This is a genomic window from Flavobacterium sp. HBTb2-11-1 (genome assembly GCF_009826975.1).
Classification (GTDB): domain Bacteria; phylum Bacteroidota; class Bacteroidia; order Flavobacteriales; family Flavobacteriaceae; genus Flavobacterium.
The window spans coordinates 230,687-346,029 of sequence record NZ_WUMO01000002.1 but is presented as its reverse complement, the minus strand read 5'-3'; the positions used below and the strand labels follow the sequence as shown (position 1 = coordinate 346,029).

The 115,343-nt window shown below is 38.6% G+C and carries 80 protein-coding genes (3 of these 80 only partly in view); 44 read left to right on the top strand and 36 right to left on the bottom strand.

Annotated features, from left to right (window positions below):
• On the top strand, positions 1-4 hold the final stretch of the coding sequence (locus GR162_RS06535) for a ThiF family adenylyltransferase (RefSeq protein ID WP_160781448.1). It extends 2,255 nt beyond the left edge of the window; the window shows 4 of its 2,259 coding nt (coding positions 2,256-2,259); its start codon lies off the left edge, out of view; the stop codon is at positions 2-4.
• A protein-coding gene (locus GR162_RS06530; RefSeq protein WP_160781447.1) for a patatin-like phospholipase family protein crosses the window boundary here: on the top strand, positions 1-1,316 show its 3' portion. Its footprint begins 4 nt before the window's first position; only the last 1,316 of its 1,320 coding nucleotides appear in the window; the start codon falls outside the window, past its left edge; it ends in the stop codon at positions 1,314-1,316. Before GR162_RS06535 ends, GR162_RS06530 begins: the two co-directional genes overlap by 8 nt.
• A 220-nt stretch (positions 1,317-1,536) precedes the next feature.
• Complete coding sequence (locus GR162_RS22120; protein WP_202393907.1) at positions 1,537-1,812, top strand: MBL fold metallo-hydrolase; 276 nt, start codon at positions 1,537-1,539, stop codon at positions 1,810-1,812.
• A 361-nt stretch (positions 1,813-2,173) separates the two neighbouring features.
• On the opposite strand, the gene GR162_RS06520 is transcribed toward GR162_RS22120, so the two are convergent.
• Complete coding sequence (locus GR162_RS06520; protein ID WP_160781446.1) at positions 2,174-2,359, bottom strand: hypothetical protein; 186 nt, start codon at positions 2,357-2,359, stop codon at positions 2,174-2,176.
• Between the two features lie 699 nt (positions 2,360-3,058).
• Here GR162_RS06520 and GR162_RS06515 point away from each other — a divergent pair.
• The 10 genes from GR162_RS06515 to GR162_RS06470 all read left to right on the top strand — a co-directional run bounded on the left by GR162_RS06515 (position 3,059) and on the right by GR162_RS06470 (position 25,678).
• Complete coding sequence (locus GR162_RS06515; RefSeq protein ID WP_160781445.1) at positions 3,059-5,770, top strand: substrate-binding domain-containing protein; 2,712 nt, start codon at positions 3,059-3,061, stop codon at positions 5,768-5,770.
• 182 nt (positions 5,771-5,952) lie between these two features.
• The gene (locus GR162_RS06510; RefSeq protein ID WP_160781444.1) at positions 5,953-8,475 is read left to right on the top strand and encodes a GH32 C-terminal domain-containing protein; all 2,523 of its coding nucleotides are present in this window, start codon (positions 5,953-5,955) and stop codon (positions 8,473-8,475) included.
• Positions 8,476-8,508: 33 nt separating this feature from the next.
• Positions 8,509-10,023: a glycoside hydrolase family 32 protein gene (locus tag GR162_RS06505; protein WP_160781443.1), complete on the top strand. Its 1,515-nt coding sequence runs from the start codon at positions 8,509-8,511 to the stop codon at positions 10,021-10,023.
• 304 nt (positions 10,024-10,327) lie between these two features.
• A complete protein-coding gene (locus GR162_RS06500) occupies positions 10,328-11,650 on the top strand; it encodes a sugar porter family MFS transporter (RefSeq protein WP_160781442.1) in 1,323 nt (440 codons plus the stop codon).
• Positions 11,651-11,691: 41 nt separating this feature from the next.
• Positions 11,692-14,766 carry a TonB-dependent receptor gene (locus GR162_RS06495; protein WP_160781441.1) on the top strand — a complete coding sequence of 1,025 codons (3,075 nt, stop codon included), beginning with the start codon at positions 11,692-11,694 and terminating at the stop codon, positions 14,764-14,766.
• Positions 14,767-14,890: 124 nt separating this feature from the next.
• Positions 14,891-16,480, top strand: a complete 1,590-nt coding sequence (locus GR162_RS06490) for a RagB/SusD family nutrient uptake outer membrane protein (protein WP_160781440.1) — start codon at positions 14,891-14,893, stop codon at positions 16,478-16,480.
• A gap of 25 nt (positions 16,481-16,505) precedes the next feature.
• Positions 16,506-18,218 (top strand): DUF4960 domain-containing protein, encoded by a 1,713-nt coding sequence (locus GR162_RS06485; protein ID WP_160781439.1) that lies wholly within the window; start codon positions 16,506-16,508, stop codon positions 18,216-18,218.
• A gap of 43 nt (positions 18,219-18,261) precedes the next feature.
• Positions 18,262-19,416: a DUF4960 domain-containing protein gene (locus tag GR162_RS06480; RefSeq protein WP_160781438.1), complete on the top strand. Its 1,155-nt coding sequence runs from the start codon at positions 18,262-18,264 to the stop codon at positions 19,414-19,416.
• A gap of 84 nt (positions 19,417-19,500) precedes the next feature.
• Complete coding sequence (locus tag GR162_RS06475; protein ID WP_160781437.1) at positions 19,501-20,388, top strand: carbohydrate kinase family protein; 888 nt, start codon at positions 19,501-19,503, stop codon at positions 20,386-20,388.
• Positions 20,389-20,560: 172 nt separating this feature from the next.
• Entirely contained in the window at positions 20,561-25,678 is a 5,118-nt protein-coding gene (locus tag GR162_RS06470; RefSeq protein ID WP_160781436.1) for an Ig-like domain-containing protein, read from the top strand.
• Between the two features lie 277 nt (positions 25,679-25,955).
• On the opposite strand, the gene GR162_RS06465 is transcribed toward GR162_RS06470, so the two are convergent.
• The 4 genes from GR162_RS06465 to GR162_RS06450 form a co-directional block, all read right to left on the bottom strand.
• On the bottom strand, positions 25,956-26,174 hold the full coding sequence (locus GR162_RS06465; protein WP_160781435.1) for a hypothetical protein: 219 nt from the start codon (positions 26,172-26,174) through the stop codon (positions 25,956-25,958).
• A 949-nt stretch (positions 26,175-27,123) separates the two neighbouring features.
• A complete protein-coding gene (locus GR162_RS06460) occupies positions 27,124-27,576 on the bottom strand; it encodes a carboxymuconolactone decarboxylase family protein (protein ID WP_160781434.1) in 453 nt (150 codons plus the stop codon).
• Positions 27,577-27,644: 68 nt separating this feature from the next.
• Complete coding sequence (locus GR162_RS06455) at positions 27,645-28,220, bottom strand: Crp/Fnr family transcriptional regulator (RefSeq protein ID WP_026729722.1); 576 nt, start codon at positions 28,218-28,220, stop codon at positions 27,645-27,647.
• Between the two features lie 683 nt (positions 28,221-28,903).
• Positions 28,904-29,317, bottom strand: coding sequence for a helix-turn-helix domain-containing protein (locus GR162_RS06450; RefSeq protein WP_035644141.1), 414 nt, complete (start codon positions 29,315-29,317; stop codon positions 28,904-28,906).
• A gap of 102 nt (positions 29,318-29,419) precedes the next feature.
• Between GR162_RS06450 and GR162_RS06445 the strand changes: the two genes are divergently transcribed.
• The 5 genes from GR162_RS06445 to GR162_RS06425 all read left to right on the top strand — a co-directional run bounded on the left by GR162_RS06445 (position 29,420) and on the right by GR162_RS06425 (position 36,439).
• Positions 29,420-30,187 carry an SDR family oxidoreductase gene (locus GR162_RS06445; RefSeq protein WP_035645078.1) on the top strand — a complete coding sequence of 256 codons (768 nt, stop codon included), beginning with the start codon at positions 29,420-29,422 and terminating at the stop codon, positions 30,185-30,187.
• Between the two features lie 90 nt (positions 30,188-30,277).
• Positions 30,278-30,895 (top strand): TetR/AcrR family transcriptional regulator, encoded by a 618-nt coding sequence (locus tag GR162_RS06440; RefSeq protein WP_035644139.1) that lies wholly within the window; start codon positions 30,278-30,280, stop codon positions 30,893-30,895.
• Between the two features lie 56 nt (positions 30,896-30,951).
• Positions 30,952-32,283 carry a TolC family protein gene (locus GR162_RS06435; RefSeq protein ID WP_091135009.1) on the top strand — a complete coding sequence of 444 codons (1,332 nt, stop codon included), beginning with the start codon at positions 30,952-30,954 and terminating at the stop codon, positions 32,281-32,283.
• An 11-nt stretch (positions 32,284-32,294) separates the two neighbouring features.
• Entirely contained in the window at positions 32,295-33,380 is a 1,086-nt protein-coding gene (locus GR162_RS06430) for an efflux RND transporter periplasmic adaptor subunit (RefSeq protein WP_091135008.1), read from the top strand.
• 8 nt (positions 33,381-33,388) lie between these two features.
• Entirely contained in the window at positions 33,389-36,439 is a 3,051-nt protein-coding gene (locus GR162_RS06425; protein WP_091135006.1) for an efflux RND transporter permease subunit, read from the top strand.
• Between the two features lie 984 nt (positions 36,440-37,423).
• Here GR162_RS06425 and GR162_RS06420 read toward each other — a convergent pair.
• Together GR162_RS06420 and GR162_RS06415 are read right to left on the bottom strand one after the other, a co-directional pair.
• Positions 37,424-39,112: a sodium/sugar symporter gene (locus tag GR162_RS06420; RefSeq protein WP_160781433.1), complete on the bottom strand. Its 1,689-nt coding sequence runs from the start codon at positions 39,110-39,112 to the stop codon at positions 37,424-37,426.
• A gap of 54 nt (positions 39,113-39,166) precedes the next feature.
• Positions 39,167-41,779, bottom strand: coding sequence for a beta-glucosidase (locus GR162_RS06415; RefSeq protein WP_160781432.1), 2,613 nt, complete (start codon positions 41,777-41,779; stop codon positions 39,167-39,169).
• A 334-nt stretch (positions 41,780-42,113) separates the two neighbouring features.
• Here GR162_RS06415 and GR162_RS06410 point away from each other — a divergent pair, with 334 nt between their 5' ends.
• From GR162_RS06410 to GR162_RS06345, 14 genes are all read left to right on the top strand, one after another.
• A complete protein-coding gene (locus tag GR162_RS06410; protein ID WP_160781431.1) occupies positions 42,114-46,442 on the top strand; it encodes a two-component regulator propeller domain-containing protein in 4,329 nt (1,442 codons plus the stop codon).
• A 403-nt stretch (positions 46,443-46,845) separates the two neighbouring features.
• The gene (locus tag GR162_RS06405) at positions 46,846-47,601 is read left to right on the top strand and encodes a hypothetical protein (RefSeq protein ID WP_160781430.1); all 756 of its coding nucleotides are present in this window, start codon (positions 46,846-46,848) and stop codon (positions 47,599-47,601) included.
• 151 nt (positions 47,602-47,752) lie between these two features.
• Complete coding sequence (locus GR162_RS06400) at positions 47,753-50,974, top strand: TonB-dependent receptor (RefSeq protein ID WP_202393906.1); 3,222 nt, start codon at positions 47,753-47,755, stop codon at positions 50,972-50,974.
• A gap of 26 nt (positions 50,975-51,000) precedes the next feature.
• Entirely contained in the window at positions 51,001-52,896 is a 1,896-nt protein-coding gene (locus tag GR162_RS06395; protein ID WP_160781429.1) for a RagB/SusD family nutrient uptake outer membrane protein, read from the top strand.
• 12 nt (positions 52,897-52,908) lie between these two features.
• A complete protein-coding gene (locus GR162_RS06390; RefSeq protein WP_160781428.1) occupies positions 52,909-54,558 on the top strand; it encodes a DUF5123 domain-containing protein in 1,650 nt (549 codons plus the stop codon).
• A gap of 178 nt (positions 54,559-54,736) precedes the next feature.
• A complete protein-coding gene (locus GR162_RS06385) occupies positions 54,737-56,380 on the top strand; it encodes a glycoside hydrolase 43 family protein (RefSeq protein WP_160781427.1) in 1,644 nt (547 codons plus the stop codon).
• A 6-nt stretch (positions 56,381-56,386) separates the two neighbouring features.
• Entirely contained in the window at positions 56,387-57,607 is a 1,221-nt protein-coding gene (locus tag GR162_RS06380; protein WP_160781426.1) for a glycoside hydrolase family 105 protein, read from the top strand.
• Between the two features lie 22 nt (positions 57,608-57,629).
• Positions 57,630-59,321, top strand: coding sequence for a glycoside hydrolase family 28 protein (locus tag GR162_RS06375; protein WP_160781425.1), 1,692 nt, complete (start codon positions 57,630-57,632; stop codon positions 59,319-59,321).
• Between the two features lie 11 nt (positions 59,322-59,332).
• Positions 59,333-60,304 (top strand): pectinesterase family protein, encoded by a 972-nt coding sequence (locus GR162_RS06370; protein WP_160781424.1) that lies wholly within the window; start codon positions 59,333-59,335, stop codon positions 60,302-60,304.
• Positions 60,305-60,355: 51 nt separating this feature from the next.
• Positions 60,356-61,360, top strand: a complete 1,005-nt coding sequence (locus tag GR162_RS06365; RefSeq protein ID WP_237421298.1) for an alpha/beta hydrolase — start codon at positions 60,356-60,358, stop codon at positions 61,358-61,360.
• A complete protein-coding gene (locus tag GR162_RS06360; RefSeq protein WP_160781423.1) occupies positions 61,357-62,154 on the top strand; it encodes a rhamnogalacturonan acetylesterase in 798 nt (265 codons plus the stop codon). The genes GR162_RS06365 and GR162_RS06360 overlap by 4 nt, the downstream gene beginning before the upstream one ends.
• 87 nt (positions 62,155-62,241) lie before the next feature.
• The gene (locus tag GR162_RS06355; protein ID WP_160781422.1) at positions 62,242-69,528 is read left to right on the top strand and encodes a pectinesterase family protein; all 7,287 of its coding nucleotides are present in this window, start codon (positions 62,242-62,244) and stop codon (positions 69,526-69,528) included.
• A 76-nt stretch (positions 69,529-69,604) separates the two neighbouring features.
• Positions 69,605-70,258, top strand: a complete 654-nt coding sequence (locus tag GR162_RS06350) for a hypothetical protein (RefSeq protein ID WP_160781421.1) — start codon at positions 69,605-69,607, stop codon at positions 70,256-70,258.
• Between the two features lie 483 nt (positions 70,259-70,741).
• Positions 70,742-71,188 carry a response regulator gene (locus tag GR162_RS06345; RefSeq protein WP_160781420.1) on the top strand — a complete coding sequence of 149 codons (447 nt, stop codon included), beginning with the start codon at positions 70,742-70,744 and terminating at the stop codon, positions 71,186-71,188.
• An 87-nt stretch (positions 71,189-71,275) separates the two neighbouring features.
• Here the strand turns inward: GR162_RS06345 and GR162_RS06340 are convergent, their stop codons facing one another.
• On the bottom strand, positions 71,276-71,530 hold the full coding sequence (locus tag GR162_RS06340) for a hypothetical protein (RefSeq protein ID WP_160781419.1): 255 nt from the start codon (positions 71,528-71,530) through the stop codon (positions 71,276-71,278).
• Positions 71,531-71,611: 81 nt separating this feature from the next.
• On the opposite strand from GR162_RS06340, the gene GR162_RS22115 reads away from it, so the two are divergent.
• The 3 genes from GR162_RS22115 to GR162_RS06330 all read left to right on the top strand — a co-directional run bounded on the left by GR162_RS22115 (position 71,612) and on the right by GR162_RS06330 (position 73,565).
• On the top strand, positions 71,612-71,770 hold the full coding sequence (locus GR162_RS22115) for a hypothetical protein (RefSeq protein ID WP_202393905.1): 159 nt from the start codon (positions 71,612-71,614) through the stop codon (positions 71,768-71,770).
• 815 nt (positions 71,771-72,585) lie between these two features.
• On the top strand, positions 72,586-72,963 hold the full coding sequence (locus GR162_RS06335; protein WP_160781418.1) for a hypothetical protein: 378 nt from the start codon (positions 72,586-72,588) through the stop codon (positions 72,961-72,963).
• Complete coding sequence (locus GR162_RS06330) at positions 72,951-73,565, top strand: hypothetical protein (protein WP_160781417.1); 615 nt, start codon at positions 72,951-72,953, stop codon at positions 73,563-73,565. The genes GR162_RS06335 and GR162_RS06330 overlap by 13 nt, the downstream gene beginning before the upstream one ends.
• 594 nt (positions 73,566-74,159) lie before the next feature.
• Here the strand turns inward: GR162_RS06330 and GR162_RS06325 are convergent.
• Together GR162_RS06325 and GR162_RS06320 are read right to left on the bottom strand one after the other, a co-directional pair.
• Positions 74,160-74,552, bottom strand: a complete 393-nt coding sequence (locus GR162_RS06325; RefSeq protein ID WP_160781416.1) for a response regulator — start codon at positions 74,550-74,552, stop codon at positions 74,160-74,162.
• 47 nt (positions 74,553-74,599) lie between these two features.
• Entirely contained in the window at positions 74,600-77,857 is a 3,258-nt protein-coding gene (locus tag GR162_RS06320) for a PAS domain S-box protein (protein ID WP_160781415.1), read from the bottom strand.
• Between the two features lie 386 nt (positions 77,858-78,243).
• Between GR162_RS06320 and GR162_RS06315 the strand changes: the two genes are divergently transcribed.
• Positions 78,244-78,492 (top strand): hypothetical protein, encoded by a 249-nt coding sequence (locus GR162_RS06315; RefSeq protein ID WP_160781414.1) that lies wholly within the window; start codon positions 78,244-78,246, stop codon positions 78,490-78,492.
• An 86-nt stretch (positions 78,493-78,578) separates the two neighbouring features.
• Here GR162_RS06315 and GR162_RS06310 read toward each other — a convergent pair whose 3' ends face one another.
• The 6 genes from GR162_RS06310 to GR162_RS06285 form a co-directional block, all read right to left on the bottom strand.
• On the bottom strand, positions 78,579-78,773 hold the full coding sequence (locus GR162_RS06310; RefSeq protein ID WP_160781413.1) for a hypothetical protein: 195 nt from the start codon (positions 78,771-78,773) through the stop codon (positions 78,579-78,581).
• A gap of 118 nt (positions 78,774-78,891) precedes the next feature.
• Positions 78,892-79,206 (bottom strand): hypothetical protein, encoded by a 315-nt coding sequence (locus GR162_RS06305; RefSeq protein ID WP_160781412.1) that lies wholly within the window; start codon positions 79,204-79,206, stop codon positions 78,892-78,894.
• A gap of 160 nt (positions 79,207-79,366) precedes the next feature.
• Entirely contained in the window at positions 79,367-80,686 is a 1,320-nt protein-coding gene (locus tag GR162_RS06300) for a PcfJ domain-containing protein (protein WP_160781411.1), read from the bottom strand.
• On the bottom strand, positions 80,683-81,072 hold the full coding sequence (locus tag GR162_RS06295; RefSeq protein WP_160781410.1) for a Cas9 inhibitor AcrIIA9 family protein: 390 nt from the start codon (positions 81,070-81,072) through the stop codon (positions 80,683-80,685). The genes GR162_RS06300 and GR162_RS06295 overlap by 4 nt, the downstream gene beginning before the upstream one ends.
• 24 nt (positions 81,073-81,096) lie before the next feature.
• Positions 81,097-81,456, bottom strand: coding sequence for a hypothetical protein (locus GR162_RS06290; RefSeq protein ID WP_160781409.1), 360 nt, complete (start codon positions 81,454-81,456; stop codon positions 81,097-81,099).
• A 44-nt stretch (positions 81,457-81,500) separates the two neighbouring features.
• Positions 81,501-81,887 (bottom strand): single-stranded DNA-binding protein, encoded by a 387-nt coding sequence (locus tag GR162_RS06285; protein WP_160781408.1) that lies wholly within the window; start codon positions 81,885-81,887, stop codon positions 81,501-81,503.
• Positions 81,888-82,206: 319 nt separating this feature from the next.
• On the opposite strand from GR162_RS06285, the gene xseA reads away from it, so the two are divergent.
• Positions 82,207-83,643 carry an exodeoxyribonuclease VII large subunit gene (gene xseA, locus GR162_RS06280; protein ID WP_160781407.1) on the top strand — a complete coding sequence of 479 codons (1,437 nt, stop codon included), beginning with the start codon at positions 82,207-82,209 and terminating at the stop codon, positions 83,641-83,643.
• On the top strand, positions 83,603-83,827 hold the full coding sequence (gene xseB, locus GR162_RS06275) for an exodeoxyribonuclease VII small subunit (protein WP_237421297.1): 225 nt from the start codon (positions 83,603-83,605) through the stop codon (positions 83,825-83,827). The genes xseA and xseB overlap by 41 nt, the downstream gene beginning before the upstream one ends.
• 265 nt (positions 83,828-84,092) lie before the next feature.
• On the opposite strand, the gene GR162_RS06270 is transcribed toward xseB, so the two are convergent.
• The 6 genes from GR162_RS06270 to dinB form a co-directional block, all read right to left on the bottom strand.
• A complete protein-coding gene (locus GR162_RS06270) occupies positions 84,093-86,444 on the bottom strand; it encodes an ATP-dependent helicase (RefSeq protein WP_160781406.1) in 2,352 nt (783 codons plus the stop codon).
• Positions 86,445-86,923: 479 nt separating this feature from the next.
• The gene (locus GR162_RS06265; RefSeq protein WP_160781405.1) at positions 86,924-87,175 is read right to left on the bottom strand and encodes a hypothetical protein; all 252 of its coding nucleotides are present in this window, start codon (positions 87,173-87,175) and stop codon (positions 86,924-86,926) included.
• A 155-nt stretch (positions 87,176-87,330) separates the two neighbouring features.
• Positions 87,331-87,636, bottom strand: a complete 306-nt coding sequence (locus tag GR162_RS06260) for a DUF3606 domain-containing protein (protein WP_160781404.1) — start codon at positions 87,634-87,636, stop codon at positions 87,331-87,333.
• Between the two features lie 186 nt (positions 87,637-87,822).
• Positions 87,823-88,443 (bottom strand): alpha-ketoglutarate-dependent dioxygenase AlkB, encoded by a 621-nt coding sequence (locus tag GR162_RS06255; RefSeq protein WP_160781403.1) that lies wholly within the window; start codon positions 88,441-88,443, stop codon positions 87,823-87,825.
• A 58-nt stretch (positions 88,444-88,501) separates the two neighbouring features.
• On the bottom strand, positions 88,502-91,558 hold the full coding sequence (locus tag GR162_RS06250; protein WP_160781402.1) for a DNA polymerase III subunit alpha: 3,057 nt from the start codon (positions 91,556-91,558) through the stop codon (positions 88,502-88,504).
• Between the two features lie 3 nt (positions 91,559-91,561).
• Positions 91,562-92,743 carry a DNA polymerase IV gene (gene dinB / locus GR162_RS06245; protein WP_160781401.1) on the bottom strand — a complete coding sequence of 394 codons (1,182 nt, stop codon included), beginning with the start codon at positions 92,741-92,743 and terminating at the stop codon, positions 91,562-91,564.
• Positions 92,744-93,172: 429 nt separating this feature from the next.
• On the opposite strand from dinB, the gene GR162_RS06240 reads away from it, so the two are divergent.
• Together GR162_RS06240 and GR162_RS06235 are read left to right on the top strand one after the other, a co-directional pair.
• The gene (locus GR162_RS06240; RefSeq protein WP_160781400.1) at positions 93,173-93,622 is read left to right on the top strand and encodes a response regulator; all 450 of its coding nucleotides are present in this window, start codon (positions 93,173-93,175) and stop codon (positions 93,620-93,622) included.
• 297 nt (positions 93,623-93,919) lie between these two features.
• Positions 93,920-94,060: a hypothetical protein gene (locus GR162_RS06235; RefSeq protein ID WP_160781399.1), complete on the top strand. Its 141-nt coding sequence runs from the start codon at positions 93,920-93,922 to the stop codon at positions 94,058-94,060.
• Between the two features lie 40 nt (positions 94,061-94,100).
• On the opposite strand, the gene GR162_RS06230 is transcribed toward GR162_RS06235, so the two are convergent.
• The 7 genes from GR162_RS06230 to GR162_RS06205 all read right to left on the bottom strand — a co-directional run bounded on the left by GR162_RS06230 (position 94,101) and on the right by GR162_RS06205 (position 100,331).
• The gene (locus tag GR162_RS06230) at positions 94,101-94,331 is read right to left on the bottom strand and encodes a hypothetical protein (protein ID WP_160781398.1); all 231 of its coding nucleotides are present in this window, start codon (positions 94,329-94,331) and stop codon (positions 94,101-94,103) included.
• Between the two features lie 176 nt (positions 94,332-94,507).
• A complete protein-coding gene (mobC, locus tag GR162_RS06225; protein ID WP_160781397.1) occupies positions 94,508-96,493 on the bottom strand; it encodes a conjugal transfer protein MobC in 1,986 nt (661 codons plus the stop codon).
• Between the two features lie 166 nt (positions 96,494-96,659).
• Entirely contained in the window at positions 96,660-97,553 is an 894-nt protein-coding gene (locus GR162_RS06220; protein WP_160781396.1) for a hypothetical protein, read from the bottom strand.
• A 51-nt stretch (positions 97,554-97,604) separates the two neighbouring features.
• Positions 97,605-98,219, bottom strand: a complete 615-nt coding sequence (locus GR162_RS06215; protein ID WP_202393904.1) for an abortive infection family protein — start codon at positions 98,217-98,219, stop codon at positions 97,605-97,607.
• Positions 98,192-98,446, bottom strand: coding sequence for a hypothetical protein (locus tag GR162_RS22110; RefSeq protein WP_202393903.1), 255 nt, complete (start codon positions 98,444-98,446; stop codon positions 98,192-98,194). Before GR162_RS22110 ends, GR162_RS06215 begins: the two co-directional genes overlap by 28 nt.
• Positions 98,447-98,709: 263 nt before the next feature.
• A complete protein-coding gene (locus GR162_RS06210; RefSeq protein ID WP_160781395.1) occupies positions 98,710-99,954 on the bottom strand; it encodes a relaxase/mobilization nuclease domain-containing protein in 1,245 nt (414 codons plus the stop codon).
• Complete coding sequence (locus GR162_RS06205) at positions 99,942-100,331, bottom strand: plasmid mobilization relaxosome protein MobC (protein WP_160781394.1); 390 nt, start codon at positions 100,329-100,331, stop codon at positions 99,942-99,944. Before GR162_RS06205 ends, GR162_RS06210 begins: the two co-directional genes overlap by 13 nt.
• Positions 100,332-100,659: 328 nt before the next feature.
• Between GR162_RS06205 and GR162_RS06200 the strand changes: the two genes are divergently transcribed.
• The 3 genes from GR162_RS06200 (at position 100,660) to GR162_RS06190 (ending at position 103,026) form a co-directional block, all read left to right on the top strand.
• Positions 100,660-100,950: a hypothetical protein gene (locus GR162_RS06200; protein WP_113678673.1), complete on the top strand. Its 291-nt coding sequence runs from the start codon at positions 100,660-100,662 to the stop codon at positions 100,948-100,950.
• 181 nt (positions 100,951-101,131) lie between these two features.
• Positions 101,132-102,664, top strand: a complete 1,533-nt coding sequence (locus tag GR162_RS06195) for a DoxX family protein (RefSeq protein WP_160781393.1) — start codon at positions 101,132-101,134, stop codon at positions 102,662-102,664.
• An 80-nt stretch (positions 102,665-102,744) separates the two neighbouring features.
• On the top strand, positions 102,745-103,026 hold the full coding sequence (locus tag GR162_RS06190; protein WP_113678676.1) for a hypothetical protein: 282 nt from the start codon (positions 102,745-102,747) through the stop codon (positions 103,024-103,026).
• Positions 103,027-103,084: 58 nt separating this feature from the next.
• On the opposite strand, the gene GR162_RS06185 is transcribed toward GR162_RS06190, so the two are convergent.
• The 3 genes from GR162_RS06185 to GR162_RS06175 are packed head-to-tail and all read right to left on the bottom strand — an operon-like array spanning position 103,085 to position 110,126.
• Positions 103,085-105,754: a S9 family peptidase gene (locus GR162_RS06185; RefSeq protein ID WP_160781392.1), complete on the bottom strand. Its 2,670-nt coding sequence runs from the start codon at positions 105,752-105,754 to the stop codon at positions 103,085-103,087.
• Between the two features lie 12 nt (positions 105,755-105,766).
• Positions 105,767-107,176: a RagB/SusD family nutrient uptake outer membrane protein gene (locus tag GR162_RS06180; RefSeq protein WP_237421296.1), complete on the bottom strand. Its 1,410-nt coding sequence runs from the start codon at positions 107,174-107,176 to the stop codon at positions 105,767-105,769.
• A gap of 10 nt (positions 107,177-107,186) precedes the next feature.
• Complete coding sequence (locus GR162_RS06175) at positions 107,187-110,126, bottom strand: SusC/RagA family TonB-linked outer membrane protein (RefSeq protein ID WP_370516233.1); 2,940 nt, start codon at positions 110,124-110,126, stop codon at positions 107,187-107,189.
• 616 nt (positions 110,127-110,742) lie between these two features.
• On the opposite strand from GR162_RS06175, the gene GR162_RS06170 reads away from it, so the two are divergent.
• Positions 110,743-110,967, top strand: coding sequence for a helix-turn-helix domain-containing protein (locus GR162_RS06170; protein ID WP_160781390.1), 225 nt, complete (start codon positions 110,743-110,745; stop codon positions 110,965-110,967).
• A 25-nt stretch (positions 110,968-110,992) separates the two neighbouring features.
• Here GR162_RS06170 and GR162_RS06165 read toward each other — a convergent pair whose 3' ends face one another.
• The 4 genes in view from GR162_RS06165 to GR162_RS06150 are tightly spaced (each overlapping or abutting the next) and all read right to left on the bottom strand, a layout consistent with a single transcriptional unit that may run on beyond the window.
• Entirely contained in the window at positions 110,993-112,597 is a 1,605-nt protein-coding gene (locus GR162_RS06165; protein ID WP_160781389.1) for an N-6 DNA methylase, read from the bottom strand.
• Positions 112,594-113,190 carry an HNH endonuclease gene (locus GR162_RS06160; protein ID WP_160781388.1) on the bottom strand — a complete coding sequence of 199 codons (597 nt, stop codon included), beginning with the start codon at positions 113,188-113,190 and terminating at the stop codon, positions 112,594-112,596. The genes GR162_RS06165 and GR162_RS06160 overlap by 4 nt, the downstream gene beginning before the upstream one ends.
• The gene (locus GR162_RS06155) at positions 113,183-113,842 is read right to left on the bottom strand and encodes a hypothetical protein (protein WP_160781387.1); all 660 of its coding nucleotides are present in this window, start codon (positions 113,840-113,842) and stop codon (positions 113,183-113,185) included. Before GR162_RS06155 ends, GR162_RS06160 begins: the two co-directional genes overlap by 8 nt.
• Positions 113,835-115,343: the 3' portion of an ATP-binding protein gene (locus GR162_RS06150; protein ID WP_160781386.1), read on the bottom strand. The gene runs 921 nt beyond the window's last position; the window shows 1,509 of its 2,430 coding nt (coding positions 922-2,430); its start codon lies off the right edge, out of view; it ends in the stop codon at positions 113,835-113,837. Before GR162_RS06150 ends, GR162_RS06155 begins: the two co-directional genes overlap by 8 nt.

The window sequence follows — 115,343 nt, the reverse complement described above, 5'->3', positions numbered from 1 at the left end:
TTAAAATAAAAGATAGAAAATTTAAGATTGGATTATCATTGTCGGGAGGCGGATACAGGGCTGCTATTTATCATCTTGGAACATTACGAAAGTTACGTGAAATGGGAATTCTTGAAAAAGTGGATGTAATTTCTACTATTTCTGGGGGATCAATTACTGGGGCCTGTTACGGATTGAAAGGTGAAAATTTTGAAGATTTTGAAAAGTGTTTAAAAGCCATCGTACAAAAAAGCATAATTAAAGGAATCTTGCTTTCCTTTAGGTTTATCTGCATAGCTTTCTTTTTGATTTCCATAGTTTTGTTATCGCTATATTTATTATTTACACGTTTCGCGTGGGTGTCGACTCTTCTTCTGATTGCTATGATATGCTGCGTGCTTATTTTTCAGTTTAAAATATTTCCGGTCAGTACTATTATTAACAGACTTTATTCTAAATGGTTTTTTGAAGGAAAGGCTTTGAAAGATTTTAATCCAACGCCGCTAATAGCGATAAATGCAACCAATCTTGAAACAGGGAGACCCTTTACTTTTTCTAAAAACAAAATGAGTGATTCATTGTATGAGCATCCGGGAAAAGGGCATAAATCGATAAAATTTAAACCTGAACAATTTCCCATTTCTCTTGCAGTGGCTGCTTCTACCTGTGTTCCGTTTGCATTTACACCGATATTTATTGATAAAAAATATTTTCAAGATGAAAGTGATTTTGAAAGCATTAGACCCTGTTTAGTAGATGGAGGAGTCTATGATAATCAGGGTGTGCATAAGCTGACACAAAAAAATAGTTCATATGAATGTGATGTAATAATTGTTAGTGATGCCGGAAACATGATGCCAAAGATAAGTTCCTTCAATAATGTGCTGCAGCTTCTTATGAGAACCAGTGAAATTTTCATGAACAGAATAAAAAACTATCAGATGATCCAGCATGTATACGACAATTATAGATTTAATCAAAAGTCAATAGCTTATCAGTCCCTTGGATGGGACTTAGAAAGCTGCCTTGATGGATTTATGGATAATTTAAAAAAGGGAGCAGTTTTAAAGGAAGTCGCAGAACTGCATGGGATATCCCAGGTTGAAATTGACAGTGAGAAATGGGATGTAATCCAGGAACGTTTGATGCGTAGCATCAAATATGCTGAAATTATTACACAAAAACCCACGGATGCTGAATTGACAACCGCAAGAGGTGTAAAGACAAACCTGACAAAGCTTGAGATCAAGCAGATAGACGCTTTGGTTAAACATGCCGAATGTATTACTGAGCTTCAGGTAAAATTGTATGCCCCAATTTTAATAGCTTCAGAATAAAAAACAAGTAATCGGTTCAGTATTTTCAATGAATTTAGATATGTAATGTTCAATAAAGTAAGAGGGTATTGTTTTTTACAGATATAAATTGATGGTATGGATTTGAAAACAAATGAAACAGCGATGTATAAACCCGTATAGCAAAGGGAAATTCAACAGGTTTATACAATAGCAAAACGTAAACTTAATATTAATCTTTTACTTTTTAAATCTTAAAGATATGGGAAACTTAAAAGTACGTGTATGGGACGTGAAGCATGGAAATGCAATTTTTGTAAGAACACCAAATAATAAAAATCTGGTTTATGATCTGGGTAGAGGAGATTACTCTGAGAACAGTGAGGACCGCAGTCCATTAGAAACCTTGTATGGCCATTACAAAATTAGAGATATTCATTATCTAGTTATTACCCATCCGCATCGTGATCATATTGATGACATTCTCAACTTAGATAAATTTAACCTTGTCTCTCTGCACAGGCCCGTGTTACCATAATTTCAGACGGTTCTTTGTGTGACACGAGTGCTAATGCCAAATATTCCTCAATGTCAAGAGGGTGGAGGGTGCATCAAAAGGGACAGAAGGTTAAAAGAAATTTATTGACAACTAATTCCGATGGTGAAATCTATATTGATTTTGGCAGGAATCAAGAAGGAAAATATTTGCAGATTGAAATAAAATAATATTGTTTCTAAAATTCGATAAAATCTAATCTAACTTTATTTATCACAATAAAAATTGAAGATGGCTGTATATAATTAAAAAGAAGGCTTTTAGCCTTCTTTTTAATTATATACCAGATTAAGAAATACTTATTGATTTAAAATATAGCAATCAAGTGCTTGTGACGAGACATCTAGTTTTTTTCAGTCGTTTTGTTCTTCTCGATAAATTTTACAATATGAATATTTGCTATCAGTCGGAGAAAGTATAATATTTCTTCTGCCTGCTCAACTGTTACATTCATTCCTTCCTTTTTAAGCATTTTCTGTGCCTTTTCTGGAGATATTTTTCCCTTGTTTTGCTCATCTCTATAATTCATAATTTAGTTTTTCAGTGTTAAATTATTCTTAATATAAAGATAAGTTGAATGTTTTTATGTCTGTAAATTAGTATGTTAAGTTTGGTTTAAATCCTGACTAGTCACCTCAACAGGATGTCTAAACCGTGTATTTAAGTAGGATAAAACGTATAAAAAACTACATGAAAAGCATAAAAAAAACGCTAAAACCTAAGTTTTAACGTTTTTTTAGTAGTGAGAGGGACAGGACAAATTTCAACATCATTTTTGGATGATTTGAAGAGATTGGCTTTCTATATGTAGTGTCTGTCTTTCATTGGTATTATCAATTTGGTTTGGATGTCCCGTTGGGGATTGATGGAATTCATATCTAATTTTTTAACATTTAAAGATCTGTTTTTGTTTTCATTTTAAAATACTAATGGACATAAGAAACTTGATGGACTATTTCGTGGAAAATCCCTTACAATAACAGAAATTATATAATTCAATGTAACTTAACTATACTGTATTGAATCAATTTTATAATTCTTTTTATGTAAAAAAAACTAATTTCGAACCGTTAAACTATGAATAATGTAATTATTGAATGCTTTAAATTAATGATTGTAAATTTTATAGTTATAATTTTTTGCATTATTTAAAATTACTGCTCTTTATGTTTATTTTTGTTACAAAACTTTTTTGTTGTCTAAAAAGACTCACATTATGCTGAATTGGATGAAAAATATTCTCGTTCTACTTTTATTTTTCGCTTGTTTATCTTGTAATAGAGATACTGCTCAAAATCATAGAAAAAAAATTGGTTTTTCACAATGCATAAGTGGAGATCAGTGGAGGGTTGCTATGGATTATTCTATGAAATTGGAAGCTTCGCTTTATCCTGAGGTAGACCTGACAATTTACAACGCGGACAGGAATTCAGAGAAACAAATTCAGCAGATTCAAAAAATGATAGATGACGGTATGGATGCCATTATCATTTCACCATTGGAAAGCAATGCCCTGACTCCAATTATCGAGAAGGCATATCAGAAAAATATACCTGTAATTCTTGTCGACAGAAAAATTAATACAGACCAGTTTACCACTTATTTGGGGGCGGACAATTTGGAGGTAGGCCGTCTGGCGGCAAAATATTTAATTTCAAATTCTAAAGAAAGAGCCAAGGTCGTAGAAGTATTTGCCGATCTGGATACATCTCCCGGGAAAGAACGTACACAAGGTTTTAATGAAGTTATAAAAAGATTTCCAGGAGTCTCTGTTGTCGGCCGCTTGGATGGAACCAAGAAGGGGCTGCCTGAAAAAGAGTTTGAAATGCTCTTAGAAAAAAATCCAGGCATAAATTATGTATTTGCATTTAATGACAATATTGCAAATCAGGCTTGGAAAGTGGCGCGCAAGAGGGGATTGGAAAACCGAATAAAATTTATAGGAGTTGATGGTTTGAATGGCCCCAATGGCGGTATTCATCTGGTAAAGGATGGGGTTCTGGCTGCTTCTATTTTATATCCTACCGGTGGAAGTGAAGCATTGAGAATGGCGCTTGAAATATTGAAAGGAGAAAAAGTGCCTAAGTATAATAAATTGACAACAATTGTAATTGATTCGCTTAACGCTGATATCATGATCAATCAATTTGATAAAATTACCCAACAGCAGACCGATATTGAATTGCAGCAAAATACCATCAAAAAGCAGGAAATAGCTTTTACTACTCAGTATAATCTGACAAGGCTATTGACCTTCTTTTTGCTTGTAATTTTGAGCCTTGCCATTTATAGTGTTTATTCAGCGGTTACTATTTTAAGAAAAAAGAAGCTGCTTGAAGATACAAATGAGAAAATCCTGAGCCAGAGAAATGAAATTGAAACCTTTGCAAATCAGCTGAAAATCAGCAATGAGGACAAACTGAATTTTTTTACCGGTTTATCGCATGAATTCAAAACTCCATTGACGCTTATCATGAACGCTATTGATTCGGTAACTTCTGACAAATCTATAATTGCGGAAACGAACAAGAAAGATTTTTATTTGATCCATAATAATTCAAGAAGGCTGCTGCGATTAATAAATCAATTGCTGGATTACAGAAAAATTGAGGAAAAGAAATTCAATTTCAATCCGGCACTGACCAATGTCGTAAGTTTCTCCAAGGAAATTTTCAAAGAATTTGCAAGAGAGGCGACCAGAAGGAATATCAATTATACTTTTAAATCAAGTCATGAGCAAATCGAGGCATTTATAGACAGAAACCTTATGGATAAGGTTTATTTCAACCTGCTTTCCAATGCCTTTAAATTTACTCCGGACAATGGCAGCATTTATGTTTCAATATTTAAAAGTACTGAGGATAATTCGTTTAAAATTAGTATTAAGGATTCAGGAATGGGTATTCCTGACAATGAGATCAAAGAAGTGTTTAGTTCCTTTTACCAGGGTTCAAATAATTATAAGAACAGTTCTGGAATCGGACTTAGCCTTTCAAAAAATTTTATTGATCTTCACCATGGCAAAATCGAGGTATTTTCCAAAAATGGAACTGAATTTATCATAACCATCAAGCTGGGGAAGGATCATTTAACTGAAAATTCAATTGTCAGTGATGAATCGGCTTTTATCACTAATAATGATTATGACTATCTAGATATTGATATTCAAAGGACTGAGGAATTGAAATCAGACGAAGAGAAACATACAATATTAATTATCGAAGATAATGTCGACCTTCTTGATTTTATAACTTTAAAACTCGAACCCAATTACAACGTAATAAAATGCAATGGAACTAAGGCCATCGAAACTGCTTTTGATCTTATACCTGATATTATTATCTGTGATTTAAATCTGCCTGAATTAAGCGGTTTTGAAATTTGTGAGATTTTAAAGAAAGATACCCGTACCTCACATATTCCAACTATAATTCTTACGGCTCAAGATGATGACAATTCTTTTGTGAAAGCGCTTCAAGCCAATGCTGATTTGTTTTTGACCAAACCTTTTAATTTAAAAGTTTTAAAAGAATCTATAAAAGGGCTTCTTTTCAATCGTGAAAAAATAAGATATTATTATACCAATAACCTCAATAAAGTTGAAGAGCTGGGATTCGGCGCGCAGGACAGGGATTTTATTAAAAAAATCAATGATCTAATTTCTGAAAATTTGGATAATTCATCATTTTCAGTGGAAGAACTTGCTGAAAATCTAAATATTTCAAGGGTACAATTATATCGAAAAATGAAAGCATTGCTAAATGTCAATATTAGTGATTATATTAATAATATTAGATTGGAAAAAGCCAAGGAATTGCTGAAAAATACTACACTTACCATTTCGGAAATTGCTTATTCCTGTGGTTTTTCGACGCCGAACTATTTCTCTACATCATTCAAAAACAAATATAATTTGTCTCCAAAGGAGTTTCGAACTTAATCGTTTTCTTTGAATGTATCATTTTTAGATGTATTGAGGTCTGTTTAAAAAAAAATCAAAATAAATAAATGTATCTATTTGATATTTAGTATTTTATATTTTATTTATTTTTTATTCTCAAGGTAACATTTTGAGAAGTCTAAGTAATTTTGCTTTTCTATTTTTATGAAAATTATAAAGATATGAACAAGAAATACTTACTACTTGGACTGCTGCTGATAGGCTGTAAATCCAAACAGGATCCTAAACCAGATCCAGGTCCTGATCCAGGTTCGAATGCCGCTTCTCAGATAATAGGTTTTAGCTTTAATGAAACCTCCGGACAGAATACCACTGAATCCAAAACAAAGTCAAATTTTATCATAGCCGGACCCACAGATTCTGCAGAAAGAATTGCGGGTCTGGAGGGAAACGCACTGCGTGTTAATGGCTACTATGGATGGGCATCCGGAAATGCAGCAATCAGCTATCCAACAAAAAATATTGCTGTTTCAGGCTGGATAGCACCGGCGGTGTTTCCCGTTCAGAGAAAAAACCAAGATCCTATCACCGAGCATACAGTTGCGGCTGTTTTTTCAAATATGAATACCTCTAACAGTGCAGGAGTCTCTTTCGGGATCAATCAGCATGGAAGAGTAATTGCCCAATTTAAGATTGGAAATGATGTGCGTCAGATTATTTCAGATGAGGAAGTAAAACTCAGGGAATGGAGCTTTATTGTGGTAAATATTGATGCGGAAAAAGGAGCAGCAAAGTTGTTCCTTAATGGGGTGGAAATTGAGTCTTCATCTTTTGCTGCCGGCGCCCTTGCCTGGGATAAGAATGCCACTATTTTTGTTGGAAAGGAATCCAAGGTGAAAACACTTGCAGGATTTGATACTAATGCACTTACTGGTGCTGTTGATTTAGTTTCTGTATGGGATAAAATGCTTACTGCTGATGAAATTCAGACAAATTATCAAAAGCAAAAAATAACAATCCCTGATCTGCGAATTCCTAATGAGCGATTTGCAGATGATAACAACAAACCGAAATATCATCTTATGCCCAGCGCAGGCTGGACTAACGAATCCCATGGAATGATCTATTTGGATGGAAAGTACCATATTTTCAGCCAGCGAAACATCAACGGACCTTATTTGGAACATATTAATTGGGGACATTACGTAAGTAATGATCTGGTTAATTGGGAAGAGCTGAAGCAGGCTTTATGGCCTCAGCCTGGTTTTGATGAAGTTGGTATATGGTCAGGCCATGCGGTAGTTTCCGGTGGAAAACCGTATTTATTTTATACCGGAGTTGATAAAAGCAAAGCAGGAATTGGTTTGGCAACAGCTGTAAGCCCATATATTGACTGGACTAAAAATGCATCTGCGATTATAACGAGCGCTCCAGCCGGGGTTTCACATGCAGATTTTCGTGACCCTTTTGTATTTAAGGAAAATGGAAGCTGGTATATGATGATTGGTACAGGACTTCGCAGCGGAACATCCAGAGGAGGATTGTTTCTATATAAAGCCTTGAATGAAGATTTCCAGCAATGGACCTATCAGGGGACTATGCTGGAAGGAAACCCGGCTTCGGACGGTACTGGAGATTTTTGGGAAATGCCTGTTTATTATAATTTTGGAAGCAAGTCAATCTTACTGATCAATAAACTTCCTAACGCAAATGCATTGTATTGGACAGGAAATTTTAATAATGGTAAATTTGTTACAGACAATGGAACTCCAGAAAGACTTGATGTAATAAACCAGCTGCTTTCACCTACTATTCAGCAGGATAAAGATGGGAATCTGACCGCTATTGGCATTATCCCGGATGGCGTTACATCTGATAAGCATAAAGAACAGGGGTGGGCAAATATTTTCAGCCTGCCTAGAGTTTGGACATTGGCAAATAATAAGATCTACCAAAAGCCGCATCCAAATTTAACAGCTCTTAGGAAAGGATCCCAAAAATTCAGCAATGTGAATTTCAGCGCTGGTGTTAGTAATGTTTTAAATAACGCTAAGGGTACACAATATGAAATTGAGGCCACTATAAATCCTGGTGATGCTACCAAAGTTGGATTTATATTAAACAAAGGGGTAGCCAACGGAGAAGAAACTATTATTTATTATGATTATACTACTCAGAATTTTGTAGTGAACAGAAGCAATTCTTCCAAGCTTACAGGCGTACCTTTAGGAAATCTGGCTACATCTTATACCATGCCAAAGCAGGATATGAAATGGAGGATTTTTGTCGATGCTTCAGTGATTGAAGTTTTTATCGACGATCAATTGGCCTTTGCAACCAGGGTATTCCCTTCAAAGGGTTCAGACGGAATTGAATTGTATGCTCAAGGGGGAACAGCAACAGCCAAAGATTTGACAATTTATAATATTGAAGGGTCTGGCACTGTTTCAACCCAGAAGCCTGCCAAACAAAAAGAAGCCGATCTGCAAGTATTTCCCAATCCTTCTGATTCTGGTTTTAATTTTCAGTTTAATACCCTTGCACAAGGGACAGTTGTGTATGCCGCTGTTGTTGATATTTCAGGAACAATTGTGCGTAAAATAGCAGCTATGGTAGATCCTGAAAATAATTCAATACAGTGGGACGGCTATTATGACAATGGCCTTAAGGCTTCAAGGGGCGTCTATCTAATAAAAGGAATCATAAATAATGAAATTTTTCAAACTAAAGTAATTGTAAAATAAATGAAAAAGCATAAAAGTATACTGGCAGCATTTATGTTGGCTGCCTTGACAAGCTGTATTGCCCAAAAAAACAGCAATAGCCCAATTTCAGATAACAGTACTGCTGCAAGGCCTGTGCTGCATTTTACCCCTGAAAAGAACTGGATTAATGATCCAAATGGAATGTTTTTTTATCAGGGGGAATACCATTTGTTTTACCAGTATAATCCTTATGGTGAAAAATGGGGACACATGAGTTGGGGGCATGCTGTAAGCAAGGACTTGATTACCTGGGAGCATCTGCCAATCGCGCTGGAGGAAGAAGATAAAGTAATGATATTTTCAGGTTCTGCTGTAGTGGATCATCAAAATACCAGCGGTTTTGGAACGGGAAATGTGCCGCCTATTGTTGCTATTTATACAGCTTATGATGCTAAATCGGGATTTCAGAGCCAAAGCATAGCCTACAGCAACGATAAAGGAAGGACTTTTACCAAGTATGATCAGAATCCGGTAATCGATTTAAAAAAGGCGGACTTTAGGGATCCAAAGGTTTTTTGGTATCAGGCGGATCAAAAATGGATCATGACCGTTTCACTTTCACAAGAAAAGAAGGTCCAGTTTTACAGTTCGAAAGATTTAAAAAAGTGGGACCTGATGAGCGAGTTTGGACCTGCTGGAGTGACTGCAGGTATTTGGGAATGTCCTGATTTGTTTCAATTGGACTATAACAATGAGTCTGTTTGGGTCCTTGGGGTTAATTTGGGAACACACAGCATAGCTGGGGGATCTGGACTTCAATACTTTTTGGGAGATTTTGATGGAAAATCCTTTAAAGTCAACAAGTCACTGACAAAGGAACCATTGAATTTCATTGAATATGGAAAGGATTTTTACGCCGCAGTAGTATGGAATGGCACCCCTAAAGAAACAAAAGAAAGAAAATGGCTGGGATGGATGAATAATTGGGAGTACGCTGACAAAGTTCCTTATTATGGATGGCGAGGATCGATGTCTGTTCCCAGAACATTAAGTCTTGAGAAGAAAGATGGTTTTTTCTATTTAAAACAGGAGCCAGTGAAGGAAATTGACAATTACAAGAAAAAATCGATTGTCAAAAGCGAAGCTACAATTGAGCAGGCAAATAAATTACTGAGCAGTTTTACTAAATCCGACAGTTTATCTTTTTCGACTGTATTTACTGTTAATCCATCCACGATCCATGATTTCCTGCGTTTTAATATTAAAAGCAAGGGTTCTTCGATTATTAATTTTTCATATAATAAAAATACTAATGAACTCATTTTAGAGCGCAGAAAATCGGATAAGTATGTAAATAGCAAGCAATTCCCTACTATCCAGAAAATCAAGCTAGACCATTCTGATAAAGAATTTCAAGTTAGGATTATTGTGGACAAGTATTCTATGGAAGTTTTTACCCACGATGGAAAATATGTATTTACCAACTTGTTTTTTGCTCCTAATAGTGTACTGAATGTATCTTTTGAAACTTCAAAACAAGATCAAAAATTAGTATTTAAGTCAGTGGGATTAGATACATATTTGTAAATATTTAGCATAATAATTATTGATATTTGAATTAAAGGATTAAAAAATTAACTATACATTTTTTTTAGTCCTTTTTTTTGCCACTTAAAATATCATGGGTAAATAAAAATGTAACACAGTCGTATTTGCCTGCAACATTTTCCAATAAACAATTGGTATTTGAATAAAATAAAATCCATAACCATCACTATTTCAATATTTTAAGATGGATTATCAAAATTGAAACATTTTGTAACAATATCAATTATGTTTATTTAAAACAATATTTATGTTTGGCTAACAATTTATTAATACTAAACAAAAAATGAATAAAAAAATTATTTTATGGTCCGTGATAGCATCTTTAGCAGGATTCTTATTCGGCTTTGATACAGTAGTAATTTCAGGTGCAGATAAGACGCTTCAGGAGTTATGGAATTCAAGTGATTTTTTTCACGGTTCTGTAGTTATGGCTATGGCATTATGGGGTACCGTAATTGGTGCTATTTTTGGAGCCATTCCAACCAATAAACTAGGGAGAAAGAAAACATTGATGATTATAGGTATTTTATTTACTATTTCAGCACTAGGTTCAGCCTTGTCCAATGATCCATGGACATTTGCTTTTTTTAGATTTATCGGTGGTCTTGGAATTGGCGCCTCTACAATAGCGGCTCCTTCCTATATTTCTGAAATTGCACCATCAAAAGAGAGAGGAAGACTGGTATCCCTTTATCAGTTTAATATTGTCTTTGGGATTTTGATTGCATTTCTTTCCAATTATGTACTGAGCGATACAGGAGAGAATGCATGGAGATGGATGCTAGGGATTCAGGTTGTTCCAGCTTTGATATATACAGTTCTTGTTTTTTATATTCCTGAAAGCCCAAGATGGCTGCTCTCTAATAATAATCATGTGAAAGCTGCGCAAATATTAAAGCAAATTGAGCCTGATAGTGATGTTGAGAGAATAATTTCAGATATAAAAAATTCAAATAAGGATGTGAAATTAACAGAGACTATTTTGTCGGATAAATACAGATTTCCCTTGATTTTGGCTTTTTTGATGGCAGCTTTTAATCAACTTTCCGGAATCAATGCTTTTCTATACTATGCCCCGAGGATTTTCCAGGAAGCGGGTCTAGGACAGAGTACAGCACTTTTAAGCAGTATCGGTATTGGAATAATCAATCTGATATTTACCCTTATTGGCGTTTTTCTGATTGATAAGCTAGGGCGTAAAAAATTGATGTTTATTGGATCAATTGGATATATTGTGTCCCTAGGACTGGTTTCTGCCGCATTTTTCTACGGCTGGACAGGAATGCTGGTGCCAATTTTTCTCTTTTTGTTTATCGCATCACATGCAATAGGCCAAGGCGCTGTGATCTGGGTTTTCATCTCTGAAATTTTTCCAAATCAGCTAAGGGCATCAGGACAGGCTTTTGGAAGTTCTGTACACTGGGTACTTGCGGCTATTATACCTTCTTTGGTTCCGATTTTTTTCTCTGAGTTTGGAGCGGGCTACATGTTTGCATTCTTTGCCGTGATGATGGTTTTCCAATTGCTCTTCGTTTTGTTTTTAATGCCCGAGACAAAAGGCGTGGCACTGGAGGATATGGAACTAAATTTAAAATTCAAAAAATAAATTACTTAACTAACTAAACTAACTTAATAAAAATGACAAAAATGAAACGCTTACATGCAAATCAAAGCTTTGCATCCCTTTGTTTTTTCTTCTTTTTTCTCTTTGCGAGTGCTCAGCAGAAGGAAATTCAGGGAATTATAACCGATGTGAATAAAAATCCGCTTCCTGGAGCCACCATCCTTGTGAAAGGAACAAAAAATGGCACAAATTCGGATTTTGATGGTAAATTTTCAATTAAGGCAAATTCAGGTGACCAACTGATTGTTTCTTTTATTGGATTTTCTGAAACTAAACTAACCGTTGACGGCTCTAAGTTTGTCACCATTATATTAAGAGAAAATATAAATAATCTTGAGGACGTCGTTGTAGTAGGATATGTAAAAGAGAAAAAAGCCGATATATCAGGCGCAATTTCTATTGTAAAAGTCGCTGACCTGGCCCAGGAAGCAAGTCCTAATGTTCTGACTGCCCTTCAGGGACGAGTAGCGGGTATTCAGGTAAACTCCGGAGGTACTCCAGGGGGGAATGATTCCCAGATTACCATCAGGGGACTTACCACCGTGAATAGTGGATCTGCTCCATTATGGGTAATTGACGGGGTACAGACAACCAACCCGACGTCTTTGAATACTGACGAAATTGAGTCCATGCAGGTTTTAAAAGATGGGGCGTCTACTGCAATCTATGGTACTTCAGCTGCCAATGGGGTTATTGTGGTAACTACTAAAAAAGGTAAAAAAGGAACTTCTGAATTTACGTTTAAAACAGAAGCTACGGTAAATATGCTCAGAGACAGAATCAATGTTCTGCATGCGCAGCAATGGGCAGATGTTGATTATCAGGCGCAACTGGGCGCTGGTATCCAGACGCCGACACATCCGGTTTTAATCAATAACGGGTCAGGATTTACTATACCTCAGTATTTGGATCCAAACGGTGTGCAAAGTTCAGCAGATACTGACTGGGTAAAAACCATTACCAGTCCGTCAATTTCTACCAATAATGATTTGTCATACCGAAAAGGAACTGAGCGATTGAATTTGTATTCTAGTGTTAATTATGCCGTTGATAATGGAGTGCAACGCTATACTTATTTCGACCGTCTGAATCTTAGATTAAATACCTCCTATACCTTCTTTGACAAAAAATTGACAATCGGTGAGAATTTTCTTTATTCCAAATTTAACGAGGTGAAGGCAAATGAATTTGAGAATGCTGTTCTGCAGAATCCAATTATTCCGGTATATACCAATTTAGGAGATTACGCAGCGCCGCTTTCAGGAGGGTTTCAGGATAAGCCAAATCCACTGGCTAATTTATGGGGCAACAGAAAAAACAAACAAATGAGCCAAAGAATATTAGGAAATGTCTATGGAAGTTATGCTATTATCCCTGATCTGGTTTTCAGTTCTACCCTTAATTTTGATTACGGTACATTTAAATTCAAAACAGCCTCAGAAGCATTCTCAGTGAATGGTGCAATTCCATCAACTTTCCAGAATATAACTACAGAGGATACCAATAATGATTATCTGGCAACCATTTTTACAAATACTTTAAAATACGATAAAGATTTCAATAAGCATCGTATATCACTTTTGCTGGGAGTAGAGAATACTGCAAGACAGGATAATGTTCACAGCGATTTAGTAAGAGGAGTAGATATTACGGACCCTTCTGGATATATTATCAGGCCAGATGCTGAATATCAAACCATAAAAAATGAAACAGAATCTTATAAAATATCTCAATTTATGTCCGGCAAGTATATTTATGACGATAGATATATCTTATCAGGAAGTGTGAGAAGGGATGGTTCTTCAAGATTTGGACCTAATAACAAATTTGCCATATTTCCTTCAGCAGCAGTGGCATGGAATATTAATAAGGAGAGTTTTTTCCCAACCAGCAAATATTTTTCCAATGCTAAATTCAGAGCTTCATGGGGTGTAAACGGAAATGACCAAATAGGAGATTATCTGTATTTGTCAAGCTTTATAAACAACACAGTAGCAGGTGTAATTGAGTATTCGGATTATGATATTGAGGGGGACGGTTTTGGTACCCTTGGAGGAATATTGCAGACAAGACAAGCAAATCCGGATATCAAATGGGAAAAAACAACACAATATAATGTCGGGTTTGATTTGGGCTTTTTTGACAACAAGCTGCAGCTGCAGACGGATTTCTTCATAAAGACTACCGATGATTTGATACTTAATCCTATCGCTCTTGCAGTAAGCGGTGAATCAAGACCGCCAACGATTAATGCAGGAAGTGTGAGCAATAAAGGATATGAAGTGGTTTTAAGCTATAAGGATAAAATTAAAGATGACTTCAACTATGGGGTTGATTTTAATTTATCCCAATACAAAAACAATGTAGAGAGCCTAGATACAGAATCAAATTTTCTATTAAACAACAGCATATCCATTACAAAACAGGGGAGCCCTATTGCTTCTTTTTACGGACTGATAGCTGATGGAATATTCAGGACTCCGGAAGAGGTGGCAGTTCATGCAGATCAGCCTGGCAAAGCATTAGGCCGTATCCGTTACAGGGATTTGAATGGTGACGGGGTTATCGATCAGAATGACAGAACTATTATCGGGAATCCGCATCCGGATTTCATATACGGAATCAATTTGTATGCTTCATATAAAGCTTTTGATATATCGATGTATTTTGATGGCAAACAAGGAAATGATATTTACAATACGCAGAGAAACATCGGGGATTTTGCCTACTTCGGATACAACCACGGAACCAATACACTGGATGCATGGACACCTGAGAATGCAAATTCAAATATTCCGGCATTATCGACCTTGAATTCAAATAATGAAACGCAGCCATCGAGTTATTATGTGGAAGATGGATCTTACCTAAGGCTCAAAACGATCACTATCGGATATACATTGGATCCAAAGATCGTTAGAGGTTTTGGAATGACATCCTTGCGTTTTAATTTGATAGGCCAGAACTTATTTACCCTGACCAATTTCAGCGGCTTTGATTATGAGGTAGCAGGGTTAAGTGCTGCAGGTATTGGGATTGCCGGTTACGGAATTCCACACTCTAAGTCGGTAACATTTGGTGTAAATGCAAATTTTTAATTAAAAGAAAATGAAAAAGACAATTATAACAGGTTTATTAATAACAGCATCATTATCATTTAATGCATGTGTAAATGATTCTGATCTTGATGTAAAAGAATACAACGTAATTTCTGAGGCCAATATGGATGCCGAGCAGTTAGTTGTAGCAGCTTACGGTGCCTTGGATTATAGGTTTAATACTGGCCAAGGAAGAGATGACAGGCCTTTTGACCACGCTCCTTCGAATTGGATATTCTCAGATATCCGCTCTGGGGATTCTTATAAAGGTGGAGGCGGCACCGGGGATAATCCGGGTGGTGGAACACACCAAATCGAGACCCACGACCTGTTTCCATCAAATGAAAACGGCTATAATTTATGGAGGGCGATATATTTTGGGCTAAAAAGAGTAGATACAGCCCTTCGCGCCATAACGCAAAAAACTGCGGCGGATTTTCCAAACAGGGATATCAGGATTGGTGAATTAAAAGTTTTGAGAGCCCATTTTTATTTCGAGGCAATGAAAAATTTCGGTTCAATTGTATGGTATGACGAAAATACTCCGATTGATGAGATCAATAAAATCCCAAATACTTTTGACACTGCTTTTATATGGTCTAAGATAGAAGCGGATTTAAATGAAGCAATTGCACTGCTTCCAGCTAATCAGACAGATTTGGGCAGGGCAAATAAAATGACAGCTTACGCTTTTTTGTCAAAGGCTCAATTATATCAAAAAAAATGGTCTGATGCCATTACAAGCGCTGATATGGTAATCAATTCAGGACAATATGCATTGGTACAGGATATAGAAAAATTATATTCTGAGCCTGGATATGGAAACAAGGAAAATATTTTTGCTATCCAATTTTCTATCAATGATGGCTCAACTTATGGCAATGTGAACATGGGGGACTTACTTAACTCTCCTGATAGTCCAGGAGATGATCCTAACCACCCTTATTTGAACGGGGATGATTTTCACAAACCATCACAGAATCTGGTAAACTCTTTTAAAGTAGGAGCCAATGGACTGCCTCTTTTTGATAGTTATAACAATGCAGATGTAACGGCGGCTGATAATGTAGACCCTAGGCTGGATCATTCTGTGGGAAGACCTGGAATTACGTGGAAAGACTGGGCAGCAATGCCGCAGCAGCTAAATTGGAGCAGGGATATATCAACTTACGGGCCTTTTGTTGCCAAGAAAAATATGATATCCCCTAATTCATCAGGTATGGCGTCTAATCCAAATGGTTTCCCATGGGCTTTAGGTAATTTGGACTTTCCAATAATAAAATACAGTGACCTTTTATTATGGAAAGCAGAAGCCTTGATAGAATCTGGGCAGATTGCTGCAGGTATCACAATTATAAATCTCATCAGAACACGTGCTAAGAATTCACCTTACGTAAAAGATTTTAATGATCATTCCAAAAATGCAGCAAACTATGCAATTGGATTATATCCAACAACTCTTTCACAAGAAGAAGCCCGCGCTGCTTTACGAATGGAACGCAGACTGGAATTATCAAATGAAGGTCATCGTTTTTATGATCTGGTACGATGGGGAATTGCTGAGCAGTATACGGCTTCCTATATCGAGGTGGAAAAAACCAAAAGAACTTATCTGCAGTCAGCTTCTTTGCAACCAAAAGAGGAGTTTATGCCTATACCTCAGATAGAAATTGATGCAAGTTCAGGGGTCTACAAACAAAGAGCTGGATATTAACTTACTAAATAAAACTAACTATAACATGAAACCAAAGAAATTTTTTATGGGCATTAAAGCAATTACTGTTTTAATGCTAAGCATTCTAATGTTTAATTCCTGCGCAAGCGATGACAATTTTCAGGACAGGGTTCCTGATTATACTAATGCCATTATCCAATCTTTTAAGGTAGGGGCAAAATATGCTGAGATCAACCACACACTGGGAACTATAACAATGACTCTGCCATCGGGTTCTGATCTTACAAAAGTTACCCCTGAGATAAGACTTCCTGAGGGAGCAACAATTACTCCTGATGCCAATGGAACATTTGATTTTTCGAAAGGCTCAATTGTTTTTGAAATCAAATCAAGCGACGGGGCCAATAGAAAATATACAGTATCATTGGGCGTTTATGGGGATCCAAAAATATTGTCGTTTTCATTTGGGGATAAGGCCGGTGTAATTGACCAGGCCACAGGAAAAATTGCCGTTCAGGTGGGAAGCCAGGACGGGGATATTACAAAGTTAGCGCCTAATTTTGTTCTTTCTGAAGGAAATACGGTTGACGTATCTTCTGGTGTTGCAAGAGATTTCTCAAAACCACAGACCTATACAGTACTTTCAAACAATGGATATACTGCAAAACAATATGAAGTAACTGTTACTCAAACGGCTGCACCTGTAATTTCTGCTTTTGAAATTAATGGCATTCAGGGAATTATTGATAATGGGGCCAATTCAATTTTAGTTGTCTTGCCTCCGGGAGCTGATCTAACGGCATTAAAACCAACTGTAACTGCACCAATTGGACAATCTGTAAGTCCTTCTTCAGGTTCGGCTCAGGATTTCTCAAAAGGGGCGGTATCTTATGTAGTGACCAATACTGAAAATTTGAAAAAAACATACGCAGTATCCGTGCAGTCTATCCAGCCTACCAAGGTAGCTTTTATTGGAAATGCAGCTTCTGTAAACAATATTTCAGAACTGGATACAAAAAAGGCGGCACAGTGGGCAGCCACTACCTATGGAGCTGATTTTAAATATATTCCTTTAAGCAGTCTGAATGCTGCAGCGTTGGCTGATGTAAAAGTTTTATTCTTTTATTACGACAATACAGGAACGACAGATTTACCTGATGGTGGAGCAATGAGCGCGAACCAAGTCGCTATTTTAGCAGATTTTGTAAAAAGTGGAAGAAATATGTTTTTGGCTGGTCTTGCCAACACATACTTAGATGATATGGGCAGAATACCTTTTAACCCAACGACAATTGGAACAGGAAACGGTACAGATAATATTGAGTACTGGGGACTTAACAATACAGCAGGTAAGCCTACAAATGTAACAGGTCACCCAGCTTTTGCAGGCATTACAAGTACAAAAATAAATAATGCTCTTGGAGATACTTTTGCATGGGATTTTGTTCCATTCCTGGATAATGGATTTAAAGAAGATCACAATGCAGTTTGGGACTTAGGTGGAATTCCTGGCTTGAAAGAGCAGCATTGTAGTGTTGCAAGAGGTGCTGAATTTGAAAAATTAACAAGCTGTACTATTTTAGGAGATTGGCAGTTTATTCCGGATATGTGCGTTGTTGTAGCTGCTGAATGGCATCCAGTGGGGGCATGGAAAGGTAAAATCATTTCTATGGGCGGCAGCTCTTACGAGTGGCAGACAAATGACGGACGAACTAATAAATTCCAATCTAATATTGAGAAATTCACCAAAAACGTAATTGATTATTTATTGCAATAAATACAATTCAACAAAGTGATCTTTTGATTTAAAATAAAAAAGTATGAAAAATTATAATAAACGAACATTTTTCTATCAAGTGGTTTTATTTGGTTTTTTATCATTGCTGATTATCTCTTGCGACGCAAGGGATAATTACAATGATGATGCGGATTCCAAGTTAAGCATCTTAGAGAGTGTCAGCATCAATGGCGTACCTGGTTCAATTGATAACTTATCAGGGGTAATCAGCGTGGTTCTTCCAAACACTACTAATTTGGAATCAGTACTTCTGGAAACCACAACCCCATCTGGGGTAATTAGTTCGCCTGCATCGGGTACAACAATTAATTTGAAGAGCAATAGGGCAGTATCGGTAAGTTTCAGCAATAGCAAAAGAAATTACGTGATTGATTACAAAATACTTCCAAGCCGAATTGCCTTTATTAACGAAGCTGCTGCTATTGGCGATATTGCAGATGATGACACCAAGGCATTTGCGCAGTGGGCAAAAGATACCTATAAGGAAGATTTTGTGTATATTCCCTTTAATGATTTGACAATAGGATCACTTGCTGAGGTTAATGTACTATTGTTTTACTACGATCAGGTGGGAAGCTCTGCGCTTCCGGCTGCGATTTTAAACAAAAAAAATGTAATTACGCAGTTTGTTGCTGAAGGAGGAAAGATGCTGACAGGCGGAATGGCCAATTCCTATATTGGCGAGATAGGAAGGGATAAAAGCGGCCTTTTGACTATTCGAAGCAATGGTGCAGGAGGAAACAATAATGATATCTGGTCTATAGATGCAGGTGTGAATTTTCAGAATGACCAGCGCAACAGCCCTGTTTTTAATATCACAACTGTAATTTCCACAGATTCAAACGGATATTTCCCTGTTATAAATGGAGGTTTTAAAGAGGACCATAACACCATGTGGGACTTGGGGCCATTACTTGCTGCGGGGCACCAGCTGGGTCAATTCGGAGAATTCCAAAGACTTTACGGTGGGAAAGTACTGGCAACCTGGAGCGGTGTTTCCGATGAAGCGGTTGCAGGAATCATTGAATTTATGCCAACTCCGGTATTTGCCGGAACAATAATCGGTATTGGATTCGGGGGCATGGAATGGTCTATGAATGACAACAGAATAAATCCGTATGCTAATAATGTAAAGGGTATCTATCGTAACTCAATTGATTACTTGAGAACAAAATAATTAAATCAACTTAGTAAATTTTTAAGTCCAAAGGATATTTGATTTATTAAATATCTTTTGGATTCTATTATAATAGCATAAAATATGTCAAAAATAACCTGCTTCGGAGAAGTTTTGTGGGATGTTTTTCCTACACACAAAAAAATTGGGGGCGCCCCATTAAATGTTGCTATCAGACTGCAGTCTTTAGGCAATCAAGTGTCTATGATCAGTGCCGTTGGCAATGACCAGAATGGAGATGCCCTGATTAATTTTATTAAGGAATCAGGAATCAGCACAGAACTCATCCAGGTAAACTCCGAATTTGAAACCGGAGAAGTAAAAGTAATGCTTAATGAAAAAGGCTCAGCGTCTTATGATATTATGTTTCCAAAAGCATGGGATAAAATTGAACTCCAAGAAACTGCATTAGAAGCTGTTAGGAATTCGGATGCCTTTGTGTTTGGAAGCCTGGTCGGCCGCGATATACTGTCTAAAACTACCCTATTGCAGCTTATTGAAATTGCAAAGTATTCGGTTTTTGACGTTAACCTGAGAAAGCCCTATTATACTGCCGAACTGCTTATAGAATTATTGAAAAAGGCCGCTTTTATCAAATTCAACGATGATGAGCTGTTTGAAATCAGCCGTTATATGGGATCAAAATATAATTCATTGGAGCAAAATCTGGAGTTCATAGCAAACCATACTAAAGCAAAAAGCATCTGTGTGACAAAAGGAAGGCATGGAGCAGTCCTGCTGCATCAGGGTAGACTGTTCTATAACAGCGGCTATGAAATCAAAGTAGTCGATACAGTTGGAGCTGGTGATTCTTTTTTAGCTTCACTGATCAGCAAATTGCTAAGTGAGGTAAATCCACAGGAAGCAATTAATTTTGCATGCGCAGTGGGGGCTTTGGTTGCTCAGAGTGAAGGCGCGAATCCTGATCTTAAAATTGAGGAGATTGAACGTTTTATAAACCCTTTCATTTAAAGAAATAGTATTTTTACTTTTGGTTATTTTTTTATTCTATTGGTATTTATCGATGGAATGTTTTGACATTTTCTTTTGGTGCTATGGCAGCTTGTTTTTCTAATCAAAGCAGGATGCCATCACAAAAATATATACAATTCAGATTTTTGATAAACAAGTTCAAATAGAAAGTATGAAAAAAAATACACTAATAGGGATACTGCTGATTTTTATAAATTGCATGTATTCCCAGCAGCCGGTACTTCATCTCAATTATAACGAGGCGTCGGGTGTAAGTTCCATCAAGGATGCCATAGACAACAAATCATTTGCGATCAGCAACACATTCGGCAAACCCGAAAGGGTGCCGGGAATTTATGGCAACGCACTGAGAACAGACGGATTTTCCACATGGGTGTCAGGGGATTTTGCAGCACCTCTTCAAGGGCAGGCAACTATTGAAACCTGGATTTCTTTGGAGTCTTATCCTTCAGATGAAGAACTGCCTTATAATGGCCTGACGCCTTCGGCTATTGTTTCACAAAGAAAGGACGGAAAAGGTTTTTCATTAAGCATAAATACTTTTGGCGAGTGGTGGTTCGAGGCAAACCTTTCGGGCCAGCTTTATAAAGTCAAGGCGCCGGCTAATTTTCCTTTATACCAATGGGTGCATGTTGCCGGGGTTATTGATGCCGGTGCAGGCACTTTAAAACTGGTACTCAACGGCAATGTTGTAGCATCAACAGCAATTCCTGCCACTGCGGTATTTACTAAAGCCGATACGCCATTGCTTGTTGGCAAGAGTGAAGTCAACAAGACGATGGGGATTTTTTTGATCAACTGTATCAATGCCGCGATTGATGATACAAAAATTTATGCGCGTGCAAAACCAAATTCGGAATTGCTATCTGATTACACGGCGGGAATTGCCTCTGCAACCACAACAGGAGAGCAGGCAATCGCTGTACCGGAAAGCAGATTTGAAAACGATCTTTTAAGACCGGTTTATCATGCCATGCCGCCTGCAAACTGGACCAATGAGCCACACGGTCTTGTAAAATACAACAATGCCTATCATATGTTTTATCAGAGAACCCCAAACGGACCTTTTAAAACACAAATGCACTGGGGACATATGACCAGCAGTGACCTGGTACATTGGGAGAATAAAAAAGATGCATTATGGCCAACATTGGACGGCGGGGGAACGACAGGAACCGATATGAAGGGAATCTGGTCAGGCGATGTGATTGTAAAGGATAATGTAGCGCATGCCCTTTATACAAGCGTGAATCATGGCAGTATGTACAATCCAGGCATATCACTGGCCACAAGCAGTGATGCCAATCTAGAGAATTGGACCAAGAAAGGACCGGTTATCAACAGACAATTTGTTAATGATTTTAGGGATCCTTATCTATGGAAAGATGCCGCAACAGGCAATTATAATATGATAATCGGAGCTGCAGTGGGCAGCGGAGGGGGGCTTGATTTTTACAGTTCATCGGATTTGGTGACCTGGAACCACAAGGACCAGTTCTCCACTGTAAACTACGGGCAAATGGATATTGGTTCTGTAATATGGGAGATGCCTGTTTTTGAATCTCTAGGAAATGGCAAATATTTACTGATCACCAATCCAATTGGCGGGAGTGTGAATAAATACGGGCCTTCAAAATATACAAGGGCTGTTTATTGGATCGGCAGCTGGAACGGAGACAAATTTACCCCGGATTTTATTCAGCCGAAAAATTTAGATATTATACATGGACATTTATCGCCAACGGTAACACGAAAAGCAAATGGTCAACTTGTAGGAATAGGTATGGTGGATGAGAGAAGATCATCCCAGGCGCAGCTTAATGCCGGCTGGTGTCATACCTATAGTTTGCCGAGGGTCTACTCTCTACTGCCTGATGCAAAGACTTTAGGGCAGGCTCCTGCACCTGAATTACAAAGCTTAAGGCTGGCAGGGAGTAAAAGATCCTTTACCAATTTATCGGTTAATGGAACCCAGCAGTTAAATGCAGATGGCAGTGCAATTGAAATTGTGGCTAGTGTGAATCCAGCGGCAACAGCCACGCAGTATGGGATAAATTTTGCAGTTTCAGCAAGCGGAGGCGAGTATACAAAATTGTATTATGATGTAAATACCAAACAGATAGTATTGGATAAAAGCCATTCAAGCCTGTCTTCCGAGAATGAAGAAAACACACTTTTAAAAGGGGATTATGACGAGGCAGCATTTGGAAAACCTGTCAAATTCCAGGTTTTCATTGACCATTCCATTATTGATGTCTTTATAAATGATGCTGCTGCATTTTCAAGCAGGATTTATCCAACAAAAGCGGACAGCAAAGGCATTCAGCTGAACTCTGTGGGAGGAGCTTCGATTTTCACTAATGTTGAGGTTTATAATCTGGACAAAGCCTTTGGTATAGCCCAGACGAAAATTAATATATCAAGCGAGAGTGTTATTGCAGAACACGCTGAGAATGGTAAAGAGTTTTTTGTTTCAGTGAGCAATAATACATTTAAAAGTACACTTAACCCTTCCCTTTGGCAGGTAGAAAATTTACCGCAAGGCGTCCAGGTTTCAAGTATTGCAAGAGTTTCGGATACCAAAGCTAAAATTGTCCTTCAAGGCAATAGCACCAGTGATTATGATACGGATCGTTCGGTAACACTTTCCGTACCGGTTTCTGAATTTACAGAAGATAAGGCACCGTCAATGGTCACAGGTACGGCTGTTATTTTCAAAGCTATACAGGAAGCTATGACAACATTAATCCTTTCCTCGGCGAGTGAACTTAAGGAAGGTTTCGAAGCGGGAAAGGAAATCGAGGTCAAGGTTTCCAATAATAAATGGAAGAACGTTTTAAATTCCGGATCCTGGACTCTGCGGAACCTGCCTACAGGACTGCAATATAATATAAGCCGCATTGATTCAACCAGGGTAAAAATAACCTTATCTGGAACTGCACAGGACTACGACAAGGATATTACCAATTTTACTGTTACGGTTGCTTTGTCAGAGTTTCTAAACAGTGATCCGGAAATAACCAGTACTACAGTCAGCGTAAATCAGGGTATTATATTTAAGGCTGTTAAAGGAGAGCTGTTGTATGATTTTGAAAGTGGTGATTTGACCAATTGGTCAGTGGTGAGCGGAAATGCTTTTTCAAATGCTGATGTTACCGATAAAACCGACTGGTTTGCAGGAACCTTTATGCAGCAGGGAACTTATCATATGTGGGGATTTCTGGATGGTGAGGATGTTCAGGTTGGAGAAATGAGAACCGGCACATTTACCCTTGAAGGAGACGGAAAGATCAATTTTTTAATCGCTGGGGGAAATGATATGAACAATTTATATCTGGCCCTTGTCAATGCCTCTACCGGAGCCGAACTAATGAAAGCCACCGGAGATAATTCCGAGACCTATAAAGCAGGATCATTTGATGCAAGCCAATATAGAGGATTGAACTGCTATTTGAAGGCAGTTGACAAAAGCACAGGGGGATGGGGACATCTAAATCTGGATGCCATCAGCGTTCCTGTGCCGGATAATGCCGTTATGCCTTTGCCGCCAAGTCTGACTGTAACAGGAGTGGTGATGAATCCTTCAAGTTTTGCGCTCTCAGTAGGAGAATCAAGAACCATGACAGCTTCAATATCTCCTGAGAATGCCACAAATAAAAACGTTACATGGTCTTCTTTGAATACAGCTGTAGCGGAAATTGACGCTCAGGGAAAAGTAACCGCTAAATCGGTCGGTACGGCGATATTGAAAGTTCAAACAGTCCAGGGTGGTTTCACTGCTCAAAGTACACTTACCGTTACCCAGGCCCCTAGTTATCTTAATTACGATTTTGAAAGAGGCAATTTATCAGGCTGGACAGCTGCGGGCGATGCTTTTTCAGATGCCGATGTAAGCGAGGATACTGTTTTTTGGGGCACTATTCCATTCAACCAGCAGAAAAGGTACCATTTATGGAGTTTTAAAAGCGGAGGGGATGCCCAAACAGGCAGTATAAGAACAGCAGATTTTAAATTAGGAGGTGATGGCAAGGTATCTTTTTTAGTGGGCGGAGGCCAGAATTTGAATTCCTTATATATCGCTTTAGTCAGGGCATCGGACAATCAGGTTTTATTCAAGGAAACCGGTAAGAATTCAGAAGCCTATAGCGCTTCTTTTTTTGACGCCGCGCAGTACATCAATGAAATCTGTTATATAAAAGTGGTTGATAATTCAACAGAAGGATTTGGCCATATTAATATTGATGATGTAAAGATTCCAATTCAGACCCTTGCAAACGTTCCGGCAACGGGAATCAGCGTCAGCCCGACCAGCGCTGAATTGAATATAGGGGCTGCGCTGCAGATAACCGCGACGGTAAGTCCGGCATCGGCAAGCAGCAAGGCCGTTGTTTGGAGCTCTTCAAATCCGCAGGCAGCAACAGTTGACACCAGCGGCCTTGTAAGAGCTATAGCTGCAGGGAGTGCAACAATTACCGCTGCTGCAGTTGATGGCGGGTTTACGGCAGCAGCTGTCATTACAGTGAAGCCAAATCCGCAAAACAGCTATCTAACTTATGATTTCGAATCCGGTGATTTAACCGGATGGACTATTACAGGGAATGCCTTTTCAAACGGTGATGTAACAAATGCTGCCAACTGGTCATGGGGAGGCCCTTTTAATCAACACGGAAGCTATCATTTATGGTCATTTAAGGAAGGCGAAGACAGTCAGACCGGCAGTATCCAGACCCAAAATTTCAGACTTGGAGGTGATGGAAAGATTACCTGCCTTGTTGGCGGAGGATTTGATATCAATACTTTGTATTTGGCATTAGTCAGGGCTTCTGACGGCAGTGTTTTAATGAAAGTTACAGGAGATAATAATGACAGTGAGGCTTATATCTCCAAAACACTAGACGCACACGATTTTATAGGTACTGACTGTTACATTAAAATAGTGGACAATGCAACGGGAGGCTGGGGCCATCTTAATGTAGATAACATCAGGATTCCGGTGCAAAGTTACTCAACAGCAAAAAGTTTGGGTTTGGGTGAGAATAACCTGGAAAGCAGCGTTGCAAAACTAATGGTATATCCTAATCCATCTACAGATGTTTTCTATATCAGTACAGATGAATCTATTACGGTTTCAGTGAATAATATGTCTGGTGATATTATACTTCAAACACATGAAAACCGAGTTGATTTAACAGGTTACGCATCGGGAATTTATATCCTAAATGTAAACACATCTTTGGAGAACAAAACCTTTAAGATTATGAAAAAGTAGCATTAATCTGATATTATATAAAGCATTAAGCATAGTGTCCTTTAATGTGGCACTATGCTACTGTTAATTTCCCTGAATAGTACTCCAGAAATAAATCAAGTTTTGGCGCCAGTAAAGCAGCAGTGCAATAAGAGAAGCAAATCAAATTTTGGCCTCAGCAGCGCAGAAAAGGCTTCGTTCTGCACCGGAACAGAGCCCATGTAAAGCCTTGCGGGGATTTCTTTTATGTCCCGGCAAAGAGCACGGCCCGAAAGGGCTGTCAAGGCCCTAGGCAGTGTCAGCCGTTTATTTTTTCCTTATGGCAGCGCGAGAGCCATTTTTCCATTCTCTGGACCAGCTCGATTTGCTCAGGATCCCCTGCGGGGTCGCAGAGTCCTGTGAGGGTCCTGCGGTAAATGAATTTTTTATCCTCGAACAGGCAGGTGAACCTGGGGTGCTCGTTGTGGGAGACCAGCCATTTATCTCCTTGCTGTTTTTTAATTGCAAACTTCTTCATTTTTTGTATGCTTTCCAGCACTTTCAGGAATTCCAATCAGGCAATGTTCCTGGATTTTCCATGGGTGTGGTTTGTAAACTGCAAAATTAGGGGATTATTGTCTTATCTTATAATTTTAAGCCCAAAAGCAATCTTTGTTTTGCTGGCGGCAAAATAATGCTTTTTCTGTTTTTGATCTGCAGGCGGAAAGAATACTTCACGGTCTGAATAGCGTGGATGCCGGGTTTTGCAGATATTTCTCTGTTCTTTTTCAAGGGTTCTTATGCCCGCAGGACTGCCTGTGTGTTTATTGAAGCGTTTATATAATATTATTTTTAGGGTTTGGTTTTTAGGTTTGGTTTTTTTGGGAGCTTTTTCCCGCTATACGTTTCAATCTTCTGCGCCGAAACCCGGCGCAGAAGGATTTCCGCTGCTATCGGGGCTATTTTATGCTTTATTTTAGTGAGGAATAAATCAATTTTCAGCTGTAGCCCATCAGCAGTTATGTTTAATAAAAAAATGGCGCCAATTGTCTTTAATTGGCGCCATTTGGCTTTGTGACGGGGACAGGACAAATTTCAACATCATTTTTGGATGATTTGAAGAGATTGGCTTTCTATATGTAATGTCTGTCTTTCATTGGCGTTAAAAAATTGGTTCGGATGTCCTGAGTAGGATTGATGCAAAAATTGTAAAAACTCAATTGATCCATCGCATTAAACTGATATATAAATTTACAAAATTTATGCAGGATTTTAAAAGATTGTTTAAGTTAAGGCAGGATTGTCTTTCTTTGGCTGTATGAATTATTTGATTGTTGTTCCACTGGAGCATTTCTATCCTAATTGGTGCTTTTAAATGAGTTTTTCGTAAAAGCAATAAGCCCGAAACAAATCGGGCTTATTGTCTTCAAATTTAATTATAATTCTAAACTTTTGGATGCATCGTAATTAAACTAGTTTTTTGCAAGTTATGCAAGACTTTCTCCTATTCGGAGATGGGTACTGAGAACAACCCTGTTCCAAAGATTGATTGTTATGACGGCCGTTATTATATCTGCTATCTGGCTTTCACTGAAATACTGTAAGGCCTTTGTATAGGTTTCATCCGTTAATCCGTTCTCATGAATTAATGTTATCTCTTCAGTTACCGCGAGCACCACTTTTTCCTCTTCTGTAAAAATGTCCCCAGCTTCTCTCCAAGCACTCAAGAGAAAAATGCGCTGGTTTGACTCGCCGTTTTTAATGGCGTCCTGAGTGTGGATGTTGATGCAGTAGGCACAGCCGTTGATCTGCGAGGCACGTATCTTTATGAGTTCTTTGGCTGTCTTGGATATGGAAATTTTTGAAAGGTAGCCTTCAAGTCCTATCATCGCTTTTAGTGCATCCGGAGCGGCCTGCTTAATGTTAAGTCGTTTTTGCATTGTATTATTCTTTTAAAATTGTTCAATGCAAAATTCAATAATAGGGAAAGGAAAAAACTTAAACTGGTTTAAGAAAGAAGCCTTTTGCGTATTTCGCTCAAGTATTCGGGCGTGAATCCTAGATAGGAAGCGATGAGGTATTGGGGAACACGCTGGATGAATTCGGGGTGGTTTCTGACTGCCTGGAAATAAAACTCTTCCTTAGAGAACGAGAAAAGAAATTTGATGCGTTTCTGTGCGGCTGCATAAGCCCTCTGGTAGACAAAACGGAAATAGCGCTCCATTACCGGAAACTCTTCCAGCAGCTTCTGCTGCTTCTCCAAAGTGATGTAAAGCAATGTTGATTTCTCTACTGCCTGAATATAAAATTCTGTCGCGAGCTGGTTCTCGTAGGCAAAGTTATCGGTAAGCCACCATGTTTCTATGGCAAATTCCGTGGTTTGTTCGGTACCTTTCTCGTTAATATAAAACTTTCTAAGCAGGCCGTCCAAAACAAAATAATGATGACGGCAGATCTGTCCCTCCTTTAGCAGGTTCTCTTTTTTACACGTTTGTTTTATGTCGAAGAATTTTTTGATTTGCTCAAAGTCATTGTCTGATACCTGTGCAAATTTGGCTATATGGTTTTTGAGTATATTGGACATCTGGAGTAAATGACATATTGGTTTTGACTGTTCGTCCAGCTTTTTTAATCGGAATGGCATCGCTGGCAGGCTCTTAAGCAAATATAGCAATAATATACTTAAATACGTTTTGAAATCAGATTTCATTATTTGTCATTAAATAGTAATTGAAAGCAATTTGGAGATTATATAGAGTCAATTTCTATAATATTCTGGGGGTTCGAATCCTGTTAAGTTATCGAATGATAAATTAACTATTTGTATTATTTTTCATCTAAATATACACGCTGAAGCAATTTTTCTATTATTTTAGAGAAAGAAAATAAAAGCAAAAATGACTCAAAGCCACCGTATTTATTAGTGTAAATGAAAAAATGGCGCCAATTGTCTTCAATTGGCGCCATCTGGCTGAGTGACCCCGACGGGACAAATTTCAACATTTTTTTTGGATGATTTGAAGAAATTGGCTTATTATATGTAGTCACTTGTCTCCCAGTGGCTTAATGAATTTGGTTTAGATGTCCCGTTGGGGATTGAAGGAAAATGCAGCTTCAAAAAACAAATCGCTAACCTCTTTTATTAAAACCGCCTTAGCTTGTGTAACAAAATTGGAGGCAGTTCTACACCTGCGAGGGCGTGTTTTGTCATGCACATTCCAGCCCAAATTTATTGTGGCAAAAAAAGTAGTAGCTATGTAATATATACTATCGATTTGATTCAAGTTCTTTAAAAGCATTTTTAATAAATCCTTCCTTATCAGCATTCATTTGTGCCAGCAATTCCTTTCTTTTTTCAGGAATGTCGGTATACTTTTCTGCCCAAAGATTAATTTCAACAATTATTGGAATTAAATCCATTCCTTTCTGTGTCAATTGATATAGTACTTTGGCTTTACTGTCGGGATGCTCCAGTTTCTGAATAATTCCGTTTTCTTCTAATGAAAGCAGTCGAGCAGCCAAAATGTTAGTTGCGATCTTCTCATCAGATTTTGCCAATTCGCCATAGGTACATTTTTTTTTAAGCATTAAATCTCTCACAATCAACAGCGACCACTTGTCACCAAAGGCTTCAAGTGAAAAACTTACTGGGCAGTCTGATCTCTTTTTTTGAGTTTTCATAAAATAAATTTAAAATCACTTGCTTTTTGCAAGTAAATATATTTATATTTGTACTTGCATTTTGCAAGCAAATATAGGGATAATAAACTAAATAGAAAAATTATGGAATTAAAAGGTAAGACAATTTTGATTACAGGTGGCTCTGCCGGAATCGGATTAGAGGCTGCAAAACAATTCATTACAGAAGGCGCTAAAGTAATTATTACAGGAAGAGATCAGAAAAAATTAGATCTTGCCAAAAAAATGTATCCATCCATTACGACCATTAAAAGTGATGCGTCCAGCCAGGAAGCCGCGGTTGCTTTGTACAATCAAATTAATGAAATGGGTGGTATCGATATACTTTATAACAATGCCGGAATTATGAATGGCCAGGATAATTTAGGTTTCAGTAATTCAAAACATTTTGAAAAAGCTGCCATAGAAATTAATACTAACTACTTAGGAGTTATTCTCTTAAATGATCTTTTTCTGGATATGCTTAAAAGCAGAAAAGAAGCAGCTATTATCAATACATCATCGATATTGAGTTACACGCCGTCTAATCTTGTACCAACTTATTCAGCATCAAAAGCTGCGGTACGTTTTTATACAGAAGCATTACGAGATCATTTACAGATAATTGGAAGCAGAATAAAAATATTTGAATTATTGCCGCCGTTGGTAAAAACAAATATGTCTGAGGGAATGGAAGGTAAATCGATAACACCAGATGTGCTAATTGATGCTTTAATAAAAGGATTAAAAAACAATACGTACACTATTCGTGTTGGCGATACAAAAGCGATTTATCTGTTAAATAGATTTTTACCAAAGTTAGCTTACAAGTTATTGAATCATAAAGGTATTACGGCCAGATTGCAATCTTAATTTGTATAAAAATATTTAACTGAATAAAAAATGAACAGCGTTCATTTTATTTTATATCTTTGTCCTTAGTAAGCCTTGAATAAAATAAGTATGAGTACAATTGATAGAAAAGCAAAAGAAAAAGAAGCTTTAAAAGCCCTGATATTAAAAGGTGCTAAAAAGCTTTTTGTTGAAAAAGGAATTGAACATACTACCATAAGAAACATTGCTGAAGAAATTAACTACAGTGTAGGTACTGTTTATGTTTATTTTAAAGATAAAAATGATATTCTCCATGATCTTCATACAATAGGTTTTCAGGAATTAGATAGTTATTTTATGGAGTTATATACTATAGAAGATCCGAAGGAAAGATTAAAGAAAATGGGATTTTCCTATATCAAATTTGCCATCGAAAATTCTGAAATGTATGATTTGATGTTTAATCTAAAAGCTCCAATAGAATTCCTGAAAGACTCCGAGAATGAAGATTGGGACGAAGGATGTACAGCATTTGGATTAGTTAAAAAAACTATTGAAGAATGTATTAACAAAGGTTATTTTAAAGGCCATAGTGTAGAGCCGTTGGCATTTATGGTTTGGAGTTTGGTACATGGTATGTGCTGTCTGGAAATTCACCAGAGAATTAAAAATGTAAATTTTACGAATCCCGATACCATTTTGTATGACGGATATAATGAATATTTAAAAATGATAGAAAAGCTTTAAAAATTTTTTTGCCTAAAAAAATGAACAACGTTCAAATAATAAACAACGTACAATAAATGAAAATTAAACTAACTTTTGCAATACTCTGTCTAGGATATTTAGGGTATGCACAGAACAAGCTGGAAACTTATATACAGACCGGTTTAAAAAATAACGAAGTAATCAGACAGCATAATTTTGACATTAATAAAAGCATGTATGCCTTAAAAGAAGCACGAGCTTTATTTTATCCAACAGTTTCCCTAAACGGAAGTTACACCAAGGCAGAAGGCGGAAGGACAATCGATATTCCGATTGGAGATATGCTGAATCCGGTATATAGTACTTTAAATCAGATTACCAATTCTAACGCTTTTCCAATGTTAGAAAATCAGTCGGTCTTGATAAATCCGGATAATTTTTATGATGCTAAAATTCATACCACGATGCCGCTTCTGAATTTTGAAATTATTTATAACAAAAGAATAAAAACCCAGCAGACTACGCTTCAAAAAATAGAACTCGAAATCTACCAAAGAGAGTTAGTAAAGGAAATTAAAATTGCCTATTACAAATACCTGCAGTCGGTTGAAGGAATTAAGATTTATGAAGATGCCCTGGCTTTGGTAAAAGAAAATCAAAGGGTAAATCAGGCTTTATTTAGAAATGAAAAAATAAACCGGACTGCCGTTTTACGAAGCGATAATGAGGTAATCCGCATTCAGGCCAATTTAGAAACCGCCAGACAAACCAGCAATAATGCCAGATCGTATTTTAATTTTTTATTGAATCAAAAACTTGATGCCGCAATAGAAACTGATGAGAGTGAAGTACCCCCAATAGAAGTACTTTCAGAAAATACCCAAAATAGAGAAGAGTTACAAAAGCTCACTCAGGCAAAAGAAATAAACGAAAATGTAAGCAAGTTGACCAGCTCATACTGGCTGCCAAAAGTAAATGGCTTTGCCGATTTCGGAATTCAGGATTTTGATTTTGAAGCAGATAAAAACTCACGCTATTATTTTGCCGGAGTGGGGCTGGAGTGGAATATTTTTTCGGGAAACAAAAACAAATGGAAGCTGAAACAAGTTGAAGAAGACAGTAAAAAAATCATTTCACAAACTGATAATGTAAAACAGCAGTTACTGCTTCAGTTTCAGGTTTCACAGAACAATCTAAAATCGGCTTTAGAGCAATTTTATGCTGATAAAAATCAAAAACAGTCGGCCAAAAAGTACAATGACGACATTACTAAGTTGTATAAAGAAGGTCAGGCGATTTATATAGAACTGCTTGATGCACAGAACCAATGGGTGAATGCGCAGCTTAACACTAATATTTCGCTTTATAACTCCTGGATTGCTTTTGCAGAATTAGAAAGAGCCAACGCCACTTTTACTTTTAACTAAAAACAAAAAACATGAAATTAACGATTCACAAATATCTAAAAAAACATATCGCAGTCTCCAAAAAAGGGTTGGGTTTATTGCTTGCTTTAACGCTTTTTTACGCCTGTAAAGAAGAAAAAAAGGAAAATTCGCCCTTTGAAAGCACAGATGTTATCCCTATTAAAACAGCTCCGGTCGAATCTTTTGCTCTTAACAATACCATAAGCGCATCAGGTTTAGTAACAACAGAAAATCAGGCCAATTACGGATTTAAAATAGGAGGGATCATCAGTCGTATTTATGTTGAAGAAGGCCAGTTTTTTAAGAAAGGCCAGCTTCTGGCATCATTAGACGAAACAGAGATTAATGCAGGATTGAACCAAACAGATTTAAATCTAAAAAAGTACGAGCGTGATTATAAACGAGCTAGTAATTTGTACAAAGACAGTGTGTATACATTAGAACAGCTTCAGAATACCAAAACGGGTCTTGACATTGCTAAAAAGCAGAAAGATGCAGTGGCTTTTAATGCACGTTATTCTAAAATTTATGCTGCTGCAGATGGTTTTGTTTCGAAAAAAATAGCAAACGAAGGAGAAGTAGTTGGCGCAGGATCGCCAATTCTGGCTATAAATGAAACCAGCCAAAACAATAATTATCTGCTAAAAGTGGGATTGACAGACAAAGAATGGGCCGCGGTAAAAGTAGGGCAGAAAGCCACTGTAACGCTTGACGGTTATCCTGATGAAAAATTCGATGCCTTTATTTTTAGAAAATCGCAGGCGGCAGATGCGGCATTGGGCTCCTTTCAAGTCGAATTAAAAATGAGCCTTAAAAAAAGTAAACCAGCGGTGGGAATGTTTGGAAAAGCCGAAATAAAGGCAGAACAATCAGAAGATTTCATCATCATTCCGTACAATTCGCTTATTGAAGCTGACGGAAACAAAGCGTTTGTTTTTATTGTGGAAAACAACAAAGTAAAACGCCAACCGGTGACCATTAATAAATTTGAGAACAATAAAGTATTCATAAAAGAAGGTCTTCAGAAAACAGATCAGATTGTGATCTCCAACAGTGCTTATCTCAACGAACAATCAACTATCAAGATCATTAAATAATCAGTATCATGAAAATAACAAACTTTGCTGTTAAAAATTATCAGTTTACGCTGATTATATTTCTGCTGATTGCTGTGGTGGGGTATCTTACGCTGTTTACCATGCCTAGAGCGGAAGATCCTTCAACGCATCCACCGCAATATTTAATTACGGTAATCTATCCCGGGACAAGTCCAAAGGATATGGAGGAGCAGGTTGTAAAACCAATCGAGAATAAAATTTACGGACTCGAAAACATCGAAAAAATATTAACCACAGTAGAAGACGGTGTTGCAGCTTTTCAGGTAAAATTTAAATACGGAGTAGATGTTGATAATAAATATCAGGAGATTTCTACGGAAATGAATGCTCTTAAAAACAGCGAACTTCCAAAAGATATTTATCAGATAAAAACCGAAAAAATTGCTTCTTCTGATGTGAAAATCCTTCAGATAGCGTTGGTTTCAGAAAATGCATCAGACAAAAAACTTCGTGATGAAGCGGATAAACTTAAATCTAAAATTGAGAAAATTACCAATCTGAAAGATGTAAAATATGCTGGAATTCCCGAGCAGGAAATTCGTATTGATTTACAGCTGGAAAAGTTGGCCCAATTAAAAATTCCGTTAAATGTAGTCATGGCAAGCCTGCAGAGCGAAGCGGCCGATATTCCAGGAGGAAGCATTGATTTAGGCAGTAAAGTATTTAATGTAAAAACCAGTGGTAAATTTAAAAATGCGGACGATGTATCCAATACAGTAATCTACAATGCTAACGGTAAAATAATCTATATGAAAGATGTAGCCGAAGTAGGCTACAAGTCGCAGGTTGTCGATCATATTACCCGCATTAACGGACACCGATGTGTACTGGTTACAGCTGGTATGAAAGATAATGTAAACATTACAGATGTGCAGAAAGAATTCCTGCCAATTGTTGATGAATTTTCTAAAGAATTACCGTCAAACATCAAATTAGTAAAAAACTTCGATCAGGCGAATATGGTATCGCAGCGTTTGGGACATTTAGGTTTTGATTTTACCCTTGCCATTGTTTTGGTAATCGTTACGTTGCTTCCATTAGGCTTAAGAGCTTCGGGAATTGTGATGATTTCTATTCCATTATCCCTCGCATTAGGATTAATTGCAATGAATGCTTTTGGCTTTTCTTTAAATCAGTTAAGTATCGTAGGTCTGGTAGTAGCGTTGGGATTATTGGTGGATGACAGTATTGTGGTAGTCGAAAACATAGAGCGATGGCTGCGAGAAGGACATTCTAAAATGGATGCAGTTCTTAAAGGAACCAAACAAATTGGAATTGCCGTAGTAGGCTGTACAGCAACACTTATTATTGCGTTTCTACCGCTGACTTTCCTGCCGGATGTCTCGGGAGAATTTATCAGAAGTCTTCCAATGGCAGTTATTACCAGTGTACTAGCATCGATGATTGTCGCTTTGACTTTGGTGCCGTTTTTAGGAAGCCGATTTTTAAAAACGCACGATCATGCGGGAGGGAATATTTTTCTACAGTATCTGCAAAAATTCCTGACCAGAGCGTACCGTGATATTATGCCTAAAGCCTTAAAATATCCGAGAACTACTATTGCTATTTCTATAGTTTTGAGCATCACAGCTTTTGGATTGTTTAAAGTAACGGGTTTTAAATTATTCCCAACTTCAGAAAAACCAATGTTCCTTATCAATATAAAAATGCCGCTACAGGCCAATATTACAGAAAGTGACCGTGTGACCAAAATTGTAGAAGCAGAGCTTAAAAATCATAAAGAAATTGTGTATTACACTTCAAATGTTGGTAAAGGAAATCCGCAGATTTATTATAATGTGCATCCGCAGGATAGAAAACCAGATTTTGCACAGATTTTTGTCCAGCTCGAAGATGAAGCTAAACCATCAGAGAAAACAGCTTTGATTGAAGAACTTCGAAATAAATTTAAAACGATGCCTTATGCAAAAGTGGAGGTAAAAGATTTTGAACAAGGAACACCTTTAGAAGCTAATATTGTCGTAAGATTATTTGGTGAAGATCAGGAAGTGTTACGTAAGCTTTCTTCACAGGTAGAAACTATTCTTAGAAATCAAGAAGGCACGGTGTATATTAACAATGAACTGAATACGTATAAAACAGATCTTAAAGTTAAAATCAATAAAGAAAAAGCCAGAACATTGGGAGTACTGACAAGCGATGTAGATAAGGTAATCCGTCTTTCGGTAGCAGGATTAACGGTCGGCGATTATATAGATGATAGGGGAGATGCCAGAAATGTTACACTGACATTGCCCCGAGATAAATTTTCGAACCTTGATGCTTTGAAAAACCTGTATGTAAATAACCTTCAGGGCATACCGATTGCACTGAACCAGATTGCTGAAATTTCGTTTGAAACTTCTCCAACTGCAATTAATCATTTTAATAAATCACGCTTTTCAAAAGTAAGCGCTTTATCAGCAAAAGGGTATTATGCCAATGATTTATTGACGCACATTGTTCCAAAACTGGATCAATTGAAAATGCCAAAAGGATATTATTACAAATTATCGGGTGAGAAAGAATCGGAAGGCGATGCGCTGGGTGGTAACTTTTTGGCAGTAATTATTTTGAGTACCTTTTTGTTTGTTGCAGTTTTACTGCTGCAGTTTAAAACTTTTAAAGGAATTATTATTGTATTATCTATCATACCGCTGGGGATTTTAGGCGGTGTTTTATTGTTGCTTCTTAATGGAAGCCCTATGTCTTTGGTTGCTATAATCGGTTTTATAGGTCTTTCGGGAATTCAGGTAAAGAATTCTTTGCTGCTGGTAGATTTCACCAATCAGTTAAGGCAGGAAGGACATTCGATCGATGAAGCTATTTCAATTGCAGGAGAAACGCGTTTTCTGCCTGTAGTACTGACTTCAATTACTGCAATTTGTGGTTTAATTCCGATTGCATTAAACTCAAATCCTTTGATCGCACCATTGGCAATTGTGTTAATTGGCGGTTTAATCAGTTCTACAATATTATCACGAATTGTAACGCCCGTGATGTATAAATTGATCCCTCCTAGTATTGAAAAGATGTAAGAAGAGAGAAAAGATTTTTTTAAAATTATGATTATTTTTAAAGCCGGCAGCGTGTTTTAGACTGCTGGCTTTTTTTCTTGAAAAAGATTGATAAGGGAAGACAGGAAATTATCAAATTTTGAAAATGTAAAACTTAATTTCAGCTCTGTTCTTGGTGTTCGAATCCTGTTAAGTTATCGAACGCTAAAATTTAAATTTATCTTGTTTTTCATATAAATAATGTTTTTCTGAAGTTTGTTTATTTATGAAGAAAATAAAGCAAAAACGAGTCAAACTCATTTATTGATAAGGGTTAAATAAAAAAATGGCGCCAATTGTCTTCAATTGGCGCCATTTGGCTTTGTGACGGGGACAGGACAAATTACAACATCTTTTTTGGATGATTTGAAGCAATTGGCGTATTACATGTAGTGCCTGTCTTTCATTGGCTTTGTAAATTTGGTTTAGATGTCCTGTTGGGGATTGATGTGAAAATCTGTTTAATTCCCAAATAATTCATAGATAATATTCTAATATAATGATTTATTTAAAAATAGACATTTATAAATTTTATGGGAAAAGTTATCAGGTATAATTTAGCAAAGAAAAAAATGGCGACAATTTTCTTAAATTGACGCCATTTGGTTGTAGTGAACTCTATGGTGTAAATTCCGAGGCGATTTGTAGATTAGTACTTCAAATGGGAGCTTGATTTAGCGGCTCTCCAATTAGGGTTTAGGCATCCAGTTGGAGATTGGTCAAAAAAAATATTTTATTTCTCAAATGATTTTTTGAAATTATTATAATTTAATTCCTAAAAAGTAAATATTAAATATCTAAACTGAAATACCATTTCAAAAACTTAATCCAAGTTTTTAACATTAGGCATTGACAGTTGCTGTATTGTGAGAACAGGTCTTAGCTTTCGGCTATCACTGAAGGAACAAACAGCTGTTGTTCACAAACAACAGCTGTAAAAATAGAGAGAATAGAACTAATAATTTATTACCAGAACTTAACATAAAGCGCAGCAATAATCAATAGCGTAATAACGATTAAGACTGTTGTCTGCGGTTTAACTTTGAACATTCCAGGTTCTGTCTCGAATGCTTTAGGGTTTACTTTTGGTCCAGCAAAACTTATTAGGATCATTGCAATCATTGTAAATAAGAATGACAATCCCATACATATGTGGAAAGGAATTTCGAAAGCTCCTTTTCCGTTAGGGTAAGCTGTATATAAAAGTGTATCGTTTCCAAATAAAGCAGGAGCATATTCGTTGAATAAAACAGATAATAAGAATCCTAAGATTACTCCAACAATTGCTGCTGTTCCTGTAGTTCTTTTCCAGAACATACCTAAGAAGAACATAGCAAAAACCCCAGGGCTGATGAATCCGGTATATTTTTGGATGTAAGTAAATCCGCCAACACCGCCAATTCCTAAAACGTCATTCCATGTAAATAGAACCGCTAAAAGCATGGCAACAAAAACGGCAATACGACCAATATTTACCTGCTGTTTTTCGCCTGCTTCTTTCTGGATGTATTTTTTATGAACATCAAGTGTATAAATTGTAGAAATACTGTTTACTTTTCCAGCCAACGATGCTACGATTGCAGCAGTTAGAGCTGCAACAGAAAGTCCTTTTAATCCGGTTGGCAGGAATGTTAAGATAGCAGAATATGCTTCATCTTTTACTCCTCCCTCCAATTGAGGCAAGTGTCCGCTTGTATATAAAACGTAAGCGGCAATACCAGGAAGCATTACGATAAGCGGCATTAATAATTTTAGCATACCAGCAAATAGAATTCCTGTACGTGCAGTCTGCAAGTCTGCTCCAAGAGCTCTTTGGGTAATGTATTGGTTACATCCCCAATAGTTTAGGTTGATGATCCAGATACCAGCTGCATAAGATAACAATCCAGGGAAAGTTAAATATTTATCGATTTCAAGCTGCGTAGAAGTTGCAGTTGGTTTTGGAATAATCATTTTAAAATGTTCTGGCGCCTGGTGCATTAAGACTTTGAAACCAGCGATAGCGTTTTGACCAACACCAAAAGCTTCTGCAACTGTTGTTAAGGCAATATAAGAAGTTACCAAACCTCCGATAATTAATACAGCAACCTGAATAACGTCTGTATAAGCTACAACCTTCATTCCTCCAAGAGAAATAAATAAGGCAAAAATAGCCAATCCAAGCATAATTACGTGAAGGTATTCTCCACCAGCAAGTTTGTTAATGGCAACAGCTCCTAAATATAAAATAGAAGTTAAGTTTACAAAAACATACAAAAACAGCCAGAAAACTGCCATAATAAGAGCAGTAGACTCATTGTAACGCGTTTTTAAGAATTGTGGCATTGTGTAAATCTTATTTTTAAGATACACAGGAATAAACCAGACAGCAACAATAATAAGTGCAACGGCAGCAAGCCATTCGTAAGCAGCAACGGCAATTCCTAAGAAAAAGCCTTCACCGCTCATTCCGATGAACTGTTCTGCAGAGATGTTAGAAGCAATAAGAGAAGCTCCAATTGCCCACCATGTTAGATTTCCTTCAGCCAAAAAGTAAGCTTTAGCATCATGTTCGTCTTGTTTACGTTTGCGGTAAACCGTGTATCCATAGACAGAGACTACGATAAAATAAATAATAAAAACCGCATAGTCTGCGAAAGCGAGGTTTTGGTTCATTGTAAAATTTGATTATAAAAGTGGTTAATAGTCTGTTAAATAGTTTGCAAAAGTTTATTTCTCAAGGGTAATCATTTTGCCAGTAAAGTTGATTCTTCCGCTTTGAATGTCACTAGAACCATCTGGCTGTTTTCCGCCAACAAAAAAGGTGAACCAGCCGGGTTCTACAACGCGCTCTTTTTTCTTGTTAATCATAGAAAGCTGTCTTGGTGTAATGGTAAAAGTAACTGTCTTTGTTTCTCCTTTTTTTAGATGGATTCGCTCAAAACCTTCTAATTGGCAAATCGGACGTGGAGTAGAGGCTTTCTCGTCTTTCACATATAATTCAGCCACTTCATCTCCGTCACGATCTCCAGTATTGGTAATGTCAACAGAAATTTTAAAATATGCGTCAGAATTGAAATCTTTTGGAAGCTGTAAATTAGCATATTTAAAAGTTGTATAACTCAAACCAAATCCAAAAGGGTAAAGAGGCGTTTTATGGAAATACCGATACGTTCTGCCTTCCATATCATAATTTTCAAATTTAGGAAGCTGATCTACAGATTTATAGTATGTAACTGGAAGCCTGCCCGCCGGATTGTAATCTCCAAATAAAACATCAGCAATCGCATTTCCGCCTTGCTGGCCTGGATATCCTGCTGTTAGAATAGCAGGAACATTGTCATTTGCCCAATTGATAGAAAGCGCGCTTCCGTTAATTAAAACCAATATTACGGGTTTTCCAGTCGCTTTAACGGCTTTCATCAATTCTTCTTGATTGGCTGGAAGATCTAGACTTGTTCGGTCTCCGCCGTTGAAACCATCTGCTTCCACTTTCATTTCCTCACCTTCCAAACGTTCATTCAGTCCTAAAACTAAAATTACAGCATCGGCTTGATTGGCCGTTTGCACCGCTTCTTGAATTAGGTTTTCCTGAGGTTCTGACCAAAATAATTTTGCAATCGCGTCTCCATAGAAATTCTGGTATTTAACTTCTATTTTATATTTTTTTCCTGCTTCTAAATCAATTTTTTGCGGACGAAAACGCGGATGATGGTTGTTTTTTCCGCCAGTGGTTTTTCCTCCTTCAATTTCAACGGTCATAAAAGGTTTTGACCATTCCGAAATGTTGTAAGTTCCTGATTTAGGAACGCTAAGATATCCTGTCCACTTTACGCTGTAATTTCCCATTTTCAAGCGGGGATCTGGCGTATTGATATCCCATTCGAAATCAATATTATCATCAATACGAGTAAAAAGAGGTTTTCCGTTCCATTCTTTATTGTCAAAATATTCTCCAATTAAACCTTGTGTACCGTTTTCATTCTGAAAATATATGGACGGTATAATATTCATTTCAGAAACTCCTTTTGCCAAATCGGTTCCTTTGGCATATAAAACTTTTGCACTTGGTTCCAATTTGTTTTGAATTCCTTTTAAAACCGTAATCGGATTACTCGGAACTCCGCTATAATTTCCCCATAAAGATTGGATATCATCTGCATTTGGCCCAATTACCGCGACAGTTTTGATATTTTTAGAGAGCGGGAGCGTATTGCTTTGATTCTTCAAAAGAACAATGCTTTTTTGCGAAGCAGTTCTCGCAAGAAAATCGTTGGCCGCATTATTGTTGGTCGAATATGGAATTTGAGCATAAGGAACAATCTCATCCGGATCAAACATACCTAATTTAAATCTCGCTGTAAATAAACGTTTTACAGCGACATCAATATCAGCTTCAGCAATTAATTTGCGATCAACTGCTTCTTTTAAAGACTGGAAACTGCTTCCGCATTCCAAATCCAAACCATTTTTTACCGCCAATGCAGAAGCGCCTGCAGCATCATTCGTAATTTTATGGTACTTCCAAATATCGGTTACAGCACCACAATCCGATACGATGTAGCCGTTGAATCCCCATGTATTTCGAAGAATATTAAAAAGAAACGGACTCGCACTAGCCGACTCCCCTCTAAAACGGTTGTAAGCGCCCATAACAGAATAAACGTGTCCGTCTTTTACCAAGGTTCTAAACGCAGGAAGATAAGTTTCATACAAATCCACATCGCTTGTATTGGCATTAAAAAAATGACGGGAAGGCTCTGGCCCAGAATGCACGGCATAATGCTTGGCGGTAGCAACCACTTTCAAATACTTGTCATTAGTTCCTTGAAGTCCGTTAACGTAATTAAGACCCAATTGGCTCGTCAAGAACGGATCTTCTCCGTATGTTTCATGTCCGCGCCCCCATCGAGGGTCACGAAAGATATTTACGTTTGGCGACCAGAATGTCAATCCTTGGTACATTCCATGCTGGCCTCTTCTTAAATATTCATGATGTTTCGCACGAGCTTCATCAGAAATGGCAGTGGCAACATCTAATATTAACTGGCGATCCCAAGAAGAAGCAATTGAAATAGATTGCGGAAAAACAGTGGCAAATCCCGCACGTGCAACGCCATGCAATGATTCGTTCCACCAATTGTATTCTGGAACTCCCAAACGGTCGATAGCAGGAGCAGAATCCATTAGCTGATTTATTTTTTCATCCAATGACATTCGGGAAACTAAGTCATTGACACGTTGCTCTGTCGGCAGATTTGGATTTTTGTACGGATAATTTTCTTGCGCAAAGGTGGTTAAAGCAAAAAAATGTAACGCAATAACTATGGATTTTCTTTTCATAGGTTTTGGATAGTGTTAGATTTATTATTTTTTGATTCTCTGTTTTTAAAACAGGAACGCAAATTTGCAAATACAGAGACAATAGTAAAGATGAAACTTCCTATCTTTTCTGCGAACTCACAAAATTAGATTTTTAGCTCTCTTAAGTTAGGATAAATTGCTATTTAGTGTATGCTATAAAGCTTTGAATTAAATATTTAAGAATTTCACTCCAGTACCAATGGGGGACAAATCACTATTTTTATGGTGGTATTTTGCTGCAAGAGACACTTCTATTATGTTAGGAAAAGAATTTTGATATTTTTGTGATCTGCTTAATTCTATAAAGTTTTCGATGAAAAGAAATCTACTCGTATTTTTTTTTTACTGGATGAGTGTTTTGTGCAATGCGCAACCTTCTGGTACACTGACCCATTTTGCAAACGATTTAAAGTTAAGGCAATCTCGCATTCTTGATATCCAGCAGGATAAAAAGGGATTTATTTGGCTGTCTACTTTTAATGGACTAATTCGTTATGATGGAAGTACTTTTCAAAAATTTAGAGTTAAACAGAATAGTTCACTCAATTTAATTTCCAATCGTGTTTTTAAATTTAAGTTTGACAATAGCGGACGAATTTGGATTCAGTCTGAGAAAAATGATATCTACTATTTTGATACTCGCGAGCTAAGTTTTCATTACCCAATTGAAGAAGGAAGTTTAAAGGACGAAAATATTGCTTTTGTAGATTTTAAAGTGATGCCCTCTGGAAGAGTTTGGCTTTTTCCTGAAGAAAAAAATTATGTGATTGCTTTTGAAGCCAACAAAAAAGTTAGAAAAATAGTTTTTGACCTATCAAAAAAATGCGGAAAAATCCGTGATATTTACGAAGATAAACAAGGCGCAACTTGGTTTTTTACTGAAGCAGGAACTTGCAGATTGGATAAGTCTGGTAGAGAACCTCAATATTTCTTTTTTAATGGAAAACCTTGTTTGTATAATTCATTTTTAGAAACCAAAGAAGATATATTTTTCGGAGGAAATAACGGAGAACTTGCACGTTACAATAAAAAAGCAAGAACATTTTTTGATTTTCTTCTGGATGTTAAAGAAGATATCATTTATACAGAACTTGTTGCCAATACTAAAATGCTTATCATAACAGCAGGACAGGCTTTTTACTTTTGTGATCTGAAAACAGGAAAGCTAGATCCGTATAACAGTAAAAGTTTAGCAGGATTTCCAAATAAAAAAATCAATTATTTAGGCTCAACACGTTCTAGACAATTTTGGTTTGAAGCTCAAGGCGAAGGTGTGTTTCAATTTGATCTGCTGACAAAAAAAATGAAGCGAATGCCTGTAGATTATAGTGATTCTGCAACAGCAGGAGGGCAAAGAAAAAGTTTTATGATTACTTCTCCAAATGGAACGGTATGGATACAATCTAGCAATGCTCCGTTTTCTTATTGGGATGAAAAAAATGACAGATTATCATCAGTAATTCGATGTATTAACGAATCTAAAGAATCGGTTTCTGATTTGATGCATACAGCAATGTTTGACAGACTGGGAAATCTTTGGTTTTGCTCTTTCAAACAGGGTTTAGATTTGATAACTTTCAGCAACAGCAGTTTCTCAACTTTAAATCTCGACTCGTCAAATGAGCATCATAAACATAATGTGCGAAGTTTAATGAAAGACAGCAAGGGAAATCTGTGGGTGGCAAGCCGTAAGGAGAAAATTACTCTGTTTGATATTCAAAAGAACAAAATCGGATTTCTAGCTTCTGATGGTATGTTATCACCAACTGGTCCTGGATGGGGAGCCGATATTTACAGCATGCTTCAAGATAAAAAAGGAAGAATTTGGGTAGGGACAAGAGGAAATGGATTATTCTGTTTATTTCCAACCAATCAGCCATTTCGATATAAAGTTGTTCATTATAAAAGTGATGGAAACAATATTTATAGCATTAATTCAGACGATATCTTTAAAATCTTTCAAGCTTCAAACGGACAGATTTATATTGCAACTTGGGGCGGCGGAGTAAATATTATTCGTGAATCAAGCAACGGAATCCAATTCATTAATTTCAAAAATGAGTTAAAAAATTACCCAATAAAAACGGCAGATAAGGTGCGTTCGATCGTGGAAAACAAAGACAAGAAAATATTTTTTATTTCATCTTATAAATTGTTTTCTTTTTCAGAAGATACTCAATCCTCAAATAAAATAAAATTTAGGGAATATTCTCAGGTTTCGGGAAATGATATTTTGGATGTTCTGATCACACACGATAACCAGATGGCATTGGCAACCAATGGAATGGGATTGATTTTAGCCGATTTAGATCTAAAAGGGCAATTGAACGTGAAATCAATTTGGAACGAAATGGTTTCGTTTCCGGTGGAAGGAGTTGTAGCTATTCAGGAAGATAAAGAGGGGAAAATCTGGCTTATGAGCGACAACCAAATTGTGCGTTTTGACCCCAAAAATAACGGTGCGGAAACGTTTCCAGAGTTGAAGTCAATTATTGGAACGGAGATATTCTCGGAGGCTACAAAATGTGAACTTTCCAATGGTGAAATTGCGGTAGGATATTCCAATGGCGTAATTTATTTCAAGCCAGAAAATATAAAACCGTATCATTTTAAACCTTATTTGGCGATTTCAGGATTTTTAGTAAATAATAAAGAACTGCATGAAATAAATCCTGAAACTCCCAAAAATCCTGATTTGCTGGAAGAAGTTACCCTTGAACACAATCAAAATTTCTTCAGAGTACAGATTTCGGCTTTAGACTATCTTAAAAGCGAAAATATTGTGTACCGATACAAATTGGAAGGAATTGATAAGCAATGGAACTACATTAAGGGCGGCCAATCTATTAACTATACCAATTTAGGACGTGGAAGCTATACGCTATTAGTTTCTTCCACAAACGGACATAATTTATGGATGGACAATGAAAGACGGATTAAGATAACGATTCGACCTTCGATCTGGGGAACCAATTTTGCTTATTTCTGCTATTTGATATTGGCTGGCGGTTTGTTTTTCCTAACCAGAAGAATTATTATCACCATTCTAAAACTGCGAAATGATGTAAAGCTGGAAAAACAGATGAGCGAATTGAAGCTGAAATTCTTTACTGATATTTCGCATGAGATTCGCACGCCGCTCACCATGATTGCAGCGCCTTTGGAAGTCATGCTTGCAGATGAAGATTTAAAAGATTCTACAAAAGGACAGCTTCGAATTATTGAAAAAAGCAGCAATAAACTTTTGAATCTGGTAAATCAAATTTTGGATTTAAGAAGAGTTCAAGATAAAAAACTGGCTATCCGCGAAATTAATCTCGGAGAATTCGTTTTGCAAATGTGTGAAGATTTTGAAGAAATGAGTGCGCAGAGCAATATAAATCTGAAAGTAAATATTAAATCGTCAAATCCTAAAATTTGGGCTGATCCAGACAGTTTGGATAAAATTTTAATCAACCTTCTTTCAAATGCTTTCAAATATTGCAGCAAAGGAGATTCTATAGTGGTTCAGGTCGAAGAATCGGAAAAACATATCTTTTTGACTGTAAGTGATAACGGACCAGGTATTAACCCGAAGATTCAGAAAAGACTGTTTGTCCGTTTTTCAAATTACAATGAAAACCTATCCAATCCCAGTACTGGTCTTGGACTTTCTATTATAAAAGACATTGCAGATAAACATGGTGCATCTGTTTTGGTTGATAGCATAAAAGGTGAAGGAAGCAGTTTTCAGGTGGCATTTTTAAAGGGATATCAGCACTTTAAGGGAGACGTTGATATTTTGTTTGATGAGGCTGAGGAACATTTTTCGGATGAAATAAATCAAGATTTTGAAGCAGAACGTGAAACAGTAATTGCAGAAGAATCTGCTAGAACGCATCCGATTGGACTTATTGTAGAAGATGATCCAGAATTGCGTGCCTTTATTGTCTCTATTTTAGAAAGTGATTATACAATTTTTACTGCCGAGAATGGTAACGAAGGGTGTGCCAAAGCAGAAGAGATATTGCCTGATTTCATCATCAGCGATATTATGATGCCTGAAAAAGACGGAATCGAAATGTTGAAATCAATTCGAGATAATTTGTCAACTAGCCATATTCCAGTTATTCTGCTTACAGCAAAATCATCAATTGAAAGCAAGTTAGAAGGGCTGGAGTATGGTGCAGATGATTATGTTACAAAACCGTTTAATGTCAGTCTGTTGAAAGCACGAGTGAAGAATGTTTTGGAACAGCGTGCTCGTTTGCAGGAATTGTTTGCAAGTGGCAGCACTATTGAAATTTCGAAGGAAGAACCGCTGCAGATTTCAAATAAAGACCAGAAGTTCATGTTTCAGGTTATTGAATTTATAAAAGAAAATAGGTCTAATTCTGATTTTTCAGTAGATGAGCTAGGCAAATTAATGTGCATGTCACGTGCTAGTTTTTTCAATAAGCTCAAAAGTATTACTGGAGCTTCTCCCGTTGTTTTCATCCGTGATATGCGATTAAGCGAAGCGGCAAGACTTTTAAAAGAAGATGATTTATTGATAAAAGAAATCTGTTTTGAAGTAGGTTTTAATGATCTTAAATACTTCGGAAAATGTTTCAGGGCAAAATATAATCATACGCCAGCAGAATATCGCCGACAATTTCGTTGATTCGCCATTTAAATAAAAATTATGGATACAGAAGCCTCATTATTTTAATGAGGCTTTTTTGAACAATATTATTCCATAATAAAGTCTTTAAATAAACGATTGCGATATCTGCTTTTATTTATGATATTTTTTTTGTGTTGTATAAAAAAGTAAGAAATTTTTATCGAATAACCGCTTATAGGTGCTTAAATAGCGATTTGTACCATTCTGAAAAGCAAAAAATACCCCACTTTAAGAGATGCTATTTCTAGTTTTGCTTCACAATCTTAACTGATTTTTAACTAACTAACCTTAAAACCAAAATTATGAACCAAAGTAGATTTAACTTTCAACTGCCTATCTCGGACTGCAGTCCTAAAATGAATCAAAAGAAAAATTTTCATCATTTTTAATTTTTAGAGATATGAAAATAATTAAAAATCTGATTCTTGGAGCGGGGATATTTTTTCTTCTAAACTCTTGCTCTAACGACGACCTTAAATATGAAAGCTATACTGTTAAAAAACTAGATTTCGAATTAAACGGCGAACCTTGGAATTTAAATGTAGGCATTTCAACAAGACCTCTTTTTGTGTATAAGGAAAATGGAGATTATTTTGCAAACTACAGTTCGCTTTATCCTTTTTCGTTAGAAAATGGGAAATACAAATTGGTAGCAACAGATTATCCTGAACAAATGGTTCCTTCTCCAACGAACCTTAACGAACTGATTGTTCCGCAGCCTGCACTGGCAAACCAGCCAGTAAATCTATCAGATGCGATGCCTTACGCTTCGCCATTTGAAGAACCGTTAATGCTGAATATTGTCACGCGAACGGGAATTCTTCGTTTGAAAACTTTGGATGTGACAGCTGATAAAAGTTATACTACAATTAAGACGACAGTTTTGGTAAAGAGAAGCGGCTACAAAGTTGTAGACGGTACATACATAAAAGAAGACATGTTTGTAACAAGAAGCAAAGCAACAGCCAGCGGTGGAATAAATTATACAGACGATTTTGTTTTATTTCAAACAGGAGAGGAAGCCAATAACGTTCGCGTTAAAATAGAATGCCTTAATCAGAATATGGAGGTTGTAAAAACAAAAGAATTGCAAGGAACTTTCGCTATTGAAGGCAATAAAGTGACAAGTGTAGACTTCCTTATAAACGAACCTTGATAAAACTCTTATCAAAACAAAACAATACTAAATAGTATTAGCCGTCCTCAGACTTAAAACAAACTGTAAGATAGCCGTAAAAGGTTATTGTTTCGGTTTTGTTGAGTTCTGTTATTAGGCAGGCTTTTAATCAAATAAAAATATTCTAGTTATGACTATAAAAAAATATATCTGGAGCATTTTAGCCATTCTATTTCTAGCAGGTGGTGCATATGCTCAGAAGCGTACAACCGTGAGCGGTTTGGTAAGGGATAATATGGCAGGTATTCCAGGCGCAACAATTATGGTAAAGAATGAAAAAACCAATGGAGTGACCGATTTTGATGGGAAATTCAGCATAGCGGTAGCCGATCCAGAAACGGCAGTTTTAATCATCAAATTTGTTGGAATGAATGATGAGATAGTGCCATTAAAAGGGCGTACATCTGGAATTACAATAACAATGAAAGAATCGAATAGTGAGTTGAATGAAGTTGTTGTCATTGGTTATGGAACGCAAAAACGTAAAAATTTAACTGGAGCGGTTGCCAGCATAAAAGGAACCGAATTGGCAAAAGTGCCAACATCAAATGTGGCAGAAGCCTTGACAGGAAGACTTCCTGGAGTTCAGGTTACAACAGTCGATGGTTCGCCTGGATCAGAAGTAAAAATTAGAATTCGTGGAGGAGGTTCTATTACTGAAGACAATTCGCCACTAATCTTGGTTGATGGTTTTGAGGTAGCCAACTTAAATGATATTCCGCCAACAGATATCGAATCGGTAGAAGTTTTGAAAGATGCTGCATCTACAGCCGTGTATGGCGCAAGAGGAGCAAATGGAGTTATTATTGTAACGACTAAAGTTCCAAAAGCAGGAAAAGTTTCAGTAAACATCCACAATTATACGCAAATTAAAACGCTTGCCAATCATTTGGATGTTATGGATCCGTATGAGTTTGTGATGATGCAGTACGAGTTCGCGCGTAAAGGAACTTCTAATCCAACGGCATTTTATAATATGTATGGCAGACCAAGCGAATATTATATTTATAAAGGAAATAAAGGCACTGATTGGCAAAATGAAATTTTTGGCAGCAATCCAATTGCAAGATATACAGATATTAATGTAAATGGCGGAAGCGAAAAGACAAAATTCAAATTTACGTTTGTAAATCAGGATCAGCCTGGTGTTTTGGTTGGAACAGGAATGCGTCAGAATTATATTTATCTGATTTTAAATTCAAAATTAACAGACAATCTTACATTCGAATACCAGACCCGTTTAACCAATCAAACCATAGACGGTTCTGGAACAGATGGAGTGAGTTTGCTTAGAGCTTTACGCGAGGCACCAACAGGAGGTTTGGAAGATTATATGACATTACCTGAAGATAATACTTATTTTGATCCGGACGATTATGAAATTAAACCTCGTTTTAACCCGTTTGAAGAAGCAGAGAAAAACTACCGTAAACGTACTACGAGAATATTTAACACTACTGGAGCTTTAACTTGGACAATCAAAAAAGGATTAACTCTTCGCTCTTCATTCGGTTACGAGTACAAGTATCAGGAAGATGGACGTTTCTGGGGAACAGATACTAAAACGGCATTAGAGAATAACAACATGCCTCTAACGTATTGGTCTATGACTCAGTCGCCGCGCTGGCAGCTGAATAACGTATTAAACTACGGATTTAAATTAAAAGAACGACACGATTTTCAATTAATGGTTGGACAGGAGATTAAAGATCAAGAAACTTCAATGAAGTTTTTCCGCACTCGTTATTTTCCTGAAGACATAACTGGAGAAAAAGCTTTAGACAACCTAGCTTTGGGAACTCCTTTTGATAATGGTTCAAATGCAGAATCTCCAAATAGAATTTCTTCGTTTTTTGGAAGAGCCAATTATGGTTATGATGATCGCTACTTATTTACGTTTACCGTGCGTACTGACGGTTCTACAAAATTTGGTCCAGACAACAGATGGGGAGTTTTCCCAGCGGGAGCTTTTGCATGGAGAGTTTCGAATGAAAGTTTCCTAAAAAATAGCGAGACGGTTTCGAATTTAAAACTTCGTTTGAGTTATGGAGCTTCGGGTAATGATAGAATTAAAGGCGATTTGTATGCAAAATATTATGGAGTTTCTAGAGATCGTTCTGTAGGATGGGGAGAAGAAAACCATTACTACTATAATTTTTACAACGACAAATATCTGAATAATCCAAACGTAAAGTGGGAAACAACTTATACGGCAAACGTAGGTCTAGATTTTGGTTTTTTCAAAGAAAGGCTTACAGGAACTTTAGATTTCTACCATAATAAAGTAAAAGACTTATTGGTGCCATCTGATATTGCTTCGGTTTCTGGTTTTACCAAAATGATGACCAATGTTGGACAGACTTCAAATAAAGGTGTCGAATTTGCAATTAACGGAAGTGTTATCAAGAAAAAAGATTTTCAAGTTGACTTGACTTTTAATATTGGTTACAATAAAAATAAAATTGACAAATTGGCTAGCGGAGAACAAGAATGGATTTTGAGTTCGGGTTGGGCAGGAACACAACTGTTAAATGATGATGATTATCGTGCTTACGTAGGCGGAACAAAAGGCTTGATTTTTGGTTTCGTAAACGATGGTTTTTACACAATGGATGACTTTGAATCTTTTGATGCAGTAACTAAAACTTGGAAATTAAAAGAGGGTGTTGCCAACTCAAAAAACCTTTCGGGAGATCCAGTTCCGGGAAATGCTAAATTTAAAAAACTGACTCCTGTTGATCCTTCAGACCCAAACAGCTATGTGATTGGAGATAAAGACAGAAAGGTTATCGGAGATACAAATCCTGATTTTTCTGGAGGTTTTGGCGTAAATGCCATTTGGAAAAATTTCGACTTGACAGCATTTTTCAATTTCATGTCAGGGTTTGATGTCTACAACGCCAATAAGATTATGACGACTTCTTTCTTCCAGAACAACCAGAACAATTTCAGTATGGATGTAGGATTGAACAATCGTTGGAGAAATTATGACGACATGGGTAACGATCTTCGCTATTCGCCTGAACAGCTGGCTAAACAGAACGAAAACGCTACCATGTGGAATCCAGTATCAATAGGTCGTCCTATTGCAATGTCTTATGCCGTTGAAGATGGTTCTTTCCTGAGATTAAACACATTAAGCCTTGGTTATACAATTCCTAAACAGAACAGTTCAAAAGTAGGATTCAGCAGAATAAGACTTTATGCTACAGGAAGCAACTTATTTGTTTGGACAAACTATTCCGGATACGATCCAGAGATCAATTTAGAAACAGGATTAACACCAAATATTGATTACAACGCTTATCCAAGAACGCGCAATTACGCTTTTGGAGTGCAGCTGTCATTTTAATTAAACAATATTTAAATCTCACAAAGATGAATAAAAAGATAATATTTAGTTTTCTGCTAGTTGTTGCGCTGTCTTTTACAGCCTGCGATGAATATCTAGATGTACAGCCGGGATCTGGCTTTACTCAAGTAGAAATTTTTAAATCAGAAAAAGACATTCAATCTGCTGTTGCGGGTGTTTATACGCTCATGCTGACAGATGATGCTTATGCAAACCGTCTTGCTTTTGTTTTTAATATGAATACAGACGTAGAAATGTCTGGTGTTTCGACCAATACAGTAAACGGAAACGGTTCTGATATTGCCTGTTACGATCCAAAACCATATTGGACAACTTTAAATGGCACTTGGAGTGCGATGTACAAAATCATAAATACTGCAAATGATGTAATTGAAGGAATTGAAAGCTCAGATCTATATAAAGCAGATCCAAAAGATGCGCCTTCTACTATTATGCAGATGTATGGAGAAGTGAAAACAATTCGCGCAATGGTGTATTTGGACATGATCCGCATTTGGGGAGATGTTGTTTTCCGCACCAAATCTTCAACAGGAGATGAAAATTTTGCTGTTGGAACTACGGATAGAAATGTAATTCTTGAATTTTTAATTGACGATTTAAAGTCAGTTGAGCCTTTTATGAAGAACGCAAGCGAATTGGATTATGGTGTAGAACGCGCTTCTAGAAGTTTCAATCAAGGATTGATCGGATTATTGGCTCTTACAAGAGGAGGATGGACGCTTCGTCCAGACGAAAATAATCCGGCAAGTATCGGGCACATGGAAAGAGGAAAAAATTATGAGCAGTACTATGATATTGCAATTCAATATTTGGATAAGGTGATTCAGGGCAGACAGCATGATTTAAAATTGAGTTTTCGTGATTTTTGGATTAAGCAGAACAATTGGGAAACACCCGTTAATGATGACGTTATTTTTTCTATTCCGATGCTGAAAAACTCTACAGGCGAGTACGGCTATTTTGCTGGAATTCCGATAATTGAAGGAAATCATCCTTACGGAAGCGCTTCTGGAACATTGAGCTTATGCGGAGAATACCTTTATTCGTTTGATAATAAAGATTTAAGAAGAGATGTTACTTGCGCACCGCTTTCATACGATCAAAATTTAAATCAAGTTATTCGTTTGGATCTGGCTCGTTTGGCAGTTGGAAAATGGTCTAAATTATGGATGAATGATCCGTTGGGAAGCACAAGCCAAAAAGGAACAGGAATTAATTATTCTTGGATGCGTTTTGCAGATGTATTATTAATGTATGCAGAAGCAGTGAATGAGCGTTTTGGTCCTCGCGAAGATGCTAAAGAATGTTTGAGACGTGTGAGAAGAAGAGCTTTTGCGCAAGCAGATTGGGGAACTAAAGTAGATAATTATGTAATGTCTAAATCATCGCCAGATTTGTTCTTTAAAGCTATTATGGACGAGCGTAAATGGGAATTTGGCGGAGAAAGCAAACGTAAATTTGATTTGGCCCGTTGGAATAAATTCAGCGAAGTGATTTACAATCAATATTTCAAACTCTACAATTGGGGACGTGTAGCCAATGGGGCTTATGTTCCGGGTATTGATCAAGTTCCGGGAAGCATTTATTACAAAAATATTCCAGATCCTGTTAACTCGGGCAGAACAATCTTAGATATCAAGGGAATCGACGAAATTTTACAGGCTCGCCCTGCAGGTTATACAGAACTTCCTTTTGCGGTAAGCTGGTATTCATTAAACAATGAAACAGCAAGTTACGAACCGAGAAACGATATCAAGTGGAGTTTTAGAGGATTCATCAATTACAACAACGCCTCAGCGGTATCTCCAACAGATCCATTACGTTATTTATGTCCGTATCCTTCTAAGGTGATTACAGATCATAGAGGAGCTATTCAAAATTATTATGGATTTAATTTTTAAATCGAGCCAAGCATGAAAAACTTTAGAAAAATACTTTATATATTATCTCTTCTTGGTATAATTGCCTGCGGAGAAATGCTGATATCTTGTGAAAACGATGAGTTTAAATATCCGCAAGAACAAGATCTGTTTCAGCCAAAATTTGTACTTACAGCTCCTTTGGTAAAAGGCAACTCAATAGCTATTGTGTGGTATAAAGTCAACGATGCGGCATCATATACCGTAGAACTGCATTTAGACAATTATTACAAAAGTTTGTACAAATCATATACTACAACTGATACACAGCTTTTGATGGATGATATTCCGTATAAAACACAATTTTATATTAGAGTAAGATCCAATCATGCAGTAGATAATCATAATTCGCAATGGTCGTACACTAATGCTTTGACAGAAGATCGTCCGCCGTTTGACCCAATATTGCATACAGTAGAAAAAGTGAATATTACAGAAACTGAAGTAACTGTAAGCTGGGACGTTTCGTCTAAAAATCCAGTAGACAGTATTTCTGTCTCACCTGCACAATCTGCTGAAATTCCAGCAATTGGCCGAAAACTTACGTCTTCGGAAATTGCAAGAGGAGAAGCTACAGTTGTTGGTTTAGAAAAAAATACCTTATACAACGTAAATATTTTTGACAACAACAAAGCAAGACGTTATGATAAGCCTTATAATCAGGTTTCTTTCCGTTCGGCAGGTCCATCAACATCAACTATTATTGTAACAAAAGGAATGGACTTAGATGCTTTATTGAGAGCAAACAATGATGATCCGACCATTCCAGAAGGAACAGAATATTTCCTTGAAGCAGGTTCCTTGTTTAAAATTACGCCTTTCACCATTTCAAAAGGATTTAAACTTATGGGAGGAACCGAAGGAGAACGCCCTCAGATAGAAATGAATGGAAACTGGAATATTGCAGAAGGTTCTTATTTATCGGAATTGGCTTTTGAAAACATTCGTTTTTATCAGACTATTGATGCAAGTTATTTCTTTAATAGCGGAACAGCTTGGAAATTAGATAAAATTACTTTCTACAATTGTGTTTTCAATTATTTCAAACGTGGATTCTGGAGACATCAAGGAAACGGAAAATACAAAGAAATCGGTGAATTTGATATGAGCTACTGTACGTTTGATCAGGTTGGAGGACACTCAGGACCATACGGGACATTTGTATTTGGTTCTGCCGGAGCTGATAACGTGAAGAAAGCCAAATTCTCAAACTGTACTTTCATGAGAGATTACTATCAGACAACAGATAAGAACCGAAACTTTAAAAACTTGTTTGATTATGGCACATCGGCTCATCCGATTCAATTAGAGTATCAGAACATTACAATTTATGATTATGCATATAATAGAGCATTAATCAATATTCCAAATGCTGTGGGATCAACTTTAATCTTTAAAAATGTATTATTGGCATCTTCTTGCGGTAAAGTAATTCAGGCAATTGCAGCCAATACGCCAACAACTTACGGAAACAATTACACAACTACCGATTATCTATTAGGCGCCGCTGCAATTCAGGGGACCGAATTAGGTATAAGTGCCCAAAATTTATTTGTCGATCCTGCAAATGGCAATTTGATGATTAAAGATTCAAATTCTCCAATTGTTACCAATAGAGTAGGAGACACAAGATGGTTACCTTAAGTGTTCTTAAGTTTTGTTAATTAAGTGGTTTCAGTACTTTCATGAAGTATCCTTGTGGTTGAGGATACTTCAATGTACTGTCTTCCTCAAATTAATTAGTAGAAAATTAGACTTTAAAACATCAAGGCTTTTTTGTTGATGTTTTAATGAAACGAATTATATAATAAAAATTAATACAATGAAATTCAAACAATTACTATTCGCCATAGGATTATTTTGGTATTTAGGAGCAAGCGCACAAGGCTGGAATGCTGATTTGGGAAATGGAAAATACAAGAACCCAATATTGCATGTAGATTATTCTGATCCAGATGTTTGCATCGGAGAAGATGGCTATTATATGACAGCATCTAGTTTTAATAGCGTTCCTGGGCTTCCGATACTTCATTCTAAAGACCTTGTAAATTGGGAATTGGTTGGATATGCATTGCAAAATCTATTTCCTGTAGAACATTATCAAACAGTTCGTCACGGCGACGGCGTTTGGGCTCCTTCTATCCGTTACCATAATGGCGAGTATTTTATTTATTGGGGAGATCCAGATTTTGGGATATTCATGGTAAAAACTAAAAACCCAGCCGGTGCTTGGGAAGTGCCTGTTTTGGTAAAAGAAGCAAAAGGAATTATAGATACCTGTCCTTTTTGGGATGAAGACGGAAAAGCATATTTGTCTTATGCTTTTGCAGGAAGCCGCGCCAATGTGAAAACAGTTTTAATGCTATCTGAAATGGCACCAGACGGAACCAAACTCATTGGAAATCCTGCTTTAGTTTTTGACGGGCATAATGGCCACACTACCGTTGAAGGCTCAAAAATGTATAAACGTGAAGGATACTATTGGATTATGGCTCCTGCGGGAGGTGTTAAACCCGGATGGCAATTGGCAATGCGTTCCAAAAATGTCTGGGGACCTTATGAGTATAAAGTGGTTTTGCACCAAGGTGATTCGCCAGTAAACGGGCCACATCAAGGCGGTTATGTAGAAACGCCAAACGGAGACGGATGGTTTTTGCATTTTCAAGATCGTTGGGCATACGGGCGTGTGGTGCACTTGCAGCCTGTAACTTGGAAAGACGGCTGGCCAATTATGGGAAAAGATGCTAATAAAGACGGAATTGGGGAGCCTGCTATGGAATGGACAAAACCAAACGTAGGGAAAAATTATTCAGCAACGCCATTAGTTTCTTCTGATGAATTTAACAGCCATCAATTGGGATTGCAATGGCAATGGCAGGCCAATCAGAATCCTGCAGAACATTGGGGCTGGTCTTCTGCAAATCTTGGTTTTATGCGTCTCAATTGTATTCCAAAAAAAGAAGGAATAAAAACCATGTGGATGATGCCGAATCTTTTGTTGCAAAAATTTCCTGGCGCCAATTTTACAGCAACAGCAAAATTGAGTTTCGAAAATAATCCAGATGCAGGAGTAAGCGGTTCTGGTTTGATTGTATTTGGTGAAGATTATGCTTATATCGCAATTGAACAGGATAAAGCAGGCAATTTAAATTTAGTGCAGAGGTCTATGAAAAATGCCCGAACTTCTAAAGATTTGGAGAAAGAAATTGCATCGATTCCTGTGAATAAAAAAGAAGTGAGCCTTCGGGCAAAAGTAGAAATGGTTCAGAACAAAGAACCTTTTGATGCTAAAGTCACTTTTTACTACAGCGTTGATGGAAAGAATTTTAAAAAACTGGGAGAATCATTCAAGCCAAGCGCTGGAAGATGGGTTGGAGCTAAAATTGGACTTTTTGCAACAGGATCGAAAACTATAAATGACAGCAGTTATGCCGATTATGATTGGTTTAGAGTTGAAGAAAACTAAGATGCTATGAAACATAAAATAAAATATTGCTTTTTTATTTTACTTACTGGTTTGATTTCAGTAGGACAATCAAAATCAGAAGATAAAAAAGAGCGCTCTCCAATAGAATGGGCAATTAAGATGGCCGATTCCGATCAGAAACGGGTTCCAAATCCAGTGTTCCTCGATGGTGTAAAATATCCGAAATGGAATTATACCAATGGTTTGGTAGCGCTTGCCAATCAGAAATTGTATGATTATACCAAAAATCAGAAATATTGGGATTACGGATTTTCTTATGCAGAACAGTTAATTGATAAAGAAGGAAATATATTAGGAGGTTATGAGCTAGAGAAATACAGTTTGGATCTGATAAATTCTGGAAAAATACTTTTTGAAATTTATAAAAAGACAAATGATTCGCGCTATAAAAAAGCAATGGATGTATTGCGCAAACAATTAGAAGGACATCCACGGAATTCTGATGGAGGCTATTGGCATAAAAAGAGCTATCCGTGGCAAATGTGGCTTGATGGCGTTTATATGGCTGATCCTTTTTCAGCGCAATACGGAGAAGTTTTCAATGATCCAAAAGCAATTGATGATGCTATCCTTCAAGCCGAATTGATTCAGAAACACACTTTTGATGCTAAAACAGGCTTGAATTTTCATGGTTATGATGAAAAACGCGTGCAATTCTGGGCAAACAAAACAACCGGAACTTCCACGCATGTATGGGGGCGAGCACAAGGCTGGTATTGTATGGCTTTAGTTGATATTTTAGATTTTGTTCCAGAAAATCACCTAAAACGAAAAGACTTAATCAAAATTGTTCAAAAGGTTTTTGATGCGGTTCTAAAAGCTCAAGACTCTAAGACAGGCGTATGGTGGCAAGTAATGGATCTGCCTGCCAGAAAAGGCAATTATCTGGAATCTACTTGCTCGACGATGTTTGTATATTCTTTTGCCAAAGCATACAACAAAGGTTATGTAGACAAAAAGTTTCTGAAATCGGCAAAAAAAGGTTTTAATGGAATTCAAAAAGAATTTATAAAAGAAAGTGCAGACGGAAGTATTTCAATTTCGAAATGCTGTGCAGTTGCGGGATTAGGAGGCAAAAATCCTGAAGATAGAAATGGTTCATTCGAATACTATATTTCTGAACCTATCAGAGAAGATGATGCCAAAGCTGTTGGGCCTTATGTTCTGGCTTGCATCGAATTGCAAAAGGCTATAGACAAAAAATAATGTTTCAAAATTACAATGGATTATGATAAAAATTAAAAGCACACTTCTTATAATAGCTTTTTGGTTCACTGCTTTTTCTGGTATAGCCCAAAAGAAAGGAATTTCAAAAGAGACAGAAAATAGAGATAGTTCCAGTATGAAGATTCCCTTCAAAATGCCAGAAGTTCAAATTCCAAAGTTCAAAAGTGATACGCTAAATATTGTTGATTTTGGCGCAGTTCCAAATACAGAACAGCTTTGTACAAATGCTATTAATTTGGCAATTGAAAAATGTTCTAAATCGGGCGGAGGAGTTGTGCTAATTCCTGCTGGACTTTGGACAACAGGGCCAATAAAACTGAAAAGCAATGTAAATCTGCATACTCAAAATGGTGCTTTTGTTTCTTTTACAAGCGATTTAAAGCAGTACAAACTGATAGAGTCTTATTTTGAAGGAAATAAAGTGATTCGCTGCGAATCGCCTATTATGGGAGTTGACTTAGAAAATATTGCCATTACAGGTCAGGGAATTTTTGATGGAAATGGCGCTGTATGGAGACCTGTTAAAATTGGAAAAATGACTGCTGGTCAATGGGACGAATTGGTGAAATCTGGTGGCGTTCTGTCTAAAGACGGTAAAATCTGGTATCCTTCAAAAGGAGCTTATGAAGGTAATGAGGAAAGGGATAAACTCCCTAAAAAAGAAACCGTAGAAAATATGGAGCCTTACAAGGAAGCGCTGCGTCCTGTAATGGTTAGTTTGGTCAATTGCAAAAAACTGCTTTTAGACGGCGTGACATTTCAAAACTCTCCTGCATGGAATGTCAATCCGTTAATGTGCGAACATCTAACTTTACGCAACTTAACGATTCGCAATCCTTGGTATTCTCAAAATGGTGACGGCTTAGATTTAGAATCCTGCCGTGTCGGAACGGTAACCAATTGCCGTTTTGATGTTGGAGATGATGCAATCTGCATAAAATCTGGAAAAGACAAAGAAGGAAGAGACCGCGCAAAACCAACTGAGTTATTTGTAATTGCTGATTGTGTGGTGTATCATGCGCATGGAGGCTTTACAATTGGAAGCGAAATGTCTGGCGGCGTTAAAAATATTTATGCTAAGAATCTGACCTTTAATGGAACAGACTGCGGACTTCGTTTTAAATCTGTGCGTGGTCGTGGCGGAGTAGTGGAGAATATTTGGATGGAAGATATTCGCATGAATAATATTCCGACAGACGCCATCAATTTTAACTTGTATTATTTCGGAAAATCTTTAGCAGAAGACAAAACAACAGGCGAAATAACGGTCGCAAAAGAAGCCATATCCGATGAGACACCTGCATTTCAAAATATGTATTTCAAAAACATTTATGTTAACGGTGCGGCTCAGGCTTTAAAAATTATGGGAATTCCAGAAATGCCAGTTACTAACATCGAATTTGAAAATATGATTATCCGTTCAGATGTTGGGGTTCAGTTAAATTATGCGAGCAAAATCAAGTTTAGAAATATTGATTTAAGATTAGACAAACCTGGAATCGCAGTAAGTTTTTCTAATAGCCAAAATTTGAGTTTCGATGGTTTGAAATCAGCGGGAGAAAATCAGCTGTTCTGGGTTGGAGGTTTAGAAACAAAAGATATTTCATTAAAAACCAACGGTAAAAAAATGGTTATGGATAAAGATCTAAAAGTATTAGAATCGATTAAAAGCGAAGTAAAAGTGGTGGATTAAAACATAAAAAAATGATACTATTTAAATTTTTAGCAGTCTCGATTTTCTTTGTCAATGTTTCTTTTGGAAATAATATTCAAGAAACCAAGTCCTACGATATTGTTGTGGATGCTAACGGAAAAGGAGATTTCAAAACTGTTCAAGAAGCGTTTAATTCAGTTCCTTTATTTAAAACATCAGAAACTAAAATTTTTGTAAAAAATGGCATTTACAATGAGAAACTAGAATTGGCCTTAAACAAAAATAATGTTACGCTGATAGGAGAGAGCAGAGAAAATGTAAGGCTGACCTATGATGATTATGCATCCAAATCGAATGGCAACGGAGGAACGATTGGAACTTCGGGATCTGCGAGTTTTATTATTGCAGGAAATGGTTTTAAAGCGGCGAATATTACGTTCGAGAATTCATCTGGTCCTGTCGGGCAGGCGGTGGCAGTTCGAGTTGATGGTGATAGGATCATTTTTGACAATTGTAAATTTTTAGGTTTTCAGGATACTTTGTATCCGAGAGAAAGTGCAAGCAGACAGTATTATAAAAACTGCTATATCGAAGGAACAACTGATTTCATTTTTGGAGGTTCGACCGCAATTTTTGACCAATGTGAAATCTTCTCTAAAAAAGGAGGCTCTTATATTACCGCTGCCAATACGCCAGAATCCAATCCATACGGATTTGTATTCCTAAACTGCAAACTGACTGCAAATTCGGGAGATAATTCTTGCTTCTTAGGAAGACCTTGGAGAAATTATGCTAAAACTGTTTTTATTAAATGTGAAATGGGTTCGCATATAAAACCATCAGGCTGGCACAATTGGGGAAAACCTGAAGCTGAAAAAACAGCTTTTTATGCCGAATATCAATCTGCTGGAGCAGGAGCAAATGCTATATCGAGAGCCAATTGGTCGCATCAGCTGTCAGCAGAACAAGTTGAAAAGGAATATTCGATGAAAGCTATTTTCAAAGATTGGAAACCGAATTGAAGTCTTTATAAGGCATCTTTTAGAAGTTATAATCGATTAAATAAATAAAGAATGAAATTTCAAAGAAGAAAATTAAAAGCAGTATTTATTTGGGTCTGGATCTTGTTTCTTCAAAAGATGGACGCGCAATATTTGGAAGGATTGACTCAAGTTAGAGACACTTCTTTTAATAATAGAAGCGCCTTCAAAAAAACATTGAAATACTTTCCTAATATTTCTCCTGTTTCCGAAATGCATTTTGATGAGGTTGTACAGAAAAATGACATTGTCTATTGCAGTTATGGAAAACGTAGAATGAAACTGGATGTTTTTTATAATAAAAATAAGAAAGAAAAGCAGACGGCAATTATTCTTATACACGGGGGAGGATGGCGATCTGGGAGCCGAGAACAGCATCATCAGATGGCGCAGAAATTAGCAAGCCTCGGTTATATCTGTTTTACGCCAGAATACCGACTTTCTACAGAAGCCCTTTTTCCTGCAGCGGTTTACGATATTAAAGCTTCAATTCGCTGGGTAAGAGAAAATGCCGATAAGTATAGCGTTAATCCAAATCAAATTGTTTCGCTTGGATTTTCTGCTGGTGGAGAACTAGCAGCCTTTATGGGCGTAACAGGCAATATGCCTCTATTTGAAGGAGTAGTGACAAATTCAAGTTCAAAATCTCAAGTCAATGCGATAGTTGATATTGACGGAACATTATCTTTTACGCATCCTGAAAGCAGCGAAGGAAATGATGCTAAAACTGTTTCGGCAGGAACTTATTGGTTTGGCTATTCTAAAAAAGACAATCTGAAGCTTTGGGAAGCCGCTTCTCCGCTGTCTTATGCAAACGCTTCAACTCCACCAATTTTATTTATTAATAGTTCGATTCCTAGAATGCACGCTGGGAGAGACGATTTCAGAAAAATTTTAACTGAAAACGGAATCTATTCTGAGGTTCATGAATTCGAAAACTCACCGCACACCTTTTGTCTTTTCAATCCTTGGTTTGAACCGACTATTCAGTATATAGATCAATTTTTAACTCACGTTTTTTTAAATAAAGAATTATGAAGTCAAGATTCATTATTTCAATTTTCTGTATGGCTTTAGCATTTGCTGTAATGTCTTTTATAAAGCCAAAATCCAAAACAACGGTTTATCTGATTGGCGACTCGACCGTGGCTGATTATGCTAACAATTATGAAGAAGGAAAAGACTATATGAAAACCCGCTATCCAGTCACGGGCTGGGGACAGGTTTTTCAACAGTTTTTAGTAAAAGACAGTCTGACGAAAATTAATAAGCTGATTAAAACTGACAGTGCTTTTGTTGACGATAGGGCTAGAGGAGGACGAAGCACTAGGACTTTTTTTCAGGAAGGCAGATGGCGTTCGGTTTACGAAAATTTAAAAAAAGGCGATTTAGTTCTAATGCAATTCGGACATAATGATGCCGCCGAAGATAAGCCTGAACGATATGTCAATATTGAAGGCTACAAGGAATTTTTAAGGCTTTTTGCAGAACAGACAAGAGCAAAAGGAGCAAAGCCAATTTTGATTACGCCTGTGGCGAGAAACTTTCCGTGGAAAGAAGGAAAACTGCAAAATGTACATGGCTTATATCCGCAGGCAGTGAAAGATGTAGCTACAGAATTGGGTGTGCCATGCATTGATTTAAACCAAAAATCAATCGATTTTTTTACCAAAAAAGGACAGCCTTATGTGAGTGAAAATTACTTTATGAACTTTAAAGGAGGCTTATATGAAGCGTATCCGGAAGGACAAAAAGATAACACACATTTTCAGACTAAAGGAGCCGTAGAAGTGGCAAGACTAGTTTTTGAGGGAATGAAAGAATTAAACTAAAACTTTATATAAAGCATCAAAAGAATTTGAAAAATAAGAAGAAAGTCTTTTGAAAACTATTACTAACTAAAACCATATTTAAACCAAATGAAAAAACAATTTTTTATTCATCTATTCCTCGTACTTTTTACAGTAATGGGGTTTTCTCAGACTATTGAGAAAATTGAAGCCGAAACGTTTAACCAAGCTTCGGGAGCAAGAGCCGAAACCAATGCTGCACGTTCGGGAGGCGGAAACGTCGGCTATATTAAGAACAATACTTGGATTAAATTTAATGCAGTTAATTTTACCGAGTTTGTTACCCGTTTTGATATTGCTGCAGCAGGAGCTACTGGCGGAACAATCGAATTTAGATTAGGTTCTGCAACAGGAACTTTAATTGGTTCTGCAACGATCTCAGGAAGCACAAGCTTTACCGATTACAAGAAGTTCTCGGCAGCCATCACGCCAACTACGGGGTCATACGATCTGTATCTTGTTTTTCTTGGGCCTGGAACAGGATATTTGTTTAACGTAGATTATTTCGAAAAAGTAACTGACAACCCAAATGCTGTGACGCACAAATTGACTGTAGATGTCAATCCGGCCTCATCTGGAACTGTTACGCTTAATCCTGCTGGAACTACATTTGCAAAAGGAACCGAAATAAAACTCACTGCCAATAAAAATTTTGGTTACAATTTTAAGCAATGGGTAGATGATAAAGGAGCTATTGTTTCAACAGCAAATCCGTTAACTTATACTCTAAATGCTGACGCAACACTTATTGCTCAATACGAGACAGTAGCCACTTATGCCTTAAATGTTAATGTAAACGGAGCTTTTGGTTTAGGTGATTATACTGTTTCTCCTGCGGGAAAAGATGGTGCATTTTCAGTTTACGAAAGCGGAACCAATGTTAAGGTTACGGCAGTGGAAAACGATATTATAAAATTCAGCAACTGGGCTGATGGATCTACGTCATTAAGCACTTCTGTAGTGATGAATGAAGATAAAACGGTTACAGGAACCTATGCTAATCAGACTTTTATTGCAGGATGGACATTTAAGAATGATCAATATGCAAATCCGAGAGTGGCTGAATTGTATTCAAAGGTAGAAAACAGACCGCAGCTATTTGCCTATAATTTGGCAGATAATGTTTTTGCTCCCAATGTCAGACTCCAAAATCGAGGAGGAAAGAACGGGTTTTGCGTCTGGAATACCGAAAGAGGGAATTTTTATTATTTTATGACTACACTTTCAACTGTTGGCTATAAAAATATAAATGTCGCTTCGGGTTTATTAGGCTATTATTATGGATGTGATGAGTGGACATTTCAGTATTCCTTAGATGGGGTAAACTTTGTAAATGTTTCGGCTTTAACGACTATCAATACAGGAACAATTACCAATATTGGCGGAGTTCTTCCTACTGAAGCCGAAGGAAAAGAAAAAATCTATTTAAGATGGTTTCCAAATATAAACGGACCAAAACACGGTTCGGCAATTGATGTTACAGCAACAATTCTGTCCAATTTAATGATAAAAGCCGATGAAGTTTTGATTACAGATAATGTTGCGCCAATTTTAGAATCTTCATTTCCGTCAGAGGCAGCAAGTTCTGTGGCAGCCAATGGAAGCATTATTTTAAATTATGACGAACAGGTTCAGTTAGGAACGGGAAATGCTGTTTTAAATGGCAAAAACCTAAACGCCGAATTTGTAAACAAAACAGTAAAATTCAGCTATTTCGGATTAGAATATAACAAACAATATACTTTTACGCTCCCAGCAGGATTTGTAAAAGATCTTTCCGGAAATGACGGTTCAGCACTTACTTTGTCATTTAAAACAATGGAAAAGCCAATTCCAACAAAACGTAAATTTGATTTAATTGTAGATGCAGATGCTACAGCAGATCAGATTGCTTCAGGAAAATATGTAAAAACAATTGCAGAAGCTTTTAATGCCGCGCCCAGTAATTCGGCGTCACGTTTTTTTGTATTAATTACAAACGGAACTTATAATTTGGGTGGAGACGGCACAAATCCGCAGGATGTAGTTTTAAAGCTACCATCAGGAAAGAATAACGTTTCGCTAATTGCACAATCTAAAGACAAAGTAATTCTCCAAGGAAACCCAGGTTGGGGAATTAAAAACGCTGTTCTTTCTATTGAAGCCAATGATTTGTATATGGAAAATGTAACCATCGAACACAAGGATGGAATCACAACTTCTGGACAAAGACCTGCTTTGAATCCCGCAGGAGATCGAAATGTTTATAATGGAGTTCGACTTAGAAGCAAACAGGATACGCAGGTAACGGGAGGAAAAAGAAGTTTTTACTATAAATCTACAATCGAAGGAGATGTTGATTTTATCTGTGGTGGAGGAACGCATTGGTTTGAAGATTGTAAATTGGTTTCGGTTGCTTCCGGTTATATTGTAGCTCCAAATCATGATACGGCTACGCAATACGGGTATATTTTCAATAACAACACGATTTCTGCAGCTACAAGCTATTATTTGGGACGTCCTTGGCAAAATGCACCACGAGCAGTTTATCTGAATACAAAAATGATGACTGAACCCAATACGGCTGGTTGGGCAAGTATGGGAACAGTGCCAGCACTTTTTGCCGAATATAATAGCGTTAACGCAAATGGAGTTGCTGTGAATACCGACAATAGAACCAATATATTTACTGTAAATGGCGTGGCACAGACAGGAAATTATAATCCTGTTTTGACTAAAGCGCAAGCTGATGAATTTACGATTGAAAATGTACTAAGCGGAACAGACAAATGGGATCCGCGTAGGGTGGTGGAGCAAATCGCAAAACCTTCAAATCTTGTTGTATCTGCTGCTAACACCTTAAAATGGGATGAAAATCCGTATGCAATGTGTTATGTGATCAGTAAAGAAGGTAAAATTTTAGGCATTACAATCGAACCTACTTTTACAGATGCTTCAACAACTGCTGGAACTTATACGTATACCGTGCAAGCAGCAAATGAATACGGCGGATTAAGCGATTTGAATAGTATCAGTATGGCTACTAATGGAGGAGCAGCTAAATCTTCTATTACGTATTTAAATTCAATAGACGGAGTAGCTCTGGTCGGTTTAACGCCAACAGAATATACTGAGGGTACAGTAGTAAAATTGCCAACTCCAACTTTAGCAGGATATACTTTTTATGGATGGTCATCTTCTGGCAATACAGCAAATACTTTATATGAAATTGCTGCCACAGCAACAGGAAACCAGACTTTATATGCTTTCTGGGGAGTTGGAGGAAATAATAAACCAAATGAAGTTACGCCACCTTCTAATTTTGATTATGAGTTTACAGCTGCTGTGAACAAAAGCTGGGATAATGCAGGAAACTATAATCCAGCTGTTATGCCAATTGCAGGCAAAACCGTTTCCTGTACCAAGGAAATTGAAACAACAGCTACAGTTTTTCCTGCGGATATGACTTTATCTGGCGCAGGGACACTTCGCTTGAGAGGTGCTCACAAAGCTACAGGCGTCCTGACTTTTAAAGAAGGAACGCGAGTATATTACAATACAAGCGGTGCGGGAATGACTTTAGAAGCGCCAATGGTTATTTCTGGAAATGTAAAATTCGAAATGATTTCTGGTATTGCCAATCAAACCATAATGACTTTAAGCGGGCCTGTTTCAGGAGACGGAATCATTTCGCCTTTAAATATTGGTCAGGGAGTGAATGCCAATACAGGAACTCTGCTTCTTAAAGGTGATAACAGCGAATTTATCGGTAATTGGGATCTTACACAGAAAAGCACAAAATTTCCAACATTAAATTATCCAACGGTAATTGAAGGCGCTTCTGCAAATGCTTTTGGCTCTGGGACTATTAAAATCGGTCAGGATAATTATGTTATTTTTAGCCATGAACGAGCAGCTGGTTCCACTTTAAATCTAAATATCACAGAAAATGGGAAAGCGTCGTTGAATACTGTTTTAAATGTTCAAAAACTTACTATTAATGGAATAGATTTTAAAGAGGGAACTTACGATAAAACGACAAATCCTGAGTTTTTTAACGGAGAAGGAAAAATCGAAGTCAAAAAAGAAGCAGCAGGTGGGGACAATGATGTTGTTCCTGCGTTTCCTGGTGCTGAAGGTTATGGAAAATATGTAACTGGCGGCCGTGGCGGAAAAGTAATTTATGTTACCAATTTGAATGATTCGGGAGCGGGTTCGCTTCGAGATGCGATTGGTCAGGCCGGACCTAGAATTGTTGTGTTTAAAGTGTCAGGAAATATTGAATTGAAAAGCGAACTGAATATTACCGATAATATCACTATTGCAGGGCAGACAGCTCCAGGCGGCGGAATCACTCTAAAAGATTATAATGTTAAGGTGCGAGGAAATAATGTTATTCTGCGTTATCTGCGTTTTAGAATGGGTGATACTCACGATGTGGAGAATGATGCTTTGGGAGGACGTTTTCAAAAAAATATTATCGTAGACCACTGTTCAATGAGCTGGTCAACGGACGAATGTGTTTCTTTTTATCAAAATGAAAACTTTACTTTGCAATGGTGCATTATTTCTGAAAGTCTTCGAAATTCTGTCCACGCAAAAGGTGCGCACGGATATGGCGGTGTTTGGGGAGGTAAAAATGCTTCCTTTCACCACAATTTGTTAGCGCACCATGACAGCCGAAATCCAAGGTTGGGAGAATATGCGAATGATATTTTTGCTAAAACAGATTTGGTGGACATTCGTAATAACGTAATTTACAATTGGGGCGGAAACAGCTGTTATGGCGGAGATGCGATGAATGTGAATCTGGTAAACAATTATTGGAAACCAGGACCTGGAACTTCAAACTCGACAAAAGAACGTATTCTATCAACAGGAAGAAGTTTAGACGCAACTTCGCCATTATACGGAATTTGGGGGAAATATTTTGTTGATGGAAATTTTGTGGTAGGATCGGAAAGAGCAACGCAGGATAACTGGACATACGGGGTTTACAGCCAATTTCATGGCAGCCAGCTTCCTGTAAGCGATGCAGATAAAGCTGCATTGAAAATCAGTGCACCCCACGCTTTCGGCGAAATTACAACTCATAGCGCAACAAAAGCATATGAATTGGTTTTGGAAAATGCAGGAGCGAATCTATACAGAGATGCTGTCGATAAGAGAGCGGTAGACGACACGCGTTCTGGCAAAGCTAGTATTATGAATGGAGGAAATGGAAGCACAAACGGTTATATCGATACGCCTTCAGCAACAGGCGGATGGCCGGTACTGCCTTCAGGAGAAGCTCCAACAGATACAGACGGTGACGGTATGCCTGATAAATGGGAAACAGAAAAAGGATTAAATCCTGCCAGTTCAGCAGATGGCAATTTAAAAACGATTGACGGCAAGTATACCAACATTGAGGTTTACATTAACAGTCTTGTAAATCATATTACAGAGAACCAAAACGGGAGTTTAGATGTTTATGTAAACCCTCAGAATTTTGTTGAAAAATACAATGCTGCTGAAAACGGATCAAAATTCATAATGGCAAGCGGTACTTATACAGCCTCAGCTGATCTTGCTGTTAAAAACCATAAATATACTTTTGTTCCAGATGCCAATGCAAAACCTGTTTTCGCAGCATCTTTCGCTTCAGAAAACCCAGAAATTGTTTCAGGAAGCTTCAGTTTTGATGGTGTTGATTTTGATTTGACAAATGCTGGAACAGATTTGCTTCAGTTGAAAAAAGGTGCCAGTTTATCAAGTTTCGAAATTAAAAATGCCACTATAAAAGGAATCAAACAAAGTTTATTAGCAGCTGATGGGGCTAGTGAAAGTCCTATTTCGAAAATTGCTTTAGAAAACTGTATTATTGACGGAAGCGCAGCAACAGGAGGAAGTTTTATTCAGCCTGACTCGCATATTGTAAATTCGATTTTAGTTAAAAACTCGACTATTTTTAATTATGAGAAAGGGAATAGTTTCTTGATTCTTCAAAATAAAAATGCGACTGTCCAAACAATAAATGTTTCTTTTGAAAGTAATACCATTTACAACTCTGGAAATCAAACCGGAAATGGTTTTGTGTTTGTTGACAATCAGTACAGTGCCGCGTCGACATATTCTTTCAAAAATAATATCATGCAGGACGAAAGAGAAAATGCTAAACCTATTTATCTCTTCAATTCTAATAATGCGGCAGGAGCAGGAAAACTATTGATAGACAACAACCTTCTTGTTGGTGTTTCTTCGCAATTAGTTAAAGGATCGGTTACAGTGGCTGAAACTAATAGTAAGACATTAAGTAATTTGGGAATATCTGCTTTGGTATATCCGAATCCGCTGCAAGGAAACTTTAGCTTCTCTAAAAATTCACCTTTAGCGAAAGCTTCTTTAGAAGGAGGAGCATTGGGAGATCCAAGATGGCTGAAAGCAGAAGCGAAGTTTTCACAAATAAACTATCTCAATTCTATTGATGGAAAAACCATAACACTTGATCCAATCGAATACATGGAAGGCGCTATTACGAACTTGAAAACACCAAAATTGGAAGGTTATACATTCTTTGGATGGTCAGCTGCAGCGACAGCACCTGGACTATTAAAAACAATTCCGGCGACTGCAACAGGAAATCAAACTTTTTATGCTTTTTGGGGCGAAGGAGGAAACAACAAACCAGATCCAAAACCAATTGTAAAATCGGGTGTTTCGTATTTCAATTCAATTGATGGAAAGGCTATTTCTGATTTAACTCCGATAGAATACACAGAAGGTACAGCATTGGCATTGCCGGTTCCTGTCTTAAAGGATTATACGTTTTACGGATGGTCAGCTTCGGCTACCACGCCAAATACAATTAAAGAGATTGCTGGTACGGCTACAGGAAACCAGACCTTTTATGCGTTTTGGGGAGTGGGGGGAAACAATAAACCAAATGAAGCGCCGACTTTTTACAGCGTTTCATATTTGAATCTGCCTGCGGGGGCTATTAATCCAAATAAAACAAGCGCACAAACGGGAATTTCTTTTACGCTCGAAGAGGCGCAATGCTCTGGATATCGCTTTTTAGGATGGTACGCTGATGCTTTGTACGCAAAAGAAATAACAGGTTTTGGCACTGCTCAAAAGGATAATTTCACGCTTTACGGGCGCTGGAAAAAGCTGGGAGAGTTTTTAGTTTTCCCAACAGTGGCTTCTGAAAAAGTGACCTTAAAATCGAGTGCAGAATTTGATCAATTGCTTTTTTTCAGCATGAGCGGACTTATGGTTAAGCAGGTTGATGCAATAGGTTCTGAAACTGAGATTCCAGTCTCAGATTTACCCTCTGGATCTTATTTCATCAAAAGCCTTAAAACAGGCCAGACGGCTAGAATTGTCGTAAAATAAGTTTGCATTAGGGATGAGGTTAAATTCTCATCCCGATTTACTAAAAGCGAATTTTAAAAATTTAATTATCATAGATATGAATAATAACATAAAATTAATAGTGATGTTTTGTATTACTTTACTGTCTTCTTGTTCAAGTGATGCTGAAAGTGATCAAGACGCTACTGCAAACAAAGGATTTTTGAAAATTGGCAGCCAGACGGTAGAATTATCGCAAGGCTATTTGGAAAATTTTGGCATTCGAGGCAATGCCTACAACATTGATTTTTCACTGAGGTCCAAATCAATTTCTGCAACAGAAGATGGAGCAGTAGTTTACTTTGAGCTGTTTTCTCCTCTTCAGAATAATTTGGCCAAAGGAGATTATAATTATGGAGGCTTTTCTGATGCTGCAGCGTATACTTTCACCAAATGGGGACAGTCCCTTTTAGGCAAAAATATCAATACGGCAAAAGGAGCCTTGTCAGTTACAAACGGAGTTAGCATTCGGCCAACTGGAGGCATTTTTAAGGTTACTGAAAACGGAACTAAGTATAAAGTCAGTTTTTCCGGAAAAGGCACGGCAACCGTGTTCAAAGACGGTATTGCTGCTTCAACTCAAAATGATGTAAGTTTTACAATGCAGTATTTTGGAGATGTGAAGAAATTTGAAGGTAAAACATTTGTTTCTACTGCCAAAAATGCAAGATTCGACATTGTTGAGAAAAATCATTCTGTTATTTTTAATTGAGCGGGATAAAAAAATTGCTGATATAAAAATGGCGCTCAATTGCATTCAATTGGCGCCATTTGGCTTTACTGGCCTGCACTGGATGGATTTCCATGCATTTTATGGAACAAGAAAATGCAGCTCTTAGCAATAAAAGCCAATACTCGTCTGCTGTTCTGTTTTAAGACGGCAGATTAGTTAATATGAGTTTTGGTTCTGAAATTATGTATTGATCTCCTAGCTTAAAGGAAGAATGCGGGGCCGAAATTTATGTTAGGGCAGGTGTCTGTCTGCGTTATGTTTTGATTATTTTGCAGGTATCTGGAGGGATCTGGAGGTTTTGCAGCGCTTTTTCTAAAAATTAGCCGTATATTTGCTTTTCACCATACATCTTAAGACATAATTCTATCGTTTGCCTATTTGCAGAGCCTTATTGATTCTTTAACCATAACTCCTGCAGATTACTAAGGCCCATGCCTTGGACTGCCCTAAAATGTGAAAGCGATGGCACATCAGAATACTCCTAAAATTATTTATCACGCAGATGACGATGAAGACGACAGGCTGCTGTTTTTGGATGCCATGGAGGATTTAAGCCTTCCTGCTGCGGTCCAGGGCGTCAGCGACGGGCAGGAATTGCTCCATACCCTTGATAAAAGTAAAGACGGTCTGCCTGATATGATTTTCCTGGATATCAATATGCCCATCAAAAATGGATTTGACTGCCTTGCGGAAATCCGCAGCAGGGAGGATGCCCTGAAGGAAGTGAGGATCGTTATGCTCTCCACCAGCAAAAGCCCTGACAATATCGAGCTCTGCCATAAGCTCGGCGCTGATTTATATGCCGTGAAGCCAAGCACTTTTCAGGGGCTCAAGGACCTTTTGCAGAAAGTGTTTGAGATGGACTGGAGCAGTTTTCAGAAAAGCGGCGGCAGATTCCTTCTGGCCTGAACTGGACAGGATGCGTTTTAGATTTTTGGAAAGATAAATTTTACCTGCCGGCATCTCCAGTGGGGCTCCTAAGGGCTCCGGGCATTCTCAGCCGTTTATTTTTTCCTTATGGTAGCGCGAGAGCCATTTTTCCATTCTCTGGACCAGCTCGATTTCCTCAGGATCCCCTGCGGGGTCGCAGAGTCCTGTGAGGGTCCTGCGGTAAATGAATTTTTTATCCTCGAACAGGCAGGTGAACCTGGGGTGCTCGTTGTGGGAGACCAGCCATTTATCGCCTTGCTGCTTTTTAATTGTAAACTTCTTCATTTTCATTATCTCTTTAACGGCTCCTCTAAAAGCCATGGATGTTTTCTGCCGTGGCGCTGATAGGGCGTTATGGAGTGCAAAAATAAAAAAAATATTGCTGATGGCCGATAGCTGATTGTGTCTGCTGCTGTTGTTGTTGTTGTTGTTGTTGTTGTTGTTGTTGTTGTTGTTGTTGTTGTTGTTGTTGTTGTTGTTGTTGTTGTTGTTGTTGTTGTTGTTGTTGTTGTTGTTGTTGTTGTTGTTGTTGTTGTTGTTGGGTTCTTTGGATTGTTATGATATTTTTTTTGGGGAGCTTTTTCCCGCTATGCGCTTCAATCTTCTGCCCGGACCCCGGCGCAGAAGGATTTCCGCTTCTATCGGGGCTATTTTGTGCTTTATTCTAGTGAGGAATAAAGCAATTTTCAGCTGTAGTCCAAGCAGTTATGTTTAATAAAAAAATGGCGCCAATTGTCTTTAATTGGCGCCATTTGGCTTTGTGAGAGGGACAGGACAAATTACAACATCATTTTTGGATGATTTGAAGAAATTGGCTTTCTATATGTAGTTTTAGTCTTTCATTCATTAGCTTTGTAAATTTGGTTTAGATGTCATGTTGAGGATTGAAGGCAAACGCATCGTCAAAAAAATAAATCGTTATCGTATTTTTATTAATATTGCATTAGATTTTTGTGGAAGAAAGTTATCCATTCCAATTTTGTATTTGGAAGATGTGAAAATAGATATTAACTTAGTCCCAAACTCGCTTTAAAAGTTGGAATGTTATGAATAAATATGATATGATATGATATGATATGATATGATATGATATGATATGATATGATATGATATGATATGATATGATATGATATGATATGATATGATATGATATGATAAGGCTTATAAAGGCAGACAAGACGAACGATAATCTTTTACTCTGGAACTTCTTAGAATCAGTATAAGACCGGCAACTGTCTTTTATCTTAAAAAAAAGAAGTTAAGAAATCCATTTCAAAAAACAAGGCGAAACCGAAAAGCCAACGAGTAGGATAAAGAAAAAAAATATGGAAAAATTAAAATTAGCAACGTTAATACTGCTTTTTACTGCTTTTGGTATGAATAAAGCGCAGTCACAGATAGTAGTGGGCATTGCCTACAAGCCTATGTACGGAAACTGCAGTCAGTTTAATCAGGCTGTAGGGTATACCTACGAAGCAGGCAAAGGCGGTAATGAAATGCGGGAAGAAGTAACAACAAGATTAGAGCAAAATTACAACGTTTCGGGTTCTGCCATTATGATATTTTCATCTTATGACCAGAAAAATGCTGTTATAATCCGCTATAAAAAACAGATAAGCGGATATGACTGCACGAAGCTTGCTTATGCTGCGGGTTTTGGCAATAGCTACGACGATGCTTTCAATAATGCGGTAAAAGAAATGCGCTTATATTATGCAGGAAGTGATTACCAACAGGAACTATGGATTCACTAATAAAGAAGGGAGGATATATGATAAAAAAACTACTTTTTATTTTCGTGCTAGCAACAAGCTTAGTACCCGCACAGGCACAAACGGTACCCGACCGAAAAACCACTGTAGAGTATATCACAAAACTTTTCAATGATGTGAAAGATTTTGAATATAAATTAAAAGACGGTACTATCTATGCAATAGACGGAAAAACCGTATCAGCCTACAGCGCCATACAATTTATAATATCGATAGGAAATGAAACTACCTTAGGTTATTGTTTTGATACAAGAGATTCGAAAAAATCATCTTTTGGCCAGCTGTATATGAAAATAGACTGGGCAAAGATGATAAAAATAGAAGACAGCGAGGTGGCGGATGATTCTGCTGTGAAATTCTTATATATTACGTTTACCCCTAACAGTGTATTGGAAAGGGCATATTATGAGGAATTAAATCCATATGGTAATATACTACGGGCAAAAGCTGATAAAGGAACAAGCAGTATTTATTTTCCCTACAAAAATGAATCAGGTATAAAAGAAAGACTCACCAAAGCACTTAATCATTTAAATAATTTAGATAAAAAGGAGAAATTAAAAAACGACCCTTTTGGCAATTGATAGTCTAAAGTTTAACGATAAAGCAGATTTTTAAATTGAACATCTAGATTTTTTTTTAGAGTCCGCTTTTAGTTTATCAAAAAAAGATTAATAAAGTGAAAAGTTTATTTTAACAGTTTAGAAAAAAAGGCGCCAATTGTCTTCAATTGGCGCCTTTTGGCTTTTGTGACCTCCAAAGGGACAAATTACAACATCATTTTTGGATGCTTTGAAGAAATTGGCTTACCATATGTAGTTTCTGTCTTCCATTGGTTTTGTAAATTTGGTTTAGATCTCCCGCTGGGGATTGATGCAAAAATTAAACAAACTAAAATGGTTTAGGGCAGTAAACTAACATACAATTCTACAAATATTATGTAGGATTTGAAAAGATTGTTATTCTTAAGGCAGGATTGTCTTTCTTTGGCTCTATGAACTACTTTATGCGATTTAGGTTTTGTGGCACAAAAGTAATCCCTTTCATGGGCATGCCCCCGGCGATTGCCAATGCGACGGGAAGATGTCTCAATGACCTTCCGAGCCGTTATGACAGGCTGTTATAAAGCATGCCGGGTGTGATGAAAAAAAAGGGAAGCCTCTGACCAAGGATTCCCTTTATGCCTTGAGGAATTTTTCCACCACAGCATTCAGGTCTTTTCGAAGCAGCTCTATGGAATACTGTTTGGTCAGGAACTGCGATGCCTTGTTCTCGGCTGCAAATTTTTTGTCTATATCGCTGGAGGACGTGCTGTAGATGATTACCGGAATATCCTGCAGCGCCGCTTCTTTTTTGATCTGCTGCAGGAATGCGCGGCCATCCATAATGGGCATGTTCAGGTCCAGAAAAATTACATCGGGTTTTACAAAATCTACGGATTTTAATTTCGCGAAGGCGTCTGATCCGTTTTCGGCCTGCTGAAATACAATCGACGGATGCTCCTGTCCCAGGATTTCCTGAAAAATCTCACGGTCGTCGGGATCATCATCAATTAAAAAAATGGTTTTCATACTGAATTTTAAGGGAATGTAAATATACTATTTTTCCCGCCGTTTTCTTACATTATGCCGTTTTTTTCATGCTGTATCGGCATAATAACAGTGAATGCCGTTCCGACCCCTTCCTGGGAAGCGGCAGTGATTTCCCCATTATGGTTCTGCATGATCTTGCGGCACATGGCCAGTCCTATGCCGGTGCCGGAGAACTGGTCATTTCCATGCAGGCGCTGGAAGATGTTGAATATCTGCTCGGCATGCTGCTGGGAGAAGCCGATCCCATTATCGCGCACTTCTATTTTTATGTACTTCAGTTCCAGGTTCAGGGCATGGAGCCTTTTTTCGGATTCGGGCATCGGCAGCGTTTTAATGCTGATCCGCGGGATGGTGTCAGGTTTGGTATATTTCAGGGCATTGGAGAGAAGATTTCCGAAAAGCTGCGACATCTGAAGCGGGATGGCTTCTACAATAGGAAGCTGCCCGATCTGCATCACGGCATTTTTCTGCTCGATGATCAGGTCAAAATCTATTAGAATATCGGCGACCACATCATTGAGGTCCACCGGTTCGAACTGCTGTGCTATATTGGCCAGTTTGGAGAACTGCAGCACATCCTTGATCAGGTTTTCCATCCTTCGGGATGAAGACAGGATCTTGTCAATGTAAAACTGCACTTTTTCAGGATTTTTGTCCAGATTGCTTCTCAGCATATCGGTAAATACACTGATTTTTCGGATAGGCTCCTGCAGGTCATGGGAGGCGATGTACGCAAACTGGGATAGTTCCCTGTTATTGGCTTCCAGCTCTGCATTTTTGGAGGAAAGCTCGGCGGTCTGTTCTTTCACCTTGAAGGCCAGTTCCCGCTGGAGTTCCCTTTCTTTGGTCACATCCTGCGCCGTGCCGCTCAGCGAGGACACCAGTCGGTCCTTGCCGAACTGCACCTGTGCGTTGGCGTGGATGATGCGGTGCTGTCCAGTTGTTTTATTGGCAATCTCAAATTCGTAGTCATAAAAATGCTCAGCAGATCCGCTGAGTGCCTGCTCAAGGGCTTGGGCGACTTTATGCCTGTAGGGCTCGCTGATACGCTCCAGAAACTCTTCACGTTCCGCCGTATGGTTTTCCAGTCCTAGCCACTGCCTAAAACGCTCGGAGCATGTTATAGTCTTGTTTTGGGCGTCAAGGGTCCAGGTGGCGAGCTCGGCCAGTTCAACAGCGCCGCTGAGCGCCATTCGGGCCTCTTCGAGTTTTTTGGTGGCGATCACCTGATCGGTCACATCGACGGCGATATCCATGATGCCGTAGATTTCCCCTTTGGAATCGCGGATTGGGGTATAGGTAAACTCAAAATAATAGGTGCTGACCCTGCCGTTGACCTTCAGGTCTGCCGGCATGGCATGCCCGTAATAGGTTTCCCCTGTACGGTAGACCTGCTGCAGAATGTCCATAAAGGGCTGTCCTTTGAGCTCGGGAACGGCTTCTTCCATGGGAAGCCCGACGGCGGACCTGTCCTTGCCCCAGTAGCCGATCATGATATCATTGGCGATCTCGATTTTCATGTCCGCTCCGGTGAACAGGCAGATCCCGACAGGGGACTGCTCGATCATGGAAGTGACTTTGTGCTGGCTCTCGATCACCGCCTGCCTTGTGGAGATGATTTCGTCCATATCCATGCAGAAGCCGGCGTAGCCTGCGTACTGCCCGTCGATATCGTAGAAAGGATCGCCTGCGGCGCGGCACCAGACGAGTTCGCCCGTGTTTTTTCTTGCCTTGAAAAGCACGTCAAAATGCGTTTTTTCGGCAAGTGCATTTACATAAGCTTCTTTTGTCTGCCTGTAATGCTCTTCTGCGATCACCCAGTTCCATCTGCCTGCCAGCAGCTCTTCATAGGGAAGTCCCGTAAAGTCGATGAGGGTCTTATTGAAATAGGTGATCATCCCTTCTGCATTGGAAAGCCATAGTCCGGTAGGGGAACTGTCAGTTACGTTCTTGAAATGGCGGTCTGCCTCGCGCTTGGTCTTCTCAAGCCTTGATTCGGCCTGCTGGAGTGCCAGACGGCTGTTTTCCTTCTCGGTGATATCGGCAACGGTGCCTGAAAAAGCCGCCGTCTTGCCTTCGGAGTTTATGATGCGTGCTGCCGATACGGCAATTCGGTGCACGCTTCCGTCGTCCCAGACCACCCTTGGGGCGTAATAAAAAGTGCCGTTTTCCATACCGCTTTCAATGGCGGTGCCCCTTAGGTGCAGGTCGTCGGGGTGCACGTATTTTAGAAATTCCTTCCTGCTGAGCCCGGGCTTGAAGCTGCCGCAGAGTATCCTGCTGAACTCAGGGGAATACTCAAGGGTATTGGCCCCGTAGTCCACGCTGAACAGGCCGAGGCCCATACTCTGTATGGTAAGGTCGGTCAGCTGTCTTGATTTATGCAGTTCCTCGGCGGCTTTCTTTTGCTGGGTCACATCCTGCACGGTGCCGTTAAAGCGGTAGGCTTCCTTATTGCTGTCAAACCATGCTTTTCCAAGGGCGTGCACTATTCGAGGCTGCCTGGTCTTGGGATGTATGATGGTATATTCGATGTCATATCTGCCGCCTGAATCATACTGCAGTGCGGTATTGATGGAGTCGGAGACGCGCTGGCGGTCTTTCTCGGCGACAGCCTGCAGTGCGCTGCCCAGTTTTATCTCCTCATTTTTTTTTAGCCCGAACCATTCCTTAAGCCTTGCATTGGCGGAGAAGCGGTTTGTCCTTGGGTCAAGGTCATAAGTCCCGAATTCAGCCGCATTGATGGCAAATTCGAGTTCGTCCCTGTTCTGTTTGAGCTGGATGCCGCTGTTTACCTTGTCGGTGGTTTCGTTGCAGACCACCAAAACCCCTTTGATCTGCCGGTCATCGTCCCTGATGGGGCTGTAGCTGAAAGTCCAGTATACGTCTTCCATTCTGCCGTTTCTGAGAATCGGAAGCAGCAGGTCGTCGTACCATACGCTTTCCCCGGTGGTGAGCACCCTGCTTATAAGGGGAAAGATAAAGTCCCAGATTTCAGGCCAGCAGTCGGCGCCTTTCTGGCCCATGGCTTTGGGATGCTTTCCCTGGCTGCCGAAACTCGGACGGTAGGCGTCGTTATAGAACTGGATAAGGTCTTCGCCCCACCAGAGGAACATCGGGAATTTTGAAGATACGATGGTGGCGATGGTATTTTTGAGGTTCTCCGGCCAGTTTTCCGCAGCGCCCAATGAATGGCTTTTCCAGTCAATATTTCTGATAAGCTCGGCGGATTCTCCTCCGTTCTGAAGGAAATAATAGTCTGGATTGGCAAGGTCTTGGCTCAAGTCTTTAATTTTAGGCAGGGAGTGCGCAGGGCAGCAGCCTTAGGTTTTCTGTAAAAGTAAGCAAATTATTTTTCCGATGTGTTTTCATGGAAAAGCAGGTCTTCCGCCTGTCCGGACTCTTCCCCGAGCCCTTCCGCTGCATAGCAGTTTTTTTCGTATTCCATAGTTTGTAATTTTTAAGATCAGGCGGACGTCTGGCTCCGGCGCATATGCTGGGGTTAAAAGTAGCTTTCTCAAGTTTTTGTATTTTATACAATTACCATCGGTTGTTTTAAAATTTACATCTTCAGCTTCGCGTTTTTTTAACACGGCAGTAAACTGCACATCCAGTTTGATTGCTTATATTTGATTAGGGAATGAACGGAACAACAAACAGATCTTTCACAATGGAAAAAGCGATACAACTACAGGTGAGAAAAGATTTGGATGCCAGAGAGCAGCACACGATCTTAAAACTCAAGGGAAGCCTGATCTCAAAGGGCTTCACGGAAATCATCCACATCCTTGACAAGGATGAGCAGTACCATATCAACTACTTTGAGGCCCAGGCTGGCAGGGGCAGTGAGGTGCGGGACTACATCAGGGCATTTATCACGGATGAAGACCTGGTCGATGCCGCCGAAATGCTGTCTTAAAAGCTATTGATGCAGAAGGGAATCCTGCATTTTTTTAGTGCTAAAATGGCAGCTTAAGGCATTGGGGACGCAATTGGCATTTTCCTTTAGTGCGGGGCTTCTTTTTTCGGTGGATTTTCAGTACCGGCGCCAGGCGCATCAGTCTGCGGATCGTCCCAGGAATCCCAGTCGCCGTTATAGGTCTTAATAAAAATCAGTTCATTGTTCTCTCCATGGAACATCCTGCATCTTGACGCCGGGCAGTTTCGTGCTGCCCTGGTGCGATCGTTTTCATCTTTCATGGCCTCTCTGTTTTGCAATATCCAAATATACATCATAGGAACTGTGCCCGCTTACGGATAATGCGGGTTTTATTGCTTAATTCACATGTGATGGTTTTTCGCAGTATTGCAAAAAATGTTATAAATGTCCGGAGACACTGCTGTAGATAAATTCCTGAAGCTGCCTGTCAATCAGTGGATCTATAGTAGAAGAAGTGGCATTTTTACCGTAGAAGCGGATGCGTTTCCCGGCTGTAAAATCGCTGAGCGCCGAAAGGGCATCGGCAAAACCAGTCCGGAGCGATTCCCAGCAGAGTTTCTCTGCCGAGGTGAGGTCCTCGAGCCTGAGGATGTATTGAGGGCTGCCGGCATCCGAACCGCTCTGGCGGATGGTCAGTTCAAAATCATTGTCATGGTCATGCAGTGAGCCGGTCAGAAAGTAGGACAGCATCATAATTCCAGTTTATAGTGAGACTATTTTAACAGCCTGCCAAGATAGCCCAAAACCAAATGAAGGCTGTTATATCAGGGCTTCTTAAAATTTACAGGATTCAGACGGGAAATGATGCCTTACAGTGTCTGAGCGCCGAAAAAAAAGCCGGCATAGTGCCGGCTCAAGCCAATTCTTTTTTTGTTTTCTTTTTCTTTTTCTTCATCCTTTCCCTTATCTGGTGCAGGTTCTCGGAAATAAGGCGCAGGATGTCTCTGTGATGCCTGGAGGGTTTGTTCTTCATTCCCCTGCACTGCAATACTTCCATACGGCTCAGGGAGATTTCGATGGTTTCGAGGGATTCCCCGCCCATTTTAGCCGAGAGTATCAGCGAATCCTTTCTATCATAATACTCGTTGGTGAACACGCAGTGGTGCAGGTCGTCGCCCTCCGTCATAAAATCCCTGACGTTTTCGATTACGGAAATGCTCAAGTCCTTTTCTGTAAAGAGCAGTCCGAAGAAGCGTTTTTTATCGCTTTCGTATTTTTTCTGCGCCTGTTCGATTTCAAGGCGCAGATCGTGGAGCTTCTTCTTTCTTAAAAGCTCCCTTTTTTTCTGCACCAGACGGTCGTGCGCTTCGCCCAAATTCTCAGGGCAGACGTACAGAGCGCAGGAAAGGTCTTTTTTGAAATAACGCAACAGCTCCAAATAATCCTCCCATATGGGGACATCGGCAATTTTGTAGCCGTTTCTGATGACGGTCTTGACTGCCTGCCAGTTTGGGCGGATGTTCTGCCGTGATGCGCCGAGATAGTACTGCAAAAGATTGAGCTGTCGGGATTTCAAAAGGGTCTCGGCTATGGGGTCGGACAGAAGCGATGCAAAGAGCAGGTGTGGCGCAATATCGTAGACCGAGGTCTTGAAACCGTTGCGCTTCAAAATCGGAAGCACTTTCATCTGCGGATAGACCCTGTAGGGGTTGATATAGAATTTGGCATTGCGGATGAAATCCTTTGGCTTTATTTCAAGGGGGGAATAGAATTTCCATGCATCGAGCGTACTGGAAAATACATTGGTGGCAAGCGCAAGGGTGCGCACTTCGCCTTTGGGATTTATCCAATGCTGCATGACCTCTTTGTGGAAATGGGTCGGCGTGAAATTCTTTTTCATGTGCTTGTGGGCATTAACCATGCGCACCACCTGAAACCCCGCACAGGTTTCTACCACGGCAAAGTATTCTGTTTCCTTGAAATGCACCTGATTATAGGGCATCATTTTGAGCTTTCCTTTGCAGGCAGGGCAAGTGGTGAACTTTGTACAGGTGTCTGCGCAGGACGGCTTCCAGACGTGCGTGCAGTCGAGGCAGTAAAACTTGGAGCGGGACAAAACGCCCCATTTGAGAAAGATATTCTGCTCCGCCCACGTGAAAACCTCTCCCCTTATGGGTGCAAGCGAGGCGCTTAAAGCGGTCAATTGCTTTTCGATGATGGCTTTGGGTATCATAGGTCAAAGAGTGTCAGGGCGGTCTGCACCGCAGGTTTTACAGTCTGTTTTACAGGGGGAATAGATTCAGTTTTAACTGGCACAGCAGGTATTGCAGGCTGTGAGAACAGGTCGGCGGGCGCAGGGGGCTGTACCACGGCTCTGCATGCCACAGAGGCGGGCGTACCGATGGAATCATCGGTGTAGTATTTGACTGCCATGTCAAAGATTTCCTGATTGTCAAAGGCGCAGAAACCTGTTTTTTTGACCTCGCCGAAAATGTAGTTCAGACAGCTCTCCAGATTCTTGGAAGCTTTGGCGTAGTGTGGCGCAAAGGCTGTATCGCCCTGCGCCAATGTGCCGAGGTAGCCCTCTATGGCTTTTCTAAAATTTTCAGAAGCTTTCATAAGAAGATATTTAAGATTGAAAATTCACTCAAAGAGCCTTGAATACAGGTCATAGCAGTATTCCTCAAAGCAGAGCCAGCATACAAAAGTGTAGTGCAGGGTCTGAAAACGGTTTTCTATAGGTTCGCCTATAGCTTCCTCGAGTTCGGTGCGGATATTTTCAAGATCATCGATATGTTCGATGTAAAATACTTTGCAGTCATCGTGGTAGATAAATTCGGATATCATCCCGCTGATGCACCCGCCCGTCTGCAGGTCAAGGAAAAAGGATTTCAGCTGTGCCCTGCGCTTGCCGTCATAGGAAGTGATGCTTCGCAGGATAATCTGATTAAAGGCACCGCTTACACGGTATTCGGAATAAGAAGATTTTTGTAAGGCTTTCATAATGTAGTATTTAGGCGTGTATAAAATTTAAAGGCGTGAAAAGTCTAGAAAGGCAGGTCGTCGGGATTCTCCGAAACATCCTGTTTTTTGAGCGCGGCTGCAGGCGCACTATTTTTGCCTTCAGCAAATACGAGTATCTTAATATCGGAGGTGTGAAAGGTCAATGACCCGTGCGCCTGAGCGTCATTTCCGATATAGACATTCAGTCCGATGCGCCCGAAGAGCTGCACCAAAGTCCCTTTTTTGAGCCATTGCGCAAGTCCTGCGCTGAGCCAATACGAGCAGTCTATATAGGTTACAATCTTTTTGGCTTCTGTGCTTCCTTTGGGCTTGTAGCTGTCGTTGACCGCTATGGAGAAGTTCAGCACCTCACGGTTTTCTTTTACCTTAAAAACTGAGGCATCTTTTACAATTCGTCCTGTGATTTCCATGACATAAAATTTTTAGTGAATACTTGTTTGAGTTTTCTTCCCCCGTAGTCCGCAAATGCAATTTTTCAAAAGAAAAAACGGGAAAAAAGAAAGCAAAGAACCAGTGGGCGCAAGGAGCCGGAGTGCTATAAGTCCCGAAGGGCGGCGGGGAGCCGTTATGCGCATGCAGGTGAGGGCGGACACTACTTTGGCTGCCCTTTTAAACCGTTTTGAATTGAAAATCAATCTCTATTTTTTTGTGTTTTTGAGATTCCGCTCCAGAATAGCTACCTTAGCGGCGAGGAAGAAAAAACAAACAGCCAGCAGACCCTAAAAAGATATGGGACCGGAACAGTATATCAGACTCTCACAGCTTAACGACCAGATCCAGGACGCGATCAATGCCCGCTTCAAGGGACAGACGTACTGGGTAGTGGCTGATATCACGAACCATTCCTTCAAGGCCGACAAGAAGATCCATTACTTTGAGCTGGTGGAGAAATCAGCCAGCAGCAGTGCCATTACAGCCAAAATACTGGGCAAGTCATGGGGAGCCGGAGCACTGAAGATCCTTGATTTTGAAATCACAACCGGACAGCGCTTCACCAACAACCTTCATGTGCTGGTGCAGGTGAGCGTGGACTACCATCCGCTGTACGGCCTGTCGGTGAACCTTCTGGATATCGACAGCAATTTCATGCTCGGCATACTGGAGCAGCAGCGCAATGCCACGCTGGCAAGACTTGTAAAGGATAATGATTTCATACACAAAGAGGGAGAACTGTATTCCACTCTAAACAGCCGTCTGAAGCTTCCTGCGGTCATCCAGAGAGTTGCGGTAATCTCTTCAAGCAGTTCAGCGGGAAACGAGGATTTCCGACACACGATGCAGCACAATGATTTCGGCTATGTTTTCCAGATCGATGACTATCATACCGTTGTCCAGGGGGACAATAACGCCAAACTGTTCCTAAACAAGCTTATCGAGGTCTACAATACAGGGATTCCCTATGATGCCGTTGTCATTGCAAGGGGAGGCGGGTCGCAGTCGGATTTCCTGATTTTTGACAACTACAATATCGGAAGGGCTGTCGCCAAGTTTCCCATACCCGTGATAACCGGAATCGGGCACCAGAAAAACGTCAGCATCACCGATCTTATGGCGCATACCCATACCAAAACCCCGACCAAGGCGGCGGAGTTCATCATAGCGCACAACCGCAGTTTTGAGCAGCAAATACTCTCCCTGCAAAGGACCATAGCCATGAAATCGCAGCAGCTTTTCCTCGGCTATTACAAAGAGCTCAGCGAGCTCAAAAGCACAATCAGCCATAATGCAAGGGAACTGATTGCCGCGCAGAAGGAAGAGCTGATGCTTAAAAAGCAGCATATTTCGCAGGCAAGCAGGAGTACACTGGCAAAAGAAAAGCAGAGCCTGCTGCTGACTGCCCAAAAAACACTGCAAAGGCCGCAGAGCATCATCCAGCAGCAAAACAGTGACCTGCAGCATTTAAAAGGCAATCTGAAAATCTTTACCACACAGTACCTGCGAAGCCGCAGACTACAATTGGAGGATCACCAGAAAACCATAAAATTGCTGTCCCCGCAGAATGTACTGAAAAGAGGGTATGCCGTGATACGGAAAAACAACAAAATTGCAAACGGGGCAGAGAACATACAAGAAGGAGAGGAAATAGAAATAGTAGTAAAGGATGCCATACTGAAAAGTACGGTCAATGAAAAAATACAATACGATGGAAAACACACTGACTTATGAGGCTGCAGCCAAGGAACTGGCTTTGATTGCAAAAGAAATGGAAGACGAGACGATCTCTGTGGACGAGCTGGCGGCCAAAGTAAAAAGGGCATCAGAGCTCATCGAGTTCTGCCAGGCAAAACTAAAATCGACGGAGGCTGAAGTGGCCAAAATCATCAGCGGGATGGAGAACTCCAAGGAGTAAAAACGGCGCCTGCATACTAAAAAGGCATTTTCGGCCGTTATAGTATCAGATATAAGCCGATCAAGCGCCTGCATACTTACTATTGTGCAGAACCAATACAAGCCGAAAAACGTACAAAAGCCCAGCCGCTGATAACAGCACTGGGCTTTTGCATTGATAATGATCAAACAAAAAAATAAACTAAAAAGCTAAAAATAAACAGAGAAGGTAAAAGATAAATAAACAGAGAAGCTAAAAAATAAATAAAAGCGAATCTTAAGGTTTCTTAAAGCTTCCACCACTTTTTTGCATCCTTCTTGTCTTTTTGAGTATTTTTATCCGGCTCCGCATCAAAAACAGTATCAGACGGAAACTCCGGATTGTCCTTCATTTCCAGTGCAGGGTCCTGCCCAATAGGGTCAGGGGCTGTTTTCAGATGCTCGGCAAGCTGCAGAAGTTCCTTCGGCCCTTCAGAATCACCGCTGTCCTCGGAAAAGGCGGTCAGATGCCTGAAGCCGAAATCGATGGGCTTTACTTTTCCGATATCGAAAAAATCCACCAGATATTCCTTTTTCTCCAGATTTACCGTCTGTATTCTTCCTTTGTTCCAGACTGGGTGCAGGACCATATCGCCTTCGCTGAAGGCCGTGCTTTCCAAAGGCTGTGCAGCGGCAGGATTGTTTCTGCTGTTTTCTATGATCTGCTGGGAGAGCACACCTTTTCGGACATAGAATTCCTCCTTGATTTCAAAAAGGAACCTTGAAGGGTATTTGTTGAGTCCAGTGGTAAAATTAAAGCCTTCCGAATCGGTCATATAGAATCGTTTTTCAGCGCGGGTAACGGCCACATACATGAGCCTTCTTTCTTCCTCAATGGCGCGTGCCCTTCTTTCCTTGAGAGACAGTGCGCTTGGCAGCACGCCTTCGGTGAAGCCGCATAGGAATACATATGGAAATTCAAGCCCTTTGGAAATGTGGATGGTCATCAATTTGACCTTGTCCTGATTGTCGGTGTCGGCATCCAGATCGGTATACAGCGATACTTCCTGCAGGTATTCGATAATGTCCACCGGAGCATTGTTTTCCTTTTCCAGCAGCAGCATTGAATTTACAAGCTCCTTGATGTTCTCCAGCCTGTCCTCGTCGCCGTCTTTGCGGTAGAGTTCGGAAAGCCCGCTTTTGTCGAGTATGATCTTCACAAGGTCTGATATGGATTTTGTCTTGGCAGTCTCACGAAGTCCATCTATCAGCTCCAGAAATTCAACAGCGCCTTTTTTTGCCAGTTCCTTGTCGGTGATATTGTTTTCCAGCGCCTGAAAAAGCGAGAGGTTCTGTTCACCTGCCAGAAGGCTGAGCCTTTCAAGGAATTTTTTGCCAAGCCCCCTTGACGGGTGGTTGTGCATGCGCAGGAAAGAGAAATTGTCTCCCTGTACAATGAGCCTCAACAGGGAGAGCACGTCCTTGATCTCTTTTCTTTCAAAGAAACGGATGCCCCCAAAAATGGCGTAGGGAATATTGTCCTTGATCAGCGCCTGCTCGATGTTTCTGGAAAGATGGCTGGAGCGGTACAGTATGGTGATGTCCGAGTATGAAGCCTGCTCGGCCTGCAGTATCTCCTTGATTTCAGCGGCTATCCACCGGCTTTCCTCAAAGTCATTCTTTCCGTGAAAGTGCACCACCTCAAAGCCTTCAGGCTTGTCGGTTATCATATCCTTGTCCACCCTTACCGTATTGTTCTTGATGATGTGGTTTCCGATCTTCAGGATATTGGGCGTGGAGCGGTAATTGCGGTTCATGATGATGGTCTGCGTATCAGGGAACATGGTGTCAAATTCCACCAGATATTCGGGTTTGGCACCGCGCCACTCGTAGATGGTCTGGTCGGGATCCCCGACAAGAAAAAGGTTCTGGTGCAGACGCGAGAGCATTTCCACCAGATGGAACTGGTTCTCGGAGCTGTCCTGCGCCTCATCCACCTGAATGTAATGCAGGTTTTCCTGCCATTTCAAAAGCACATCGGGATTGTTGTCCAGAATAAAAGCCGTGAAATGGATCAGATCGTCAAAATCCAAGGCATAGTTGCGTTTGAGCTTGTCCAGATAGATCTGGAAGATACGGCTGGAAAGCGAATCGCTTTGGTCGGGTTCAAAGCCTTTATTTTCAAGGATGTATCCCAGGTAACTTGAAGTGCTTTTCTGCTTGGATATAAAGCGCAGCACCTGTTTGAAGGTCAGGTGTTTGGAATTGATCTGAAGCTCGTTGAAAATATCGCGCAGTATGCTTTTCTGGTCTTCGGCGTCCAGTATGATAAAGTTCTTCGGGTAATGTATCTTGTTGATCTCCTCGCGCAGAAACCTTACGCAGAAGCCATGATAGGTCGTGATGAAAGCCAGGTCATAGGTATCGCCGATGAGCGCCTTGACACGTCTTTTCATTTCCTGGGCGGCCTTGTTGGTAAAGGTAACGCAGAGTATATTGGAAGAGTTTATTCCAAGCCTGTCCACAATATAGGCAAAGCGGGAGGTAAGCGCCTTTGTTTTACCGGATCCCGCACCCGCAATAACACGCACGTATCCTTCTGTGGTCTTCACTGCCTGGAGCTGGCTGGGATTAAGGTTTTCTAGAATTGGGTCGTTCATTTTCTGCAGCAATTTTTTTTTGGTCACGTTTATTTCAAAACAGGCAGACCAATACCTGTTATGCAAATTTAGGCAATTATTTCCAAGCCGTACCGAAGGCTTAAATAGAATTATGTTTTTGTATAAAACCGACTTAAATGTTGTTGTAAAATATTTATATAGTGGATTTTATGCTGTTTTATCTAAACTGTCTGTTTATTGTATAATACACATCAAAACACAGAAAGCGGAATAGAAAAAGGTGAGGCAAAATAAAAATCCTGAAGAGAACCTGCAGCCAATATGGCCACTAAATTCTCTTCAAGATCTTATTTCATTCTTAAGATTTCCAATCGGTATGATCTTGTCCTCTTAAGTCATTTCAATGCGGTTTACGCTGCTTATTTATGATAAGTCTGATTCCTGTTCAAAAAACAGTTTTACATCCGTCACAGGGCATAAAACCGCTTTAACCTAAGAAGCACTCAAAACTCAAGGAATCAATTATCCTCTTCCTCGTCATCCTCAACGGCTTTTTCCTCGTCAAGGGTTCTTCTGTCAGCATCGGGATCACGCTCATCCGGACGTGGATTGGCGTGCTCTGAGGCATCGCTGTGAATTCCGGTGGCATCATTCTCGTGCTGGTTGATGGCCGGATCTTTTTTCTCCAAAAGTTCTGAATTTATGGAATCATCTGCAGCGTGGTAAGTACGTTCATCCTGATCGTATCTATCCTGATTTTCTCTAGACATAATCTTCTTTTTTTTAGTGTTATATTAAAATTTGACAAAGTATTCAATGGTTTGATTTGTAGTGCTTTAATCTATTATTGCTAGTGTAAAACTTTAATGCCGATAATTAAAGAAAAAATGAAACTATAAATCATTGAATACTGTTTTTTAAAAGCTTAAAGCTGCGATAATTTTGAAGGGTCCGTTGCCTCTCCAATGCTTTTCCCTTCGGAATTATGATGGGCATCATCATGCCACGGTCCGTCTTTCAGACGAACTGATTCCGATGCGCTTTCCCTTGAAGGTGGATTCTCGCCAAGATGTCCGGTCACTTCTTCTACCGTTGTGCCGGCCGCCCTTACGGCATCTTTTAAGATCTCTTCAGGCACATTGAGCTTTTCTGCCCACTGCTGTATTTCGTTTTGATCGGAGATATCGATATGGCTATTTTCCTCTTGTCCTGTTCTGTTTATATTTTCCATGATTCTTAATTTTAATGGTTTATCCAAAGTTACCATGAGCAGCAAACAGAGCTGTTATATTATAAAACAGGATTTTTATAGGATTGCTATGATTTTCAATGTATTGGAATCGCTATGTAAACCGATGGATCAAGGACATCAAGCATAAAAAAATAAGAACGTTCATAAACAAATACAGTAAAACCTCTATGCTTCCCTGACCTGTCGGAAGGTAAGATTGATCCTTGGCAGGACAGGACGGGCGGTCTTAGGTACCTGATGCTCCCAGTAGGTATTGGTATGGCCTGCCATGAGCAGAAAGGTCCCGTGGTGCAGCGGGATTTCTATCGGCGCAATATGTTTGAGTGTTTTATGGCGCAGTCGGAACAGTCGCGTTTCCCCGAAAGTCACAGAAGCGATGTTCATGTCCTTGTTGCTTGAAGAAGTCTTGTCGCTGTGCCATCCCACGCCGTCAGTTCCGTCCCTGTAGAGATTGAGCAGCACGGCGTTAAAGTTTATGCAGGTTTCCTTTTCCACACGCTCCCTGATCTGGAGCAGCTCCAAAGGCCAGTCGGGATTGGATCTGCGCTCAGGCCTGCCCGAATCCCCGTACCATGAGATCATGCGGGGAGCCGTGACCACCTTGTCGTACATCGGCATTTCATATTCCCTCCACTGGGTGCCATGGTATAAGACATTGTAGTAATGATCGGATTCGGCTTTGCTGAAAAAATTATCAATCAGCAGCAGGTCGGCATCAGGGGCGTCAAATATTCTTCTGCCGCCATTGCCCGATGAAAAAATTTCGGTATCATCAAAAAGCATCATCTTCTTTATTTTTTTAGTTCATACTCATGCTGCAGCCGTAAAGCCGAAAAACAGCCTGTCAATTGCTCATCTTAAGCCTTGGAATATTGATTTCATGTTCCTGCGGATAGGGCGCACGATGGGTCATGCTCACATCTTCGCGTATTTTCTGCTGCGTCCTGTATTTCCAGTCGTTCTCATGCTCGTAGCGCGGATCCGGTATAAAGGGCATCTTGGCCATTTTGGTGACCGTTATGGTCGGGAAATGATAATCCACCTCAACATTTCCCAGCAAGAGGTAGCATCCGCCTCCCTGAAAAGGATATAGGGCAAGGCTGTCGGTAAAATGCGCCGTATCAAAAAGCTGCCCTTCAGCATCTATCCAGGTCCCGAAATACATAGCGCCCATCTTTGTGGGCACATGCTTGCGAGATATCAGATAGGCCAGCATGCGCACCTGTTTTTTATGATGGTCCAAAAGATCCTTTGCCATCACATTGCCCCTGAAAGGGGTCTGAAGCAGGTCAAAAGGGGAACAGGAGACAGGAAAGCCCAGCAGCTCGATCTCATCAAAGGCATCTTCAAAAGCGGAGCGTTCCAGCTCGGGAAGCACAAACTCCTTTACAGGCTCCTGAAGAAGTATTGGGGTGCGGTTCTCAGGCTTGAAGTTTACCAGAATCAGACGGGCAATAACCAGCAGCTGGTTTTTTGTTTTCCCAGTGAACCGGAATGCGCCTATGAAAATCAGGATCTGTATGGCCTCAATGCCAATGGGGATGCGGTTGATGAAATCCTCCAGTGACTTGTAAAGCCCGTTTCTTTCCCTTTCCTGCTGAATCAGAAGGGCTGTTTTGGATTCAAGGCTCTGCAGGTGCATGAAACCCAGATATACATCAGAACCATACAGGGTGGTTTCAAATTCGCTTCTGTTCACGCAGGGATTGTGGATCACGGCACCTGACATTCTGGCCTCATGCACATACACTTCGGTGCGGTAGAAACCGCCCTGATTGTTGATCACCGCCACCATAAATTCGATGGGATAATGCACCTTCAGATACAGGCTCTGATAGCTTTCCACGGCATAGGAGGCAGAGTGTGCCTTGCAGAAGGAATAGCCGGCAAAGGACTCGATCTGGCGGTATATTTCCTGGCTGAGCGCCATGGGATGCCCCTGTGCCTGGCAGGATGCAAAGAAATTGTCCTTTACCTTCTGCAATGCCGCTTTTGAACGTCCTTTTCCCGACATGGCACGGCGCAGGATATCCCCGTCGGCAGCCGGAAGCCCGCCGTAATGCAGGGCAATTTTGATCACATCTTCCTGATATACCATAATGCCATAGGTTTCCCCGAGCTGCTCTTCGAACACCGGATGGAAATATTCAAACCTGTCGGGATGATTGTGCCTGAAGATATACTCTTTCATCATTCCAGACTGCGCCACTCCGGGACGGATGATGGAGGAGGCGGCCACAAGGGTTTTGTAGTTGTCGCATTTCAGGCGGCGCAGCAGCCCCCGCATGGCAGGGCTCTCGATATAAAAACAGCCTATGGTCTTTCCCATTGACAGATAGCTGTTACAGCTTTTCTCGTCCTTTGAAATCGTGGTGTCACGGATATTGAGCCGCAGTCCCCGGTTTTTCTCAATAAGCTTAACGCTGTCGTCAATATGTCCGATCCCGCGCTGGCTCAGGATGTCAAACTTTTCAAGCCCTATATCTTCCGCCGTATGCATATCAAAAAGCACTATGGGAAATCCTTTGGGTGGCATCTCCAGCACGGAATAATTGGTGATGGGCTCCTCGGAAATCAGGATCCCGCACGAATGCATGCTTCTCTGGTTGGGGTATTTCTCCAGCATCATGCCGTACTGCTGCACTTCGCGGACCACTTCATTTGCAGGATGCAGGGTCATCGGGTTTTTGGCCAAGGCATCAAGTTCTTCTTTTGGAAGCCCGAAAACCTTGCCCACCTCACGGAATATGGAGCGGTATTTGAATTCCACATTGGTGCCGCAGAAAGCCACATGTTCACAGCCGTAACGGGAAAAGATATATTCCAGGATCACGTCGCGTTCCTTCCAGCTCCAGTCGATATCAAAATCGGGAGGGCTTTTGCGGTTCAGGTTCAGAAAACGCTCAAAATACAGGTCCAGCTCCAAGGGACAGATATCGGTGATGCCAAGGCAGTAGGCGATGATGCTGTTGGCGCCGCTTCCGCGTCCTATATGCAGAAACCCCTGGGAATTGCTGAAACGGATGATATCCCATGTGATGAGGAAATAGCCGCTGAATTCCAGCTGGTCAATTACTTTTAGCTCCCGGAACATCCTTGATTTTGCTTCTGCATTGTTTTTTCCGTAGCGCCATTCCAGCCCCTGCTGGGCAAGGGTGGTCAGAAGCTGTATGTCGTCCTTTTTGTTATTGGTATAGTATTTCTTGTTTTTAGGCGTTTTGAAATCAAACTCAAAATCGCACTGCCCAATAATCATTTCCGTATTGGAAATGATCTGCGGATAGTCTTCATAACATTTTACGATCCTCTCCGGATCCACCATAACCTCTGTCTGCCTGCAGTGATCTGATGCAGAAAGGCGCGAAAGGATTACGTTCAGATCAACAGCCCGCAGTATCTTATGCAGCTTGAATTCCGTTTTAGTACGGAAGGTAATAGGCTGGAGTATGACCATCTTGTCTATTCTGGTCTTCCAGCCGCTCAGCACCAGTGTCGGGCGCTGTTCGGGGCGCAGGCCGATGAATTCGTGTTCCTTTAGAACGGCTGGCACATTCTCCAGAGGATAGATTATAAAAACATTTTCAAAGTCGGGAGCGGATAAAGGAAGCGGGGTATTCTCAAAATTATGGCGGGTCAGGAAACGGTTTATCTCGGCAAGGCCTGCCGCATTTTTTGCCAGCCCTATATAGCGCAGCTCATGTCCTGAGCGGAATTCCATCCCGACAACAGGCTTGATGCCCGCAGCTTGGCATCCCTTTATGAAATCATAGATTCCTGTAACGGTATTGATATCAGTGAGTGCCATAGCCTTGACACCCAAAGCTGATGCCTTGGATATCAGGTCCTCAAGCGGTATGGTGCCATAACGCAGGGAGTGGAAGGAATGGCAGTTGAGATACATGATTTATTTTTTGCGTTTTAAAATTTCGTCTTTGGTATTGGGCTTAAAGGAAGCCCCGGCGCACCGCATCACCGCATCAAAACCGTAACGGTTTTTCATCCGGTCCATGGCCTGGTAGAGCGCCAGCATTTCTTCGGTATCATTGAAGAGGTCAATCTGGTAGGTTCCGCGCACCAGTCCGCTGAAACGCACGCCGATAAGGCGCAGGCGCATACGGCGCTGGTAGAGCTTGTCAAAAAGATCCATTGCGGTCTGGGTCAGCAGGTGGTCGGCAGAGGTATACTGGACCCTGCACTGCTTGGTTTCGGTGTCAAAATTGGCATACCTGATCTTGACTGTGACGGTCGAGGTCAGCCACTGTTCGGAACGCAGCTGATAGGAAAGCTTCTCAACCATCCCAAGGATAACCCTTCCAAGCTTGTCGATGTCGATTGTATCCTGCGAAAAAGTATGTTCGGTGGAGATCGACTTTCTTTCCGTGTAAGGTTCTACGGGATTGTTGTCAATGCCGTTTGCTTTTTTCCATAGTTCGATCCCGTTTTGTCCGATCATGCGCTGCAGGGCTTCGGCCGGCATTTCAGAAAGGGTCTTGATGGTGCGTATCCCGATGCGGGACAGCAGCTGGAAGGTCTTGTCGCCCACCATCGGTATTTTGCGCACCGAGAGCGGGTTTAAAAATGACTGCACCAGATGCTCGGGGATCTCGAGATTCTGCTTCTGTTTTCCTTCACCGGTGCCGATCTTGGATACCGTTTTATTAATCGAAAGGGCAAAGGTGAGGGGAAGCCCCGTTTCCTTTGTAATGCGCTGCGCCAGCTCATCGGTCCATTTGTAACTTCCGTAAAATTTGTCCATTCCGGTGATGTCCAGATAGAATTCGTCAATAGATGCTTTTTCCACCACAGGTGCTTTTTCCTGAATGATTTCGGTCACGTCATGGGAAAGCCTTGAATAGAGTTCCATATCGCCTTTCATGACTTTGGCCTGCGGGCACAGCCTGAGCGCCATCTGAATGGGCATGGCAGAGCGCACCCCGAAACGGCGCGCCTCATAGGAGCAGGAAGCCACAACGCCCCGTTCGCCGCCGCCGATAATCAGCGGAATGCCGTTGAGCTCGGAATTGGTAAGCCTTTCGCAGGAGACGAAAAACGTGTTCATGTCGATGTGTACAATTGCCCGGTTCATAATCTTGATCATTTTATACTTATCAAAATTAGTACAGTCAATAACAATTTTTAAAAATAAAATGTTCTAAATAATAACAAAATTCAAAAATCCCTATTTTCAGGGCATTCGAAAAACGGCTTTTTGATGCATAAGCCGCTTTATTCAGAATTTTCAGAGGAGAGGATAATCAAAGAAAAGCTTGTGCTTATTTGAAGATTATTGTGTGCTGTTTTTGTTTTTTATTCAATGGAATCGGCAGATCGTTTGAAAAAGCTCAATTATTGCGCCTGTAATGGTGTTTATTTGAGTAAAATTCGTACATTTACAAGCTGTCAACCGCTCCACGGATATAATTCAACCGTTTATCGATTTACAAAAACTTATATTTTATATAGGCTTTTGCAGATTCTTAGACTCTTGTCTTCTGTACTGCAAAAAATATAGGCCATGTCAAAACTCCACGATCCCCATAAAGTCATATTGATAGCTGACGACGATGAAGACGACAGAATGCTGTTTTTGGATGCTGTCGAGGATTTGAATCTGCCTGCTGCCGTAAAGGCTGCCTGCGACGGGCAGGAACTGCTCAATACCCTTGAGAAGACCGCAGACCGCTTGCCTGATATGATCTTCCTGGATATAAATATGCCCATCAAAAATGGATTTGACTGCCTTGCGGAAATCCGCAGCAGGGAAGATGCCCTGAAAGAAGTCAAGATCATAATGCTCTCCACGAGCAAAAACACTGACAATATTGAGCTCTGCCATAAACTCGGCGCTGATTTGTACGCTGTGAAACCCAGCAGTTTTCAGGGGCTGAAGGACCTGCTTCAGAAAGTATTTGAGATTGACTGGAGCAGCATCCAAAAAAGCAGTAACAGATTCCTGCTTACCTAAGCAGTACATCCGCACTATACTTAGGGACAAAAACTTTATCTTTCGGAAAATCACAGATCAATCTGAGAATCCATTGCATCCAAAGTTTAACCTACTTCCGTACTCTTTTTTGATTCAGCCAACCGAAACAAAGAAAATGGAGAATTCAAATTTCTCGTTAAATTCTGCGATCAGAAAATCATAAGCTCCCGCTTAAATAAAATTCGAATTATGATAAATGGAAAGGTAAAGCTGTAAATGTTTCTCCGGCATGCGCAATAATTTTGCGCTTATTCAAATAATTAAAATCACTATATAATGAAAACGCACGAAAAGAAAAGAACCAGTGAAATAGAGAAAGCGCAGGATTCAGTAAAAAGAAAAAGCATGATTATCAATGCAATGGTTTTATCCATACTTTCCTTTATAGCGGTCCTGCTGATTACACAAATCGCCTAAAGTTTTCATCGACACTTATCAAGCTAAAAAAAAACAAACTTTATACCTCTGCCTTCTGTTCTTCCGGAGCGGTGCGCTTGATGAGGAGATAAAAATCTTTAAGATGCCACCAGACGGGACACATTTCCAAAGGGCCGTTGAAAGTCCTGATCCCTGTATAGCAGCTTTTCAAAAATAGCTGGGAATCGGTAATCTTTGCCCAAGGCTTCCAATCCACCTGTAAAGGAGGAGGCGTATTGTCAAAATATCGTTTAATTTCTTCGGGATTCATAAGGCAAAATTAGCCAAAAAACGGAAGTCTGTCAAGATGTAGACCCTATTATGACTGCAATATCTTTAATGTTTCAGCGACGATTTTCTACAGCAGACTGAGCGCCACAGAATTGCCGCCATTGAGATAAATGAACTTTTTGAAATTCCAAACAAAATAATTTAAAATGGAATAAATCATGTCTGAGCTTTTTGTTTTTTTATTATCAGGTGGACTAAAGAGGGATTATGAAACATACGCTGAAGTTCTGAATCTATGAGTTCTGAGATGTCCTGTTTTACCTGAAGATAATTACGCTCTACCATTGTCCTGTTGATGGTTCTTACAGGAGTGATATCTTCAAAAGAATCCTGTTCTTTTTTAAGCGCTTCATGGTCATTTATGATATCGCAATGAAACGCTTTGAGATCTATCCTGCAGCCCGGATCATCTGCAACAATGCCCACAAATTCTCCAGAGCTTAAAGTGGAAATGGTAGAAGCGGGAACTGCGGATTCCAGCTGTTTGGACCTGCTGATGGAAGTATCGGAGCTGTTGATGGAAAGGCTTTCACGATCCTGCATTATTTTGCCAAATCGCTCCGACAGCTGTTTCGCAGTATCACCAGTCACCTGTCCGCTTATGATATTTCCTGTAATGTTCAGTATTACATCTGCATGCTCTCGCCCGTAATCCTTACGCAGCTGGCTGAAGTCCTGAATGCCCAAGCAAGTGCTTACTTTATTGCTCCTGGCGGTGGCAATAAGGCTATCCATATTATTGAGGTAAATAGTCGGGAATTCGTCGAAAACCAAACTGCTTTTCAATTTCCCTTTCTGGTTAACCTGTTTGATAAGCCGGCTGACAAATAAAGAAAGAACTGCTCCATAGGTCTGTACTTTCTGCGGGTTGTTTCCCATACATACTATTTTGGGCTCTAATGGATTATTGATATCCAATGTGAAATCATTTCCAGATAGCACATAATACAGCTGGGCGGAGGAGAGCCTTGCCATTGAAATCTTTGCAGAAGCTATTTGTCCCTCAAGCTGCTCCATCACATCATTGAGATAGGCGCTGACAAATGGATTTATGAGCACCTCAATTTCCTTTTCAGTACGCAGCAGGGTAAAAAGGCTGTCATAATCCGCCTGCATGAGTTCAATTACATGCGGGAGTGTACAGAATTCACCGTCATTATATCTTCGCAGGTACCAGATAACAGCAGTAAGGAAATTAATGGGAGATTCCACAAAAAAATCGCCCTGCTTTTTGATCCATTCCCGGTTCAGCCCCAAGAGAATGGTACGTGCTGATTCGGCGGCATCGGTGATATCGTTCATAGATTTCGGATCAAGGGGATTGCAGCGGTGCGAGCGGCTCAGATCATCAAAATTAATAATGTAGAATTTTGGCTCAATATCATAAAGATGTTTGAATTTTTTCCAGGTATTCCATGCAATAAGGGTTAGGTCATCAAACTTAAAATCATACACGAACATACTGAACTTTTTCCGGATATGCTGGGTGATGATATGGCGGATTACAAAGTAGGATTTGCCAGAACCGGGCGTACCCGCAACCAGTATGCTTCTGAAAGGGTTTATTATATTAATCCAGCTTTTGCGAAGCTTGTTCTTCAGATAATATTGAGCAGGAAGATTGATGGAGTATTCATTTTCCAGCAGCCGTTCTTCCTGCGGGAAAGTCTCATTCTCCTTATTAAAAATATCTTTGGAATTGAGCTTTCTCTGTATCAGACGTGATAGGAGCGTTCCGCCTGATAAGATCAGGAGAAATCCTGCTGAAGTGATAATGATATACCAGACAAAATCAGTAAATGCAATTAATATGAAGTAACTGCTAAAGTATAACAGCAAGCCTAAAGCAAGATAGTAAACTGCGCCTCTAAAGGTCAGCTTTTCATTTTTTCTGCCCTTTACACCTAAAAGCGAAATGAAGAGAAAAATAAGGGAAAGCAGTTTTGAGGTATGAAAGCTGTCAAATAATCCAGTATGAAAAACATTTCCCAGGAGTTTATCGCTGAAGGTAAATGCAAGGTTCCATTCTTTAAAAATGGCATATCCATAATAATAGAAGTGCAGGCCTAAAAGCACAATAGCTATTAGTCTTGTCATATCCAGAATCTTTCTCAGCGCCTGTTCATTTTCTCCCGTCTGCATGCTTCCCGCTTTAGAATTATTTAGAAAAACTAAATTAGAAAAGAGCTTTGGAGAATCCTAACCCCGTTAAATTTTGCCTATAAAGGATTATTGAATTTCGCTGTTTTCTTAATGGGCAAAGCGATCGAAGAAAGATTTAGAACCGATATCAGGATATGCAGATATTTTAATTTTTATCTGAATTCCCTGTGAACTTATCGATTTCAGGTGAAGTAGAGACAGTCTTTGCATTTCCCTTAACCATAGTCTCGGTAACGAAAATTACTTCTCCCTTTTTATTGGCAAAGTAATCCGAGTGAAGTACTCTAAAATGTCCTTTCCTAAAGTGAGGTATTTTTGATAGTGGTGAGTTTTGATTTTCTTTAATCTTTTCTGATGATTGAAAAGTAAAGTTTTTTGCCAACTTATTTTCGTTTCTTTCTAATAGGTTTTGTGGCACTCCATCAGACACACAATCTGGGAAGCACTTCATGTAAGCAATCGTATTGATGGCAAGACGAAATACTTTTGCTTGAGTTAGAGAAATTGCATCATTTTTTTTATTGACATCTGCATAGAATCTATCAGACATACGACCGCCATTTTCTCCCAGCGCAAAGTACAGGTCTACGCTGCCATCAGCTTCAATGCTTAAAGAAAAAGCATAGCCATCAGCTTCATAAGGTAAGTGCAAAGCAAATTTATACACTACCGTCTCCCTTTTTTCATTTGAATATAAATGAAGAACTTCTCTTTTCTGCCCATTTTGGTACAGGAACTTTTTAATGCCTTCTATATCCGATAATGCAGTTTTTTCAAGGAAGTCACGCAATTCCCTATCCAGAAAGAAAATATGCAAAAGTTCTCCCATGTAATCGTCCCTCCACAATTCCAGCCCTGATATTATGAGTCCTCTAGACTGTGGAGTTTCAGATACACCTAAAGGGGCATTTAAAATATTTCGCCGAAGTACAGTAAATATCTGGTCATTGGTAAAATCAGGTGTGAATTTTTTTTGAGTCCCATAGTAATGATGCCAAAAATATTTTAATGGTTTGCTGTAGTAGATTTTTTTTCCCATATCAATTTACTTAGTTTAGTAATTAGAAATATTTAGCTGGCAAATGTGATGTTAGAATGAAATATCATTCCAATCAGTTTTGTTTTCATCCTTTGATTTATTTATGCGATTTTCTAAGGCTTCAATAAATTTTATCATACTCGAAATACTATTGAAAACTAGTACACTCTCTTCGTAATTAAGGATAGGATTGTCATGAGCAAAACTCTTGTTATTTCTTATATCATTAAAAGAATCCAAATTACTAATTGAAGTTTTGAGAATTCTTTTGGACATTTCAGTTTCGAGGAAGCCCATTTCAATTAGAAATTTGATATACTTTCCAAAGATACTATGTAAAGCTTCATCAGCTGTATATTTGATTCTGTGCTTTTTACATAACTCCCTTATATATTTCATTACAAAGGTATGTAATCGATCTAATGCAATTTCAGGCAAATTTTTTTCTATACTCTCCCTAATTGATTCAGAAAGTTTTTTAAAATCCACATCGTCTGAATTGGGTTTTATGGCACCAATATCATCCACTATATTACCTTGTAATCTTTGAGTTATTTTGAGGGATTCCTGATAAAGCTCTTCACTATTTTTAAATTCTTTCTCATTTTTTTGATACCATGAAGTTGATTGTTGTTCTTTCAGCTTTTCAAAATAGTGATGAGACATTTCTTGAAGAAGCTTTCCAACAGTATTATCGTTTTCCACTTTAATAAACTTAATCTATTTGCCTTTGAGTTAGATGAATAGTGGTATTTTGGATCATCAATATCTAACCCTGTAACTGCCCCAACAAATTCTTGAAAAGTTCGGTCTGAAAAATCGGCGACGTATCCGCTGCCCATTCCTAAAAATTTTTCAATTTTAGCTTTTTCTTGAATGCTTAAATCTGCCATAATTTGTTTATTTAAATTATCGACGGCGTTCCTGCCATAAATGGTTTATAATTGTGGATTTGTTGATTGATAAACAAATCTATAAACAATATTTTTATTACAAATTAAATGATTTTTGCTATATTAAATGTATTTCATTCAGTAGATTTATAGTACAAAATTTGGTGTAATGTTTTATAAAAGTGAGCAATTTTAGTCTAATTTATAAATTTGAGAAAGCAAAAAAGGCTTATAGATAATATTTCAAAAAAAAATGAATCCTATTATATTTTTCTTCTATTTCGTTTTTTCTTTTTAAACTGCTTAGGTAGATACTCAAGAGTCATTTCAGGTTTAAGTATTGAATCTAATAATTGTATAATAACTGAGGAATCGAAAGTTTTTACAGAAGCATTTTCAGAAGAGAATGTTTCCAGCCGTTTATTAATCCAATCTCTTTTATCTAGATTAAATTCATTTCCACAGCGTCCTATTATTGCCTTTGCACTATACTTTTTACCTAAACTTGATCCATTAAAAACATTTTTTGTAGTATGGTCGATGTAGGTAATGCCATAAACTAATCCTTCACTACTTGTTCTAAAAACGGTTTTTATTCCTTCCTTTTCCAAAAATAGGGAAAGCTGATTTACATTATTAATGTTTTCGCGTAAAATGGCCATGTCAATTACATTTTTCAGTCTTGCTTTATCGGATTCTTTTCTGGGTTTATTGCTTATAAATTTAGACTCCAAAAATTTTAATGTAGGCTTAAAATAAAAATCGCTGGCTTTAATCGGAACACCAGTCGGAATTCCTTTTTCATTGAGTATGCGGTACACTATTCCCTTATTCAAAAACACTTTTGAATTCTCACTGCCACGATCGGCCAATACATTATAACATTGCAATACAGCATTAAGTTCGGCAAGACTTGAATATCTATAACTGTATAAGACTTGATTGAGAACTGCTGCAAGAGCTTTTTTTGATTCAATTTTTCCATAACAGACTTTTCCCATTGAGATAGGCAGTAAGTTAAACTGTTTATTTTTATTGAGACTTTCAGCTTTAATAAGTCTGAAAGTTTCCTCAATTTCTTTTCTTGCCGGTTCAGATTTTCTTATCCCTAAATGGTGCAGGTCAATCCTTTTTCCGTCCCTTTCAATATTAATGGTTATTACATGGATGTGCGGATGCCCTGCGTCAAAATGCTGATAGACAAGGTAGGGCTGTTTCCCAAAACCTATCTTGTACATGTAGGTATTTGCAATTGCCATCAGTTTTTCTTTTGAATGATTTTCTGATGGGTCAAAATTCAGAGAAATATGTACGATGTTGCGCTTGGTATTATCATTTAATTGAATCCTTTCAGTAAAGCGGCTCAGCTTCATTGCATCGCTCATTTGAGATATGTCTAAAAGAAAATTTGCTGCTCCGATGCATTCAGCCTTGCCAGTTTTAACTTTGTTTTCATTGTAGTTAAAAATACTTCTTATAGAATTACCTGTTTTGATTATTGAAACCATTGTTCGGAGATTTTTTGAATATGATTATGAATCTCATTTATCTTTTCAAAGAGCTTTCTCTGCTTTAATTCAAAGCCAATTGTCCATTCTTTTGCATCGTAAATCTGACTTAATGTGTGAAGTTTTCTGGTGGTCTGATTTAGGTTGTTTCCTATAGCATTAAGCTCATTTCTAAGGACGATTAGCTCTTCAACAAAATCATCTAATGACCTGTTTCGGTAAGTACTAATAATTGCTTTCCCAAACAATTGTTTGCGCATATATTCACTTAATTTCCGGCAGGTTGTCGTCTTAAATTTTGACTCTAATGCTGTATATTCCGAGGGTGTCAAACGAATAGTGATTTTTCGTGTTTTGTTTGAATTTTCTCTTTCCATTCTCGCTGTCATAATTATTCATCAATCTCATTTTCTAATAAGAAATCTGCTGTATTTTTTTTTGCATATGGATTTCATTTTTAAACTTCCAGCAGCTTTCATGTATCTCTGATCCCGAGTTCCGAGGATAGATCAGCCAGATCCGGTTGTCCGACAATCGTTCATCTGGCCGATTGCAGGAACGTGGCAATCCTGAACCCTTTTTAAGAAAAACTAAATTAGAAAAGGCTTTAGCAATAAGCAATCCCCGCTAAATTATGACTGGGCTTAATTCTTTAAAGCTTTTTACATTTACTATTTCTAATTATTAATTAAAAACGTGGAAGTTATGATTACAAAAAATGAAGTGTCCAAGGTTTATGATACGGTATTGAGTATCCCTGGAATGAATGAAATGGTGAAGATTGATTTGAGGATTTCACGAAAAAATGTTTTACTGTTGTGCCGTCTTATAGAGCAAGGACTCTTGGCTGAAAAAGATGCCGCGAGTCTGATAGGTATTCTTTCGAATGAAAGTGTCAATGAGCTTAGAAATTTTTCAGACGACTGCCTGCAGAAATCTGGTCTTGTCGAGCTGAACCAAAAGCTTTTGGAATTAAGCGCCGGCCTCAAAGATTGATTTTAAAAATAATTTTTTGTGCTTTACAGATCTGCAAGATTTGTAAAGCACATTTTTTTTGCAGGAAATTGGCTTGATTTTGAAAACTTTTGGCTTGATTTTGTCAACAGTTTTTTTTAGTGAACGATTTAAATTTGTGTAAGCATTTTCAGTAAATGAATTACGATACAAAATTTCAATTATGAAACTACAGGAAAATTATAAGAAGCTGATTATTGAATTGATATGTTTTCTATATGCACTTTTGTTTGTCTATGCCGCGGTGAGTAAACTTGTTGATTTTGAAAGGTTTAAGGTACAGTTGGCACAGTCTCCCGTACTTAGTATTTATGCTGAATGGATTTCCTATTTTGTAATTGGTTTTGAGCTGATTATTTCGGGGATGCTTTTATTTTCGGCTACCAGAATCATCGGTTTGTATGCAGCATTTGTTTTAATGAGCATGTTTACCAGCTATATTTTTATCGTACTTCATTACAGTTCTTTTATACCCTGTTCATGTGGAGGCATCCTGGAGAAAATGAGCTGGAATACCCATTTGATATTTAACTCGCTTTTTGTCATGCTGGCTATCGTTGCAATTATAATTCATAAAAATAAGCGTCAAGATGATTTTCCAATAACAAAAAACAGCAGTAAAATCTGGATTCTATTGGCTTCTGCTATAATGGCTACAACAGCTGTTGTTATCTTATTCCTTTCCTCAGAGCAGGCTATTCATCATAAAAATCCCTTTGTCAGAAGATATCCAAAAAAAGCAATCGAACTTGATAAGACTATTGATCTAAGATGGAATTCCTATTATTTTGCAGGTTATGAAAAAAATATCCTTTATCTGGCAAATTATACAGATCCCCTGCATCTTCTTTCGATTGACAGTGATGGAAAACAAAAGAGGATAAAACTGTATTTAGATTATCGTAACCAATCTTTTAAATCAATAAAAATTGTAGTTCAAGACGGCTGGTTCTACTTGTTTGATGGTACACTGCCGCGCATATACAGAGGAAATACCAAAGATTGGAAATTAACGGCAGAATTGAAAAGAACCCCAAAATTTAGCCTGGCACAGCCCATGGACAGCGTTACTATTGCATTTCGGAATAACACTGGTAATGAAAGAGCGAATGTAATAGGAATTTTTAGTGCAGAAAAAGATACCGTTTTGTATTCGCAAAACCTTCTTACAAGGCAGATTGACGGAATATTTGATACAGATGGCATACTGCTCTACAACCAGAACAGGAAGCAGATCCATTACATTTATTATTATCGCAATGAGTTTATCACAGCTGACCGTAACGGGGAGCTTATGAGAAGAAGCAATACTATTGATACCAATAAACAGGCTAAAATTAAAGTAGCATATCTCAAAAATAATACAGAAAGGCAGATGGCAGCTCCTCCTTTAAAAGTGAACTCGATCAGTGCAGTTAGAAATAATCTTTTGTTCATTAATTCAAAAGTGCCCGGAAGATTTGAAGATGAGAAATTTTGGAAAAAATCTTCAGTAGTAGATGTTTATAATTTGGATAACAATAGTTATGTCCTTAGTTTTTATGTCCAGGAAATTCCAAACCAGAAAATCCAGAACATTTTTGTAACCGATGATCATCTTTATGTTACAGCAGGTACAAATCTGATGGTTTTTAATCTCGGATATTTGTTAAAAAGTGAAATGAAACGCGAATCAGAGCTTAAAACTGACCGCTGAAAAATATATTGGCCGATATCAGGAATTAGATCGAAAACCTGTAGAAAAAAGTAGATCACGTTTAATTTAAATTTATAGTTATGAATACGATATTTTTAAAAAAAATGATGCCATTTGCCATAGTAATGGTGACCGGTACAGCTGGGGCTTTTTTAACCACTTCCATGCAGAAAACTGCCGGTAGTGCTGCTCCTGAAATTGGATATGTTACAGACGATAACAACATCCCTTGTAACAAAGAAGTGGATTGCAGCACAGACTTTAATTTACAGCTCTGTCGTGTAAGCTATGCCCCTCCAGGACAACAAGCAAAAGGCAAGGATAATAATTGTGATGAAACGCTTTATCGTCCTTCCAATTGAATCATGTTTAACCAGAAAAGCAATGCAGTTCTTGGAACTGCATTGTTTTTTTGAGATATCAATTTTTATCAATCCATTGCTCGGGTGTTTCATCTTTAAGATAAAACCCAAACCACTGTATTATTTTGCGTGTTAAGTCTCTTTGATTTATGGGATTTGTAATAGTGTGTCCTTCATTTGGAAACAACAGCATTGTGTTTTTTTTGCCAAGTCTGCGAAGTGCCATATGAAATTCTACTGTCTGATGCCAGTCAACATGATTATCTTCCTTTCCTGCATAGGATAGTAGAGGAGTCGTTATATTTTTAACAAATTCAATAGGAGAATTTAGATTATAAATTTCGGGAATTTCAGATGGAGGCTGTATCATTTTCAACTGCCCGTGTATGAAATAATTCATAGTAGGACGGCCGGTGTCCCAGTCTACTGTATGGTAGTAACTTTTAATGTTTGTAATTGCCGCACCTGCTACCGCCGCCGCAAAAATTTTTGTCTGTGTTATGATATAACAAACCTCAAAACCTCCGAAAGAATGCCCCATCAAAGCAATTTTGTCCGGCTTAACAAGTCCTCTGGCGATGATTTCTTTTGTGGCTGAAATTGTATACTTTAAAGCGGAAGGGCCTTCATTCTGTTTTTCGGATATTATATCGGGACAAAGCACAAAATATCCCTGACTGGTTAATACCACAGGATTGAAGCCTGCTTCATTTTCTAAATCCGGTAAAGAGTATTTGTAAAGATTTTGAGTCTGCTTTTCATAGATATTTACAATCATAGGGTATTTTTTATCCGGATTATATGATGCAGGATAGTAAAGCAATGCGCTCATTTTTATTCCATTCTCGTTTTGGAATTGAATTAGTGAGGCGCTTCCCCAATCGTAATCTGCCTGATGCGGACTGCTTTGAAATACAGTACGGGTAACTTTATCCTTTTGGAATATAATTTTTGGAGGTTTGTCAAATCTTTGCTGCTGATAAAACAGTACTTTTCCTTGGTCTGTAGTGTGGAGTTTGTCAATATAACTGCTGTCATAGACAAGGGGTATTTCTCCAGTAATTTTTTTCCATTTAAAAAATCCTGTTCTGCCATCCTCGCCAGCAGCTGTAAGCAAAATTGGATTGGAAAAATTAATTGATTTATATCTATAGCCATCATAGCTTTTCTCAATTTCCGAAAATTTTCCCGGTGCATATATTCTGAATTGGATCTGTTTTTCCCTCCCTCTGGTAAGTCTTTTTAGAGTAAAATTCTCAGGTGAAATTGTCCATATATCATAATTATCATATACTACGAGCTTATTGTCGTTTGCGGTCCATCCAACTGGAGTCAATATAAAGTTTCTGCTGTTTTTTTGATTGGTCAGCGAAAGGTATTGCGAAATAATTCGGCGGGTAATGTTTGTGTATGTTTTTGAAGCTGTATTATAAATCCAGCAGCTATCATTAAGTATGTAATTTATATATTTACCTTCAGGGGAAGAGATAGGAAGTGGTTCAGATGGACTTATTTTTTTATTTTGAAGCAAGAGTTTTTTTTCCCCTGTCAGCAGATTTAAAATATAAAAATCGCGGGGGGCATCATATTCAAACTGAGGCTCATACTTTTTTGGATCAGAAAGGACTGCATATTTTTCATTGCCGCAAAGCATTACTTTGGATAATTCATCAGAGGTGAGTTCGGAAAACTTTCCCGTTAAAGGGTACCATAAAGCAAGTCTATTTTGCTTTTTAAAACGTAAACTTTTCTGCATAAAAGGGTAGATGTATGTATCGCTGCTTTTCCAAATTTCTACTTTAGATACAGCATCTTCTGTACTGTTAAAAGAATTCTCTTTTTTATGGCTTATTGAAAAAAATACCCGTTGAAAATCATTGCTAATAGTTATAGCATATTCTGCACTTTCATTAATAACTGCTTGAGATGGAAAATTATCTTTCGTCTTTGGATCAAGGACGTAAAGGCTTTTATTCTCCAGTATATAATAATAAAGTTTTTTGTTTTCTGTGCCAGAATTGGGTTCCGTCAAAAAAGATACTGCCCTTTCTTTCTTATCCCATGTCAGCATCTTAAAATTCACAGGTTTTTTCTCATGAATCCATGTGGTTTTAGTTTTTTGCCCTAATTCTAAGACGCCAATCGAACTTAAATTTTGATCTGCAATGGAAAAGAGAATTTTTTTATTGGCAGGCCCCATTTTCATGCTGGTAACGTTTTCAATTGTCGATAAAATCTTTCCATTTTGATCAAACACACTAATGGACTGCTTTTTTGTGAGTTGAGATTTTGTCATTACTACTAATCTCTCAGAGTCTGGCGAAGAAAAATAACCAGTGACATTGGCTATTGTTTTTTTGCAGCCATTCTGAAGATCTAGAATATGAATTCTATCAGCATCCTGATAAACAAAACTATTATCTCCCAGAAAATCAGGTTTAGTGCCAAGCGGAAAGGAGTACAGTTTGTTTTTTAATGTATTTTTTACGTATAAGGTATCTTTTCCGTTTTTATAGAACATTGAAAAACCGACCCAGTTTCCATTGCGCGAAGGTTTATGGAATAGAAAATTACCAAATGAATCATAATCTGATGCTGTAAGGCTTTTTTTTTGCAATGCCTGCCCCCGTAGGGGACAGACTACTAATAGCAAAATAAAAAATAAAAATAAAACTGCAGCAGGTACAGCGGTAAAGCCGCCCCTGTTTTTTAGATATGAAATATTCATGTGATGTATCTTTTAATAGCCTTCATTCTGCGGCAGAAGATTTGGATTGAGTTCCAATTCGGTCTGAGGCAGTGGAAATAAGATGTCGGTTGTGTTCCATCCCGGCTTTTGAGCTGATAGAATGGTGTTTATATCTCCTGAACGTTTAAGGTCAAAAAAGCGATGGGCGTATTCGGTAAAAAGCTCATGTCTGCGCTCTTCGGCTACAGCCTGAAGCAGTTCTTCTTTTGTGGAAATATCCGTACTTGTAAGGCCTGCACGATTTCGTATTTTGTTAAGATCTTCTCTGGCACCGATAATATCGCCCTGCTTTGCACGTGCTTCTGCACGGATGAGATATTGTTCAGCCAGACGAATCACAATTGAATACTCGACAGAAGACGCAGTAGTGCTGTTTTTCTTGTACTTATACGCAAAGTACCACTTAGAGGCACCGCTGGAAACTGAACCCATCCAGTGCGTTTTTCGCAGATCATCCGAAGAAAAGGAATTTACCAGAATGTTGTTCAGACAAACTGTTCTTGGAGGACCGCTGACAAAAATAAATGCCACCGCTTCATCCGTATTTTTTCCTGAAGCTGAAGGCTGCAGCTGCCAGATTGTTTCTTTTGACTCCTTTAAAAATGCACTATCAATATTTTCAAGTGAAAAAGTTCCAGATTCATTGAGCACGGCAGATGCGCTGTCGGCAGCCTCTGCCCATAAACCAGAATAAAGATATACCCGTGAAAGCAAAGCTCTTACAGTAAACTTAGATGGACGTACCCTTGTACTGCTTAATTCAGCTGTATTTAAATTTACAGCAGCGAGCTGAAGATCAGTCTGAATCAATTTGTAAATTTCTTTAACAGGAAGTTTGCTGACAACAGTATTGATTTTATATTCTGTTGTGGTGACGTATGGGATATCCCCATACAGATTGACCAGATAAAAATGCAGCAGTGCCCTAATAAAAAGAGCTTCCCCTTCAAGCTTTTGTTTATTTGCTGTTGACAGGGATACAGAACTCCTGCTGCCTTCAAGCACGGCATTTGCTGCATATATATTGCTATAGGCTGCTTTCCAGTAATCGTTCACAGAGGAAGTGGAAGGCAGCAGATTATTGGTATAAAAATTTTCAGTAGTACTGAGCGGGTTTCCAAACCATGTCAGTTCATCTCCATAACAGCCTAGCTGGAAAGAGATTCCCACTCCAGAACCGGTCAGTATTCCGGTATCCCTCATTTTGGAGTAAATACTGGTCAAAGCGGCATCTGCGGTCTGATTATCTTCAAAAACACTTTCTTTGGTCAGCTGGTTCTCAGGCAAATCAATATCTAAAAAAGAATCGCAGGAAACAATTAGAAATGCCAATGACAGTACCAATTTATTCATGGATATTCTAGAGTCCCTTGTGAATGAGTTTGTGACTATTTTTTTCATGGTCTATTTTTTAAAAAGTTAGCTGTATGCCAAAAGTCATTATTTTTAATGGCGGAAGAAATCCTGTGCTTATGAATTCGGGATCTCCATCTTTGTATTTGGTAAAGGTGAGCAGGTTCTGGCCCTGGGCAAACAGTCTGCACTGAGTCTTAAATCCTGTCAGCGGAAGATCATAGGATAATGAAATATTTTTAAGCCTTATGAAGGAGGCATCACTTACTGCTGCCGTGCTTTCACTAAATCGTGATCCTGCAGTTACCGCGGCTGCGTTATATCCGGCAGTAAAAATCTGGTAAGAAGCTGTATCTCCGGGATTCTGCCAGCTGTCTTTCAGTTTCTCTGGCTGGTTATACATCTGTCCTGCAGGACCTACCGGATAATTGTAGTTTTTCTGGCTAGCAAATTGAAACAAAAAATCAAGCTTTATGCCTTTATAGCTCAGCTGATTCTGAAGCCCGCCGAAATATTCCGGATTCAGGTCACAGATGATTTGTTTGTCACCAGCGGCTGTTATTTTACCGTCGTTATTCAGATCATTGAACTGATAGATGCCCGTCATGGGATCAATGGGTTTATAGTCGTATAAAAGAACAATGTTCAATGGTTTATTAATGCGGTATCTCTGGCTGTAGGTTGACCCTTCAAGTCCCGGAAAACTAAGCAGTTTGTTTTTTGAAAAGCTGATATTCAGATTTGAAATCCATTGAAAAGCTCCCTTGTTTAGATTTACAGTACGGAGCGTAAATTCTAAACCGGAATTTTCCACTTCGGCATCAAGGTTTGACTGAAGGCTCTGAAAGCCTGTAGTTGAAGCCATTGGTATACCTACCAGCTGATTAGAAGATCGATTTCTGTACCAAGCAGCCGTCAAAAAAAGCTTATCCTGTAGAAAACCAGTTTCAATTGCTGCTTCCAGTTTTCTATTGGTTTCCCATGCAAAATTCGGGTTATAGAGGCTCGTTGGCTGTAAACCTACATTTCCATTGTATAATACTCCTGATACAGAATAAGTATCAAGGAATTTGTAATCACCGATTTGATCGCTGCCGGTTGTTCCGTAGCTGGCTCTTAATTTACCAAATGAGAGCCAATGGAGACCTTTGGCAAAGTTCTCTTTTGAAAAAAGCCAAGCAGCTCCTGCGGCTCCAAAAAAGGCAAACTGATTTCCTGGACCAAAACGGCTGGAACCATCGCGGCGTGCCGTAAGGTTTAAAATATAACGTTCTTTATAGTTATAATTGGCTCTTCCAAAGAATGCCTGATATTTGTAGAGGGTCTCGGTGTCTGCAACTGCACGTACTGTGGTAGCAGAAGAGAGGTTATAAATTAGGCTATTGGATGGGAATCCTGTCCCGGACTGTATAAGCTGATCGGTTGACTGGTTCTGAAAAGTAGCCCCAAGAAGAAGTTCCAGTTTTCCTGCACTGAGATTTGAGTTCCAAGCGACCTGCGGTTCCACAATCCATGAATTCCGGCTGGTATTGTTCAGAAATAGTGTAGAGTACGAACTGTTGTAATTAAGTTTAGGGTCATATATTGTAGAAGGCGAAATCCTGGTTTCGGTATGGCGCAGATCGCTGTACCCAAAACTGCTTTTTATTAGAAGCTTCTCTGTTATTTCATAAGTCAGTACCGTATTGGCAAGGAAATCATAGCTTTTGGATTCGAATTTTGCCGGCAGATTAGCGAGCGGGTTCTGCCATGTACTGCCTTCCCAATTGAGGCTTCCATCCTTATTGTACAAAGCAGGAGCGTTTGGAGCCAATGTCTGTGCTACAATAGTAAGATCCGAAGACGGCTGGTCATTATCCTGAACTGTATATCCTGTTGAGAATTGTATTTTGAATTTCTGATTTTCTGACCGGTGGTTCAGACTAAACTGTGAACCGCCTTTTTTATACAGGAAATCACCGGGATAAACGGTAGTTTCAGTATGATAGTTTCCGCTGAGAAGAAAATTGGTATTTTGTGATCCTCCAGAAACAGTACCCTGCAGATCTGTAATAACAGAAGTACCTCCAAGGAGCCCTTTCTGCCAGTCCGTATATCGGTTCTGGTCCCATTTTCCATTAATATCATAGGCTGAAGCAGGATAGGTGGTTACACCGTCATTTGCAAAAGCCTTGCGCCGCATTGCTAAATACTGGGAAGTATCCATTAGTTTTATAAATTTGGTAACACTCCCGGCTCCTGTAGTTGCATTTACTGTAAATGTCGTTTTTCCGCTTTTCCCTTTTTTTGTAGTAATCAGTACAACACCGTTTGCACCACGTGAACCGTAAATAGAGGTTGCATCGGCATCTTTAAGCACTTCAATGCTCTCGATCTGGTCCGGATTGATTCCGTTAAGAGGGCTGGTCAATGTTGGGAAAAGAGTTGCGGTCTGACCGTGACCGACAGTGTCAGAGGAATAGGGTACGCCGTCTATAAGATACAGGGGGCCATTTCCTTCAGCCCGCAGACTGTTTTGTCCTCTTATTTTTATATCAAAACCTCCGCCGGGCACTCCTGTAGTCTGGATGATCGAAACTCCCGCCATCCTTCCCTGCATTGTGGCAAGGACATTGGTCACAGGCTGTGTTTCAATATCCTTAGAGGTTATGCGGGCAATGCTTCCTGTACGTTCGCTTTCCTTAACAGAATAATAGCCGGCATTGACACGCACTTCCTGCAGGGTCGTGGTATCATACTCCAATTTAATGTCAATCTTGCTATTGCCTCTCACAGGAACAAGTTTTGTCTTAAAACCGAGAAATGAAACCAAGAGCGTATCATTGGGCGATACATTTATGGAATACTGTCCGTTGTAATCTGTGATTGTCGCATTATTTCCCCGTCCCTTTACAGCAACGGTGACACCGGGAAGGGGAGCAGTTCCATCGCTGACGGTTCCCTGAACCTGATGCTGCTGATAAGAGAAAGTGAAATGCCGTTTCGAATTTCCGGCCATAGATGATGAAAAAGACAGCAATATGCCAGCAAAAAAAAGGCAATAAAGCGCTTTCCCATCCTTGTAAAATGAAAAATAATTCATAATATTGGGATTGGTTAGTTAAATATGATTTGATTAGCTATAAGCTCTCTATATTAGTTTGGCGACGAGATAGAGAGCTATTTTTATTATTTTACATTACTATTAAATTTAAATTTTAAACAGACAAAATTCACATTTAAAAATGCGATTTGAAAAAATAGTGAAGAGTTGCTAGAATCAGGAAAGAAATTGCCAAAACTGAAAAAAGGGCAGGTACTCATCTTAAACGTTACCGAGGTACTGGCGGTACCCTACCACGAATAAGTGAGCCCACGCCCAATATAAGGCGTGAGCATTAGCACTTATCATCTCGTGGTTACTTTAAACGCCAGTTTTCGATAACGAGATTCAAAGCGAATGCTTCAAATATTTTTATGAAGAATCGCAAAATTATTTAATTATAAATTCTAATACAACTTTAATCATCGTTAATTAGAATATTCAACAAATATAACAAAAAAAATCAATTTGTTATAAGTTCTTATAACATTTTTAATTAAAAATATTACGCCTTTTGTTTAAAGACAAAAATATGGAAATGAATAAGGAGGCAGATCTTAAGAAATTTGGAGTGCATGTTAAAAAAATTCGTACTGAATTAGGTTTAAGTCAAGATGATGTGGTTTTAAATAGTGAAAGATTAATTAAAGCAACAATCAGCGATATTGAAAATGGGAAACGAAATTTTTCATATACAACACTACTTGATTTAGCAAAAGGACTTGGGAAACATCCAAAGGAACTACTGGATTATTAAAAAAAATAGACACTTATCGAAGTGTCTAATTTTTTTTTTGTCGTTTATTAATTAATTTTTTTCTAATTGATTCAATTTCATTTATTTCACTGTTGTTGAGTCCAAGTACTTTATTAAGAATTGTGTAGTTATTCTGTTCTAATACCTCATTAATAGAATTTATTTTTGAAAAATAATTTTCAAAATTTTCAAAATAATTACAAATAGTATACGGTACAGGTAAAGTTCTAAATTCATTAGGAGTCAATTCAAGTACTCCTCCTCCATAATATCTGCCTTCTAATTCTGCAAATGTTAGTGTTAATGAGTTGTAGAATGAGAAAATAAAGTTGTTCAAGTCATAACCTGTTTTCATATGAATTTTATAAGCGCTATCAGTAACTCGAACATTGGCATCATTTTTAACAATTTTCGGATATTCATGCGCTCGTTTAAAAAAGAAAGCTTCTGGTGCGTTACCTATATTTGGAACCTTGTACCATGAGGTCCGCTGCTTGGCTTTAAAACCGTTATGAAGATCTTTTTTTATTCCTAATTCAAGATACTCTAGTAAGTTTTGAGTTATATCTTTATGATCAACATCATTAAAATCCAAAAGAAAACAAGGTTTATTTTGGTAAATCAAGTTTTTAAAATCATCTGCTGAAAATGTGATTCCTTTATCAATAAATAATCCTTTTTGTAAAATAGGTTTTACATATTTTTGAAGACTGTATTTTTCGACAGTTTCGTTATTGATTATAAAGAAATTATTTGCAGCAGTTACAATGCCTGCACTATTACTAACATAGTGAGAAACGCTTTCTAACTTATTCTTCAAATTTTCTAAAAAATCATATTCTTCTGGTCTAATTAAATGATGTGTCCATTTTTTGTTTGACGATTCTAAAGCAGTATTTTTAGTAAATTCAAATTTATTATTTTCGAAATCATCTAAGGATGCAATATTAGTATAAAATACACCTTTATCAATGTGTTTTTTGTAGCCTATAATTAACACTGTATCTTGACCTTTACATTCTTGAAATTGAAGTTCATTAAAAGTGAAGATTTCCAATCTTTCAAACGACTCTTTTAGTAAAGTCCTGATCTCTTCAGTAAATTTTACCTGTAACAATTCCAGAGGAAGAATTAATGCAATTAATCCATCTACCTTTACTTTACTAATTCCACTAATAACAAAAGAAGTCCAAATATTATTAATACTTCGATCAGACAAATTTTTATCTAAATGTATTTTTTTACATAAACTTTTTTGCTCTTCATTTAAAAGCGACTTTTTAACATAGGGAGGATTCCCTATAAATAATGAGTATTTCTTTTTGTCACTAAAATGAAAATCTAAATAATCAGAATGAAGGGTTTTTAATTTGATTTTAGAATTAAGATTTAAATTTCTTACTTTATCTAGTTCATCTAAATCCTGCTCTACTGCTGTAATATTAATTTTTTTAAAATTTAAAAGTTGACTACTGTTCGAAATTGAATTTACAAATGATCCATCTCCAACACTAGGCTCAAGTATCAAAAGTTCATCTTTTCCACTAATATTTGCGAAACAATATTCAACTACTACATTCGCAAGTCTATTTGGTGTATAAAATGAACCTGAGTGTTTTTTATTTTTCATAAATTTCTAAGTTCATCCCTGTAATTATCATAAGCAACAAATAGTTTAATTATTCTATCTTTTATATGTTCAGGGAGAATATGTAATTTGTCGTTTTCTTTAATTTGTTTAATAACTGGTTCCAATTGTTCCAATTGCCAAATTACTTTGTGATGGGGTTTATGTAAATTCATGCTAAGATACATCCATCTACCTAGATTTGTAAGTGCGACGATATTACCAATTTGATCTCTATCAAAATGTGTTAAGTAATCCTTGTCGCATGGATCTACGAAGCCTTGGTCATTTTTGTGAGAAACATTTTGATCGTCTGTTGGCCACTTATTTCTTTTAGCGTTATTACAGGAACGACATGAATAAACTAGATTACTATAATCTGTATGTGATTTTATAGTAAGGAAAATTTTTTTGTTTCTTTTAACAGGAATAAAATGATCTACTTCGTAAAAAGCTGTTTTCCAAGAATCAGGAGCATTACAATAGCCACATCTAGAAAGAAAATCAATCTTTAAGTTAGGTTTATGATCAGAATATTTTGCAACTATCTCTGTTATGTTTCGTCTAGTCGGTGTATGGAAACGAAAATTACTCATTTTTACTTAAGTTATTTAGTGCATCTAATATTTCCTTTGTTTCTGCCGCAAATTCATCAAATTTTGTTAGGCTCGACTGTTTAAGTAGACTTTCTGGTAAGACCTTTGCTTGAGGATAAATTTTGTCTAAAAATGCGTAATTGTCTAGCATTAAAACTTCGTCCTCAACTGACAATCCATTTTCGGATTGATTTCTTTTTTCAACTAGATCTAAAATAACTTTCTGAGCTTCATTTATACTACTTATATAGTTTTCTATCTTATTAGTTATTCTTTGAATAAGTATATTTGGTTTTGTATCTAATTCCTCTTTTAAGCGTAAAATATCTCCATCTATCACATGATCTAAAACATCATCTTCTTCTTTACTAGTAATTATAAAAACAGGAAAATACGGATATTTGGCCAAAAGTGCATCAATTATTTCGTCTCCGTTAAATTGTACAATTGCTGCTTCTGTCAATTCAAAATCAACAATTAGACAATCAAGTTCAGCTTCTTCAATTTGTAATATAAGATTTTCAATTGTTAGTTCAGAATTAAGTTCGAAAGTAACAATATCAAATGCTGATTTTAATTGTCTCCTAAATTTATCAACAAACTGCGGTTCTTCATCTACGTAACCAATGCAATATCTATGTAAATCATTCATAGCTTTCTTTTCTTAATGGTAAATATATTCCTAGTTTAAATCCAATATTAGTTTCTAAAATTTCAATTTCTCCTTTATAATCCTCAACAATTGCTTTTGCTAAATACATCCCAATTCCTGTACCTATTTTATTTCCTTTTTTATCAACTTTGGAGGTTTCGAATGGTAGAAATATATCATTTGGATCCTTTTCATAATCTTTTGATAAGCCTGCACCAGTATCTGAAAAATATATTTTTAGTAGATTTTCATCAGTTTCAAATGAAATTTCGATATCCCGGCTGTGATTATCTTTTCTTCTCTTAAATGAATCAAGAGAATTTATTAGCATATTGTTAAAAAGTGTATCAAAATCAATAGCAAATGCTCTGACATGAGTAGAGGATTTTAGCTTACTTATAATCCTTAAATTTACGATTCTTCTTTTTAGCGCGTTATCCCAATTACTTTTAAAAGTATGAAAGTATTCTTCTATATTTAAATTTGATCGTTTTCTTTTATCTTTTCGTAAGGCAGATAGAGAATAATCTAGCCAATGTTTGATTTGAACGTCTTGCTCTCTCATATGATGAAGCATTACAAAAGGATTGTCTTCACGAGGAATATTTTTCATATCATATCCCTCCAAAAGATTTTCAAGAACTGTTTTCATCTCATCTGTCCTAGATATTAACAATGTTCTCAAACTTCTTAACTCATGCGCGAAAGATGCAACAATTAATCCTGTTCCTGACAAACTTCGTAATAATCTAATCTCATTATCTTTTTCTTCTATTTCTACTTTCTGACTTTGAAATCCTGTTGCTAACGCAATTTCATCTGGTGTAGGTATGTTTGTATTGGTTCTTTCATTGCCTTTATCTGTTTCATGTACTGGATTCTGGTTTTCATTTTTTTTTCTATTGGCCTCTTCTTCTAAAATTCTTCTTGCAAGTTCTTCAGCTTGTCTTTTAGCGAGCTCTTCAAGATTGGTTTCTTTAAAAAGTTCTGAAAAAGAAAACATAATTTGATTACGATCCTTTTCGAACTGTGCAATAATACCTTTTAGAATAGATTTGAATAACTCAAAAACTTCGTTTTCCTGAATTCCCTCTCGTCCAGATTTATCTTGAAAGCTTAAATTAGTTAAACGAGAAATATTAACTGTCCCAGAAATTTGATTAGGTCTTATGCGATATGCACCTAATCTTTGTCCAGCTCCCTGTGGGCTTTGAGCTTGTCTTTCTCCAAGTTTTAACCAATCTTCACCATATTCACCGTATGGACGAACTCGGAAATCATCTCTAAAGATTTTTATTCCACCGAATTTTTTTAACCAAGCGCGACGAGAAGAACTATTAAATTCTTTATAAGGATATTTTTTAGTATCAGATTCGTTCTTATCGTCGCTCTTTGTGTTTTTTAGATAATAAAAAGAAAAATCAAATTTTCCTATTTTCTCTAATAAATTGTCTTTATCTACTTCGCTATGACCTTTTACTAACTCATTTATAGGAACACT

What these genes read in the sequence shown, in the direction of transcription:
- GR162_RS06460 (WP_160781434.1), bottom strand. Translation starts at nt 27,576, where the DNA reads ATGCAAAAACGACTTAACATTAAGCAGGCCGCTCCGGATGCACTAAAA.
- GR162_RS06375 (WP_160781425.1), top strand. Translation starts at nt 57,630, where the DNA reads ATGATAAAAATTAAAAGCACACTTCTTATAATAGCTTTTTGGTTCACT.
- GR162_RS06250 (WP_160781402.1), bottom strand. Translation starts at nt 91,558, where the DNA reads ATGTATCTCAACTGCCATTCCTTCCACTCCCTGCGTTATGGCACCATA.
- GR162_RS06475 (WP_160781437.1), top strand. Translation starts at nt 19,501, where the DNA reads ATGTCAAAAATAACCTGCTTCGGAGAAGTTTTGTGGGATGTTTTTCCT.
- GR162_RS06365 (WP_237421298.1), top strand. Translation starts at nt 60,356, where the DNA reads ATGAAATTTCAAAGAAGAAAATTAAAAGCAGTATTTATTTGGGTCTGG.
- GR162_RS06395 (WP_160781429.1), top strand. Translation starts at nt 51,001, where the DNA reads ATGAATAAAAAGATAATATTTAGTTTTCTGCTAGTTGTTGCGCTGTCT.
- GR162_RS06340 (WP_160781419.1), bottom strand. Translation starts at nt 71,530, where the DNA reads ATGGCTTTTAGAGGAGCCGTTAAAGAGATAATGAAAATGAAGAAGTTT.
- GR162_RS06230 (WP_160781398.1), bottom strand. Translation starts at nt 94,331, where the DNA reads ATGAATCCCGAAGAAATTAAACGATATTTTGACAATACGCCTCCTCCT.
- mobC (WP_160781397.1), bottom strand. Translation starts at nt 96,493, where the DNA reads ATGCAGACGGGAGAAAATGAACAGGCGCTGAGAAAGATTCTGGATATG.
- GR162_RS06330 (WP_160781417.1), top strand. Translation starts at nt 72,951, where the DNA reads ATGGATTCACTAATAAAGAAGGGAGGATATATGATAAAAAAACTACTT.
- GR162_RS06425 (WP_091135006.1), top strand. Translation starts at nt 33,389, where the DNA reads ATGAAAATAACAAACTTTGCTGTTAAAAATTATCAGTTTACGCTGATT.
- GR162_RS06160 (WP_160781388.1), bottom strand. Translation starts at nt 113,190, where the DNA reads ATGAGTAATTTTCGTTTCCATACACCGACTAGACGAAACATAACAGAG.
- GR162_RS06295 (WP_160781410.1), bottom strand. Translation starts at nt 81,072, where the DNA reads ATGAAAGCTTCTGAAAATTTTAGAAAAGCCATAGAGGGCTACCTCGGC.
- GR162_RS06420 (WP_160781433.1), bottom strand. Translation starts at nt 39,112, where the DNA reads ATGAACCAAAACCTCGCTTTCGCAGACTATGCGGTTTTTATTATTTAT.
- xseB (WP_237421297.1), top strand. Translation starts at nt 83,603, where the DNA reads ATGAAAAAATACAATACGATGGAAAACACACTGACTTATGAGGCTGCA.
- GR162_RS06260 (WP_160781404.1), bottom strand. Translation starts at nt 87,636, where the DNA reads ATGGAAAATATAAACAGAACAGGACAAGAGGAAAATAGCCATATCGAT.
- GR162_RS06520 (WP_160781446.1), bottom strand. Translation starts at nt 2,359, where the DNA reads ATGAATTATAGAGATGAGCAAAACAAGGGAAAAATATCTCCAGAAAAG.
- GR162_RS06270 (WP_160781406.1), bottom strand. Translation starts at nt 86,444, where the DNA reads ATGAACGACCCAATTCTAGAAAACCTTAATCCCAGCCAGCTCCAGGCA.
- xseA (WP_160781407.1), top strand. Translation starts at nt 82,207, where the DNA reads ATGGGACCGGAACAGTATATCAGACTCTCACAGCTTAACGACCAGATC.
- GR162_RS06190 (WP_113678676.1), top strand. Translation starts at nt 102,745, where the DNA reads ATGAATACGATATTTTTAAAAAAAATGATGCCATTTGCCATAGTAATG.
- GR162_RS06440 (WP_035644139.1), top strand. Translation starts at nt 30,278, where the DNA reads ATGAGTACAATTGATAGAAAAGCAAAAGAAAAAGAAGCTTTAAAAGCC.
- GR162_RS06480 (WP_160781438.1), top strand. Translation starts at nt 18,262, where the DNA reads ATGAAAAATTATAATAAACGAACATTTTTCTATCAAGTGGTTTTATTT.
- GR162_RS22120 (WP_202393907.1), top strand. Translation starts at nt 1,537, where the DNA reads ATGGGAAACTTAAAAGTACGTGTATGGGACGTGAAGCATGGAAATGCA.
- GR162_RS06490 (WP_160781440.1), top strand. Translation starts at nt 14,891, where the DNA reads ATGGATGCCGAGCAGTTAGTTGTAGCAGCTTACGGTGCCTTGGATTAT.
- GR162_RS06355 (WP_160781422.1), top strand. Translation starts at nt 62,242, where the DNA reads ATGAAAAAACAATTTTTTATTCATCTATTCCTCGTACTTTTTACAGTA.
- GR162_RS22110 (WP_202393903.1), bottom strand. Translation starts at nt 98,446, where the DNA reads ATGGCAGATTTAAGCATTCAAGAAAAAGCTAAAATTGAAAAATTTTTA.
- GR162_RS06165 (WP_160781389.1), bottom strand. Translation starts at nt 112,597, where the DNA reads ATGAAAAATAAAAAACACTCAGGTTCATTTTATACACCAAATAGACTT.
- GR162_RS06485 (WP_160781439.1), top strand. Translation starts at nt 16,506, where the DNA reads ATGAAACCAAAGAAATTTTTTATGGGCATTAAAGCAATTACTGTTTTA.
- GR162_RS06385 (WP_160781427.1), top strand. Translation starts at nt 54,737, where the DNA reads ATGAAATTCAAACAATTACTATTCGCCATAGGATTATTTTGGTATTTA.
- GR162_RS06465 (WP_160781435.1), bottom strand. Translation starts at nt 26,174, where the DNA reads ATGAAGAAGTTTGCAATTAAAAAACAGCAAGGAGATAAATGGCTGGTC.
- GR162_RS06255 (WP_160781403.1), bottom strand. Translation starts at nt 88,443, where the DNA reads ATGATGCTTTTTGATGATACCGAAATTTTTTCATCGGGCAATGGCGGC.
- GR162_RS06185 (WP_160781392.1), bottom strand. Translation starts at nt 105,754, where the DNA reads ATGAATATTTCATATCTAAAAAACAGGGGCGGCTTTACCGCTGTACCT.
- GR162_RS06195 (WP_160781393.1), top strand. Translation starts at nt 101,132, where the DNA reads ATGAAACTACAGGAAAATTATAAGAAGCTGATTATTGAATTGATATGT.
- GR162_RS06495 (WP_160781441.1), top strand. Translation starts at nt 11,692, where the DNA reads ATGAAACGCTTACATGCAAATCAAAGCTTTGCATCCCTTTGTTTTTTC.
- GR162_RS06315 (WP_160781414.1), top strand. Translation starts at nt 78,244, where the DNA reads ATGGAAAAAGCGATACAACTACAGGTGAGAAAAGATTTGGATGCCAGA.
- GR162_RS06175 (WP_370516233.1), bottom strand. Translation starts at nt 110,126, where the DNA reads ATGGCCGGAAATTCGAAACGGCATTTCACTTTCTCTTATCAGCAGCAT.
- GR162_RS06305 (WP_160781412.1), bottom strand. Translation starts at nt 79,206, where the DNA reads ATGATGCTGTCCTACTTTCTGACCGGCTCACTGCATGACCATGACAAT.
- GR162_RS06470 (WP_160781436.1), top strand. Translation starts at nt 20,561, where the DNA reads ATGAAAAAAAATACACTAATAGGGATACTGCTGATTTTTATAAATTGC.
- GR162_RS06455 (WP_026729722.1), bottom strand. Translation starts at nt 28,220, where the DNA reads ATGTCCAATATACTCAAAAACCATATAGCCAAATTTGCACAGGTATCA.
- GR162_RS06405 (WP_160781430.1), top strand. Translation starts at nt 46,846, where the DNA reads ATGAAAATAATTAAAAATCTGATTCTTGGAGCGGGGATATTTTTTCTT.
- GR162_RS06170 (WP_160781390.1), top strand. Translation starts at nt 110,743, where the DNA reads ATGGAAATGAATAAGGAGGCAGATCTTAAGAAATTTGGAGTGCATGTT.
- GR162_RS06345 (WP_160781420.1), top strand. Translation starts at nt 70,742, where the DNA reads ATGGCACATCAGAATACTCCTAAAATTATTTATCACGCAGATGACGAT.
- GR162_RS06415 (WP_160781432.1), bottom strand. Translation starts at nt 41,779, where the DNA reads ATGAAAAGAAAATCCATAGTTATTGCGTTACATTTTTTTGCTTTAACC.
- GR162_RS06445 (WP_035645078.1), top strand. Translation starts at nt 29,420, where the DNA reads ATGGAATTAAAAGGTAAGACAATTTTGATTACAGGTGGCTCTGCCGGA.
- GR162_RS06380 (WP_160781426.1), top strand. Translation starts at nt 56,387, where the DNA reads ATGAAACATAAAATAAAATATTGCTTTTTTATTTTACTTACTGGTTTG.
- GR162_RS06290 (WP_160781409.1), bottom strand. Translation starts at nt 81,456, where the DNA reads ATGAAAGCCTTACAAAAATCTTCTTATTCCGAATACCGTGTAAGCGGT.
- GR162_RS06310 (WP_160781413.1), bottom strand. Translation starts at nt 78,773, where the DNA reads ATGAAAGATGAAAACGATCGCACCAGGGCAGCACGAAACTGCCCGGCG.
- GR162_RS06350 (WP_160781421.1), top strand. Translation starts at nt 69,605, where the DNA reads ATGAATAATAACATAAAATTAATAGTGATGTTTTGTATTACTTTACTG.
- GR162_RS06335 (WP_160781418.1), top strand. Translation starts at nt 72,586, where the DNA reads ATGAATAAAGCGCAGTCACAGATAGTAGTGGGCATTGCCTACAAGCCT.
- GR162_RS06370 (WP_160781424.1), top strand. Translation starts at nt 59,333, where the DNA reads ATGATACTATTTAAATTTTTAGCAGTCTCGATTTTCTTTGTCAATGTT.
- GR162_RS06325 (WP_160781416.1), bottom strand. Translation starts at nt 74,552, where the DNA reads ATGAAAACCATTTTTTTAATTGATGATGATCCCGACGACCGTGAGATT.
- GR162_RS06300 (WP_160781411.1), bottom strand. Translation starts at nt 80,686, where the DNA reads ATGATACCCAAAGCCATCATCGAAAAGCAATTGACCGCTTTAAGCGCC.
- GR162_RS06360 (WP_160781423.1), top strand. Translation starts at nt 61,357, where the DNA reads ATGAAGTCAAGATTCATTATTTCAATTTTCTGTATGGCTTTAGCATTT.
- GR162_RS06180 (WP_237421296.1), bottom strand. Translation starts at nt 107,176, where the DNA reads ATGAAAAAAATAGTCACAAACTCATTCACAAGGGACTCTAGAATATCC.
- GR162_RS06510 (WP_160781444.1), top strand. Translation starts at nt 5,953, where the DNA reads ATGAACAAGAAATACTTACTACTTGGACTGCTGCTGATAGGCTGTAAA.
- GR162_RS06430 (WP_091135008.1), top strand. Translation starts at nt 32,295, where the DNA reads ATGAAATTAACGATTCACAAATATCTAAAAAAACATATCGCAGTCTCC.
- dinB (WP_160781401.1), bottom strand. Translation starts at nt 92,743, where the DNA reads ATGAACCGGGCAATTGTACACATCGACATGAACACGTTTTTCGTCTCC.
- GR162_RS06265 (WP_160781405.1), bottom strand. Translation starts at nt 87,175, where the DNA reads ATGTCTAGAGAAAATCAGGATAGATACGATCAGGATGAACGTACTTAC.
- GR162_RS06505 (WP_160781443.1), top strand. Translation starts at nt 8,509, where the DNA reads ATGTTGGCTGCCTTGACAAGCTGTATTGCCCAAAAAAACAGCAATAGC.
- GR162_RS06400 (WP_202393906.1), top strand. Translation starts at nt 47,753, where the DNA reads ATGACTATAAAAAAATATATCTGGAGCATTTTAGCCATTCTATTTCTA.
- GR162_RS06410 (WP_160781431.1), top strand. Translation starts at nt 42,114, where the DNA reads ATGAAAAGAAATCTACTCGTATTTTTTTTTTACTGGATGAGTGTTTTG.
- GR162_RS06235 (WP_160781399.1), top strand. Translation starts at nt 93,920, where the DNA reads ATGAAAACGCACGAAAAGAAAAGAACCAGTGAAATAGAGAAAGCGCAG.
- GR162_RS06515 (WP_160781445.1), top strand. Translation starts at nt 3,059, where the DNA reads ATGAAAAATATTCTCGTTCTACTTTTATTTTTCGCTTGTTTATCTTGT.
- GR162_RS06220 (WP_160781396.1), bottom strand. Translation starts at nt 97,553, where the DNA reads ATGGGAAAAAAAATCTACTACAGCAAACCATTAAAATATTTTTGGCAT.
- GR162_RS06390 (WP_160781428.1), top strand. Translation starts at nt 52,909, where the DNA reads ATGAAAAACTTTAGAAAAATACTTTATATATTATCTCTTCTTGGTATA.
- GR162_RS06205 (WP_160781394.1), bottom strand. Translation starts at nt 100,331, where the DNA reads ATGGAAAGAGAAAATTCAAACAAAACACGAAAAATCACTATTCGTTTG.
- GR162_RS06450 (WP_035644141.1), bottom strand. Translation starts at nt 29,317, where the DNA reads ATGAAAACTCAAAAAAAGAGATCAGACTGCCCAGTAAGTTTTTCACTT.
- GR162_RS06200 (WP_113678673.1), top strand. Translation starts at nt 100,660, where the DNA reads ATGATTACAAAAAATGAAGTGTCCAAGGTTTATGATACGGTATTGAGT.
- GR162_RS06285 (WP_160781408.1), bottom strand. Translation starts at nt 81,887, where the DNA reads ATGGAAATCACAGGACGAATTGTAAAAGATGCCTCAGTTTTTAAGGTA.
- GR162_RS06155 (WP_160781387.1), bottom strand. Translation starts at nt 113,842, where the DNA reads ATGAATGATTTACATAGATATTGCATTGGTTACGTAGATGAAGAACCG.
- GR162_RS06215 (WP_202393904.1), bottom strand. Translation starts at nt 98,219, where the DNA reads ATGTCTCATCACTATTTTGAAAAGCTGAAAGAACAACAATCAACTTCA.
- GR162_RS06435 (WP_091135009.1), top strand. Translation starts at nt 30,952, where the DNA reads ATGAAAATTAAACTAACTTTTGCAATACTCTGTCTAGGATATTTAGGG.
- GR162_RS06500 (WP_160781442.1), top strand. Translation starts at nt 10,328, where the DNA reads ATGAATAAAAAAATTATTTTATGGTCCGTGATAGCATCTTTAGCAGGA.
- GR162_RS06240 (WP_160781400.1), top strand. Translation starts at nt 93,173, where the DNA reads ATGTCAAAACTCCACGATCCCCATAAAGTCATATTGATAGCTGACGAC.
- GR162_RS06210 (WP_160781395.1), bottom strand. Translation starts at nt 99,954, where the DNA reads ATGGTTTCAATAATCAAAACAGGTAATTCTATAAGAAGTATTTTTAAC.